114 protein-coding genes, 3 tRNA genes and 1 riboswitch (2 of these 118 cut by a window edge) are annotated in these 109127 nt (G+C 68.7%); of the genes, 64 read left to right on the top strand and 53 right to left on the bottom strand.

Annotated elements, in window-relative coordinates:
* Both ACIP5T_RS15840 and ACIP5T_RS15835 read left to right on the top strand, forming a co-directional pair.
* Positions 1 to 583: the 3' portion of an FABP family protein gene (locus ACIP5T_RS15840; protein WP_400865507.1), read on the top strand. The gene continues 20 nt to the left of window position 1, outside the view; 583 of the gene's 603 nt are visible here — the last part of the coding sequence; the start codon falls outside the window, past its left edge; its stop codon occupies positions 581 to 583.
* Between the two features lies 1 nt (position 584).
* Positions 585 to 1706 (top strand): YgfZ/GcvT domain-containing protein, encoded by a 1122-nt coding sequence (locus tag ACIP5T_RS15835; protein WP_400865504.1) that lies wholly within the window; start codon positions 585 to 587, stop codon positions 1704 to 1706.
* A 24-nt stretch (positions 1707 to 1730) separates the two neighbouring features.
* Here ACIP5T_RS15835 and ACIP5T_RS15830 read toward each other — a convergent pair whose 3' ends face one another.
* Positions 1731 to 2555: a class I SAM-dependent methyltransferase gene (locus ACIP5T_RS15830; RefSeq protein WP_400865501.1), complete on the bottom strand. Its 825-nt coding sequence runs from the start codon at positions 2553 to 2555 to the stop codon at positions 1731 to 1733.
* A 60-nt stretch (positions 2556 to 2615) separates the two neighbouring features.
* Between ACIP5T_RS15830 and ACIP5T_RS15825 the strand changes: the two genes are divergently transcribed.
* Positions 2616 to 3365 (top strand): phosphoglyceromutase, encoded by a 750-nt coding sequence (locus ACIP5T_RS15825; RefSeq protein WP_400865498.1) that lies wholly within the window; start codon positions 2616 to 2618, stop codon positions 3363 to 3365.
* Between the two features lie 63 nt (positions 3366 to 3428).
* Here ACIP5T_RS15825 and phoU read toward each other — a convergent pair whose 3' ends face one another.
* Positions 3429 to 4127 (bottom strand): phosphate signaling complex protein PhoU, encoded by a 699-nt coding sequence (gene phoU / locus ACIP5T_RS15820; protein ID WP_042539758.1) that lies wholly within the window; start codon positions 4125 to 4127, stop codon positions 3429 to 3431.
* A gap of 221 nt (positions 4128 to 4348) precedes the next feature.
* Between phoU and ACIP5T_RS15815 the strand changes: the two genes are divergently transcribed.
* On the top strand, positions 4349 to 5563 hold the full coding sequence (locus ACIP5T_RS15815; RefSeq protein WP_400865494.1) for a sensor histidine kinase: 1215 nt from the start codon (positions 4349 to 4351) through the stop codon (positions 5561 to 5563).
* A complete protein-coding gene (locus ACIP5T_RS15810; RefSeq protein ID WP_400865491.1) occupies positions 5560 to 6243 on the top strand; it encodes a response regulator in 684 nt (227 codons plus the stop codon). Before ACIP5T_RS15815 ends, ACIP5T_RS15810 begins: the two co-directional genes overlap by 4 nt.
* An 86-nt stretch (positions 6244 to 6329) precedes the next feature.
* Here ACIP5T_RS15810 and ACIP5T_RS15805 read toward each other — a convergent pair whose 3' ends face one another.
* A complete protein-coding gene (locus ACIP5T_RS15805) occupies positions 6330 to 6881 on the bottom strand; it encodes a DNA modification methylase (protein WP_400865488.1) in 552 nt (183 codons plus the stop codon).
* 135 nt (positions 6882 to 7016) lie between these two features.
* On the opposite strand from ACIP5T_RS15805, the gene ACIP5T_RS15800 reads away from it, so the two are divergent.
* From ACIP5T_RS15800 to ACIP5T_RS15775, 6 genes are all read left to right on the top strand, one after another.
* Complete coding sequence (locus ACIP5T_RS15800; protein WP_042539766.1) at positions 7017 to 7499, top strand: CarD family transcriptional regulator; 483 nt, start codon at positions 7017 to 7019, stop codon at positions 7497 to 7499.
* Between the two features lie 73 nt (positions 7500 to 7572).
* The gene (ispD, locus tag ACIP5T_RS15795; protein ID WP_400866989.1) at positions 7573 to 8772 is read left to right on the top strand and encodes a 2-C-methyl-D-erythritol 4-phosphate cytidylyltransferase; all 1200 of its coding nucleotides are present in this window, start codon (positions 7573 to 7575) and stop codon (positions 8770 to 8772) included.
* Positions 8773 to 8854: 82 nt separating this feature from the next.
* The gene (locus tag ACIP5T_RS15790; RefSeq protein WP_400865485.1) at positions 8855 to 9445 is read left to right on the top strand and encodes a short chain dehydrogenase; all 591 of its coding nucleotides are present in this window, start codon (positions 8855 to 8857) and stop codon (positions 9443 to 9445) included.
* 74 nt (positions 9446 to 9519) lie between these two features.
* Positions 9520 to 10923: a cysteine--tRNA ligase gene (gene cysS / locus ACIP5T_RS15785; protein ID WP_400865482.1), complete on the top strand. Its 1404-nt coding sequence runs from the start codon at positions 9520 to 9522 to the stop codon at positions 10921 to 10923.
* Positions 10916 to 11923, top strand: coding sequence for a 23S rRNA (guanosine(2251)-2'-O)-methyltransferase RlmB (gene rlmB, locus ACIP5T_RS15780; RefSeq protein WP_400865479.1), 1008 nt, complete (start codon positions 10916 to 10918; stop codon positions 11921 to 11923). Before cysS ends, rlmB begins: the two co-directional genes overlap by 8 nt.
* Before the next feature lie 11 nt (positions 11924 to 11934).
* Positions 11935 to 12576 carry an NAD(P)-dependent oxidoreductase gene (locus ACIP5T_RS15775; protein ID WP_400865477.1) on the top strand — a complete coding sequence of 214 codons (642 nt, stop codon included), beginning with the start codon at positions 11935 to 11937 and terminating at the stop codon, positions 12574 to 12576.
* 2 nt (positions 12577 to 12578) lie between these two features.
* Here ACIP5T_RS15775 and ACIP5T_RS15770 read toward each other — a convergent pair whose 3' ends face one another.
* Together ACIP5T_RS15770 and ACIP5T_RS15765 are read right to left on the bottom strand one after the other, a co-directional pair.
* The gene (locus ACIP5T_RS15770; RefSeq protein ID WP_400865474.1) at positions 12579 to 13883 is read right to left on the bottom strand and encodes a DUF4032 domain-containing protein; all 1305 of its coding nucleotides are present in this window, start codon (positions 13881 to 13883) and stop codon (positions 12579 to 12581) included.
* 79 nt (positions 13884 to 13962) lie between these two features.
* A complete protein-coding gene (locus ACIP5T_RS15765; RefSeq protein ID WP_311259627.1) occupies positions 13963 to 15066 on the bottom strand; it encodes a sn-glycerol-3-phosphate ABC transporter ATP-binding protein UgpC in 1104 nt (367 codons plus the stop codon).
* Positions 15067 to 15295: 229 nt separating this feature from the next.
* On the opposite strand from ACIP5T_RS15765, the gene ACIP5T_RS15760 reads away from it, so the two are divergent.
* From ACIP5T_RS15760 to ACIP5T_RS15750, 3 genes are all read left to right on the top strand, one after another.
* Positions 15296 to 16276, top strand: a complete 981-nt coding sequence (locus tag ACIP5T_RS15760) for a DsbA family protein (protein WP_400865472.1) — start codon at positions 15296 to 15298, stop codon at positions 16274 to 16276.
* Positions 16277 to 16318: 42 nt separating this feature from the next.
* Positions 16319 to 16391 (top strand) — tRNA-Thr (locus tag ACIP5T_RS15755).
* Between the two features lie 116 nt (positions 16392 to 16507).
* On the top strand, positions 16508 to 17461 hold the full coding sequence (locus ACIP5T_RS15750) for an aldo/keto reductase (protein ID WP_400865470.1): 954 nt from the start codon (positions 16508 to 16510) through the stop codon (positions 17459 to 17461).
* A gap of 28 nt (positions 17462 to 17489) precedes the next feature.
* Here the strand turns inward: ACIP5T_RS15750 and ACIP5T_RS15745 are convergent, their stop codons facing one another.
* The 6 genes from ACIP5T_RS15745 to ACIP5T_RS15720 all read right to left on the bottom strand — a co-directional run bounded on the left by ACIP5T_RS15745 (position 17490) and on the right by ACIP5T_RS15720 (position 22349).
* The gene (locus ACIP5T_RS15745) at positions 17490 to 18185 is read right to left on the bottom strand and encodes a response regulator (protein WP_400865468.1); all 696 of its coding nucleotides are present in this window, start codon (positions 18183 to 18185) and stop codon (positions 17490 to 17492) included.
* A complete protein-coding gene (locus ACIP5T_RS15740) occupies positions 18182 to 19447 on the bottom strand; it encodes a sensor histidine kinase (RefSeq protein WP_400865465.1) in 1266 nt (421 codons plus the stop codon). The genes ACIP5T_RS15745 and ACIP5T_RS15740 overlap by 4 nt, the downstream gene beginning before the upstream one ends.
* Before the next feature lie 41 nt (positions 19448 to 19488).
* Complete coding sequence (locus tag ACIP5T_RS15735; RefSeq protein WP_400865463.1) at positions 19489 to 20298, bottom strand: ABC transporter permease; 810 nt, start codon at positions 20296 to 20298, stop codon at positions 19489 to 19491.
* Positions 20295 to 21206: an ABC transporter ATP-binding protein gene (locus ACIP5T_RS15730; protein ID WP_400865460.1), complete on the bottom strand. Its 912-nt coding sequence runs from the start codon at positions 21204 to 21206 to the stop codon at positions 20295 to 20297. The genes ACIP5T_RS15735 and ACIP5T_RS15730 overlap by 4 nt, the downstream gene beginning before the upstream one ends.
* 103 nt (positions 21207 to 21309) lie before the next feature.
* Positions 21310 to 21693 carry an MmcQ/YjbR family DNA-binding protein gene (locus tag ACIP5T_RS15725; protein WP_400865458.1) on the bottom strand — a complete coding sequence of 128 codons (384 nt, stop codon included), beginning with the start codon at positions 21691 to 21693 and terminating at the stop codon, positions 21310 to 21312.
* A gap of 2 nt (positions 21694 to 21695) precedes the next feature.
* Positions 21696 to 22349, bottom strand: a complete 654-nt coding sequence (locus ACIP5T_RS15720) for an SOS response-associated peptidase family protein (RefSeq protein WP_400865455.1) — start codon at positions 22347 to 22349, stop codon at positions 21696 to 21698.
* 75 nt (positions 22350 to 22424) lie between these two features.
* Between ACIP5T_RS15720 and ACIP5T_RS15715 the strand changes: the two genes are divergently transcribed.
* Entirely contained in the window at positions 22425 to 23366 is a 942-nt protein-coding gene (locus ACIP5T_RS15715; RefSeq protein WP_400865453.1) for a DMT family transporter, read from the top strand.
* Position 23367: 1 nt separating this feature from the next.
* Here the strand turns inward: ACIP5T_RS15715 and ACIP5T_RS15710 are convergent, their stop codons facing one another.
* Together ACIP5T_RS15710 and msrB are read right to left on the bottom strand one after the other, a co-directional pair.
* On the bottom strand, positions 23368 to 23955 hold the full coding sequence (locus tag ACIP5T_RS15710; protein ID WP_400865450.1) for a nitroreductase family protein: 588 nt from the start codon (positions 23953 to 23955) through the stop codon (positions 23368 to 23370).
* On the bottom strand, positions 23952 to 24356 hold the full coding sequence (gene msrB, locus ACIP5T_RS15705) for a peptide-methionine (R)-S-oxide reductase MsrB (RefSeq protein ID WP_400865447.1): 405 nt from the start codon (positions 24354 to 24356) through the stop codon (positions 23952 to 23954). Before msrB ends, ACIP5T_RS15710 begins: the two co-directional genes overlap by 4 nt.
* Before the next feature lie 68 nt (positions 24357 to 24424).
* Between msrB and ACIP5T_RS15700 the strand changes: the two genes are divergently transcribed.
* The 4 genes from ACIP5T_RS15700 (at position 24425) to groL (ending at position 28073) form a co-directional block, all read left to right on the top strand.
* On the top strand, positions 24425 to 25417 hold the full coding sequence (locus tag ACIP5T_RS15700) for a DUF2332 family protein (protein ID WP_400865445.1): 993 nt from the start codon (positions 24425 to 24427) through the stop codon (positions 25415 to 25417).
* A 9-nt stretch (positions 25418 to 25426) separates the two neighbouring features.
* Positions 25427 to 25684, top strand: coding sequence for a DUF3263 domain-containing protein (locus tag ACIP5T_RS15695; protein WP_400865443.1), 258 nt, complete (start codon positions 25427 to 25429; stop codon positions 25682 to 25684).
* A 68-nt stretch (positions 25685 to 25752) separates the two neighbouring features.
* The gene (locus ACIP5T_RS15690) at positions 25753 to 26331 is read left to right on the top strand and encodes a LytR C-terminal domain-containing protein (RefSeq protein WP_400865440.1); all 579 of its coding nucleotides are present in this window, start codon (positions 25753 to 25755) and stop codon (positions 26329 to 26331) included.
* 122 nt (positions 26332 to 26453) lie between these two features.
* Positions 26454 to 28073 (top strand): chaperonin GroEL, encoded by a 1620-nt coding sequence (groL, locus tag ACIP5T_RS15685; protein WP_042539806.1) that lies wholly within the window; start codon positions 26454 to 26456, stop codon positions 28071 to 28073.
* Positions 28074 to 28147: 74 nt separating this feature from the next.
* Here groL and ACIP5T_RS15680 read toward each other — a convergent pair whose 3' ends face one another.
* From ACIP5T_RS15680 to ACIP5T_RS15655, 6 genes are all read right to left on the bottom strand, one after another.
* Positions 28148 to 28435 (bottom strand): WXG100 family type VII secretion target, encoded by a 288-nt coding sequence (locus tag ACIP5T_RS15680; protein WP_400865437.1) that lies wholly within the window; start codon positions 28433 to 28435, stop codon positions 28148 to 28150.
* Between the two features lie 148 nt (positions 28436 to 28583).
* Entirely contained in the window at positions 28584 to 30281 is a 1698-nt protein-coding gene (locus tag ACIP5T_RS15675; protein WP_400865434.1) for a sensor histidine kinase, read from the bottom strand.
* 56 nt (positions 30282 to 30337) lie between these two features.
* Positions 30338 to 31024, bottom strand: a complete 687-nt coding sequence (locus tag ACIP5T_RS15670) for a response regulator transcription factor (RefSeq protein ID WP_042539813.1) — start codon at positions 31022 to 31024, stop codon at positions 30338 to 30340.
* 100 nt (positions 31025 to 31124) lie between these two features.
* Positions 31125 to 32765, bottom strand: coding sequence for a DNA repair helicase XPB (locus ACIP5T_RS15665; protein ID WP_400865431.1), 1641 nt, complete (start codon positions 32763 to 32765; stop codon positions 31125 to 31127).
* 11 nt (positions 32766 to 32776) lie between these two features.
* Positions 32777 to 34492 (bottom strand): helicase-associated domain-containing protein, encoded by a 1716-nt coding sequence (locus ACIP5T_RS15660; protein ID WP_400865428.1) that lies wholly within the window; start codon positions 34490 to 34492, stop codon positions 32777 to 32779.
* Positions 34493 to 34502: 10 nt separating this feature from the next.
* The gene (locus ACIP5T_RS15655; protein ID WP_400865425.1) at positions 34503 to 34778 is read right to left on the bottom strand and encodes a multidrug ABC transporter ATPase; all 276 of its coding nucleotides are present in this window, start codon (positions 34776 to 34778) and stop codon (positions 34503 to 34505) included.
* Between the two features lie 139 nt (positions 34779 to 34917).
* Between ACIP5T_RS15655 and ACIP5T_RS15650 the strand changes: the two genes are divergently transcribed.
* Positions 34918 to 35298 carry a cold-shock protein gene (locus tag ACIP5T_RS15650; RefSeq protein ID WP_400865422.1) on the top strand — a complete coding sequence of 127 codons (381 nt, stop codon included), beginning with the start codon at positions 34918 to 34920 and terminating at the stop codon, positions 35296 to 35298.
* On the top strand, positions 35282 to 35977 hold the full coding sequence (locus ACIP5T_RS15645; RefSeq protein ID WP_400865419.1) for a DUF3027 domain-containing protein: 696 nt from the start codon (positions 35282 to 35284) through the stop codon (positions 35975 to 35977). The genes ACIP5T_RS15650 and ACIP5T_RS15645 overlap by 17 nt, the downstream gene beginning before the upstream one ends.
* A 70-nt stretch (positions 35978 to 36047) precedes the next feature.
* On the opposite strand, the gene serC is transcribed toward ACIP5T_RS15645, so the two are convergent.
* On the bottom strand, positions 36048 to 37160 hold the full coding sequence (gene serC / locus ACIP5T_RS15640) for a phosphoserine transaminase (protein WP_400865416.1): 1113 nt from the start codon (positions 37158 to 37160) through the stop codon (positions 36048 to 36050).
* 99 nt (positions 37161 to 37259) lie between these two features.
* Between serC and ACIP5T_RS15635 the strand changes: the two genes are divergently transcribed.
* The 4 genes from ACIP5T_RS15635 to ACIP5T_RS15620 all read left to right on the top strand — a co-directional run bounded on the left by ACIP5T_RS15635 (position 37260) and on the right by ACIP5T_RS15620 (position 39988).
* Positions 37260 to 37961, top strand: a complete 702-nt coding sequence (locus tag ACIP5T_RS15635; protein WP_290159458.1) for a metal-dependent transcriptional regulator — start codon at positions 37260 to 37262, stop codon at positions 37959 to 37961.
* Positions 37962 to 38250: 289 nt separating this feature from the next.
* Positions 38251 to 39045 (top strand): M23 family metallopeptidase, encoded by a 795-nt coding sequence (locus tag ACIP5T_RS15630; RefSeq protein ID WP_400865413.1) that lies wholly within the window; start codon positions 38251 to 38253, stop codon positions 39043 to 39045.
* 330 nt (positions 39046 to 39375) lie between these two features.
* Positions 39376 to 39873, top strand: coding sequence for an HNH endonuclease (locus tag ACIP5T_RS15625; RefSeq protein WP_400865410.1), 498 nt, complete (start codon positions 39376 to 39378; stop codon positions 39871 to 39873).
* A gap of 41 nt (positions 39874 to 39914) precedes the next feature.
* Positions 39915 to 39988, top strand: a tRNA-Arg gene (locus ACIP5T_RS15620).
* On the opposite strand, the gene ACIP5T_RS15615 is transcribed toward ACIP5T_RS15620, so the two are convergent.
* Positions 39950 to 41662, bottom strand: coding sequence for a 2-isopropylmalate synthase (locus ACIP5T_RS15615; RefSeq protein ID WP_400866986.1), 1713 nt, complete (start codon positions 41660 to 41662; stop codon positions 39950 to 39952). The genes ACIP5T_RS15620 and ACIP5T_RS15615 overlap by 39 nt on opposite strands.
* Positions 41663 to 41918: 256 nt before the next feature.
* Here ACIP5T_RS15615 and ACIP5T_RS15610 point away from each other — a divergent pair, with 256 nt between their 5' ends.
* On the top strand, positions 41919 to 42587 hold the full coding sequence (locus tag ACIP5T_RS15610) for a FadR/GntR family transcriptional regulator (protein ID WP_400865407.1): 669 nt from the start codon (positions 41919 to 41921) through the stop codon (positions 42585 to 42587).
* A 16-nt stretch (positions 42588 to 42603) separates the two neighbouring features.
* Here the strand turns inward: ACIP5T_RS15610 and ACIP5T_RS15605 are convergent, their stop codons facing one another.
* Genes ACIP5T_RS15605 through idi form a run of 8 tightly spaced genes read right to left on the bottom strand, consistent with a single transcriptional unit; the run spans position 42604 to position 50520 of the window.
* The gene (locus ACIP5T_RS15605) at positions 42604 to 44790 is read right to left on the bottom strand and encodes an MMPL family transporter (RefSeq protein WP_400865405.1); all 2187 of its coding nucleotides are present in this window, start codon (positions 44788 to 44790) and stop codon (positions 42604 to 42606) included.
* Positions 44791 to 44838: 48 nt separating this feature from the next.
* Positions 44839 to 45726, bottom strand: coding sequence for a prenyltransferase (locus ACIP5T_RS15600; protein ID WP_400865403.1), 888 nt, complete (start codon positions 45724 to 45726; stop codon positions 44839 to 44841).
* Positions 45723 to 46067 carry a lycopene cyclase domain-containing protein gene (locus tag ACIP5T_RS15595; protein WP_400865400.1) on the bottom strand — a complete coding sequence of 115 codons (345 nt, stop codon included), beginning with the start codon at positions 46065 to 46067 and terminating at the stop codon, positions 45723 to 45725. The genes ACIP5T_RS15600 and ACIP5T_RS15595 overlap by 4 nt, the downstream gene beginning before the upstream one ends.
* Positions 46064 to 46405 (bottom strand): lycopene cyclase domain-containing protein, encoded by a 342-nt coding sequence (locus tag ACIP5T_RS15590; protein ID WP_400865397.1) that lies wholly within the window; start codon positions 46403 to 46405, stop codon positions 46064 to 46066. Before ACIP5T_RS15590 ends, ACIP5T_RS15595 begins: the two co-directional genes overlap by 4 nt.
* The gene (gene crtI / locus ACIP5T_RS15585; protein WP_400865395.1) at positions 46405 to 48006 is read right to left on the bottom strand and encodes a phytoene desaturase family protein; all 1602 of its coding nucleotides are present in this window, start codon (positions 48004 to 48006) and stop codon (positions 46405 to 46407) included. The genes ACIP5T_RS15590 and crtI overlap by 1 nt, the downstream gene beginning before the upstream one ends.
* A complete protein-coding gene (locus ACIP5T_RS15580; protein WP_400865392.1) occupies positions 48003 to 48908 on the bottom strand; it encodes a phytoene/squalene synthase family protein in 906 nt (301 codons plus the stop codon). The genes crtI and ACIP5T_RS15580 overlap by 4 nt, the downstream gene beginning before the upstream one ends.
* On the bottom strand, positions 48905 to 49996 hold the full coding sequence (locus ACIP5T_RS15575) for a polyprenyl synthetase family protein (protein WP_400865390.1): 1092 nt from the start codon (positions 49994 to 49996) through the stop codon (positions 48905 to 48907). Before ACIP5T_RS15575 ends, ACIP5T_RS15580 begins: the two co-directional genes overlap by 4 nt.
* A gap of 2 nt (positions 49997 to 49998) precedes the next feature.
* Positions 49999 to 50520 (bottom strand): isopentenyl-diphosphate Delta-isomerase, encoded by a 522-nt coding sequence (gene idi, locus ACIP5T_RS15570; RefSeq protein WP_400865387.1) that lies wholly within the window; start codon positions 50518 to 50520, stop codon positions 49999 to 50001.
* Positions 50521 to 50596: 76 nt separating this feature from the next.
* On the opposite strand from idi, the gene ACIP5T_RS15565 reads away from it, so the two are divergent.
* On the top strand, positions 50597 to 51241 hold the full coding sequence (locus ACIP5T_RS15565) for a MarR family winged helix-turn-helix transcriptional regulator (protein WP_400865384.1): 645 nt from the start codon (positions 50597 to 50599) through the stop codon (positions 51239 to 51241).
* Between the two features lies 1 nt (position 51242).
* Here the strand turns inward: ACIP5T_RS15565 and ACIP5T_RS15560 are convergent, their stop codons facing one another.
* The 3 genes from ACIP5T_RS15560 to ACIP5T_RS15550 all read right to left on the bottom strand — a co-directional run bounded on the left by ACIP5T_RS15560 (position 51243) and on the right by ACIP5T_RS15550 (position 52960).
* Positions 51243 to 51587 (bottom strand): Lsr2 family protein, encoded by a 345-nt coding sequence (locus tag ACIP5T_RS15560; RefSeq protein ID WP_400865381.1) that lies wholly within the window; start codon positions 51585 to 51587, stop codon positions 51243 to 51245.
* Between the two features lie 38 nt (positions 51588 to 51625).
* Positions 51626 to 51952 carry a DMT family transporter gene (locus tag ACIP5T_RS15555; protein WP_400865379.1) on the bottom strand — a complete coding sequence of 109 codons (327 nt, stop codon included), beginning with the start codon at positions 51950 to 51952 and terminating at the stop codon, positions 51626 to 51628.
* A gap of 10 nt (positions 51953 to 51962) precedes the next feature.
* A riboswitch (guanidine-III (ykkC-III) riboswitch) is annotated at positions 51963 to 52030 on the bottom strand.
* 72 nt (positions 52031 to 52102) lie between these two features.
* A complete protein-coding gene (locus tag ACIP5T_RS15550; RefSeq protein ID WP_400865376.1) occupies positions 52103 to 52960 on the bottom strand; it encodes a LuxR C-terminal-related transcriptional regulator in 858 nt (285 codons plus the stop codon).
* Positions 52961 to 53069: 109 nt separating this feature from the next.
* Between ACIP5T_RS15550 and ACIP5T_RS15545 the strand changes: the two genes are divergently transcribed.
* Both ACIP5T_RS15545 and ACIP5T_RS15540 read left to right on the top strand, forming a co-directional pair.
* Positions 53070 to 53417 (top strand): DUF485 domain-containing protein, encoded by a 348-nt coding sequence (locus tag ACIP5T_RS15545; protein WP_400865373.1) that lies wholly within the window; start codon positions 53070 to 53072, stop codon positions 53415 to 53417.
* Entirely contained in the window at positions 53414 to 55051 is a 1638-nt protein-coding gene (locus ACIP5T_RS15540; RefSeq protein ID WP_400865371.1) for a cation acetate symporter, read from the top strand. The genes ACIP5T_RS15545 and ACIP5T_RS15540 overlap by 4 nt, the downstream gene beginning before the upstream one ends.
* Before the next feature lie 62 nt (positions 55052 to 55113).
* Here the strand turns inward: ACIP5T_RS15540 and ACIP5T_RS15535 are convergent, their stop codons facing one another.
* Positions 55114 to 55629 carry a methylated-DNA--[protein]-cysteine S-methyltransferase gene (locus tag ACIP5T_RS15535; protein ID WP_400865368.1) on the bottom strand — a complete coding sequence of 172 codons (516 nt, stop codon included), beginning with the start codon at positions 55627 to 55629 and terminating at the stop codon, positions 55114 to 55116.
* A 189-nt stretch (positions 55630 to 55818) separates the two neighbouring features.
* On the opposite strand from ACIP5T_RS15535, the gene ACIP5T_RS15530 reads away from it, so the two are divergent.
* The gene (locus tag ACIP5T_RS15530) at positions 55819 to 59538 is read left to right on the top strand and encodes an AAA family ATPase (protein ID WP_400865366.1); all 3720 of its coding nucleotides are present in this window, start codon (positions 55819 to 55821) and stop codon (positions 59536 to 59538) included.
* Positions 59531 to 59725, top strand: coding sequence for a hypothetical protein (locus tag ACIP5T_RS15525; protein WP_400865364.1), 195 nt, complete (start codon positions 59531 to 59533; stop codon positions 59723 to 59725). Before ACIP5T_RS15530 ends, ACIP5T_RS15525 begins: the two co-directional genes overlap by 8 nt.
* 86 nt (positions 59726 to 59811) lie before the next feature.
* Here ACIP5T_RS15525 and mscL read toward each other — a convergent pair whose 3' ends face one another.
* The 3 genes from mscL to ACIP5T_RS15510 are packed head-to-tail and all read right to left on the bottom strand — an operon-like array spanning position 59812 to position 61147.
* Positions 59812 to 60237, bottom strand: coding sequence for a large conductance mechanosensitive channel protein MscL (gene mscL / locus ACIP5T_RS15520; protein WP_400865361.1), 426 nt, complete (start codon positions 60235 to 60237; stop codon positions 59812 to 59814).
* A gap of 25 nt (positions 60238 to 60262) precedes the next feature.
* A complete protein-coding gene (locus ACIP5T_RS15515; protein WP_400865358.1) occupies positions 60263 to 60535 on the bottom strand; it encodes an FmdB family zinc ribbon protein in 273 nt (90 codons plus the stop codon).
* Between the two features lie 15 nt (positions 60536 to 60550).
* The gene (locus ACIP5T_RS15510; protein ID WP_400865355.1) at positions 60551 to 61147 is read right to left on the bottom strand and encodes a 5-formyltetrahydrofolate cyclo-ligase; all 597 of its coding nucleotides are present in this window, start codon (positions 61145 to 61147) and stop codon (positions 60551 to 60553) included.
* Positions 61148 to 61187: 40 nt separating this feature from the next.
* Between ACIP5T_RS15510 and galU the strand changes: the two genes are divergently transcribed.
* The 4 genes from galU (at position 61188) to ACIP5T_RS15490 (ending at position 63792) form a co-directional block, all read left to right on the top strand.
* Positions 61188 to 62075, top strand: a complete 888-nt coding sequence (gene galU, locus ACIP5T_RS15505) for a UTP--glucose-1-phosphate uridylyltransferase GalU (RefSeq protein WP_400865353.1) — start codon at positions 61188 to 61190, stop codon at positions 62073 to 62075.
* Positions 62076 to 62121: 46 nt separating this feature from the next.
* Complete coding sequence (locus tag ACIP5T_RS15500; protein ID WP_309694366.1) at positions 62122 to 62733, top strand: GNAT family protein; 612 nt, start codon at positions 62122 to 62124, stop codon at positions 62731 to 62733.
* Positions 62734 to 62815: 82 nt separating this feature from the next.
* Entirely contained in the window at positions 62816 to 63670 is an 855-nt protein-coding gene (locus ACIP5T_RS15495) for a hypothetical protein (RefSeq protein WP_400865350.1), read from the top strand.
* A gap of 49 nt (positions 63671 to 63719) precedes the next feature.
* A tRNA-Ala gene (locus ACIP5T_RS15490) sits at positions 63720 to 63792 on the top strand.
* Positions 63793 to 63841: 49 nt separating this feature from the next.
* Here ACIP5T_RS15490 and ACIP5T_RS15485 read toward each other — a convergent pair.
* A complete protein-coding gene (locus ACIP5T_RS15485) occupies positions 63842 to 64255 on the bottom strand; it encodes a DUF2809 domain-containing protein (RefSeq protein ID WP_400865347.1) in 414 nt (137 codons plus the stop codon).
* Positions 64256 to 64275: 20 nt separating this feature from the next.
* Positions 64276 to 65955, bottom strand: a complete 1680-nt coding sequence (gene pgi / locus ACIP5T_RS15480) for a glucose-6-phosphate isomerase (RefSeq protein WP_400865344.1) — start codon at positions 65953 to 65955, stop codon at positions 64276 to 64278.
* Between the two features lie 72 nt (positions 65956 to 66027).
* Between pgi and ACIP5T_RS15475 the strand changes: the two genes are divergently transcribed.
* Both ACIP5T_RS15475 and ACIP5T_RS15470 read left to right on the top strand, forming a co-directional pair.
* The gene (locus ACIP5T_RS15475) at positions 66028 to 67047 is read left to right on the top strand and encodes a hypothetical protein (protein WP_400865342.1); all 1020 of its coding nucleotides are present in this window, start codon (positions 66028 to 66030) and stop codon (positions 67045 to 67047) included.
* Positions 67048 to 67097: 50 nt separating this feature from the next.
* On the top strand, positions 67098 to 67430 hold the full coding sequence (locus ACIP5T_RS15470) for a hypothetical protein (protein ID WP_400865339.1): 333 nt from the start codon (positions 67098 to 67100) through the stop codon (positions 67428 to 67430).
* A gap of 1 nt (position 67431) precedes the next feature.
* On the opposite strand, the gene ACIP5T_RS15465 is transcribed toward ACIP5T_RS15470, so the two are convergent.
* Entirely contained in the window at positions 67432 to 68043 is a 612-nt protein-coding gene (locus tag ACIP5T_RS15465) for a flavodoxin family protein (RefSeq protein ID WP_400865337.1), read from the bottom strand.
* A gap of 106 nt (positions 68044 to 68149) precedes the next feature.
* Here ACIP5T_RS15465 and ACIP5T_RS15460 point away from each other — a divergent pair, with 106 nt between their 5' ends.
* Positions 68150 to 68353, top strand: a complete 204-nt coding sequence (locus ACIP5T_RS15460; RefSeq protein ID WP_400791830.1) for a hypothetical protein — start codon at positions 68150 to 68152, stop codon at positions 68351 to 68353.
* Here the strand turns inward: ACIP5T_RS15460 and ACIP5T_RS15455 are convergent, their stop codons facing one another.
* The 3 genes from ACIP5T_RS15455 to ACIP5T_RS15445 are packed head-to-tail and all read right to left on the bottom strand — an operon-like array spanning position 68354 to position 69832.
* Positions 68354 to 68956: a GNAT family N-acetyltransferase gene (locus ACIP5T_RS15455; protein ID WP_400866983.1), complete on the bottom strand. Its 603-nt coding sequence runs from the start codon at positions 68954 to 68956 to the stop codon at positions 68354 to 68356.
* A 35-nt stretch (positions 68957 to 68991) separates the two neighbouring features.
* The gene (locus ACIP5T_RS15450) at positions 68992 to 69432 is read right to left on the bottom strand and encodes an ImmA/IrrE family metallo-endopeptidase (RefSeq protein WP_400865334.1); all 441 of its coding nucleotides are present in this window, start codon (positions 69430 to 69432) and stop codon (positions 68992 to 68994) included.
* 22 nt (positions 69433 to 69454) lie between these two features.
* The gene (locus tag ACIP5T_RS15445; RefSeq protein ID WP_400865331.1) at positions 69455 to 69832 is read right to left on the bottom strand and encodes a helix-turn-helix domain-containing protein; all 378 of its coding nucleotides are present in this window, start codon (positions 69830 to 69832) and stop codon (positions 69455 to 69457) included.
* 94 nt (positions 69833 to 69926) lie between these two features.
* Between ACIP5T_RS15445 and ACIP5T_RS15440 the strand changes: the two genes are divergently transcribed.
* Genes ACIP5T_RS15440 through ACIP5T_RS15430 form a run of 3 tightly spaced genes read left to right on the top strand, consistent with a single transcriptional unit; the run spans position 69927 to position 71518 of the window.
* Entirely contained in the window at positions 69927 to 70145 is a 219-nt protein-coding gene (locus ACIP5T_RS15440; protein ID WP_400865329.1) for a hypothetical protein, read from the top strand.
* Between the two features lie 9 nt (positions 70146 to 70154).
* The gene (locus tag ACIP5T_RS15435; RefSeq protein ID WP_400865327.1) at positions 70155 to 71084 is read left to right on the top strand and encodes an aldo/keto reductase family oxidoreductase; all 930 of its coding nucleotides are present in this window, start codon (positions 70155 to 70157) and stop codon (positions 71082 to 71084) included.
* A 38-nt stretch (positions 71085 to 71122) separates the two neighbouring features.
* On the top strand, positions 71123 to 71518 hold the full coding sequence (locus ACIP5T_RS15430; RefSeq protein ID WP_400865324.1) for a PLD nuclease N-terminal domain-containing protein: 396 nt from the start codon (positions 71123 to 71125) through the stop codon (positions 71516 to 71518).
* On the opposite strand, the gene ACIP5T_RS15425 is transcribed toward ACIP5T_RS15430, so the two are convergent.
* From ACIP5T_RS15425 to ACIP5T_RS15415, 3 genes are read right to left on the bottom strand one after another with little or no spacing between them, the layout of a single operon-like run.
* Complete coding sequence (locus ACIP5T_RS15425) at positions 71515 to 72501, bottom strand: epimerase (RefSeq protein WP_400865322.1); 987 nt, start codon at positions 72499 to 72501, stop codon at positions 71515 to 71517. The genes ACIP5T_RS15430 and ACIP5T_RS15425 overlap by 4 nt on opposite strands.
* A complete protein-coding gene (locus tag ACIP5T_RS15420) occupies positions 72498 to 73127 on the bottom strand; it encodes a DUF4166 domain-containing protein (RefSeq protein ID WP_400865320.1) in 630 nt (209 codons plus the stop codon). The genes ACIP5T_RS15425 and ACIP5T_RS15420 overlap by 4 nt, the downstream gene beginning before the upstream one ends.
* A 9-nt stretch (positions 73128 to 73136) precedes the next feature.
* On the bottom strand, positions 73137 to 73748 hold the full coding sequence (locus ACIP5T_RS15415) for a TetR/AcrR family transcriptional regulator (RefSeq protein WP_400865318.1): 612 nt from the start codon (positions 73746 to 73748) through the stop codon (positions 73137 to 73139).
* 109 nt (positions 73749 to 73857) lie between these two features.
* Here ACIP5T_RS15415 and ACIP5T_RS15410 point away from each other — a divergent pair, with 109 nt between their 5' ends.
* Positions 73858 to 74664, top strand: a complete 807-nt coding sequence (locus ACIP5T_RS15410) for a sugar phosphate isomerase/epimerase family protein (RefSeq protein WP_400865316.1) — start codon at positions 73858 to 73860, stop codon at positions 74662 to 74664.
* On the top strand, positions 74664 to 75803 hold the full coding sequence (locus tag ACIP5T_RS15405; protein WP_400865314.1) for a Gfo/Idh/MocA family protein: 1140 nt from the start codon (positions 74664 to 74666) through the stop codon (positions 75801 to 75803). Before ACIP5T_RS15410 ends, ACIP5T_RS15405 begins: the two co-directional genes overlap by 1 nt.
* Positions 75804 to 75832: 29 nt before the next feature.
* On the opposite strand, the gene ACIP5T_RS15400 is transcribed toward ACIP5T_RS15405, so the two are convergent.
* Entirely contained in the window at positions 75833 to 77029 is a 1197-nt protein-coding gene (locus tag ACIP5T_RS15400) for an ROK family protein (protein ID WP_400865312.1), read from the bottom strand.
* Positions 77030 to 77142: 113 nt separating this feature from the next.
* On the opposite strand from ACIP5T_RS15400, the gene ACIP5T_RS15395 reads away from it, so the two are divergent.
* The 8 genes from ACIP5T_RS15395 to ACIP5T_RS15360 all read left to right on the top strand — a co-directional run bounded on the left by ACIP5T_RS15395 (position 77143) and on the right by ACIP5T_RS15360 (position 85361).
* Positions 77143 to 78252, top strand: coding sequence for a Gfo/Idh/MocA family protein (locus tag ACIP5T_RS15395; protein WP_400865310.1), 1110 nt, complete (start codon positions 77143 to 77145; stop codon positions 78250 to 78252).
* Positions 78249 to 79757: a sugar ABC transporter ATP-binding protein gene (locus ACIP5T_RS15390; RefSeq protein ID WP_400865308.1), complete on the top strand. Its 1509-nt coding sequence runs from the start codon at positions 78249 to 78251 to the stop codon at positions 79755 to 79757. Before ACIP5T_RS15395 ends, ACIP5T_RS15390 begins: the two co-directional genes overlap by 4 nt.
* A complete protein-coding gene (locus tag ACIP5T_RS15385) occupies positions 79754 to 80836 on the top strand; it encodes an ABC transporter permease (RefSeq protein ID WP_400865306.1) in 1083 nt (360 codons plus the stop codon). Before ACIP5T_RS15390 ends, ACIP5T_RS15385 begins: the two co-directional genes overlap by 4 nt.
* Positions 80833 to 81873 (top strand): ABC transporter permease, encoded by a 1041-nt coding sequence (locus ACIP5T_RS15380; RefSeq protein ID WP_400865303.1) that lies wholly within the window; start codon positions 80833 to 80835, stop codon positions 81871 to 81873. Before ACIP5T_RS15385 ends, ACIP5T_RS15380 begins: the two co-directional genes overlap by 4 nt.
* Before the next feature lie 14 nt (positions 81874 to 81887).
* On the top strand, positions 81888 to 83084 hold the full coding sequence (locus ACIP5T_RS15375) for a substrate-binding domain-containing protein (RefSeq protein WP_400865300.1): 1197 nt from the start codon (positions 81888 to 81890) through the stop codon (positions 83082 to 83084).
* A gap of 82 nt (positions 83085 to 83166) precedes the next feature.
* Positions 83167 to 84018 (top strand): sugar phosphate isomerase/epimerase family protein, encoded by an 852-nt coding sequence (locus ACIP5T_RS15370; RefSeq protein ID WP_400865298.1) that lies wholly within the window; start codon positions 83167 to 83169, stop codon positions 84016 to 84018.
* A 27-nt stretch (positions 84019 to 84045) separates the two neighbouring features.
* Positions 84046 to 85071 (top strand): sugar phosphate isomerase/epimerase family protein, encoded by a 1026-nt coding sequence (locus ACIP5T_RS15365; RefSeq protein ID WP_400865296.1) that lies wholly within the window; start codon positions 84046 to 84048, stop codon positions 85069 to 85071.
* On the top strand, positions 85068 to 85361 hold the full coding sequence (locus tag ACIP5T_RS15360; RefSeq protein WP_400865294.1) for a Dabb family protein: 294 nt from the start codon (positions 85068 to 85070) through the stop codon (positions 85359 to 85361). The genes ACIP5T_RS15365 and ACIP5T_RS15360 overlap by 4 nt, the downstream gene beginning before the upstream one ends.
* A 37-nt stretch (positions 85362 to 85398) precedes the next feature.
* Here the strand turns inward: ACIP5T_RS15360 and ACIP5T_RS15355 are convergent, their stop codons facing one another.
* The 5 genes from ACIP5T_RS15355 to ACIP5T_RS15335 are packed head-to-tail and all read right to left on the bottom strand — an operon-like array spanning position 85399 to position 90502.
* Positions 85399 to 86406 (bottom strand): NYN domain-containing protein, encoded by a 1008-nt coding sequence (locus ACIP5T_RS15355; protein ID WP_400865291.1) that lies wholly within the window; start codon positions 86404 to 86406, stop codon positions 85399 to 85401.
* Positions 86399 to 87394 carry a Gfo/Idh/MocA family protein gene (locus ACIP5T_RS15350; RefSeq protein WP_400865288.1) on the bottom strand — a complete coding sequence of 332 codons (996 nt, stop codon included), beginning with the start codon at positions 87392 to 87394 and terminating at the stop codon, positions 86399 to 86401. Before ACIP5T_RS15350 ends, ACIP5T_RS15355 begins: the two co-directional genes overlap by 8 nt.
* 38 nt (positions 87395 to 87432) lie before the next feature.
* Positions 87433 to 88488 (bottom strand): LLM class flavin-dependent oxidoreductase, encoded by a 1056-nt coding sequence (locus tag ACIP5T_RS15345; protein ID WP_400865286.1) that lies wholly within the window; start codon positions 88486 to 88488, stop codon positions 87433 to 87435.
* 32 nt (positions 88489 to 88520) lie between these two features.
* Positions 88521 to 89813: an O-acetylhomoserine aminocarboxypropyltransferase/cysteine synthase family protein gene (locus tag ACIP5T_RS15340; RefSeq protein WP_400865283.1), complete on the bottom strand. Its 1293-nt coding sequence runs from the start codon at positions 89811 to 89813 to the stop codon at positions 88521 to 88523.
* Positions 89810 to 90502: an alpha/beta hydrolase gene (locus tag ACIP5T_RS15335; protein WP_400865280.1), complete on the bottom strand. Its 693-nt coding sequence runs from the start codon at positions 90500 to 90502 to the stop codon at positions 89810 to 89812. The genes ACIP5T_RS15340 and ACIP5T_RS15335 overlap by 4 nt, the downstream gene beginning before the upstream one ends.
* A gap of 119 nt (positions 90503 to 90621) precedes the next feature.
* On the opposite strand from ACIP5T_RS15335, the gene ACIP5T_RS15330 reads away from it, so the two are divergent.
* The 6 genes from ACIP5T_RS15330 to ACIP5T_RS15305 are packed head-to-tail and all read left to right on the top strand — an operon-like array spanning position 90622 to position 96887.
* Positions 90622 to 92142: an ABC transporter substrate-binding protein gene (locus ACIP5T_RS15330; RefSeq protein WP_400865277.1), complete on the top strand. Its 1521-nt coding sequence runs from the start codon at positions 90622 to 90624 to the stop codon at positions 92140 to 92142.
* A 7-nt stretch (positions 92143 to 92149) separates the two neighbouring features.
* The gene (locus tag ACIP5T_RS15325; protein ID WP_400865275.1) at positions 92150 to 93172 is read left to right on the top strand and encodes an ABC transporter permease; all 1023 of its coding nucleotides are present in this window, start codon (positions 92150 to 92152) and stop codon (positions 93170 to 93172) included.
* Positions 93169 to 94044: an ABC transporter permease gene (locus tag ACIP5T_RS15320; RefSeq protein ID WP_400865272.1), complete on the top strand. Its 876-nt coding sequence runs from the start codon at positions 93169 to 93171 to the stop codon at positions 94042 to 94044. Before ACIP5T_RS15325 ends, ACIP5T_RS15320 begins: the two co-directional genes overlap by 4 nt.
* Positions 94037 to 94942, top strand: coding sequence for an ATP-binding cassette domain-containing protein (locus tag ACIP5T_RS15315; protein ID WP_400865270.1), 906 nt, complete (start codon positions 94037 to 94039; stop codon positions 94940 to 94942). The genes ACIP5T_RS15320 and ACIP5T_RS15315 overlap by 8 nt, the downstream gene beginning before the upstream one ends.
* A complete protein-coding gene (locus tag ACIP5T_RS15310) occupies positions 94939 to 95751 on the top strand; it encodes an ABC transporter ATP-binding protein (RefSeq protein WP_400865268.1) in 813 nt (270 codons plus the stop codon). The genes ACIP5T_RS15315 and ACIP5T_RS15310 overlap by 4 nt, the downstream gene beginning before the upstream one ends.
* Before the next feature lie 5 nt (positions 95752 to 95756).
* Complete coding sequence (locus ACIP5T_RS15305) at positions 95757 to 96887, top strand: LLM class flavin-dependent oxidoreductase (RefSeq protein ID WP_400865266.1); 1131 nt, start codon at positions 95757 to 95759, stop codon at positions 96885 to 96887.
* Between the two features lie 13 nt (positions 96888 to 96900).
* On the opposite strand, the gene ACIP5T_RS15300 is transcribed toward ACIP5T_RS15305, so the two are convergent.
* Entirely contained in the window at positions 96901 to 97845 is a 945-nt protein-coding gene (locus tag ACIP5T_RS15300; protein WP_400865264.1) for a zinc-binding alcohol dehydrogenase family protein, read from the bottom strand.
* 9 nt (positions 97846 to 97854) lie between these two features.
* Positions 97855 to 101733, bottom strand: a complete 3879-nt coding sequence (hrpA, locus tag ACIP5T_RS15295; RefSeq protein WP_400865262.1) for an ATP-dependent RNA helicase HrpA — start codon at positions 101731 to 101733, stop codon at positions 97855 to 97857.
* Between the two features lie 25 nt (positions 101734 to 101758).
* On the opposite strand from hrpA, the gene ACIP5T_RS15290 reads away from it, so the two are divergent.
* The 7 genes from ACIP5T_RS15290 to ACIP5T_RS15260 all read left to right on the top strand — a co-directional run.
* The gene (locus ACIP5T_RS15290; protein ID WP_400865260.1) at positions 101759 to 102946 is read left to right on the top strand and encodes a heparan-alpha-glucosaminide N-acetyltransferase domain-containing protein; all 1188 of its coding nucleotides are present in this window, start codon (positions 101759 to 101761) and stop codon (positions 102944 to 102946) included.
* Positions 102943 to 103779, top strand: coding sequence for an aldo/keto reductase (locus ACIP5T_RS15285; protein ID WP_400865257.1), 837 nt, complete (start codon positions 102943 to 102945; stop codon positions 103777 to 103779). Before ACIP5T_RS15290 ends, ACIP5T_RS15285 begins: the two co-directional genes overlap by 4 nt.
* Positions 103780 to 103855: 76 nt before the next feature.
* The gene (gene msuE / locus ACIP5T_RS15280) at positions 103856 to 104425 is read left to right on the top strand and encodes an FMN reductase (protein ID WP_400865254.1); all 570 of its coding nucleotides are present in this window, start codon (positions 103856 to 103858) and stop codon (positions 104423 to 104425) included.
* 37 nt (positions 104426 to 104462) lie between these two features.
* The gene (locus tag ACIP5T_RS15275) at positions 104463 to 106262 is read left to right on the top strand and encodes a thioredoxin domain-containing protein (protein WP_400865251.1); all 1800 of its coding nucleotides are present in this window, start codon (positions 104463 to 104465) and stop codon (positions 106260 to 106262) included.
* Between the two features lie 182 nt (positions 106263 to 106444).
* Positions 106445 to 107518, top strand: a complete 1074-nt coding sequence (gene hisC / locus ACIP5T_RS15270; protein ID WP_400865249.1) for a histidinol-phosphate transaminase — start codon at positions 106445 to 106447, stop codon at positions 107516 to 107518.
* On the top strand, positions 107515 to 108924 hold the full coding sequence (locus ACIP5T_RS15265) for an amino acid permease (RefSeq protein WP_400865247.1): 1410 nt from the start codon (positions 107515 to 107517) through the stop codon (positions 108922 to 108924). The genes hisC and ACIP5T_RS15265 overlap by 4 nt, the downstream gene beginning before the upstream one ends.
* A 2-nt stretch (positions 108925 to 108926) precedes the next feature.
* Positions 108927 to 109127 carry the beginning of an Lrp/AsnC family transcriptional regulator gene (locus ACIP5T_RS15260; RefSeq protein ID WP_400865245.1) on the top strand. It continues 279 nt past the right edge of the window, so the window shows 201 of its 480 coding nt (coding positions 1–201); the start codon lies at positions 108927 to 108929; its stop codon lies beyond the right edge, outside the window.

Below are 109127 nucleotides of genomic sequence, written 5' to 3'. Positions count from 1 at the left end.
CCTCCCCGCCGACCTCGTGCCGCTCTCATGGCTGGTCGGCGTGTGGGAGGGTACCGGCGTCATCGATTATCCGGTCGGCGACGACCGCCTGCAGGGCGAGTTCACCCATCGGGTGAGCTTCAGCCATGACGGCGGACCCTTCCTGAACTACTCCGCGACGGCGATCCTGGCAGGCGAAGACGGCGCCGCCTCGATCCCGCTCGTCGCCGAGACCGGCTTCTGGCGTCTCTCCCGTCCGGCCTCCGATGCCGACGCCGGCCCTGCACTGCTCCCGCCGCGAGCTGAGCCGGTCGTGCGGGGTGTCGACGACGTCGAGGCCCTCCGCGCTCCGTCCGGAGGCTTCCCGATCGAGGTGTCGATCGCCCACGCCGACGGGATGCTCGAGCTGTACCTGGGCGAGATCAACGGTCCGCGTATCGACATCGCCTCCGACGCCATCGTGCGCGGGGCGGGGGCCAAGGAGTACGGCGCGGCCACGCGGATGTACGGGCTGGTCGACAACCACCTCCTCTGGGCATGGGACATCGCAGCCCTCGGCACGACGATGCGGTCTCACGCCTCCGCCCGACTCGCGAAGGTCTGACATGACCGGATTCACCGACATCCCCGGCGCTGTGATCGGCGAGCTCGGAATCGCCCACTTCGGCGACGCCTTCCGCGAGCAGCGTCGCCTCGCGGACGGAGCAGCTCTGGTTTCGCTCGACGACAGGACGGTCATCGAGGTCGCGGGTCCGGAACGGCTGACGTGGCTCGATTCGATCACCTCCCAGTCGGTCGGGCGACTCGCTCCCGGCGAGAGCACGGAACTGCTGGTGCTCGATCCCCAGGGGCGCGTGGAACATGCGGCAGGGGTCGTCGACGACGGCTCGTCGACCTGGCTGATCGCGGACGCCGGCGACGCGGAGGCGCTCGCGACCTGGCTGACGCGCATGAAGTTCCGCACCCAGGCGACGGTGGCGGTGCGCCCCGATCTCGCGTTGCTCGGCTTCGTCGACGGCGGTGCTGCGGCTGAGCGCGCGACCGCTGCGGCATCCGCCGCCTCCGGTGCTCCGCTGATCTGGGCCGACCCGTGGCAGCGTGTGAGCGCGGGTGGCCATCAGTACGCCGAGGTCGCCGATCACCCCGGCGCAGACCTCGCCTGGAGCGTGGCGATCGCCACGGCCGAGGCCGCCGATGCGCTCGCCGCGAGCGTGTCGTCTGAAGAGGTGGCAGGACTGCTCGCAGCCGAGGCGCTGCGCGTCGCAGCCTGGCGTCCGCGGTGGTCGGCCGAGGTCGACGAGCGCTCGCTGCCGCACGAGTCCGACTGGATCCGCTCGGCGGTGCACCTGAACAAGGGGTGCTACCGGGGCCAGGAGACAGTGGCCAAGGTGCACAACCTCGGACACCCGCCCCGCAGACTCGCGGCGCTGCACCTCGACGGAAGCGAGGCGGTGCTGCCCGCAGTGGGCGATGCGGTCTTCGCCGGCGACGACGAGGTCGGGCACATCACCTCCGTCGCCCGACACCACGAAGACGGTCCGATCGCGCTCGCGATCCTGTCTCGTCGTGCGCCGGTGGGCGATCTCGTCGTCCGAGCGGAGGGTGCGGACATCGCCGCGACCCAGCAGGTCATCGTGCCGGCGGATGCGGGTGCCATGGCCGACATCCCGCGCCTCACCCGGCTGTCCCGTCGGCCCACCGCCCCGGATCCCCGTCAGGCGGGTTGAACCGGGTACGCCCCGCGGGGTGTGTCAGGGGAGCGGAGCCACGGCATCCCAGGGGAGCGTGAGCTCGCCCAGTCGCCACCGGGCCTTGCCACCCAGCACCGGCCACCCCTGATCGCGGAGCGCGACGACCGCAGCCAGGAACCGCTGCGTCGCTCCGAAGGTCGACAGCGGTGCCGCCCGGTCCCATTCGCGATCGAGTTCGACGAGCAGCGAATGTATCCGCTCGCCGGGCACGTTGCGGTGGATCAGCGCCTTCGGCAACCGCTCCGCGACGATGCTCGGATGCTCCAGGTCGGCGAGTCGGAGCGAGACCGTGAAGCGCAGGGGCGATCCTGTCGGGCCCACGTCGACCCAGCTCGACACTCGTCCGATCTCGTCGCAGGTGCCCTCGACGAGCAGTCCGTCGGGAGACAGCCGGGTGGACATGGTGCGCCACGCGCTCGCGACGTCTCCCTCGTCGTACTGCCGCAGCACGTTCATCGCCCGGATCACCGCCGGCCGCCGCCCTGCCGTCAAAGGAACCTCGAACCCGCCGCGGGCGAACGACACCCGGAGGCTAGGGGAGAAGGGGGTGCGTGCGGCCTGCACCTCGGCGAGCTGGCGGTTCGCGGTGGCCACCCTCTCCGGATCGATCTCCAGACCACGCACCTCCGCGTCCGCGCGCACACGCTGCAGGCGGGTCGCGAGCTCGAACGCCGTCACGCCGCTGGCCCCGTAACCGAGGTCGATCACCAGCGGATCGTCGGCTCGGCGGAAGGCGGGGCTCGCTGCGATCCATCGATCGTTGCGGCGCAGTCGATTCGTCCCGGTGGTGCCGCGGGTCGGCCGACCGAGAGGAGATGACGCCATGCGTCAATCCTCGCAGGGCATGGGCGTGGACGCGTCGAGCTGCGCCGATAAACTGACGTCATGACTTCGAAGCGCACCCTGATCCTGCTCCGTCACGGCCGGAGCGAGTGGAACGAACTGAACCTCTTCACCGGCTGGGTGGACGTCCGCCTCAACGAGCAGGGCAAGAAGGAGGCCCAGCGCGGCGGCGAGCTGCTGGCAGAGGCCGGCATCCTCCCCGACGTGCTGCACACCTCGCTGCTCAGCCGCGCCATCCAGACCGCGAACATCGCGCTCGACGCCGCCGACCGCCTGTGGATCCCGGTGACCCGCTCGTGGCGCCTCAACGAGCGTCACTACGGCGCGCTGCAGGGCAAGGACAAGGCGCAGACCCTCGAGGAGTTCGGCCCCGAGCAGTTCCAGCTGTGGCGTCGCTCGTTCGACGTGCCGCCGCCCGTGCTCGACGACGAGAGCGAGTTCAGCCAGGTCGGTGACGTGCGTTACGCCGACATCGACGGCGAGGTGCCGCGCACGGAGTCGCTCAAGCTCGTCATCGACCGCCTGCTGCCGTACTGGGATGACGCGATCGTTCCCGACCTCGAGGCAGGCAAGACGGTTCTCGTCACGGCTCACGGCAACTCGCTGCGCGGTCTCGTGAAGCACCTCGAGGGCATCAGCGACGACGACATCGCCGAACTCAACATCCCGACGGGCATCCCGCTGGTCTACGAGCTCGACGAGAACAACGTGCCGACCGGTCCGGGCAAGTACCTCGACCCCGAGGCTGCCGCCGCCGGTGCCGCCGCTGTGGCTGCGCAGGGCAAGAAGTAGAAGAAGACGACGAAGGGGGCGGCTGCTGTCAGCATCCGCCCCCTTCGTGTATCTCGTCGCGACTCAGGCGTGACCGAACTCGCGCTGCTGCTCGGCCGCGAGGGGGATGTCCTCTTCTTCGACTCGCCAGTCACCGGTCGCGAGGTACACGACCTTCTTGGCTACGGCGACCGCGTGGTCGGCGAACCGCTCGTGATAGCGGCTCGCGAGCGTGGCGTCGACCGTGGCGGTCGCTTCGCCCTTCCAGTTGTCGCTGAGCACCTTCTCGAACACGCTGGCGTGCAGCTCGTCGATGTCGTCGTCGGTGTTGCGGATCGTGTCGGCCAGGCGCAGGTCCTGGGTGCGCAGCAGCTCGGAGAGCGTGCGCGAGATCTCGACGTCGAGCTCGCCCATCTTGGTGAAGGTGCCCTTGAGGCCCTTCGGGATCGCGCGCTCCGGGAAACGGAGGCGGGCGAGCTGGGCGATGTGCTCGGACATGTCGCCCATGCGCTCGAGCGAGGCGCTGACGCGCAGCGCGATCACGACGATGCGCAGGTCGCGGGCGACGGGCTGCTGGCGGGCGAGGATCTCGATGGCCTGCTCGTCGAGCTTGACGGCGAGCTCGTCGATCTTCGCGTCGTCGGCGATGACCTCTTCGGCGAGCTCGACGTCGCTGGTGGCGAACGCACGGGTGGCCTTGTCGATCGAGACCGTGACGAGGTCGGCGATCTCCACGAGACGGGACTGCAGGTCCTCGAGGGACTGGTGGAAGACTTCGCGCATGGGGGCGCAACCTTTCATTCGGGTCTCGACTGTGGTGACAGCGCGAGACGGCTGGGTCGTCCGCGCGGGAGGAGAGGTCCGCGCTCCCGCACAGGCCCGAAAGCGATTGTCTGCTTCGAAGGTTAACGAACGGTGCCCAGCACGTGAATAGTACTTCTCCTCTTCGCGCCAGCGCAGGAGAACCCGCCGATCCGGCGGTGAACGCACTCTACGCTGGGGTTATGACCTTGCCGCAGATCGCGCTGCTCGCGTTGGCCGTCGGCCTCGTGATCGGCGTCGGACTCTCGCTCCTCGTGGCTTGGGCGTACCGGGCCAGGGCCAGGGTCGCCGACGAGACGTCACTGGCCGTTCCGGCCGGCGTCACAGCGGTGCTGGGCAGCATGGACGACGCGGCGTGCGTGGTCGATTCCTCCGGACTCGTGCTGGCCGTCTCCAAGGCGGCCACGCGATTCGGCATCGAGGTGGGAGCACCGCTCGAGAACCCCGAGCTGCGTCAGCTCGTGCGGGGAGGGCGGAATGAGGGCAGCTCGGCGACCGAGTCCCTGCGCATCACCCGCGGTGGGCTCAGCCTCGACCCGCGGCTGGTGTCGGCGCGCGCGAGCGCGATCAGCCCCCGCATGACGCTGCTGATCATCCGCGACGTCACCGAACAGGAGCGTCTCGACCAGATGCGCCGCGATTTCGTCGCCAACACCAGCCACGAGCTCAAGACTCCCGTCGGGGCGGTCACCCTGCTGGCCGAGGCCATCGAGTCCGCGGCGGACGACCCCGCGCAGGTGCGCCACTTCGCCACTCGGATCTCCGCCGAGGCAGCCCGTCTCGGGCAGCTGACCGGGCGCATCATGAGTCTGTCGAGGCTCCAGACGGACGATGCGCTGTCGGACGTGCGGCCCGTGTCGATCGACGAGGTGCTGGCGACCGCCCTCGAGGCGCACGTCGTGCAGGCCGACTCGGCGGGCGTCGAGCTCGCTCGCGGAGGCGACAGGGGAGTCTGGGTGCGCGGTGACTCGCAGATCCTGATCGAGGCATTCGGCAACCTCATCGCCAACGCGATCGTGTACTCCCCGAAGGGATCGCGAGTCGGCATCGGAGTGAAGGCCGACGACGGGGTCGTCGAGGTCGCGGTGTCCGACCAGGGCATCGGCATCGCGGAGGCGGACCGAGAGCGCATCTTCGAACGCTTCTACCGCGCAGACGAGGCGAGGTCGCGGCGCACCGGCGGAACCGGACTCGGACTCTCGATCGTCAAGCACGCCACGCAGCGCCACGGCGGCGAGGTGCGCCTCTGGTCGCGACCAGGACGAGGATCCACCTTCACCATCAGGCTTCCTACGATCGATGCTCCCCCGAGCATCGACAGGGACAAGAAGAACAAGAAGCGTGAGCGCAAGGCGGCCAAGGCCGCGGCTCGCGTCCGAAACGGAGAGAACGCATGACCCGCATCCTTCTCGTCGAAGACGAGCCCGACCTCGCCGACCCGCTCGCCTATCTGCTGCGCCGAGAGGGGTTCGAGGTCGAGATCGCCGAGGACGGACCCGGCGCGCTGACCGCCTTCCGAGAGCGCGGCGCCGACGTCGTGCTGCTCGACCTGATGCTGCCGGGGATGCCAGGCACCGAGGTGTGCCGGCAGATCCGCTCGACCTCCGCCGTGCCGATCATCATGGTCACGGCGAAGGACTCGGAGGTGGACATCGTCGTCGGGCTCGAGCTCGGCGCCGACGACTACGTCACCAAGCCGTATTCGTCGCGGGAGCTGCTGGCCCGGATGCGGGCGGTGCTGCGCCGTGTGGTCCAGGCCGACAGCGAGCTCGATGAGCGCGTGCTCGACGGCGGTCGCGTCTCACTCGACATCGACCGCCACACGGTCTCGGTCGCGGGCCAGCAGATCAACATGCCGCTGAAGGAGTTCGAGCTGCTCGAGGTGCTCATGCGCAACTCGGGTCGAGTGCTCACGCGCGGCCAGCTCATCGACCGGGTGTGGGGCAGCGACTACTTCGGCGACACCAAGACGCTCGACGTGCACATCAAGCGGATCCGCTCCCGGATCGAGGAGAACCCCGGGGAGCCGGTCATGCTCGTCACCGTCCGTGGCCTCGGGTACCGCTTCGAAGGCTGAACGCGAACGCGGCGCGCGCCGCCGCCGCACGGAAGAGGCCGTCACCCCCGGGGGTGACGGCCTCTTTCTTCAGCGTGTGCGCCGGATCACTCCTGCGGAGCGGGGGCGGCCGTGTCGGACGGAACCGGCTCAGGCGTGGGGGTGGACTTCCCGGGCTCGGGCTCGGACTCTGCTGCGGGCACCAGGTCGGCGTAGTAGGGCAGCGAGCCGTCGAGCACGGGGACCTCGGTCTTGGTTCCGGCGCCGTCACCCGACTGGAAGTGGATCTCGATCGTCGCACCGGGAAGCGTGTCGAGGTCGTCGATGCGCAGCGGCTCCTCGTCGGCGCCGAAGCTGACGGTCTTGCCCGCGGGCACTGAAACGGTGAACGGGTCGAGCCCGTCGATCGTCATCGTGAGGGTCGCCTTCTCCGTGGTCGGGTTCACGACGGCGGCGACGAAGTTGCCGACCGAGCCGTCTTCGTTCGCGACGATGAACGCATTGCGCACGTCGATCGGGCCGTCCGAGTCCGAGACGTTGACGCCGTCCGAGGCCGAGTACTGGACCTCCGTCGACTGCGGCGTAATGAACGTGCAGCCGGTCGCGCCGAGAAGAACGAGGGCGCTGATGGCGGCAGACGCAACAAGGCGCGATTTCACGGGTCCTCCTGAGGTCCGACGGGATATCCGCATCCATTCTATGCGCATGCGGGGTGCCGCCTGAGGACGTGGAGGCGCGAACCTTAGCGCATTCTCCCTGTGGTATCCTTGAGGTTGCCGAAAGGACAAGTTTTTATGCTTTTTGAGGTTGGCGAAACTGTCGTCTATCCGCACCATGGCGCTGCGACCATCATCGAGGTCAAGGAGCGCATCATCAAGGGTGAGGCGAAGAAATACCTGAAGCTCAACGTCACCCAGGGGGACCTCATCATCGAGGTGCCCGCTGAGAACGTCGATCTCGTCGGGGTCCGCGATGTCATCGGACGAGAGGGCCTCGACGCTGTGTTCGAGGTGCTCCGTGCGCCGTTCACGGAAGAGCCGACCAACTGGTCGCGTCGTTACAAGGCGAACCTCGAGAAGCTCGCCTCCGGCGATGTCATCAAGGTGAGCGAGGTCGTGCGCGACCTGTGGCGTCGGGACCAGGACCGCGGGCTGTCCGCGGGTGAGAAGCGGATGCTGGCCAAGGCGCGTCAGATCCTCATCTCCGAGCTCGCGCTCGCTGAGAAGACCGACGAGGACAAGGCGAGCGCACTGCTCGACGAGGTTCTCGCGTCCTGAGTGGATCGAGAGAAGGCGGGTGCTTCGGCATCCGCCTTTTTTCGTGGGCGCCGGTAACGTGAACCTGGTGAGCATGCTTCCCGTCCCTGACACCGCGATCATCGTCGTCGCCGCCGGTTCCGGCACCAGATTGGACGCCGGCGCGCCCAAGGCGTTCGTCGGCATCGACACGCATTCGATCCTCCGCCACGCGCTGGACGGCGTGTTCGCCGCATCCCCCGCTCAGGTCATCGTCGTCGCCCCTGCCGGATTCGAGGGTGACGCCGAGACCGAGCTGCGCGCGGCCGCCGGCGACCGAGCCGATCTCGGCAGGGTCGTGACGGGCGGGGACACGCGCCAGGAGTCGGTCGCCGCCGGCCTCGCGGCGCTCTGGGGCGATGTCACGAGAGTGCTCGTGCACGACGCGGCACGCGCGCTGACGCCCCCGGAGATCATCGATGCGGTGGCGCAGGCCGTCGACGGCGAGAGCGGGGTGATCCCGACGCTGCCGGTCGTCGACACGCTCAAGCGGGTCGACGGGGATGCCGTCATCGCGCCGGTGGATCGCTCCGAGCTCGCCGCGGCGCAGACGCCTCAGGGGTTCCCGCGTGCTCTGCTCGAGGCCGCATACGACGCGGCTGCGGCCTCGGCCATCGAGTACACCGACGATGCGGCGCTGTTCGCGGCCGCCGGGCATCTCGTTCGACAGATCTCCGGCTCCCCTCGAGGATTCAAGATCACCACACCCGCAGGCCTCGAGCGCGCCCGCCATCTGCTGACCGCCGTGCCCGCGCCGGTCGCCGTGCCGGAACCGACGTGGTCCGGCCCCAGGGTGGGACTCGGCACGGACGTGCACGCGTTCGGCGGCGAAGGCAACCTGTGGTTGGCCGGCATCGAGTGGCCCGGCGAGCGAGCCCTCTCCGGTCATTCCGATGGTGACGCCGTGGCCCACGCGATGGTCGACGCTCTGCTGGGAGCCGCGGGGCTCGGCGACATCGGCGAGCACTTCGGCACCGCGCACCCCGAGTACGCCGGCGCCCATGCAGACGTCTTCCTCGCCCGCACCCGCGAGATTCTGGCCGAGGCGGGCTATGCGATCGGCAACGTGTCGGTGCAGTTCCAGGGCAACCGACCGCGCTTCAGCGGTCGCCGCGCAGAGGCTGAGCGGGTGCTGTCAGCCGCGCTCGGCGGCGCGCCGGTCTCGGTCACGGCCACCACCACCGACGGCTTGGGCTTCCCCGGTCGGGGCGAGGGCATCGCGGTGACGGCGGTCGCCATGGTCCATCCGGGCTGACCCGATACCGGGGAATGCGTCGGCATCCGCCGTCGTTGTCGGACATCGTCGTGCGGTTTTCGCATGCGGAGAAGGAGACGTCATGAGAATCCTCGTCATCGGAGCCGGCGGACAGGTCGGACGAACCGCCGTCGACGCGCTGGACGGTCATGAGATCGTCGCCGCGTCGCGCAGCAGCGAGCCCTCGGTGGACATCACGGACCCGGCCTCGATCGAGCGCCTGTTCGCGGCTGTCGGCCAGGTCGACGCGGTGGTCGTCGCCGTGGGGGAGGTTCCCTTCCGGCCGCTCGACGAGCTGACGCGGGACGACTACGAGTCCGCTTTCCGAGGCAAGGTGCTGTCGCAGCTCGACGTGGTGCGCATCGGCACCCCCTTCGTGCGCGACGGCGGTTCGATCACCCTGACCTCCGGCATCCTCGCGCGTGAGCCCATCGCGACCGGCGCGGCCGCGTCGTTCGCGAACGGCGCTGTCGAGTCCTTCGTGCTCGCGGCGGCCACCGAGCTGCCGCGCGGCATCCGCATCAACGCCGTGAGCCCGTCGGTGCTCGAGGATGCGCCGTCGTATCACTCGTCGTTCCCCGGCTGCGTGCCCGTGTCGTCGCATCGCGTCGGACAGGCATACGCGAAGAGCGTGCGGGGAGTGCAGACCGGGCGCGTGTTCCCCGTCGACTGACAGTCGGCGAGGCGGGTCGTGGGGCACGGGGTCACACCCAGTCAACGCGATCGGCCGCCCGGTAAGCTTGTGCGGTGACTCTCCGCCTCTACGACACCCGCGCACAGCAGCTGCGCGACTTCGTGCCTCTCGATCCCGAGAACGTCACGATGTACGTCTGCGGACCCACCGTGCAGTCCGGCCCCCACATCGGGCACGTCCGCGCAGCTCTGAGCTTCGATCTGCTGCGCCGCTGGCTGACGCACCGGTATGGCAGGGTCACCTTCGTGCGCAACGTCACGGACATCGACGACAAGGTGCTCGCGAACGCGACCGACGTCGAGCCCTGGTGGGCTCTGGCCTACCGCATGGAGCAGGAGTTCACCGCGGCGTATGCCGGGATCGGCATCCTCACGCCGACGTACGAGCCCCGCGCGACCGCATCGGTTCCGCAGATGCAGGAGCTCATCACCACGCTCATCGAGCGCGGACACGCATACCCCGCGCCCGACGGTTCGGGCGACGTCTACTTCGACGTGCGCTCGTGGGCCGACTACGGATCGCTGACGAACCAGTCGGTCGACGCGATGGAGGCGGCGGAGGATGCCGACCCCCGTGGCAAGCGCAACCCGCAGGACTTCGCGCTCTGGAAGGGCTCCAAGCCCGATGAGCAGGCGGATGCCACCTGGCAGTCGCCCTGGGGAGCGGGTCGCCCCGGCTGGCACATCGAGTGCTCGGCGATGTCGAAGCGCTACCTCGGGCCCGAGTTCGACATCCACGGCGGAGGACTCGACCTGCGCTTCCCCCACCACGAGAACGAGCTCGCCCAGTCGACCGCGGCCGGTGACGGCTTCGCGCGGTACTGGGTGCACAACGGTCTCGTGACAGTCGGCGGACAGAAGATGTCCAAGTCGCTCGGCAACTTCACCCTCGCGTCCGAAGTGCTCGCAGAGCACGATCCGCAGGTGGTGCGCTACGCGCTCGCCGCGGCGCACTACCGGTCGAGCCTCGACCTCTCGGAGTCGTCGTGGGCGGAGGCGGAGGCGGCGCTCGGGCGCATCCGCACATTCGTCGAGCGCGCCGAGCGCATGCTTCCGAAGACGTTCGGCTGGGCCGAACGCCCACCGCTGCCCGACGCGTTCGTCACGGCGATGGATGACGACCTCGGCATCCCGCAGGCTCTCGGAGTCGTGCACGAGACTGTGCGCGCCGGCAACGCGGCGCTCGACGCCGGTGACCTCGACGAGGCCGCGGTCGCGAGGCAGGAGGTGCTCGCCATGCTCGACGTGCTCGGGATCGACCGCGTCGGTGCGGCATCGGGTGGCGGTGCGCAGGCATCCGCGCTCGACGCCCTGGTGCAGACGATGATCACCCAGCGGGCGCAGGCGCGCGCTGACAAGGACTGGGCGGCGGCCGATCGCATCCGTGATGCGATCGCCGCCGCAGGAATCACGCTGGAGGACTCTCCGGCCGGAACTCATTGGAGTATCGATGGCTAAGCCACAGCGCCCCGGCGCAAGCAACGGCAAGAAGAAGGGCCCCACCAAGGGCACCGGCGGACTCGGACGCAAGTCGCTCGAGGGCCGCGGGCCGACCCCGAAGGCGGAGGACCGAGCCTGGCACCCCGCGGGCAAGCGCAAGGCGGCAGCCGAGCGCTACGCGGCATCAGGCGGGAAGGGCAAGCCGGGGCAGCGTCAGAGCGCCGGCGGCAACCCGAACCGCTCTGCGCGCGCCAAGGACAACACCACCGAGGTCGAGGTCGTCACCGGCCGCAACTCGGTGCTCGAGGCGCTTCGGGCGAAGATCCCCGCGTCGGCGTTCTACATCGCGCAGCGCGTCGAGATGGACGACCGCGTGAAGGAGATGCTGTCGCTCGCGACCAACCGCGGCATCCCGGTGCTCGAGGTCACGCGTCAGGAGCTCGACCGCATGGCCGGGTACGACGGCGTGCACCAGGGCGTCGCCGTCAAGGTGCCGCCGTACGAGTACGCACACCCGCAGGATCTTCTCGAGGCCGTCATCGATCGTGGCGAGGTGCCGCTCTTCGTGGCTCTCGACGGCATCACCGACCCGCGCAACCTCGGTGCGATCATCCGCTCGACCGGCGCCTTCGGCGGCCACGGCATCATCCTGCCGCAGCGCCGCTCGGCCGGCGTGAACTCGGCGGCCTGGAAGACCAGCGCCGGTGCCGCCGCTCGCGTTCCCGTCGCGCTCGCGACGAACCTCACCACGCAGCTCAAGGAATTCAAGAAGCAGGGCGTCTTCGTGCTCGGCCTCGACGGTGGCGGCGACGTGCTGCTGCCCGAGCTGGAGTTGGCCGACCGCCCGGTCGTGATCGTCACCGGCTCCGAGGGCAAGGGGCTGTCGCGCCTCGTCGCCGAGACCTGCGACCAGATCGTCTCGATCCCGATCTCGGCCGTGACCGAGTCGCTCAACGCCGGTATCGCGACTTCGGTCGCGCTGTACCAGGTCTCGACCACCCGCAACGCGAAGAAGTAGGGGAGCAGCACATGGCTCGCATCGTCGTCCTCGGAGGAACAGGCTACGCCGGCCGCCACATCGTCTCAGAGGCGGTGAACCGCGGGCATGAGGTGATCGCGATCTCGCGCAGCACTCCTGCGGATGCGGTCGAGGGCGCCTCGTACGTGCAGGGATCCGCGCTCGAGATCTCGTCGCTCGCGAGCGCGTTCGACGGTGCGGATGCCGTGGTGTCGGCCCTCTCGCCGCGTGGCGACATGACCGACCGCGTGCTCGACGCGCTCACGAACGTCATCACGGAGCTCGCAGACACCAGCACGCGCCTGGGCGTCGTGGGCGGCGCAGGCGGGAGTCTGGTGGCGCCGGAAGGGCCGCGGCTCTTCGACCTGGACTTCCCCGAGGAGTACAAGCACGAGGCGCAGGTCGGCATCGACTCGCTCGCCCTGCTCGAGAACACAGACGAGACGCTCGACTGGTTCTTCATCCACCCGGCCGAGGTCTTCGGACCCTGGGCCGAGGGGGAGCGGACGGGCCACTACCGTGACGGCGGAGACGTGCTCGTGCGCGATGCCGACGGAAAGTCCTTCATCTCGGGGGCCGACTTCGCTGTCGCCGTGATCGACGAGATCGAGCGCCCGGCGCACCGCCGCGGCCGCTTCACCGTCGGCTACTGACGTCAGACGAGGTCGCGCCAATCGACCTCGTCGTCGTCGTCGGTGACCGGATTGGAGCCGGTCACCACGGGCAGGCTCATCGTCTCGGTGGGCGGGCCCATGATGGTGGCCTCGTCGCGACGATGCCGCAGCACTTCGTTGATGTAGCTCGTCAGCACCTCGGCGAGGGGAACAGAGCGTCCCTGGGCCTGTGACAGGTACCACCGGTGCTCGAGCACCTGGTGGAACACCTCGGCGGGTTCGAGCTTCGCACGCAGTTCCCACGGAATCGCGCGCACCACGGGCTCGAACACCCGGGTCAGCCATTCGTGGGCGTACATCTCTTCATCGGCCCACTGTTTGGTCGAGCGCGCACGGAACTCGTCGAGGTCGTTGAGCAGGCGTCGCGCCTGATTCTCTTCGACATCGAGGCCGGTCAGACGGATCAGGCGACGCTGGTGGTGCCCGGCATCCACGACCTTGGGCTGGATCTCGACGACGGTGCCGTCAGAGGTCGTCGACATCGACATCTCATCGATGTCGAAGCCGAGAGCGTTCAGGCGCTCGACGCGCTCGGTGATGCGCCAGGTCTCGGAGACGTCGAAGGACTCCTGCGCCGTCAGCTCGGCCCACAGCGAGCGGTACGACGAGACGATCCCGTCGGCGATGGCGACCGCGTCGACGCCGTGCTCCAGCCGTCCGCCCGCGGCGAGGTCCATGATCTCGCCGGCGATGTTGGTGCGGGCGAGATCGAGGTCGTAGGCGCGCTGACCGTCGGTCAGGCCCTCCTCATGGAGTTCGCCCGTCTCGGCGTCGACCAGGTAGGCGGCGAAGGCACCGGCGTCTCGACGGAAGAGCGTGTTCGAGAGCGAGACATCTCCCCAGTAGAAGCCGACGTTGTGCAGACGCACCAGGAGCACCGCGAGCGCATCGACCAGCCGATTCGCGGTGTCGGGTCGCAGCACCCGTGTGAAGAGCGCGCGGTAGGGCATGGAGAACCGCAGGTGCGACGTGACGAGGGCGGCAGCGAGTGGCTCGCCGGCGGCATCCGAGCGTCCGGCGATCACGGCGACCCGGTCGACGCAGGGCACGTCGAGTCTGGCGAGGTTGCCGAGCATCTCGTACTCGCGCTTCGCCATCTCGTCGGTCGTCTCTTTGACGGCGACGACCTGGCCCGACAGATCGGCGAACCGCACCAGGTGGCGCGAGAGGCCTTTCGGAAGCGAGACGATCAGCTCGGACGGCCACTTGGCGAGCGGTGTCGACCAGGGGAGTGCGAGCAGCCCGGGGTCGATCGAGCTCGCGGTGATCCGCAGCGCATCCTGCATGTCTCTCCAGTCGGTGGGGCGGAAAAGAAGAAGCGGCGCGGGCGACCGAAGTCAGCCCGCGCCGCGTCTGTCGATCCGATCAGGCGGAGACGATCGGCTTGTCGTTCAGGCGGACACCCGACTCGATGTCGAACGCGTGCACGTGGCCTGCGTTCGCAGCGAGGGTGACGGTCTCACCCGCGTTGGGGTGGCTGCGACCGTCGACACGGGCGACCAGGTCGGCGCGCTTGCCGTTGATCTCGGTGTGACCGTAGAGGTAGCCGTCGGCGCCGAGCTCCTCGACGAGGTCGACGACGACCGAGAGGCCCTTGCCGTCGGCGGGGCCGACGGTGATGTCCTCGGGGCGCACGCCCACGGTGACCTGCGAGCCGTTGGCACGGCCGACCGTGTCGCGGTCGAGCGGGACGACCTCGGTGCCGAACCGCACGCCGCCCTCAGCCAGGTCTGCGCTGAACAGGTTCATGGCGGGCGAGCCGATGAAGCCTGCGACGAACACGTTCTCGGGCTTCTCGTACAGGTCGCGCGGCGTTCCGACCTGCTGGAGCAGGCCGTCCTTGAGCACGGCGATGCGGTCGCCCATGGTGAGCGCCTCGGTCTGGTCGTGCGTGACGTAGACCGTGGTGACGCCGAGACGACGCTGCAGCGAAGCGATCTGCGTACGCGTCTGGACGCGGAGCTTGGCGTCGAGGTTCGACAGCGGCTCGTCCATGAGGAAGACCTGGGGCTGACGGACGATCGCGCGGCCCATGGCGACACGCTGACGCTGACCGCCCGAGAGCGCCTTCGGCTTGCGGGTCAGGTACTCCTCGAGGTCGAGGAGCTTCGCGGCCTCGAGCACGCGGGTCGCGCGCTCTTCCTTGCCGATGCCGGCGATCTTGAGCGCGAAGCCCATGTTCTCGGCGACCGTCATGTGCGGGTACAGCGCGTAGTTCTGGAACACCATCGCGATGTCGCGGTCCTTCGGCGGCACGTCGGTGACGTCGCGGTCACCGATCAGGATGCGGCCGGCATTGACCTCTTCGAGGCCGGCGAGCATGCGGAGCGACGTGGACTTTCCGCAGCCGGACGGGCCGACGAGGACGAGGAATTCGCCGTCGGCGACCTCGAGGTTGAGCTTGTCGACAGCCGGGCGGGTTCCGCCCGGGTAGAGGCGGGTGGCCTCGTCGAAAGTCACAGATGCCATTGTGTTTCTCCTTCACCGGCAGGTACGTGCCGGACGATCCGTAGTGATAGAGCGGCGGAGCTATCCACCGTGACCCCTCATCGGGTCGGAATCAGTATGGCAGAACCCGGTCCATCTGGGTATTTCTCAGCCTGGCTGGTTAACATCGATCTCGGCCGCCTTTCGCGGCGTTCGCCGCCCGAGTGGCGTCCGGGGCCACCCTGCCCCCCTGAGACTGTCTAGAGGAACGATGTCGAGCGACGAGACGCCGAACGTCCCCAGCCCTCGCAATACGCGTGAGGCTGTGCGGGAGAAGGCCCAGAAGGTGCACGCCCAGCAGTCGAGGGCGCGTGTGATGCGACGGATCATCCTCGGCGCCGTCGCCGTGGTCGCCGTGGGCGCCATCGGCACCGCCATCACCCTCGCCGTCTCGGCGCAGGTGTCCAAGCCTCAGCTCACCCCCGGCGGCATGAACGACGACGGCATCCTCGTCTCGGACATCAGCGCATCCGCGATGGCGGACGAGACGGTCGCACCCCCGACCCCGTCGGAGACCGAAGCGGGCGGAGCGGCGACGCCGACTCCCGAGCCGACGACGTCGAGCACGGTCGACATCCACATCTACGTCGACTACCTGTCGCCGGATGCCGGCGAGTTCGAGCGTGCGAACGCACGTCAGCTCGTCAACTGGATCTCCGAAGGGGCGGCGACCGTCACGTACCACCCGGTCGCGCTGCTCACTGCGAGCTCGAACGGCACCAAGTACTCGCTGCGCTCGGCGGCGGCTGCGGCCTGCGTCGCGACGCACTCGCCCGCGCAGTTCTACGCGTTCAACCACGACCTGCTCGACGACCAGCCTGAGGTGAACACCGACGGCTTCTCGGATGCGCAGCTGGCCGACATCGCCGGTGCGGTCGGCTCGGACAACGTGAAGAGCGTCCGGTCGTGCATCGAGGACCAGGACTACGTCACCTGGGCGAAGGAAGCCACGTCGCGTGCTCTCGAGGGTCCGCTCGTCGGGTCCGATGACCTCGTGCTCACCGCTGCCCCCATGATCGTCGTGAACGGCGAGGCCTACGTCGGTGCGCTCGACGACCCGAGCGAGTTCTCGCAGTTCGTGCTCACCGTCGCCAGCGACGCCTACTACGCCACGGAGACCCCGACGCCGGCGCCGACGCCGGCGCCCACCGAGACCACGGAGCCTGCTCCCTCGGAGACTCCCGCCGCGTAGTTCGTCGGCGCCCGCCGACCATCGCTAAGCTGGGAGGCATCCGCCGACTTGGCGCAATTGGTAGCGCACCGTACTTGTAATACGGGGGTTGCAGGTTCAAGTCCTGTAGTCGGCACACACGAATGGAGGCCCGCGTCCCCACTGGAAACAGGGGGGCGCGGGCCTTCGTCATGTTCACGCAGATGACGTCACACGGGAAATAGTGCGAGCGGGTCGCAGGTTGTCCCGAGTATGACTCGTATCGGAAACAGTGATCTTGACGTCTTCCCCCTCTCGCTCGGCGGCAATGTGTTCGGCTGGACGGCCGACCGCGACGCATCGTTCGCGGTGCTCGACGCGTTCGTCGAGGGCGGCGGCGACTTCATCGACACGGCAGACGGCTACAGCGCGTGGGTGCCCGGCAACTCGGGCGGCGAGAGCGAGACGATCATCGGCGAGTGGCTCGCGTCTCGCAGACCGGAGAGTGTCGTCGTCGCGACCAAGGTGAGCCAGCATCCGGACTTCAAGGGTCTCTCGGCGACCAACGTGCGCAAGGCCGCCGAGGCCTCTCTCGCGCGCTTGGGCGTCGACACGATCGACCTCTACTACGCGCACTTCGACGACGAGACCGTTCCGCTGGAGGAGACGGTCGCGGCCTTCGGCGAACTCGTCTCGGACGGACTCGTGCGCCACGTCGCGGTCTCGAACTACACGGCGGAGCGCATCCGCGAATGGATCGAGATCGCGGGCCGCACGGGCGTCGCCCTGCCCGTCGCCGTGCAGCCCCACTACAACCTCGTGCACCGCAATGACGTCGAGCAGACGATCATTCCCGTCGCCGAGGAGTTCGGCCTCAGCCTCGTGCCCTATTACTCGCTGGCCAGCGGCTTCCTCACCGGCAAGTACCGTTCGGTGGACACCGAGGGGCAGACGTCTCCGCGTGCTTCCGGTGCGGCGAAGTACGCCACCGAGGCCGGGCTGCGGATCATCGACTCCCTCGAGGAGATCGGTGACGCGCACGGTGCCTCGATCGCTGCGACCTCGTTGGCGTGGCTGCGCGCCCAGCCGACGGTCGCCGCCCCCATCGCGAGCGCCCGCACGGTCGAGCAGGTTCCCGATCTCCTCGCCGGCGCGCGTCTCGAGCTGACGCCCGACGAGGTCGACGCGCTGAACCGCGTCTCGGAATGGACCCCGGCGAAGGCCTGATACCGCTCGCTCTGCCCTCCGCCCCGACCTAGGGGCCGGAGGGCGGAGCGTCGTCGTCGACGAGACCGAGTCGATGCGCCAGGATCACCAGGTGGATGCGGTCGCGGGATCCGAGCTTCGAGAGGATCCTGCCCACGTGCGTCTTGACGGTGGATTCGCTGACGAACAGCGCCTGGGCGATCTCTGCGTTGGTGAGCCCGCGGGCGATCTCGACGAACACGTCGCGTTCGCGGTCGGTGAGCTCAGCCGTGACGTCATCGATCGCCGGGGGCTGCGGTGCGTGCGTCGCGCCGAGCGTCGGCGTCACATGCTCCAACAGCATCCGAGTGATCCGGGGCGAGAGCGCGGCATCGCCCCTGTGGATGGCGCGGATCGCCGCGATCATCTCGTGACGCTGAGCGTCCTTCAGCAGGAACCCGCTCGCTCCGGCGCGGATCGCACCGAAGGCGTATTCGTCGAGATCGAACGTCGTCAGCACCAGGACTCGGGTGTGCGGGTGCTCGCGCACGATGGCCTCGGTCGCGGCGATCCCGTCGAGCCCCGGCATCCGGATGTCCATCAGCACGAGGTCGGGGCGCAGCTCGGCCGCCTGGGCGATCGCGTCGTGCCCGTCTGCGGCTTCGCCGACCACGACCATATCGGCCTCGGCATCGAGCACCATCCGGAAACCGACGCGGATGAGGGCCTGGTCGTCGACGAGGAGGAGTCTGATCGGGTCAGTCATGGTCGTTCCTTCGTTTCGCGGTCCGATGGATCGGATGCTGTGACCGGAAGCTCGGCGCGGAGCATCCACCGCCCGCCGTCGACGGGTGCGGAGGCGATGGTTCCCCCCGAGTGCGCTGCGCGCTCGGCGAGACCGCGCAAGCCGAAACCCGATGTGCCGACGGGGCCGGTGACGCCGTCGTTCACGATCTCGATGTCCACCGCATCCGTGGTCTGCACGATCCGGACGTCGATCGACGTCGCAGCCGGTGCATGCCTCATGGCGTTCGTGACGCCCTCTTGCACGATGCGCCCGACCGCGTGCGCGAGGGTGGGGGAGAGCGGAGCGCCCCCGGTGATCGAGAGAGACACCGGAAACCCGGCCCGCTGCGCCTGTGCGACGGTCTCCTGAGGGGGCGTCGGCTCGAGGGGAGCGAGAGGAAGCGGTGAATCGTCGGCTCTGAGGACGCCGAGCATCGCGCGCATCTCCGTGAGTGCGCTGCGCGCCGTCTCCGCGGCGGAGGACGCCGCTGATCGAGCCTGCTCCGGGTTCGGCGTCGCGGCCGCGCCCTCGGACAGCGCGACGATCACGGTGAGCGAGTGCGAGACGATGTCGTGCATCTCGCGCGCGATGCGAGCGCGTTCGCCGGCCGCGGCGAGCTGCGCCTGCTGATCCCGTTCGACGAGCAGCTGACGTGAGCGGTCGATCACGGCGGCGAGGTAGCGCTTGCGCCCGCCGACGTTCACGCCGATGAGAGTGCCGATCAGCCCGAGGACCAGCGACATGATCACGGCGTTCGCCGCGATCTGCAGAGTGATGACCCCCGCGAGCATCAGCAGGCCGCCGAGCGCGGCGAGGGAGGCGAGGGCGATGCCGAAGGCGGTCCATGCGGCTCGCGATGAACGGTAGACCGCGAGGGAGTAGCAGGTGACCAGCAGCAGCGGCGAGCCGATCGGCTGCAGTGCGAAGAGGAACCCGGCCTCGAGTGCGAAAGTGGCGACGAACGGCACGAGCGGACGTCGGCGCCGCCACATCAGCGTCGCGCAGGCGGCGACGACGGACGCGGGTACCAGGATGGCCACCCCGATGGCGAGTGGCATCGGAAGGTCACGGGTGATGACCCCGGCCGGCACGAGCGAGAGGAGCAGACACACGAGGGCGATCAGGACGTCGGCGACCACCGGATGCCGCGCCCAGAAACGACGAAGGACGCCCGGTGGACGCGGCAGCCGCAGCCCCTCGTCCTCGCGGACTGAGGTGCTGCGGCTGCGCGTGGGGGTCACCGGGCGACTCTACGCGTGTTGTTCGTCATGCGATCTCGGGGTCACGCATCGCGCGTGCGGAGCACGGCCCAGGCGGCGAGCATGCCCGCTGCGACCCAGCCGCCCAGCGTGAGATATGCGACCGGACCCTCGAGAGCAGCGCCCTCGGGGAGGATCGCGCTCTGCGCCGCGGCGACCGGGAGATAGCCCGCGGCGTCCATGACCCAGGCCCAGGCCTCACCGGCGACCGCGAAGAAGCTCGCCACGATCGGCAGCACGAAAAGCAGGCCGACGGTCGCGGCGATCGCTCCCGCTCCCGAGCGCAGGATGAACCCGAACGCCACCCCGATCAGGGCGAACACGGCCATCGCGAGAGAGGAGACCACGATGGGCAGGATCGACGCCGAGGGGTCGCTCCAGTCGATGCTCTGATCGCGCGAGGCGACGACCGCGGAGACGGCCACGGCGGCCGCCGCGAAGATGACCAGCGAGGACACGAACATGAACAGACCGACCACGACCGCCTTGGCACCCAGCACGGATCCGCGCTTCGGGTTGGCCGCGAGCGTCGAACGGATCATTCCGGTCGAGTACTCGCCCGTCACCGAGATCGCGCCGAGGATGCCGGCGAGCAGCATCGTGAACTGGATCGGCATGACGACGGCCTGAATGGGCTCGAAACCCGGCAGGTCGATCGCCTGGGCGATGAGCACGGCGATGCCGATGGTGAGGATCGCAGCGATGCCGATCGACCACCAGGTCGAGCGCAGCGTCGAGAGCTTGATCCACTCGCCGCGTACGGCGCGGACGAACGTGAGCCGCCGACCGGTGTCGACGTGCTGGCGCGTGAGGGCGGGAGCCTGGACGGTCATGAGATCTCCTTCGTCCGGTACTCGACCGAGTCGCCGGTGAGCGCGAGGTAGGCGTCTTCGAGCGATCCGGTGGTCGGGGTGAGTTCGTGCAGGGGGATGCCGCGATCGGCGGCGAGATCGCCGATGCGCGAGGCGGGCAGCCCGACGATGTCGAGCAGGTCAGGAGCAGAGCTCACGATCTCGACCGAGGGGCCGCCCACCGCTGCGGCCAGATCAGCCGCGCGGGGAGTGCGGACGCGCACGGTGTTCGTGGTCCAAGCGCGCACGAGCTCCTCGAGTGGAGCGTCTGCGAGCACCTGCCCTCGGCCCATCACGATGACGTGATCGGCGGTCTGCGCCATCTCGCTCATCAGGTGGCTGGAGAGCAGCACCGTGCGTCCCTCGGACGCCGCGTGACGGACGAACTGGCGCACCCAGCGCACGCCCTCCGGGTCGAGGCCGTTGACCGGCTCATCGAGGATCAGAGTGTGCGGGTCGCCGAGCAGGGCGGAGGCGATTCCGAGCCGCTGCCCCATGCCGAGCGAGAACTTGCCCGCGCGCTTGCGGGCCACGGGGGCGATGCCTGCGAGATCGATGACCTCGTCGACGCGGGATGCGGGGATGCCGTGGGTCGCCGCCATCGCACGCAGGTGATTGCGTGCGGTGCGTCCGGTGTGCACCGCCTTGGCATCGAGAAGCACTCCCACCTCCGTGAGCGGGGCGCGGAGTTTGCGGTATTCCCGTCCTGCGACGGTCGCGGTGCCCGAGGTCGGCCGGTCGAGGCCGACGATCATGCGCATCGTGGTGGACTTGCCCGCGCCGTTCGGTCCGAGGAACCCCGTGACCGTGCCCGGCTGCACCGTGAACGACACGTCCTGGACGGCTGTCTTGTATCCGAATCTCTTCGTGAGGCCTTCTGCTGTGATCATGTCTACGACGCTATCGAGCGTCGGCTCGCCGCCGCGTCCTCCCTGGGTACCGTTCCTCGGGCACCAGGCATCATCCTCTCGGCGGATGGCGTGGACCGGACGCTCAGTCGGCGGGGCGCCCGAACAGCTCTGGGTCGACCGGCCGCTGCGCGCGGGGGAGCTTCTCGACCACCAGCCGGTACGACTCGGTGACGAGTTCGGTCACGAGGTCGTCTTCGAGCGACGGCCCCGGCATCAAGGTGATCCAGTGCTTCTTGTTCATGTGGTAGCCGGGCACGATGTCGGCGAACGTCTCTCGCAACGCGACGGAGTCGTCGGGGTGCGACTTGAGTGTCACGCGTCCTGTGCCATCGAGGGGGATCAGCAGGAACACGCGCCCTCGCACCTTGTAGACGTCCCACTCGGGGCCGAACGGGTTGTCTCGCTCCGCTCCGGGGAGCTCTTCGGCGCGCGCGATGGCTGCGGCGCCCAACTGTGTCGAATCCATGCTCAGAACAGCCGATCCGCGCCCTTGTCGTCCGCGCGGGGCGCAGCCTGAACGCGCTCATCGAACGCGGCTGCCGCGAGCAGAGCCTCGTCGAGGATCTCCTTCGTGGGCTCCGCTGTCAGCCAGTCCTCGCTCAGCTCGGCGGGGATCAGCAGCGGCATTCGATCGTGGATGCCTGCGAGATGAGGGGGAGCCGGGCGCATCACGATCGAGTAGCAGGTGAAGGACTCGCCATCGGCCGTGCGCCCTCGCTGGGTGACGGCCGCCATGCCGAAGAGCGCACCGTCGTCGACGACGAACTCGTGCCAGACGCGCTCGGGCTTCTTCATCTCGTACCAGCTCGTCGCGGGCACGAGAGCGCGGGTCTTCAGCCCGCCTGGGCGCTCCTGCAGGCGCTCGGAGCGGGTGTTGATCGACGGGAACTTCGAGGGCTCTCCGCCGATCAGGAACCCCCACCAGCCGGGCTCGAGCACGGGCTCGGCCTCGGGCTGCACCACGATCGGGTTGAGGTTGCGCAGATTCTTGCCTGTGGGGCGGACGGTCTCGCGCGCGTTCTGCTCGGCCCAGCCACGAAGCCCGTCGAGCACTGCCTCGTCGGCCGCGGCCAGGAGCTCGGTGTCGGTGAACCGGGGGTCAAGTCCATAACTCGCGCACATGCCGTCAGGGTACGCCCGGCCACCGACATCGTGCACCGGACGGGATGGCGAACCGGGCTCGGCTAGGGTCGTCAGGTGACCCAGGCCCGTCGACTGTCCCCGCCCCTCGCACTCGGCGGAGCAGTGGCGATCGGCGTCATGACGGCCATCCAGGCGCGCATCAACGGCGTGCTGGGGGTCGAGGTCGACAACGGCATCGTGGCCGGCCTCATCTCCTTCTCGGTGGGCCTCGCAGCCCTCGCGGCGGTGATCGTCTGCATCCCCTCAGCGCGGCGAGGTGTCGGACGCCTGCTCGGCGGCATCCGTGATCGGACGATCCCGTTCTGGATGCTGCTCGGCGGTGCCTGCGGCGCGCTCACCGTCTCGACTCAGGGAATCACCGCCGGGGTGCTCGGTGTCTCGCTGTTCACGGTCGGAGTCGTCGCAGGGCAGACGCTGCACGGGCTCGTACTCGACAGAATCGGGTTCGGTCCTGCCGGAGTCGTCGCGATCACGCCGGGGCGTGTGCTGGGCGGAGCGCTCGCTCTCTCCGCGGTGGGCATCTCGCTGAGCGGAGACGTGCTGGCCGCTGCGCCGCTCTGGATGCTGCTGCTGCCTTTCGCCGCGGGCGTAGGCATCGCCTGGCAGGCCGCGACCAACGGTCGTCTGGCGCAGCGCGTGCGCTCGCCGCTGGCCGCGACGTTCATGAGCTTCATCGCCGGAACCGTCGCCCTGCTCGTCGCTGCAGGCGTCAGCGTCGCGGTGCGCGGTGTGCCGGACGCGCCGCCGACCGCGCCTTGGCTGTACCTCGGCGGCGTGCTCGGCGCCGCGTACATCCTGCTCGGCGCTTTCATCGTCGCGCACACCGGGGTGCTGCTCATGGGGCTCGGGTCGGTGCTGGGTCAGCTCGCGACCTCGGTGATCATCGACCTGATCTGGCCCGCCGCCGCGGGCCCCGCGCCCTGGCAGATCGTCGGGATGGTCATCGTCGCCGTGGCATCCGTCGCCGTCGCGGTGCCTCGTCGGCGGCGTCGCTGACCTACTTCTTCTGCTTCTGCTTCTTCTTCGCTTTCGGCTCCGGCTCCGGCTGGGGCTTCGGCATCCGTGTCACGAGGCTGCGGGCATCGACGGGCTTGCGGCGACCGGGCCTGCGGCCTGCGGGCTTGCCGCCCACGTACAGCCAGCCGAGCAGCTCCTCGTTCTTTCCGAGGCCGTGGGCTTTCGCGACGGCCTTCGAGCGCGTGTAGTGGCCGGTGCGCCACAGCACGCCGAAGCCGGCCTCGTCGAGCAGCAGACTGAGCATGTGCGCGACGCCCGACGCGACGGCCTCCTGCTCCCAGCGCGGGACCTTCTCGCTCTTGCGGTAGCTGGCGACCACCGCGATGAGCAGCGGAGCGCGAAGCGGCTTCGACGACGGGGACCTGTCGCCCTCGGCCTTCGCGATCGCTGCGCCCAGCAGCTCTCGGTCGGATCCGCGCAGCTCGATCAGTCGCCACGGGCGCAGCGAAGAGTGGTCGGCGACGCGACCGGCGGCCGCGACGAGTTTCAGCAGCTCGTCACGCGACGGCGCCTCGTCGGTGACCTTCGAAGAGGACTGCCGTGCGCGAACGGCCTCGAGGGCGCTCACGACTCTTCGGGCGTGAAGTTCAGGGCGATGGAGTTCATGCAGTAGCGGTCACCGGTCGGGGTGCCGAAGCCGTCGGGGAAGACGTGGCCCAGGTGCGAGCCGCAGTTCGCGCAGCGCACCTCGGTGCGCACCATTCCCAGGGTCGTGTCCTCGATGAGCTGCACCGCGTCGGGCCGGATCGACTCGTAGAAGCTCGGCCACCCGCATCCGGAGTCGAATTTCGTGCCGCTCTTGAACAGCTCGGCACCACAGGCGCCGCAGGTGTAGAGGCCGGCACGGCCCTCGTCGAGCAGCTCGCCCGTCCAGGCGCGCTCGGTGGCAGCTTCGCGAAGCACGGCGTACTGCTCCTCGCCGAGCTCGTCACGCCATTCTTCTTCGGTCTTGTCCACGCTGTACGACATTGGTCCTCCTGGGGTCTGCTCCATTCTCTCGCGTTCAGAGGTGCTCGGCGTCGCGAGACAATGGATGCATGACGGATGCCGTGCGACTGCGCTACCGGCGCTTCGCCGACGACGAGGCGCCGGGGCGCAGCGACCTGTACGCCGAGTGGGCGTCCGGTGTGGCGGAAGACCCCGAGATGCAGCGGGTGCTTGCTCGGATTCCGGAGAATCGCAGGCAGCCCCCGCTCGTGTTCGCCGTGACGCGGATGCTGGGCGTGGGACTCGCTCGCTACGACGGGTGGCGTGCGTTCGTGCTCTCCCGGGCCGACGAGATCGTGAGGGAATGCGGCGATCGGCGTCTGCAGACCAATGAGCCGCTCCGACTCGCCCCGCTGCTGCCGGTGCTGTCCGAGATCGACGGACCGATCGCCCTGCTCGAGGTGGGAGCCTCCGCCGGTCTGTGTCTCTACCCGGACCGCTACTCCTATCGCTTCGTCGGAACCGACGGCGCGGTGCGCGCGTCACTCGATCCGACGGACGGGCCGAGTCCCGTCGTGCTGCAGAGCAGAGTCGACGGACCGCTTCCCGCGATGAGGATGCCGACCGTCGTCTGGCGCGCCGGCATCGATCTCGCGCCGCTCGACGCGCGAGACGATCTCGACCGGCGCTGGCTCCAGGGACTCGTCTGGCCGGGGGAGGAGGGGCGCGAGCAGCGGGTGAGAGCGGCGCTCGACGTCGTGGCAGCCGATCCGCCCCGACTCGTACCAGGCGACGCCCTCGAGAGGATCGACGCACTCGCCGCCGAAGCGCCGCGGGACGCCACCCTCGTGATCACGACGCCCGGCGTGCTCGTGCACATCCCTCGGGAGAGTCGCACGGCGCTCATCGAGCACATCAGAGGTCTCGATGCCCGCTGGGTGACCATCGATCCTCCGTCGCTGCTGGACGTATGGCAGCCGCCTGTGGCCGCCGAGGCGTGGCCCGGCTTCGTCGTCGCGCTCGACGGCGACGTGCGAGCGGCTGCCGACCCGCTCGGCAGATGGTGGGAGTGGCGCACCGGAGTCGGCGCTGCCGCGCCCTAATCTGGTCACATGCTGGGAGATCTGAGCGAGCGGGATCGCGCCATCCTCGCGCTCGAAACCGCATGGCCGCGGCACGGTGGTGCGAAAGAAGAGGTCATCCGTGCCCAACTGGGCATGAGTGCGGCCCGCTACTACCAGCTGCTCGGTCGCCTGATCGAGTCCGAGGCGGCGCTGGAATACGACCCGATGCTCGTGAGACGGCTGCGTCGCCTCCGTGACGCGCGGTCCTTCCAGCGTGCCGCACGCACGCCCGGCTTCGTGGGCTGAGGACCGTCGCGTTCCGCATCGGCGCCGCTCGATGCGGATACACGGGTCGGTGCCATTAGCATCGAGGAGTGTCAAAGCTCAGCCGAGATCGATTCGACGACGTCCCCCGATCGTCCGGACGCGTCGGAGCGCATCGCGCCGAAGCCCCGGGGATGAACGGCTGGGTGGTCCTTCTCTGGTCGTTCGTGGCCGCGCTCGTGCTCATCATCGGGGGCATCTTCGGCTCGCTCGTGGTGATGGGGCGCATCAGCCTCTTCCCGGAGGCCGTGCCCACAGCGAGCCCGGCGCCCGTCGAGACCGGGGTCGTCGACGTCACCTACTCGGTGATGATCCTCAACGCCTCGCCGGACGAGGGCCTGGACGAGCAGATGCGGGACCTGCTCATCAACAACGGCTGGGCCGCCGATGTCGTGTTCGCGAGCGACAGCGCGAGCCAGGACTTCTCGACGACGACCGTCTATTACGTCGCCGAAGAGGATGAGCTCGCCGCCCTCGGCCTCGCGAACCTGATCGGCGGCGCCGAGGTCGAGCAGAGCGACTTCTACTCGGATCTGAACGACACGGGAGCGAAGCAGCTCACGGTCGTCATCGGACTCGATCGCGCGACGACCGCGCCTGAGACGCCCGCAGACACCCCTGCCCCGTAGACCGCCGCGCGGTCCGTCCGCGCAGCTTGCACTCGATGGGGTCGAGTGCCAGAATGGCGTTAGCACTCTCTCACTCTGAGTGCTAAACCCAACGTCTACGTCCAGGAGGGACGAAAAAACTCATGGCAAAGATCATTGCTTTCGATGAGGAGGCCCGACGCGGCCTCGAGCGCGGCCTCAACATCCTCGCCGACGCTGTCAAGGTGACCCTCGGCCCGCGCGGCCGCAACGTCGTGCTGGAGAAGAAGTGGGGCGCCCCCACGATCACGAACGACGGTGTCTCCATCGCCAAGGAGATCGAGCTCGACGACCCGTACGAGAAGATCGGCGCGGAGCTCGTCAAGGAGGTCGCCAAGAAGACCGACGACGTCGCAGGTGACGGAACCACCACCGCCACGGTGCTCGCTCAGGCTCTGGTCCGCGAAGGCCTGCGCAACGTCGCAGCCGGCGCCGACCCGATCTCGCTCAAGCGCGGCATCGAGAAGGCCGTCGCGGCCATCACCGAAGAGCTCCTCGCCAGCGCGAAGGAGATCGACTCCAAGGAGCAGATCGCCGCGACCGCGTCGATCTCCGCTGCTGACCCCGCCATCGGCGAGCTCATCGCCGAGGCGATCGACAAGGTCGGCAAGGAAGGCGTCGTCACCGTCGAGGAGTCGCAGACCTTCGGCACCGAGCTCGAGCTCACCGAGGGCATGCGCTTCGACAAGGGCTACCTGAACCCGTACTTCGTGACGGACCCGGAGCGCCAGGAGGCCGTCTTCGAAGACGCGTACATCCTCATCGCGAACCAGAAGATCTCGAACATCAAGGACCTTCTGCCCATCGTCGACAAGGTGATCCAGGACGGCAAGGAGCTCGTCATCATCGCCGAGGACGTCGAGGGCGAGGCTCTCGCCACTCTCGTGCTCAACAAGCTCAAGGGCATCTTCAAGTCGGTCGCCGTCAAGGCTCCCGGCTTCGGCGACCGTCGCAAGGCGCAGCTGCAGGACATCGCGATCCTCACCGGTGGTCAGGTCATCACCGAAGAGGTCGGCCTGAAGCTCGAGAACGCCACGCTCGACCTGCTGGGTCGTGCTCGCAAGGTGATCGTCACCAAGGACGAGACCACGATCGTCGAGGGTGCCGGTGAGGCAGACCAGATCGAGGGTCGCGTCACGCAGATCCGTCGCGAGATCGAGAACACGGACAGCGACTACGACCGCGAGAAGCTGCAGGAGCGCCTTGCCAAGCTCGCCGGTGGCGTCGCCGTCATCAAGGCGGGAGCTGCAACCGAGGTCGAGCTCAAGGAGCGCAAGCACCGCATCGAGGATGCTGTTCGCAACGCGAAGGCAGCCGTCGAAGAGGGCATCGTCCCCGGCGGTGGCGTCGCGCTGATCCAGTCGGGCACCAAGGCTCTCGACGCTCTCTCGCTCACGGGCGACGAGGCGACCGGTGCGAACATCGTTCGCGTCGCGATCGAGGCTCCGCTCAAGCAGATCGCTCTCAACGCCGGTCTCGAGCCGGGTGTCGTCGCGAACAAGGTCTCCGAGCTTCCCTCGGGTCAGGGCCTCAACGCGGCAACGGGTGAGTACGTCGACATGTTCGCCGCAGGCATCATCGACCCGGCGAAGGTGACCCGCTCGGCTCTGCAGAACGCAGCGTCGATCGCGGCTCTCTTCCTCACCACCGAGGTCGTCGTGGCTGACAAGCCCGAGAAGGCTGCTGCCCCGATGGGCGACCCGTCGGGTGGCATGGACTTCTGATCCACCTGCACTGACAGAAACGCCCCGACCTAGGTCGGGGCGTTTCTGCGTTCACGGGTGATCCGACCCGAGGATCAGCGGAACAGACTCGCCGAGTACTGATCAGCGTCCGCATACTGCGTCGCCGCGCTGCCCAGTGAGTGCCCGATCGACTCGAGAACCTGCTCGACGTGCAGCTGTGCCCCACGCCACTCCTCGGCACATGACTGGAATGCGGCTGACGCGGTGCCGACCCACGATGACTGCAGCTGGGTGAGCTGAGACATGAGCGTCGCAGACTCGGTCTGCAGACGCTCCATTGTGGCCAGCGCGGCGCCTTGGGCGGCACCTACGGCTTCGGTGTCGACGGTGATGACGGACATGGGAACTCCTCTCGATTGGTGCTCTGACCATAGGGGAGAGGAGTTCACCGGATGAGGGTGAGTGGGGACGCCCCGACGCCCGCTGTGGAGAACCTGCGTCGGCGTGCCGCCGTGCAGGAGCGCCGTACCGGAGCCTCAGGAGGAGCGGTCAGAGGTCCAGCCGCTCGAGCGGCTGGGTGTCCTCGAGGAGGTGAGCGGGTGTCGCGCGCGAGGGAGCGAGGGGCAGGGTGACGGTGAAGGTGGCTCCCCCCCCCGGCGTCTCAGACACCGCCACGCTTCCGTGCAGCGCCTTCACGATCGATGAGACGATCGCGAGCCCGAGCCCCGACCCGCCGGTCTCGCGTGCCCGGGAGGTGTCGGCACGCCAGAAGCGCTCGAAGATCTGCTCGCGGATCTGGGGCGGGATTCCCTCGCCGTGATCGACGATCGCGATGCTCGCCGTTCCCCGCACGCGATCCGCGTCGACGACGATCTCGATCGGGCTCTCCTCGGGTGAGAAGCGTCGCGCGTTGCCCAACAGGTTGGTGACCACCTGACGCACCTTGTTCTCTTCGCCGAGCACGATCGGAGGGGTGCGAACGGGGATGTCCGCGGCTTCGGTGAAATCGATCGCGGGCACGTCTGTCGCGGAGCTGCGCGAGCGTCGCCGCAGACGCGCGAGCGTCCCGCGTGAGAGTCCACGCGGAGCGGGAGTCTCGGGCGCGGCGGGGATGACAGGCGTCGACCGGGTGGTGACGTCGATCAGCGGGGCTTCGACCGTCCGGTCGACGACGGTGACGGTGCGCGCCGGAGCCGCGGCCCGTAGGTCGAGGGCGGCGTCGCGCGCGATGGGCCTGAGGTCGAGCGCCTCGATCTCAGGTTCACGCTCTTCATCGAGACGCGCGAGCGCAAGAAGGTCTTCGACGAGCACGCCCATGCGGATCGCCTCCTTCTCGATGCGCTCCATGGCGCGGGCGGTGTCTTCCTCGCCCTTGATCGCCCCCATCCGGTAGAGCTCGGCGTACCCGCGCACGCTCACCAGGGGCGTGCGCAGTTCGTGGCTGGCGTCGCCGATGAAGCGCCGCATGTGCTGCACGGTGCGGTCCCGCTGCGCGAGCGAGCCGTCGACCCGATCGAGCATCGTGTTGATCGCGCTGTTCAGGCGTCCGACCTCGGTCGTCGGCTCGAGATCGGTGAGACGCTGCGTGAAGTCTCCTGCGGCGATCGACATGGCCGTGGACTCGACCTGCCCGAGGCGTCTGAACGTCAGCGTCACGAGCCCGCGGGTGAGCAGAGCAGCCAGGAAGATGGTGACGAAGGCGACGGTGATGTAGATGCCGAAGTACTGACTGATGATTCGGTCTGCGTATTCGAGCGGCATCGCGACGATCTGGATCCGCAGCGATCCGTCGCCTTCGCCGGGCACTCGCGCCACGGCCGCACGGAAGCTCGATCCCTCGGTGCCTTCCATCGTGAACGGAGTGTCCTCGTTCGCCTGCACGTCGAGAGGCGAGTAAGTGGCGGGGAAGAGCGGCTTCCCGTTCGCGGAGTTCCCGGTGGTCGTCTGCAGCACGCCCTCGGCGTCGTAGATGGCGACGAAGAAGTCCCTGGGCGAGTCCGTCGGCGTGTAGACGGCCTGGCCGTCTTCGACGGTCACGTCGAAATAGCGATCCGCGAGATCAGCCGACACCAGCGCAGGCAGCTGCTGGTCGATGTTGACGATCAGCGAGTTGCGCAGGATGGGGACGGTGCCGAGACCGGCGGCCAGCAGCCCCAGTGCAAGCACGGCGACGGTCACACCGGTGACCTTCGCGCGAAGGCTGATGGACCGCCACCAGCGGGTGATCGCGTCAGGCTTGTGCGCCATGCGGACCTCCCTGGAGACGGATGCTGTGCGGCGTCAGCGTGCGGCGGTGAGCCGGACTACTTGCCGACCTTGAGCATGTATCCGAAACCGCGCTTCGTCTGGATCACCGATTCCTCGGTGTGCGGGTCGATCTTGCGACGGAGGTACGAGATGTAGCTCTCGACGATGCCGGCATCCCCGTTGAAGTCGTACTCCCACACGTGGTCGAGGATCTGCGCCTTCGACAGCACCCGATTGGGGTTGAGCATCAGATAGCGCAGCAGCTTGAACTCGGTCGGGCTGAGCTCGATCGACTCCTTGCCCACGTGCACGTCGTGGGTGTCCTGATCCATCGACAGCTCGCCGGCGCGGATGATCGACTCCTCATCGGCCTGCATGGTGCGGCGCAGGATCGCCTGCGCGCGGGCGACGATCTCATCGAGGCTGAACGGCTTGGTGACGTAATCGTCGCCGCCGGCGTTGAGTCCCTCGATCTTGTCGTCGGTGCCGTCCTTCGCGGTCAGGAACAGGATCGGCGCGGTGAAGCCGGCGCCGCGAAGACGCTTGGTCACGCTGAAGCCGTTCATGTCCGGAAGCATGACGTCGAGGATGATGAGGTCCGGCTCCTCCTCGAGCACCGCCGAGATGGTGGCGGCGCCATTGGCCACCGTCTTCACCTGGAACCCGGCGAAGCTGAGACCCGTTGAGAGCAGGTCGCGGATGTTGGGTTCGTCGTCGACGACCAGGATGCGCGCATCAGTCATGTCCCCATTATGGTGACTTCGGCCATGCGGATGCTGATTATCCGTCGGAGCGGCGCTTTCGCCCTCCGCGTAGCGGGGCTGCGTGGAGGGTCGGAGGCGGTCAGGCCGCGATCGCGTCGGCGTCCATGATCGTGTAGCTGTATCCCTGTTCGGCGAGGAACCGCTGACGATTCTGCGCGTAATCCTGGTCGATCGTGTCGCGCGCGACCAGCGTGTAGAAGCTCGCGGTACGACCGGACTGCTTGGGGCGCAGCAGCCTGCCGAGGCGCTGGGCCTCCTCCTGTCGGGAGCCGAACGAGCCGGACACCTGGATGGCGACGGATGCCTCGGGGAGATCGATCGAGAAGTTCGCGACCTTCGACACCACGAGCAGCGAGATCTCTCCCTCGCGGAACGCGCGGTAGAGCTCTTCGCGCTCGTCGATCGGCGTGGCGCCCGTGATCTGCGGCGCGTTCAACGACTGCGAGAGGGAGTCGAGCTGGTCGAGGTACTGGCCGATCACGAGGATCCGCTCGTCCTTGTGCTTCTCGATGAGCTCTCGGACAGCCGCGATCTTCGCGGGTGCGGATGCGGCGAGGCGGTAGCGCTCATCGTCTGTCGCGGCGGCGTACTCGAGCCGATCGTCCGGCGGCAGGTCGACCCGCACCTCGTAGCAGACGGCGGGGGAGATGAACCCCTGAGCCTCGATCTGCTTCCACGGAGCGTCGAAGCGCTTGGGGCCGATCAGGCTGAACACGTCGCCCTCCCGGCCGTCTTCGCGGACGAGCGTGGCGGTGAGGCCGATCCGGCGTCGAGCTTGGAGGTCGGCGGTCAGCTTGAAGACGGGCGCGGGGAGCAGATGCACCTCGTCGTAGACGATGAGGCCCCAGTCGAGGGCGTCCAGCAGAGCGAGGTGGGCGTACTCGCCCTTCCGCTTCGCCGTGAGGATCTGGTAGGTCGCGATGGTGACCGGCTTGACCTCCTTGGCCTGACCGGAGTACTCGCCGATCTCCTCGGGAGTGAGGCTCGTGCGCTTGAGCAGCTCGTCGCGCCACTGTCGGGCCGAGACCGTGTTGGTCACCAGGATCAGGGTGGTCGTCTTGGTCGCGGCCATGGCGGCGGCGCCGACGATCGTCTTTCCCGCGCCGCACGGCAGCACCACGACGCCGGAGCCGTCCTTCGAGAATGCGTCGACCGCATCCTGCTGGTACGGGCGGATCTGCCAGCCGTCCTCGGCGAGCTCGATCTCGTGGGGAGTTCCGGGGGTGTACCCGGCGAGGTCCTCGGCCGGCCAGCCGATCTTCAGCAGCTCCTGCTTGATCTGGCCCCGCGCCCATGCGTCGACCACGAAGGTGTCCGGAGCCGGGTGTCCGATCAGCAGCGGCTGGATGCGCTTGTTGTTCGCGACCTGGGCGAGCACGGCGGGGTCGGTCGACCGCAGGATCAGCGTTCCCTCGTCGTCACGCTCGATCACGAGGCGGCCGTATCGGTTCACGGTCTCGCGCAGGTCGACGGCGACCGAGGGAGGCACGGGGAAGCGCGACCAGCGGTCGAGCGTCTCGAGCATGTCCTCGGCGGTGTGCCCGGCGGCCCGCGCGTTCCACAGTCCGAGCCGCGTGATCCGGTAGGTATGGATGTGCTCAGGAGCGCGCTCGAGCTCGGCGAAGATCGCCAGTTCGTGGCGGGCGCTCTCAGCGTCGGAGTGGGCGACTTCAAGCAGCACTGTGCGATCGCTCTGGACGATCAGGGGTCCATCAGACATAGCTGTCCAGTTTACTGGGGTATCACGACGGCGGCGCGGATGCTCGACACCGGAAGCGTGCGTTCGACATCTGCCGCGCGATCCCGACCGCGGAGGCGCCCTCCGCCGAGCCCGGTGGCCTCGAGGATCAGCTCTCTCGTGGAGCCGTCCGGCATGCCGACGCTCACGCGGAGCACCGCCTTCGCCCGCACGGCGGCCTCGAGCTCGCGGTCGAGCCAGGCGGCATCCGCATCCGGCCCCTGATGCGAACGCATCGCGGAGATGAGTGACGAATAGTCGGGCGAGGGGTCGGGTGTCGCGTCGGCGATCGGATTCCGCTCACCGGCGATCGGGCGTCCGTCATCGTCGACGAGCGTCGCGGGGTACCGAGCGTCTGTCAGCGCCCAGTACACGGTGTCACGCCCCACGCGTGTCGTCAGAGAGGCGACGTGTTTCGTGAGGGCGAGCGGGCGCAGTCCCTGGTCGACGGCCATCGCCTCGATCAGATGCTGGTCGCTGCTCTCGATGCGCGTCCGCCCGGTCTCGGGGTCGGTCGACACCCGGACCAGTCCGTGCCGCTGCGCGGTCTGAGTGACGAGGTAGCGGAGCGGCTGAGGGATGCCGGTGAGCGAGAGCGCTTCGAGGAACTCGAGGATCGACTGTTCGGTCTCACCGGCGACGAGCGCGTGGGCGACCGATTCGGGGGTGAAGCGATAGGTGGAGGCCTGCGCCGCCGACTCTCTCGCGGCGATCGTGCGCAGCCGCACGTCGAGCCCGGGGGCGAGCGGGCCGGGCGAGATGGCGCTCAGATCATTCTGGAGGAAGATGCGATCGACCTCGTTCGGAAGCAGCGCGATGAGGGCGGCGGCGTCGACGGCCCCGCCTCGGCGGATCGATGCCGCCCATGCGGTTTCGCTGCCGCCGTCGGCGATCAGCCCGAGCAGGCGGGCGCGCTCGAGCAATGCGGCGCTGCGATCGGCCCAGGAAGGGTCCCACGGGTGCGCTTGCGCCCAGGTCGTCATGGGAAGCCACCCGCCGTCCGACGCGCGCACCCCGCGGGGCAGGGCGTCGCGGAATCCCTCCACGAGCGCGCTCCACCGATCGGCCACAGAGGATCGCAGCCACTCCTCGGTCCGCGGCGTGGTGCGCAGCCTGCGAGCGTCGGGTGCGACGAGGCCCGAGTCGATCGCGCTGGCGATCAGAGCGTCGATCGACTCGGCGGAGACGCCCGATTCGCTGAGCTGCCGCTTCTCTCCCGCACTGACGTTGCCGCCGGCGAGCAGCGTGAAGGGCTTCTCCCGCGCGAGGAGCAGCAGATCGGCGAGCGCGGAGACCGTGGTGAAGGCCCGTTCGGCCGCATGAGCGGTCTCGGAATCGGTCGCGGGCGTCGGCGCCGAGACGCTGAGCGGAGTCGGCTCGGGGCGATCTGCGATGGCGGAGACGACCGGCGGGAAGGGCGTGCCGTCGGGGCGCAGCAGGGCGAGGCCCTCGAGCGTCCCGCGATGCCCGGAAGCGGCCGGGGCTGTGGTCGGGGCGGTCGCGGCCGCGAGGAGCGCAGCGGCCTCGCCATGCGTCAGCGTGGGCAGGACCCGCGCGATCGACGCCGGATCGAGGAGAGCCTCGGCGGCGTCGAAGAAATCCTGCCAGCTGGCATCGGTGCGCACGCGTCGTGCCGAGAACAGGGAGGTGAGCTGCTCGTCGCTCGCCGCAGAGAGCCATTCGGCCAGCGGTCGGGCGTGCGTGCTCATGCCGGATACCTCAGGGCCGCGATGCCGCGCGCCCCTTGCGGATGAAGCTCATGGCGAGGAGCACGATGATCATGACGAACGCGGCCGGAAGCCCCCAGTACGGGATCGCCGCGATGAACGGCCAGGCTCCGGCGCCGAAGTCCTCCTGCTGCATGCCGACTGCGGTGCCGATGATGATGGCGAAGAAGCAGATGATGGACGCCGCGGCGAGTCCGAGTGCCGTGAACGCCAGGATGCGATCGATGCGGCGAACGGGAACCTCAGGTTCGGGACTCTTGGTGCTCATCCGTCTCAGCCTAGTCGTTGCGGGGTCTGACGGTTCCGCATCGTGACCTACGGATTCCCTGCCCCGCGACCGGTAGGCTGGGGGTGGTCGCACACGTGCGTCCGATCCAGCTCCACACCGACTCAGCGAGGTTTCTCCCATGCCCACCGGCAAGGTCAGGTTCTACGACGAAGACAAGGGTTTCGGCTTCATCGCCAGCGATGACGGCCAAGACGTCTTCCTGCACGCTTCTGCCATGCCCGCGGGCGCGGCCGTCAAGGCGGGCGCACGTGTGGAGTTCGGTGTCGCCGACGGCAAGCGCGGCCTCCAGGCGCTGTCCGTCCGGGTGCTCGAAGCCCCGCCGAGCCTCGCGAAGGCGAAGCGCAAGCCCGCAGATGACATGGCGATCATCGTCGAGGATCTCGTGAAGCTCCTCGACGGGATGGGCGGCGATCTGCGACGCGGCCGGTATCCCTCGTCGGCTCAAGGCCGCAAGATCGCGGCAGTTCTGCGCAAGGTAGCCGATGACCTCGAAGCCTGAGGTGGACCAGCGTCTGATCGACGCTCACGATCTCGCGCTCGCCGCGCTGCACGAGATCACCCCGCCGTCGACCGTCGGACCCGCCGCCGATTACATCCCGGAGGAAGGTGGCTCGGTGTCTCTGCGCTTCGAGAACCGACTTCCCGGCTATCCAGGCTGGTTCTGGACCGTCACGGTCGCGCGCGTCGACGATGCGGAGCCGACGGTGCTCGAGCTCGAGCTGCTGCCGGGTGACGGAGCTCTGCTCGCGCCCGAATGGGTGCCGTGGGCCGAGCGCCTGGCCGAGTATCGCGCGCACCAGGTGGAACTCGCGGAGCAGGCAGCCGCGGCCGCTGCGGACGGTGCGGATGCGGCCACGATCGACGCCGAGTCCGACGAAGATGTCGATGACATCGACGACGAAGACATCGACGACGATGACGACGACGACGATGACGACGACGACGATGACGAAGACGACGACGACCTCGATGACGACGAGCTCGCCGCCGAGCCGCGCGTGCTGCATGCGGGCGATCTCGACGGAGTCGACATCGACGAACTCGATGACTCCGCTGCGGACGACGACGACGACGACGAGGACGACGACTCGGACGACGAGGACGACGACTCGGACGACGAGGACGACGACTCGGACGACGACGACGACTCGGACGAGGACTCCGACGACGAGGAGTGACCGTCCTCGGGGACGGATCAGAAAAGGGGCCGCGTGTGAACGCGGCCCCTTTTCTCGTCGATGCCCGGCGTCAGGCGCCCTGCTGCTCGAGCACGTAGTCCAGAGCGCGAGTGAGCTGGCGGACGTCGTCCGGTTCGATCGACACGAAGGTCGCGACCCGCAGCTGATTGCGGCCGAGCTTGCGGTAGGGCTCGGTGTCGACGATGCCGTTGGCTCGGAGGGTCTTCGCGACGGCCGCCGCGTCGACGCCGGCGTCGAAGTCGATGGTCACGACGACGGGTGAGCGGTGAGCCGCATCCGTGACGAACGGTGTCGCCACGCGGGACGCCGATGCCCAGTCGTACAGGATCCCAGAGGATTCCGCAGTGCGGGCGCCGGCCCACGACAGGCCGCCGTTCGACAGGATCCAGCTCAGCTGGCTGTCGAGCAGGTGCAGGGTGGTCAGCGCCGGCGTGTTCAGAGTCTGGTTGAGTCGCGAATTGTCGACGGCGTTCTTCAGGCTGAGGAACTCCGGGATGTATCGATCGGAGGCCGCGATGCGCTCGATGCGGTCGACCGCGGCGGGGGACACGGCGGCGAACCAGAGGCCTCCATCCGAGCCGAGGTTCTTCTGAGGCGCGAAGTAGTAGACGTCCGCCTGGGCGGAGTCGAAGTCGATGCCGCCGGCAGCGCTGGTCGCATCGATGACGGTCAGAGCGCCGTCGGCCGTCACGCGTTCGATGGGGGCAGCGACACCTGTGGACGTCTCGTTGTGGGGCCAGGCGTAGACGTCGACCCCCTCGACGACCTCTGCGGCCGAGCGCGAACCCGGCTCGGACTTGCGCACATCGGGCGCCTCGAGCCACGGAGCTGCTGCAGCGGCGGCGAACTTGCCGCCGAACTCGCCGAATACGAGGTTCTGACTACGGCGCTCGATCAGGCCGAAGGCCGCGGCATCCCAGAACGCCGTCGAACCGCCGTTGCCGACGATGATCTCGTATCCCTCGGGAAGGCGGAACAGTGCAGCCAGCTGCTCGCGGACGCTGCCGACCAGGTTCTTGACCGGCGCCTGACGGTGCGAGGTGCCGAGCAGGGTCGGCGCCGCGGCGAGCAGCGCATCGAGCTGCTCGGTGCGCACCTTCGAGGGACCGCAGCCGAAGCGGCCGTCAGCGGGCAGGAGGTCACGGGGAATCTCGATCGCCATGCGTCGATTCTACGGCGTGAGCCACGGGCGCCCTCACCTCATGACGCCCTGATGTCCGTGCGGGAATGTAGGCTTGCCTAAGAAGACCCGGAGGCCCACATGACGGACTTGATCGACACCACGGAGATGTACCTCCGCACCATCCTCGAACTCGAGGAGGAGAACATCGTGCCGCTGCGTGCGCGAATCTCGGAGCGTCTCGGCCACTCGGGGCCGACGGTCTCCCAGACGGTGGGACGCATGGAGCGCGACGGTCTCGTCGTCGTGTCCGAGGACCGCACCCTCGAACTGACGGACGCTGGTCGCCGCAAGGCTGTCAACGTCATGCGCAAGCACCGGCTGGCCGAGCGGCTGCTGTCGGACGTGATCGGTCTCGACTGGGCGTATGTGCATGAAGAGGCCTGCCGCTGGGAGCACGTCATGAGCGAGCAGGTCGAGCGTCGACTCGTCGAGCTGCTGGGGCACCCGACCGAGTCTCCGTACGGCAACCCGATCCCCGGGCTCGACCAGCTGGGAGACACCCCGGCGCGCACCTTCGACGAGGGTGTCATCGGGCTGGTGCAGAAGCTGAACGCCGCAGGCGCTCCCATCGACGGCACCGTGCGCCGTCTCGCCGAGCCCGCTCAGGTCGACCCCGAACTGCTCGAGCAGCTTCGCGACGCGGGTGTCGTTCCGGGCGCGAAGGGCGACTATCGCTTCAACGAGGGGTACGTCCTCATCCAGATGGAGGGCAAGGAAGACGGCCTGGAACTCCCGGTCGAGCTCGCCTCGCATATCTTCCTGGTCGGCGAACCCGCCTGATCCTCGAGGCCGATCGCCCCGAGATCCGCGTGATTCCGCCTCTCCGAGGATTGCCAGGTTCGTGGGGTGACAGGATCGTTATCTTCCGGTAACCTCGGACAAGTCGTCGAAGAAGCCCGCTGATGACACCCGAGAGGACTCGCCTTCCAGGCTCGTCGACCTCTCGGTCAGACCGCACAACGTACCCGAGATACATTCGTGCCACGAGAGCAGAGTGCCGACGAGCCAGCGCTACCCGAGCGCGCAGGCGCTGGAGGATCAAGTTTTGGCCAAAGACATCGAATCGCCCGTGAAGACAACTGAAGATCGAACAGTCGCCCGCAGCTCACGCAGCAGGGTCGACGCCCGCAAGGTCGTCAAGCCCTTGCGTTCGATCGCCATCTTCGGGGCCGTCGGTGCTCTCGTCGCCGCTGTCGCTCTTCCCGCCTACGCCGCGACGAAGCCGGCCGAGGAGGCGACGACGCTCCAGCAGATGGCTGCCGTCGACGCCCAGTCCCTGGTCGTCGCCTCGGACGCCACAGCCGCCCCGCTCAGCCGCGGCACGTTCACCGCGACGACTCCGGGCGAGATCGAGAAGAAGAAGGCGGAAGAGGCCGCTGCGGCTCGCGCGGCCGCTGCCGCCGCCTCGATCGCCTCGACGTCGGGCACCAAGATCGACACCGGTCGCTACGCTCTGGTGTCGCCCGGCTCCGGCGAGGTGCGGTACCCGCTTCCGCAGGGGTCCTACAACGTCAGCCGCACGGTCGGCGGTGCCCACCAGGGCGCCGACATGCTGGCCCCGGCTGGAACCCCGATCTATGCAGCCGCCGCGGGCGTGGTGCGTGCCTCGGCAGAGAGCGTCGGCGGATACGGCGTCGCAGTCATGCTCGACAGCGTCGTCGGCGGTCAGCGTGTGCAGACCACCTACGGCCACATGATCTACGGCTCGCGCCAGGTCCAGGCCGGCCAGACCGTCGCCGCAGGCCAGCTGATCGGCTTCGTCGGCAGCACCGGGCGTTCGACGGCCAACCACCTGCACTTCGAGGTCTGGGTCAACGGCGGGCTCATGGAGCCGATCGCCTGGCTCGGTGCCAACGCGGGCTGATCGCGCGCCACCTTCCTCGCATCCTCGCGGACACGCCTCCGCGAGTTCACCCGCAGTTTCGCCTTCGGGTCCTCCCGATGGGTTAGCCTGAACCCGTTGTCGCACAGGCGGGAGAAGCTGATGGAGCGAATATCGAGCATCCGAACCATGGATGCCCTCGGTCGTCACGTCCTTCGGCATCGTCCGCAGGGACACCACGGCGTTGCCGTGCGTATGAGGCGCTGTCTGTAGACAGCGCCTTTTTTCATCCCTGCGAACGCCTCCGCTCCGTGCGGCTTCGTGTGAGTCGAGAGTGCCGGGAAGCCGTCCCGGCGGATCGAGAGGATGACGATGCGCACACTTGTACTGAACGCAGGATACGAACCGCTCGCGATCGTGTCGTTCAAGAGAGCCCTGGTCCTGGTCATGAATGACAAGGCGACGGTCATCGAACGTGTCGAGGACGACCCCGTCTGGGGCAGTCACGGCGTCTACGACCGCCCTGCCGTCATCGTCCTCTCGCGTTACGTGCGCATTCCCTCCAGCAGGCGGGTGCCGGTGACCAGGCGCGGAGTCCTGCGCCGCGACAACCACCGGTGCGGCTACTGCGGCAAGGCGGCGTCGACCATCGACCACGTGATGCCGCGCTCGCGGGGTGGAGCCGACTCGTGGGAGAACCTGGTCGCCTGCTGTCTGCGCTGCAACAACACCAAGAGCGACCGCACTCCGCAGGAGATGCGCTGGGAGCTGCGCTTCGCGCCGCGCCCTCCTCACGGCACCGCGTGGACCGTGCGGGGCACTGAACGGAGCGACCCGAGATGGGAGCCGTACCTCGCGCTGGCGGCGTGAGCGGATGGCGGGGGCGAGGGTGCCTCTAGAATGGAATCCTCGCCCCCGTAGCTCAGCAGGATAGAGCAGCCCTCTCCTAAAGGGCAGGTCGCTGGTTCGAATCCAGTCGAGGGCACACCTCAGTCGGGCTGCTCGATGCCGCGCGCATGACCGCCTCGAAGCTCGCGTCGAGCACCGAGTCTGCTCGCCCCGCCGTCCACGTCGTGCCGCGGGAATTGCGGTACTCGAGCAGAGTGAGAGCATCCGCGCTGCTCCCTTCGCCGATGCTCGTCTGATGGAGCGCGAGGATCTCGAGAGTGATCCCTGCGTGTGCGAGCGCGGAGACCAGTCCTGCGACCGGGCCTTCGTCGGTCGTCGTGTGCACGTGCAGGTCGTCGCCTTCCCTCAGGGTGATCGTCAGCCGCGAACCATCCATCCGATAGTGATCGAGTGCGAGTCGCTCCTCCACCGGCGACGAGAGGTACGTGCGCTCGAAAAGCGCCCAGAGGTCCGCGGGGGACACCTCGTCTCCGACTGCATCGGCGTGCGTCTGCACCGTGCGGGCGAAATCGATCTGCAGGCGTCGCGGGAGCTCCACTCCGAACTCGGTCTCGAGCAGGTAGGCGATGCCGCCCTTCCCTGATTGGGAGTTCACTCTGATGACGGCGTCGTAGCTCCGGCCGAGGTCTGCGGGATCGATCGGCAGATAGGGAACGAGCCACTTCTCGTCCCGGGGAGAGGAACCCGCTTCTTCGGCGCGGGTGCGGTGCTCCGCGAGCCCTTTGCGGATCGCATCCTGGTGTGTGCCGCTGAAGGCGGTGTGCACGAGATCGCCGACGTAGGGGTGACGGGGGTGCACCTCGATGCCGTTGCAGTACTCGACGGTGCGACGGATCTCGTCGATGTCTGAGAAGTCGATCATCGGATCGATGCCCTGCGCGTGCAGGTTGAGCGCGAGAGTCGCGATGTCGACGTTGCCGGTGCGCTCGCCGTTGCCGAACACGCATCCCTCGACGCGCTGCGCGCCCGCGAGCACGGCGAGCTCGGCGCAGGCGACACCGGTGCCGCGGTCGTTGTGCGGATGGACCGACAGGATCACTCCGTCTCGCCGGGCCAGATTCCGGTGCATGTACTCGATCTGGTCGGCGTAGACATTCGGCGTCGCGACCTCGACGGTCGCGGGCAGGTTGAGGATGACGGGACGCTCCGGGGTGGCATCCCAGAGTGCGGTCATGGCATCGCAGACGTCGAGCACGTAGTCCGGTTCGGTCAGGTTGAAGACCTCGGGCGAGAACTGGAGCCGGATGTCAGGACGATCTCCCGTCAGTTCGAGCACGTCCTTCCCTGCGCTCAGGATCAGGTCTGCGAGTTCCGCGCGGCCGCGTCCGAGCACGACATCGCGCCACGTGGGAGCGGTCGCCGTGTACACGTGGATGACGACGGGATTTCGCACTCCACGGACCGAGTCGATGGTCCGCTCGATCAGGTCTCGGCGGGCCGCCGTGAAGACGACGATCGTGACATCGTCCGGGGCGAGATCCGACGAGGCCAGCAGCCTGACGAAGTCGTAGTCGGTCTGCGACGCCGACGGGTACCCGACCTCGATCTCCTTGTAGCCCATCGCGACCAGCAGTTCGAAGAATCGACGTTTGCGCTGCGGGTCCATCGGCTCAGCGAGCGCTTGATTGCCGTCTCGCAGATCGACGGGAACCCACAGCGGGGCAGCGGTCAGCACTCGCGACGGCCACGCGCGGTCCGTGAGCGGGACAGTGACGCGGTCGAACACGGAGGCGTAGCGATGCGAAGGCATCTGGGATGCCCGCTGACGATTCCACGACGGCGATGCCTCGGGAACCGGGCCGACGGGTGTGGCGATGGTGGGGAATGACGTGGACACGAGTGCTCCTGTGGGCGGCGTCGAGAGGAGGGGACCGGCGGCGCTGACTGCTCCACGACGGGGAGCCGGTCGGCTACGTCCCGTCGTGGCGGAGAAGAAGGAGGAGATCGCGGGTCACGGCTTCACCGTACCAACTCCTCAGACAAGTTGACAAGTTAGGATGATCTGCATGGCGCAGATCCACCGCACTCCGCTCGCCGATCAGGCGGCCGACATCCTGTTGGGGCGCATCGGCGCCGGTGAGTGGCAGCTGGGGCACAAACTCCCTGGGGAGACGACGCTGGCCACTCAGCTCGGGGTCGGACGATCGACGGTCCGTGAGGCCATCCGCCAGCTGGCCGGTCGCGGCGTGCTCGCGACTCGTCAGGGGTCAGGGGTTTTCGTCACCGCACTCGAAGCGCCGGAGGACTGGGATGCGGTGCTCCGCCGTGCTGACATCATCGCGGTCATCGAAGCGCGCACGGCGATCGAGACGGAGGCGTCCGCTCTGGCCGCCGAGCGCCGAACGGCATCGGATCTGCGGCTCATCCGGCGAGCTCTCGACGGACGGAGAGCACACCCGCCCGGGGTGGAGGCCCACGTCGATGCGGACACCGCGTTCCACCGCACCATCGTCGCGGCCGCCCACAACCCGATCCTCCTGGAGCTGTTCGACGGATTCACGCCGCGGCTGCGTCAGGCGATGGTCGAGATGCTCCGGCTGCGCGTGGATGACGGCGGCCACGACGATGACGACCGCCACGCACGACTCGCCGACGCGATCGCGGCGCGGGATTCAGTCGCGGCGGCTTTCGAGAGCCGCAGTCACCTCGCTGACCTCGCGCGCGCTCTCTCCTGAGCCAGAGCCGGCGCGATCAGTCACGACCGCTCCGCCACAGCTTCGACGGCCACCAGATCACCCGGCCCAGGTCGTAGGCGAGAGCAGGCACGAGCAGCGAGCGCACCACGAACGTGTCGAGCAGCACGCCGAACGCGACGATGAACGCGAGCTGTGCCAGGAACAGGATCGGGATCACCGACAGGGCGGCGAAGGTCGCAGCGAGCACGAGACCGGCGGAGGTGATCACGCCTCCGGTGATCGAGAGCCCGCGAAGGACTCCCTCGCGCGTGCCGTGCTCGAGGGACTCCTCGCGCACTCTCGTCATCAGGAAGATGTTGTAGTCGATGCCGAGCGCGACCAGGAAGACGAACCCGTACAGCGGCACGGCGGGGTCGGCGCCGGGGAAGTCGAACACGCCGTTAAACATCAGCGCAGAGACGCCCATGGCCGTGCCGAACGACAGCACGGTGGTGATGATCAGAAGCACCGGTGCGAGGATCGACCGCAGCAGCAGCATGAGGATGAGCATGATCACCACGAGGACGACCGGGATGATCAGGTTGCGATCGTGGATCGAGGCATCGTTGGTGTCGATCGCGGTCGCGGTCACTCCTCCCACCAGCGCATCGATCTCGTTCAGCTCGCCGCGCAGATCCCGCACCGTGGCGGCAGCCGCATCCGAGTCGGCCGCGTCGGTCAGGGTGCCCTGGAGCAGGACCTCGCCGTCGACGACCGTGGGCTCGGGGACGGGGGTTCCCGGCGGCCCGACAGCGACGAGTCCGTCTTCGGTGACCGTCGCCGTCCCGCTCGGAGAATCGGCAGCCGTCACCGAGACGCCGTCGACGCCGTCGTCGGCGAGCAGCACGTCGGCGGCATCCTGCAGCCTGTCCTCTGCGACGACCACATACACGGGGCTGCCGGAACCGCCGGGGAAGTGCTCGCCGAGCGCGACCTGTCCGTCGCGTGCTTCGGAGGCGCCGAGCACGAGGTCGGACTGCGGCACGCCTGCGGCGTTGAGCTGCAGCACACCGGAGGCGCCGGCGAGCAGCACGAGGGTGGTGACGATCCAGATGACGCGCGGACGCTTGGTGATCAGGTGCGCGAGCCGAGCCCAGACCCCCGTCTTGCGCATGCCGTGCTCTTCGGCGACGACCTCGGGCTCGAACTTCGGGCGCCGTGGCCAGAACACCGCGCGGCCGAAGAGCAGCAGCAGCGCGGGAAGAAGCGTGAGCGCCGCGAGCATCGCGAACACGATTCCGATCGCGGCCACGGGCCCGAGCGTGCTGTTGGACTTGAGGTCGCTGAGCAGCAGGCACAGAAGACCGGCGATGACGGTGCCGCCCGAGGCGACGATCGGCTCGAACGACCCCTTCCACGCCGCGAGAACGGCTGTTCCCTTGTCGTGAGCGACGCGGAGTTCTTCACGGAACCGAGCCACGAACAGGAGGGCGTAGTCGGTGGCCGCTCCGATGACCAGGATGAACAGGATGCCCTGGGTCTGGCCGCTGAGCAGCAGCACCTCGAACTTGGCCAGCCACCAGACGACGAGCAGTGCCACGCAGAGCGCGAACAGGCTCGTCGAGAGCACGACGATGGGCAGCAGGAACGAGCGGTAGACGAGCACCAGGATGACGAGCACCGCGAGAAGGGCGACGCCCAGCAGCAGTCCGTCGATGCCGGCGAACCCGGCCACGAGATCGGCACTGAACCCTGCGGGCCCGGTGATGTAGACCGTGACGCCGTCGGGCGCGGCGTCCCGCAGCTGTGCACCGAGTGCGTCGATCGCATCGGCGAGCTCCGCGTCACCCTCGATGGGGATGAACGCCTGCACGGCCTTGCCGTCCTCCGAGGTCAGAGCGGGGGAGACGTCCTCGCTCACTCCCTCGACGGACGGCGCGTCGGCCACGGCATCCGAGATGGTCTGGATGTCCGACTCCGACAGCTCGTCATCGGCGACGAAGACGGCGATCGCCGGGATGGCGTCGCTGTCGTTGAACTCACCTAGCAGCTTCTGCACCTGAGTCGCATCAGCCGATTCGGGCAGGTAGCTCGTCTGATCGTTCGACGAGACCTCGTCGACCTTGCCGAACAGCGGACCGCCGAGACCCGCCCCGACCAGCCACACCAGGATGAGGGCGACGGGGATCAGGACGCGCGCCCAGGAGTGTCGCCGGGTGCGCACTCGGGTGGGTGGGACGGGCGCGTGCTCAGGGCTGGACATCAGGTTCCTCTCGGAAGGTGCAGGGGTGGGGATCAGCGGTGGTGGGCGTCAGGAGACCCAGGCGAGGATGAGGATCATCGTCGCAAGGAACCCGGCGAAGTAGTTCAGGAAGATGAAACGCCGCCAGGCGCGATTGGTGCCGGCGGAGGTCTCGTCGGTGACGTTCCACCAGGGTGCGGCGTTCACGATGTACGGCAGCGCGAGCGCGGCGCCCAGCGGACCGGGCCATGTCGTGAACAGCATCGCGATGCCGGCGAGCGCCCAGAGCGCGATCGACAGTCGCACTGTCGCACGGGCTCCGATCACGGTCGCGATCGAGCCGATGCCCCCTTCGCGGTCGGGCGCGATGTCCTGCACAGCCCCGAAGGCGTGTGCGGCCATGCCCCACAGGAAGAATGCGACGAGGACGATGACCGCCGTGGGCGAGAAAGCGGCTTCGGCCAGAGCGAGACCCACGATCGCAGGGGTCACGAAATGCAGGCTCGAGGTCGTCGAATCGAGGAACGGACGCTCCTTGAACCGGAGCTTCGGCGCGGAATAGGCGATCACGGCGAAGACGCTGATCGCCAGCCAGAACCACGACGTGGGGTTTCCGACGAGGACGAGGAAGACCAGGAACGGGACGTTCGTCACGACCGCCGCCCACAACGTGGCCCGGTGGATGCGGGGGGAGAGCAGCGCTCCCTCGATCCCGCCCTTGCGCGGGTTGGCGAGGTCGGACGCGTAGTCGAACACGTCGTTGATGCCGTACATCGCCAGGTTGTAGGGCACGAGGAAGTACAGGGTTCCGATGATCAGCGTGAGGTCGATCTCGCGCGTGCTGAGGAGGTATGCGGCTGCGAAGGGGAAGGCCGTGTTGATCCAGCTGATCGGACGGGAGGACAGGACGATCTGTGCGGCGTCGCGACCGACGGATCCGCGGGTCGAGGACGTCACGAGGGATCCGCCTCGGTGGCTCGGATGCCGGCGCGACGGCGTCGACGGGTCCGCATCGCCGCCCACAGAGTCGGCAGCAGCACCGCCCCGGCGAGCGGATAGGCGAAGTCCTCGAGAGGCGCGAGTCCGATGTGCACGCCGAGCAGATGGTCGGCCGAGTAGTGGAACAGGCCCGTCGCGATCATCACCGTGTCGAACACGGCAGTGAGGAGGAAGAGCACGACGACGGTCACAGCCATCGCACCGAGGTGGGCGCGATACCGCCCGGAGGCCACGGAGAGGGCGATGGCCCCCACCACGGCGGCGCCGACGAACCACGCGGAGAGCTCGATGTAGGTCACTGCCCGACCTCGCTCGGGCGCCGGCTCCGTCTTGTCAGGATCCGGACGGCACCGGTGTAGACGACCATCGTGCACACGACGAGGAAGAGCAGGAAGACCGGCTCCTCGATCGGGAGCTCGGGTGCGAGGACGATCCCTGACGCGATGGCGGCCTCGCCACGGAAGAAGATCCCCCCGGTGATGCCCGCGACATCCCAGACGAGGAAGAACGCGAGCCCGACGGCCGTGACGACGGTCGCCGAGACGGCGTCGCGCCAGAAGAAGAGTCGGAATCGCCGGTCGAGCAGCAGCATGCATCCGAGAGTGGCGAGCAGGAGCACCGGATAGACGAAGCCCATCACGCTGCTCCGCCCGTGGACGCAGCGGCGGTCGAGACGTCGAGCGGTCCGCCCGAGTGGTCGCCACGGATCCGTTTCAGAACGATCTCGGCGCTGATCAGGCACATCGGCACGCCGACCCCCGGTGCGGTCGTGGCGCCCGCGTAGTACAGTCCGGACACCTGGCGCGACTCGTTCTGAGCCCGGAACATCGCGCTCTGGGAGAGGATGTGCGCGGGCCCCAGCATCCCGCCGCGCCACGAGTTGTAGTCCTCGAGGAAGTCTGCGGGGCCCTTCGTCTCACGCACCACGATGCGCTCGCGCAGGTCGTCGATGCCGGCCCAGGTCGCGATCTGGTCGATCGCGGCGTCGGCAGCGCGCTCGATCGCCGCGGATCCGCCGCCGTCGGAGCCCCCGGCGCCCAACGCGGTGTCGGCGGGGATCGGCACCAGCACGAAGAGGTTCTCGTGGCCTTCGGGGGCGACGGTGCTGTCCGTGGCGCTCGGACGACAGACATACGTCGAGGCGGGGGAGGGGATCTCGGGGTGGTCGCCGAAGATGGCGTCGAAGTTGGCATCCCAGTCTTCGGTGAAGAACAGCGAGTGGTGCGGCAGCTCGGGGAGCGAGCCGCGGATGCCGAGCATCACGAGCACGGCGCCCGGTCCGCTCGTGCGCCGCTGCCACCAGGAATCGGGGTAGGTGCGAAGGTGTGGGGGGAGCAGCGCCGTCTCGGTGTGGTGCAGGTCGGCGCCGGAGACGACGATGTCGGCGTCTGCCCGGTGCGCGATCCCGTCGGAGTCGCGCCACTCGACGCCCGTCACGGTCGCCGCACCCGCCCGGATGCCGGTGCTGATCGCCGTGACATCGGCATCCAGAACGATCCTGGCGCCCGCGGCCTCGGCCAGCTCCGCGATGCGCTCGACCACTCGCCAGAACCCGCCCTGCGGATAGCTGACGCCCTCGTCGAGGTCGAGAGCGCTCATGAGGTGGTACATGGCCGGGGCGGTGCGGGGGTCGGTGCCGAGGAACACCGCAGGGTATCCGAGCAGCTGACGGATCACCGGATCGCGGAAGCGCCGAGAGGCGAACGACTGCAGGCGTGTGCCGAGAAGCGTGAAGAGACGAGGAAGGGCTCGCAGCACCTCCGGTGTCATCAGCGTGCGCAGCCGCGTGAACGGGTTGTAGAGGAAGTAGCGTTCGGCCATCACGCGCGCATCGTGCGCCGAGTCGAGGTACGCGTCCAGCGCCTGCGCCGATCCGGGCTCGCGCGACTCGAACAGACGAGACACGGCCGCGCGCCCGGCGGGCACCGTGACGGCGGGCGAGGGGTGCCCGTCCTCTCCCGGCGGCTGGAAGACGCGGTATCCGGGATCGAGGAGTGTCAGGTCGAGCTGATCCTGCGTCGAGGTGCCCATCATCGCGAAGAAGTGGTCGAACACCTCGGGCATGAGGTACCACGATGGCCCGGAGTCGAACCGGAAGCCGTCGCGCTCGATGGTGCCCGCGCGACCGCCGACTCGGCTGTTCTTCTCGTAGACGGTCACTTCGTGGCCGTCGCGGGCGAGCAGCCCTGCGACAGCGAGCCCTGCGACTCCTGCGCCTATCACCGCGATCCGACTCATCGGTTCCGCTCCATCGTCGTCACGAGCACAGATCGCGCGGCCAGCAGCGCCTTGATCGGGTCGGGCACGCGCACCCGACGCTGATAGAGGTCGGAAGCCGGAGTCTTCGAGACGCGCCTCGTCAGGGCCGCGAACAGCGCGTGGGCGCTGCGCACGGCAGCACGAGCGTCCTTGGGGAGCAGGGGGATCGAGCGTGCCGCATCGTCGAGCTGCGCCGTGATCGTGCGAACCCAGGCGTCCCGGTCGGCATCGGTGAGTCGGCCGTCGTCGCCGAGGTAGCCACGCTGCAGGCGCTCGGTGTCATCCGCGAGGTCTCGCAGGAAGTTGACGTTCTGGAAAGCGGCGCCGAGCTGACGCGCGCCGTGGGTCAGGGTCTCGAGCTCGCCGGTCGTGCGTGTGTCGTCTCGCAGGAACACCCGCAGGCACATCAGCCCGACCACCTCGGCCGAGCCGTACACGTAGCGCTCGTGCGCCGCCGTGTCGTAGGCGGTGAAGTCGGCGTCGGTCGCGATGTCGGCGGCCATCGAGTCGAAGAACGGCTGAGTGAGGTCCACGCCGATCCCGCACTCTCTCGCCGTGCGCGCGAAGGCGTGCAGCACGAGGTCGGTGCTGTAGCCGACGCTCATGGCCCGGTGCGTCTCGGCCACGTATGACGCGAGTGCGTCGGTCTGCGCGGATTCGTCCAGTCCCGCCTGCGCGGCGACCCCGTCGACGATCTCGTCGGCGATGCGCACCATGGCGTAGATGTTGCGCACGTGCTGGCGATGTCTCGCGCCGAGCAGTCGCGTCGCCAGCCCGAACGACGTGGAGTAGGTGCGGATGACCTCGGTGGATGCCGTGTCGGCGGCGCGGTTGAATCGCCCCAGACTCGCACCCGCCGCATCATGAGGGGTCGGGGTCATGCCTGGCGTCCTTCGAGGCGAGAAGCCGAGACGAGGATGGACCGCGCGGCATCCGAGCTGATCTCGCCGGCGAGTTCCGCCTCGGACAGCAGTGCATAGACCGCGTCGAGTTGATCTCCGATGAGTCCGACGACGAATCGCTCGGCTCCGCATTCGCGCAGAAGATCGCGCATTCCCGTGGCATCCTGCAGGCTGAGGTCTGCGGCACCGAATCGCGGCTCGATGCGCTCCCAGGCGCTCGTCGAGCGGGCGAAGGCGATGATCGCCGTCTCCTTGCCCTCCCGCAGATCAGAGAAGGCGTCCTTGCCGTGTGCGCGGTGGTCGCCGAAGACGCAGAGCAGGTCGTCCTGCAGCTGGTACGCGAGGCCGAGGTGGCGGCCGACGGACTGCAGCGTCGCTTCGGCAGAAGCGGACGAATCGGCGAGGAGCGCCGCGGCTCTCAACGGCAGCGAGAACGAATAGGTCGCCGTCTTGTAGACGCTCATGGTGAGGACGGTGTCGACATCCGATGCGATGATCCCGTGGCTGAGTGCGACGTCGGTGTGCTCGCCCGCCACCGTCTCGAGGATGGTCTGCTCGACGAGATCGAGCAGACGCCCCCGTGAGTGCGCCGGCACGTCGGCCCGAGCGAAGCCCATGATCGCGGCCGAGAGCAGCAGGTCGCCCATCAGGATCGCGCTGGATCTGGCCCAGTGCAGCGAGCCCTCTTCGGAGGCGCCGGGTGCACCCGACGCGAGCTGGCCGATCAGATTCGGTCGTTTGCGGCGGATCAGGTCTCCGTCGATGACGTCGTCGTGAAGCAGGAAGGCGTAGTGCAGGAGCTCGATGTGCGCCGCGATGTCCACGGCGGCGATCGTGGCGCTGTCGTCGGCGGACGGAACGAGCGCCCGGTGGATGTCGAGCAGCAGCTTCGGGCGCACGAACTTTCCGCCGAGGGCGTGGTCTGCGGTCGCGCGCCAGAGCGCCGCGAACTCGGTTCCGTACGCTTCAGCGTTCTCGCAGTGCAGTGCGAAGCGCTGGCGGAGCACTTCTTCGACTCGAGTGCTCAGGTCTTCTCGCGGGGCAGCCTGCGTCACGGTGACGGTCATGGTCACACCACCCCGAGGTCGCGGAGCTGGGGGAGCTGCTCGACGAGCCACGGGCTGAAGGCGAAGGGAGCGCCGAGGACGGAATCGGCGAACTCCGCCGGGTCGACCCATGCCCACTCGGCGACCTCATCGGGGTCGGGGGAGAGGGGGCCGTCGGCGACCGCCACGTGGACGGGGCAGATCTCGTTCTCGACTATCCCGCTCGCGTCGACGGCGCGGTAGCGGTACTCCGGCAGCACCAGGGAGACGTCTGTCAGGCGGAGTCCGAGTTCTTCCTCAGCCCTACGGTGCACCGCATCGGTCATTTCCTCGCCGGGTCGCGGGTGACCACAGAAGCTGTTCGTCCAGACCCCGGGCCAGGTGCGCTTCGCGAGTGCTCGTCGCGTCACGAGCAGCCGACCGTCGCGGTCGAAGACGTGGCAGGAGAAGGCCAGATGAAGCGGTGTATCTGTGGTATGCACCGTGTCTTTCGCACTGGTGCCGATCGCTACTCCGTCCGGCGAGAGGAGGGTGACCTCATCCAACGGGGAACCTCCTCGATTTTCGCTAGCTTAGCTAATAATCAACATAACATGAAACAATCGTGTGTAGCATGATGTCATGCACGACGGACCCGACGCCACCCCCCGCGGAAGCGGCGCGTCCGATGTGCTCTCCCGGCAAGACAGGGTCTCGCCCGACGGCCTCGCGCATACGGCGATCTATGACGTCGAGTCGGCGGATCCACGGAGCGCGCTGATCGACCGATCGGGGGTCGCCCCTGAGGATCTGCGCCAGATCGCACTCGTCATGGGGGCGCTCGGCGAGCTCAGGGACGCGGAGCAGAAGCTCTCACTCGCCTCGCGGCGCTACATGCGTCTGAACGAGACGGACATGCGCGCACTGCACTATCTGATCGTCTGCGCGAACCGCGGCGCGACGGCGACCCCCGGGGGCATCGCCACGCATCTGGGGATATCGACGGCGTCGACGACGAAGCTGCTCGATCGCCTCGAGAAGGGCGGGCACATCAGACGCGCACCGCATCCGACCGACCGGCGTGCGCTTGCGATCACCATCACGCCGGAGACGCGACAGGCGGCGATGGAGACGGTGGGTCGTCAGCAGGCCAAGCGCTTCTACTCGGCAGCGCGGCTCACGGCGGACGAGCGTGACGTGGTGATCCGATTCCTGTCGGACATGGCCCAGGAGATCACGCTCCGGGATGAGCCGTGGGCCCAGCCTGGAGTCGCGACCTCCGAGTGATTCAGTGCGCGGCGTTGTACGCCTCGACGACCGGGGCAGGAATGCGACCCCGCTCCGAGAGCGTGTAGCCGTTGTCGTTCGCCCATGCCCTGATCGCGGCGACCTCGGGGTTACGACCGGCGCGCTTGCGGGGCGCGGCCGATCGCGCCGACACGGCGGAGCCGGCCCGACGCCCTGCCGCGATATAGGGCTCGAATGCCGCGCGCAATTCTTCTGCGTGCGCGGAATTCAGATCGATTTCGTAGGAGGTTCCGTTCAGCGAGAAATGCACGGTCTCGCCTTCGCCGACGTCCAGGACGCTTCCGTCGATGTCGTCGACCAACTGGTGCACAATTCTTCTTGCCATGGAAATGACAATACTCCGGATAAACGAGATCCGGAATATTACTCGTGACCGGGGTCGATCAATTTCAGGCCGACGATGCATCCGACGAGTCCGAGAAGAAGCAGGATCCGTGCCCAGGAGACCTCGCTGTCACCCGTCGCCATAGCCCAGATGACGGTGAGGGTCACGCCGATTCCGACCCACACTGCATACGCAGTGCCGGTCGCGATATCGCGCATCGCGAATGCGAGTCCGATCATCGAGAGGGCCAGACCGCCCACGAAGATGATGCTCGGCCACAGCTTCGTGAGTCCCTCGGATTTGCCCAGGGCAGTCGCCCACACGGCCTCGAGAACTCCGGAGATGATCAGCACTATCCACGACATGACGGTCCTTTCGGACCAGTCTTTTCGCTCACCGGGTACTGGTCTGCCTCGTCCGGGGCCGGGGTTCACCGACCAGTATCCACGATAGCCGTCCGCGCTGGGCAGGGCCTGTGCAGCTCTGCTGCGTCGGCCGCCGCACGTGCGGTCGGCTCAGGGGAGCAGGCCGGCGCGACGCGCCTTGGCCACGGCGGCGTGACGGGTGGAGGCGTCGAGCTTCGACATCGCGGTGCCGAGGTACGCCTTGACCGTTCCTTCGCGCAGGCCGAGCTGGCCGGCGATCTCGGCGTTGGTCGCTCCCAGAGCCGCGCAGGCGAGCACATCGGTCTCCCGACGGGAGAGATGGACGGTCGGGATCGGTCCGGTCCCCGTCGGAGCCGCATCCTCCGCGAGCATCACGAGACGCTGCTCCACCTGGGCGATCCGTGCGCGCAGTTCGGCGTCGTCGACGGACGCCGCGATGCTGCGAAGCTCCGCGAAGCTCTCGCGCAGTTCTTCGCGATGACGAGGCGCGACGGATCCGGATGCCGGTGCGACCGCGCGCAGTCGTCGCTCCACCTCGTCGCGAACGCGCAGCTCCTCGGCCACCGACTGGGCGACCTGCATCGCAGGTGCGGTCGTCACGCCCCCGACGGGGGTCCTGTCCCACGCGCCTGCGTAGAGGACGCCGCGCGGGCGACCGCCCACGACGATGGGCAGGGCGAGCAGCGTCCGGAGTCCCTCGCCGAGCACGAACACGTCGTAGTCGTGGGTGATCTGCTGCGACGATCCGTAGTCGCTGGTCATGCGAGGCCGCAGCTCCATCATCGCCCGCCCGCCGAGACCGCGCTCGGGTCTCACGCGCAATCCGTCGAGACTGCGAGTGCGGTTTCCGACGATGCTGGTGACGCTGACGACGCCCTCGTCGATGAGTCCTCCGAAGGCGACCGGGAACCGGGTGCGCTGAGCGAGCTCGCGCACTGCTCTGGCGACGAGGTCGGTCTCTGATTCCAACTCGGTCGATGTGCTCACGACTACCTACTTTCGGGGGTGACGGCGCTGTTCCCCGTTTCGTAGCGTCGACCCTATCATTCGCCTGGGAAGCCGGAGCGAGCCGCAGCACATGAGGCAAGGAGGCCCCATGACAGACCATCCGACGGCTGATTCGCCGGGAGCGATCGACTACATCGCTGTCGAGCAATCACCACGATTCCGCGAGTTGAAGAAGACGCAGCGATCGTTCATCTTCCCGCTCGCGGCGTTCTTCCTCATCTGGTACTTCGTCTACGTCCTACTCGCCGCATTCGCGACCGACTTCATGTCGCAGCGGGTGTGGGGCGATATCACCATCGGTCTGCTCATGGGTCTCGGACAATTCGTCACCACCTTCGCGATCACGATGGGATACGTCGCATTCGCCAATCGGCGGCTCGATCCGATCGCCACCGAGATCCGAGAAGAACTCGAGAAGGCGCAGGGAGAAGCATGAACATCATTCACGCCGCCACCCAGCCGGTCACGGCCGAGAGCAATCCCGTCCTGAACATCTCGATCTTCCTGGCTTTCGTCGCGGTGACGCTTTTCATCGTGATTCGCGCGAGCAAGAACAACAAGACGGCGGCCGATTACTATGCTGCCGGCCGCTCGTTCACAGGGCCGCAGAACGGCTTCGCGATCGCCGGCGACTATCTGTCGGCTGCGTCGTTCCTCGGAATCTGCGGAGCGATCGCGATCAACGGCTACGACGGATTCCTGTACTCGATCGGATTCCTCGTCGCCTGGCTCGTCGCCCTGCTTCTCGTCGCAGAGCTCATGCGCAATACCGGCAAGTTCACGATGGCCGACGTGCTGTCCTTCCGTCTGAAGCAGCGTCCGGTGCGCATGGCCGCTGCGATCACGACCCTTGCGGTGTGCTTCTTCTACCTGCTCGCGCAGATGGCGGGCGCGGGCGGCCTGGTCTCGCTTCTGCTCGGAATCGACGGGCGACTGGGGCAGTCGATCGTGATCGCCGTGGTCGGTCTGCTGATGATCGTCTACGTCCTCATCGGAGGCATGAAGGGCACGACCTGGGTGCAGATCGTCAAGGCGTTCCTGCTCATCGGCGGTGCCATCGCGATGACGATCTGGGTACTGGCGATCAACGGATTCAGCCTCAACACGCTGCTCGAGGCGGCGGTGGAGAACTCCGACAAGGGAGATGCCATCCTCGGACCGGGTCTGCAGTACGGGGCGAACCCCTGGGACTTCGTGTCCCTCGGCATGGCACTCGTGCTCGGAACCGCCGGCCTCCCGCATGTGCTCATGCGGTTCTACACCGTGCCCACGGCCAAAGAGGCTCGACGTTCGGTGGTGTGGGCCATCTGGCTCATCGGCGGCTTCTATCTGCTGACGCTGGTGCTCGGGTACGGAGCGGGCGCGCTCGTCGGAGCGGACGTGATCGCGGCGGCACCCGGCGGGCCGAACTCGGCCGCGCCGCTGCTCGCGCTGTATCTGGGCGGACCGGTGCTGCTCGGCTTCATCTCGGCGGTCGCGTTCGCGACAATCCTCGCCGTGGTCGCCGGGCTCACGATCACGGCAGCAGCCTCGTTCGCACACGACATCTACGCGAACGTGATCCAGAAGGGCAGGAAGGATTCCGCGGGCAACCCGGTCGAGCCCGACCCCGACGGCGAGGTGCGTGTCGCCCGGCGAACGGTGGTCGTGATCGGCATCCTCGCCATCGTCGGCGGCATCGGCGCGCAGGGGCAGAACATCGCCTTCCTCGTGGCGCTCGCCTTCGCGGTCGCCGCTTCGGCGAACCTGCCGACGATCCTCTACTCGCTCTTCTGGAGACGATTCAACACTCGGGGCGCAGTCTGGAGCATGTACGGCGGTCTCGCGGCGGCGATCATCCTCATCGTCCTGTCGCCGGTGTTCTCCGGTTCTCCGACCTCGATGATCCCCGGGATCGACATCGTCCTGTGGCCGATGAACAATCCGGGCATCGTGTCGATCCCGCTCGGCTTCTTCCTCGGCTGGCTCGGCACCGTCACGAGCCGCACCAAGGAGTCGCCACTCCTGGCCGCCGAGATGGAGGTGCGCTCGCTGACCGGCTTCGGGGCGGAGAAAGCCGTGGATCACTGATCCGGCTGTGAGATGAACGTGGACCCCGGCGGCCTACTCGTCGGGGTCCACGTCGTGTGCGGTCAGCGGTGCGACTCGAGATCGAGAAGGAACCTCTTGCGCTCGGGATGCGCGCCGTACTGCCCCGCCGTTCCGTCCGATCGCACCACGCGGTGAACGGGGACGACGATGGAGAAGGGGGTGAGTCGGCACGCGGTGCCGACGGCGCGCGCGGCGCCGGGGCGACCTGCCAATGCCGCGATCTCGCCGTAGCTCATCGTCTCTCCCCACTCGATCGTGCTGATCGTCTGCAGAGCGGTGCGGGCGAAGCCGTCGGCGAGGCGCCAGTCGAACGTCAGATGATCCGCGAAGCGCACAGGAGAGCCGTCGAAGTACGCATCGAGGAGCTCGGTGACCTCGTCGGCCGCCCCGGGGTCGGGCTCGGGGACGGCCTGAAGCTGGTGGGACACGTTCTCGAGTACCCAGGGGACCGAGGGATCGTCCGATTCCGAGAGGTCGAATCGGACGAGACCCTCCTCGGAGAACACGGCGAGGGCGTCTCCGAACGGGGTCGGTGCGAAGTCGTAGCGGAAGGTCATGCCTCCATACTGACCGCAGCGACCGCAGGCGGGCATCGTCGGGGGCGCGACCGGGGGAGACCTCGCCGACTCGCACCCGGCGTGCAGAAGCGGTCTGCACACGCTCGGGCTCGTCATCGATGGGCGGAAATACGGTGAAACCCGCCCGGGATACCGGCTGCAGGGCGAGGCGCGCTTAGTGTGTGAGGTGTGTGGCGACGTGAAGGCAAGGCTGCGGATGACGCGGCGACCGATGCCGCAGTGACCCTCGGTGAATTGCACGAGCCGGTCTCCGGCATCGGCATCGCGCACGCCGCCGAGGCGGAGCGCACCCGTCTCCGTGCGGAAGCCGCGGACCTCGGCGGCTCATCACCGCTCGTCAACTTCCGCGACACGGTCGAGTCCGGCATCGACATCTCGAAGGCCCACCCCGGCAGCCTTCCCCAGTTCATCACCGGCAAGTCCACCTTGCTGTCGAACCTCTATCGCGACGAGGTCGGTCTGAGGACCGCGAGGCTCGCCGCCGAGCGGATCACCGCGAAGAACACCGAACTGCGCACCGTCCGCGGCATCGAGGCCGTGCACCTCGCGGTCGGCGTCGCGGGATGGCGTATCGGCGGCGCGGAGTTCGCGGCACCCGTGCTCCTTCGACCGCTGGCGATCCGTCGCCACCACTCCGACTTCGAGCTCAAACTGCAGGGGGCGTTCGAGGTGAACCCGGAGCTCGTGCGGATCGCGCGCGAGCACTTCGGCATCACGATCGACGCCGCCGCGCTCGCGGCCCTCGCGTACGACGGCGGCATCTTCAAACCCCAGCCGGTGATCGACAGCCTGCGCGCCACGACGCGGTCGATCGACACGTTCACCGTGCTGCCGAGGCTCGTGGTCTCGACCTTCGCCGACGTCGGCGGCGCGATGTCCCGCGATGCGGGCAGCCTCGACCATGCCGTGCTCAATGCCCTCGCCGGACACGTCGGCGACCGCGAGCAGGTCTCCGCTCGCAGACCCGAGCCTCACCACACCGGACCGGACGACCGGGCGCCTGCATCCGACAATCTCCTGCTCGATGCGGATGCCGAGCAAGAGGCTCTTCTCGCCAAGATCGCGGCCGGCCACTCGCTCACCGTCGCGACCCTCCCCGGCACCGGCGGCACGCAGACCGTGATCAACGCGCTCGGCGAACTCGTGCGCGCCGGGAAGCGCGTGCTGGTCGTCTCGGCGCGGCGCTCGACTCTCGACGGCGTGCGGCACCGCCTCGCGGGCATCGGTCTCGACAGTCTCGCCGTGTCGCCCGCCAGTGTGCGCCGCGACCTCGTGCGTGCCATCGGCCGCAACGAGAAGGCGACCGCTCCGAAGGTCAGCGACGTCGATGACGCGCTGGTCCGTCTGCGCGCCGTGCTGCGGGACTACCGGCAGGCGCTCACTGCTCCGGTCGCCGGGACGAACTCCTCGGTGCTCGACGCCACGCGCCACCTCACGAGACTCGCCTCGCTGCCCACTCCGCCGTCGACCACCGCCCGGCTCAGCGCCGAGACCCTCCGGCGTCTCGCCGACGATCGCTCATCGGCGGCCGCCGCGCTCGCGCACGCCGCGCGCCTGGGCGAGTTCCGCTTCGGCCCGGATGACTCGCCCTGGTACGGCGTGACCTTCTCGAGCACGGAGGCTGCGAAGTCCGCACATCAGCTGGCGGCGCGCCTGCACTCCGAGAGCGTGCCTGCCCTGCTCGAGCGGGGCTATGCGCTCATCGCCCAGACGCACATGCGTCCGTTCTCGACCATCGACGAGCTCGGTGAGTACCTGCGGCTCCTGCAGGGCATCCGCGATTCCCTCGACCGGTTCAGCCCCACCGTGTTCGAGCGCCCGCTGGGCGAGCTGATCCAGGCTCACGGTTCTCGTCGCGATGCCCCGGCGATGTCGGGAGCCAACCGTCGCCGCCTGCGTCGACTCGCGAAGGAGTACGTGCGCCCGGGCGTGCACGTCACCGAGATGCACGAGTCGCTGCTGCGCATCCAGGCGCAGCGCACCCAGTGGCAGCGCTTCGTGGACGCCGGCGTCGCGCCCGAGGTTCCGCTCGGCCTCGCCGACGTCTACGCCTCCTGGCAGCGCGTCACCGCCGAGCTCGCAGAGCTGGACGTCGCGCTCGGACGCAGGGAGCCTCTCGCGACGCTCCCTGTGGCCCGTCTCGTGCGCACTCTCGCCGGACTCGCAGCCAAATCCGATGTCTTCGACAACCTCGTGGAGCGCGCGCAGCTGCGCGATCGGCTGGCCGAACTCGGTCTCGAGCCGCTGCTCGCCGAGCTGTCCGTTCGCCACGTCGCCGAGTCGCGCGTGGGAGACGAGCTGGAGTTCGCCTGGTGGCAGACCCTGCTCGAGCGTGCCCTGCAGGAGGACCGCGCGCTTCTCGGTGCGAACACCGCCGTGGTCGATCGGCTCGAGCGGGACTTCCGTCTCGTCGACGAGGCGCACGCCGCGATGGCAGGACCGCTGCTCGCATGGCAGCTCGCCAATCAGTGGAAGATCGCGATAGTCGACGAGCCCCAGGAATCCCAGAACCTGAGGCGCGCGCTGAAGCAGCCGGCGACGACGACGGCCGAGATCGTGAGCTCCGCGCCCACTCTCGTCGACGTGCTCGCGCCGGTCTGGATCTCGTCGCCCTACCTCGTGCCGCAGATCCCCGACTCGGTCGAGTTCGACACCGTCCTCCTCGTCGACGCGGCCGCGATCAACCTCGCTGAGGCCGCCCCGGCGATCCGCCGCGCCCGTCAGGTCGTGGCGTTCGGCGACCCGGTCACGCAGCTGCCGACCGCGTTCCATGTCGCCGTCGACCCCGGCTCCGACTGGGAGCACGAGCTTCCCTTCGACTCCGTCTCGGTGTTCGAGCGGCTCTCCGAGCTGCTTCCGGTGATGACCCTCACGCGCAGTTACCGCGCCGGCGGCGAAGACCTCGCCGAGCTGATCAATGACGCGTTCTACGGCGGCGAGATCGTGTCCCTGCCGTGGGCAGGCTCATACCTCGGTCGCGGCAGCCTCACGGTGGACTACGTCGAAGGCGGCACGGGAGCGCCCGACCCGGTGTCGGGTGCGGTGGAGAGCCCCGAGGCCGAAGTCGCGCGTGTCGTCACGCTGGTCGTCGAGCATGCCGTGCATCGACCCGACGAGTCGTTGATGGTCGTCACGGCGAGCAGGCGTCACGCAGAGCGCGTGCGCGCGGCGGTCACCTCCGCCTTCGCCGGACGATCGGACGTTGCCGACTTCGTCGGCCGCGACACCGCGGAGCCCTTCGCAGTGCTCACGCTGGAAGAGTCTGTCGCCGAGAGTCGCGACCGCGTGATCTTCTCGCTCGGCTACGGCCTCACCAAGCACGGGCGAGTGCTGAGCGACTTCGGCGACCTCTCGACGCCGGACGGCGAGCGGCTGCTCACGGTGGGCATGACACGCGCACGGCGATCGATGGTCATCGTGTCATCGATCCGGCCCTCCTCGTTCGACGACGGACGCCTGGAGTTCGGCGCCGCCACGCTGATGTCGATCCTGGGTGGCCTCGCCACACGCGCACGGGACGCCCGTCTCGAAGATCTCGCCGATCCGCTGACGCTCGCGCTCGCGCGTGAGCTGCGCCGCCTCGGTGCCGCCGTCGACGTCGACTACCGCGGCCTGCTGCCGCTCGTCGCCCAGCACAACGGCAAGGCGGTCGTGATCGAGTCCGACCCGGAGTCGCGCGGGGAGTCCCTGCGCGAGACGCTCCGACTGCGCCCGCACGTGCTGCGCCGGCTCGGCTGGCACTACGTGCGCGTGCATGCGTTCGATCTCTACAGCGACCCGGTCACCGCAGCCGCGCGAATCGCCGGAGTCCTGGGCATCTCGGCATCCGCGGCTCGCGCCGACAACGACACGCAGCCGATCGATCTCACCGATCCGCAGAATGACTGACGAACTCGACCCTGACGAGCCCCGGCAGAAGGTCGTTCGGGTCGCCGGATCGAGACGAGCCCGGCTGACTCCCGTCGTCGGCACCGACGCGGATCCGGAGCGGGTCGCGAAGGAGCCGAGTCGCCCGAAGGGGCCGAAAGGTCCGAACGACGATCGGATGATGCAGGACGTGCCTCCGCACTACTGAGCACCTGTCCTCGGGATTCTCCGGGGGATACGACGAAGCGCACGGCCCGACAAGGACCGTGCGCTTCGTCGTAGGACGGCTGCGCGTCAGCTGCGCGTGCTGTTCCGAGCGAGCAGGTCGCGGATCTCGACGAGGAGCTCGGCCTCGGTGGCCGCGGCCGGCTCCTCCTCCGGCTGCTCGGCCGGCGTGCCCTTGCGAGCCTCGACGTGCGCCTTGAACGTGTTCATCGGCAGGACGAAGACGAAGTACACCACCAGGGCGACCGACAGGAAGCTGATGACCGCCGAGATCAGGTCGCCGATCGGGAACGTGACCGTGTCGCCGTAGATGCTCTGCAGCTGCGGCCCGAAGTTGCCGGTCGCGTCGGCCTTGAAGAACAGCGAGACGAGCGGGGTGATGATGCTGTTGACCACGGCGGTGACGATCGCCGTGAACGCGGTGCCGATGACCACGGCGACGGCCAGGTCGATGACGTTGCCGCGGAGGATGAAGTCCTTGAAGCCTTTGAGCATGAATGCCTCCGAAGAGTCGATGTTGTCAGGAAGAGGTGCTGGTCGACGCGGGTGCCGGAGTGGTGCTCTTCGCCGGCTCCGACTTCGATGATGCCGGTGCGGACGCGGATGCGCCGGACCCCGCGCGCGAGTCGTTGCGGTAGAAACCCGATCCGTTGAAGGTCACGCCGATCGATCCGTACTGCTTGCGCAGCTCTCCGCCGCACTCGGGGCAGACGGTGAGGGCGTCGTCGGAGAAGCTCTGCACGGCGTCGAAGGCGTGGCCGCACGAACGGCAGGCATAGGCATAGGTGGGCATGGCGATCCTCGCGGGTCAGCGTCGCGTGGGCGACAGGTGGAGGGTCTGCGTGGGAGTCACGACGCCGGTGACCGGCTGGTCGTGAACCTCCCTCGGCAGGAAGTCGAGTACCTCGGAATCATAGATGACTGCGTAGACGGGAGGGCACTTCTCCATCGATCCGATGGTCTTGTCGAAGTACCCGCGCCCCCAGCCCATGCGCATCCCTGTGCGGTCTACCGCGGCGGCGGGGATGATCATCAGGTCGACGTCGTTCACGGCGATCGGACCGAGCACCTCGCCTGTCGGCTCGGGCAGACCGAACAGACCCTCGGCGACGTCGTCGTCATCGGTCGCCACCGCCCAGTCGAGCAGGCCGTCTGCGCGGGTCACAGGAAGCAGGACACGGATGCCGCGGCGCACGGCCGCCGTGACGAACTCCCTCGTGCCGGGTTCGGTCGTGGTTGAGAGGAAGCACGAGATCGACCGGGCGCCGAGCGACTCGACGAGCTGGTCGAGTCGCTGCGTGAGGGCGGAGGCCGCGGTCTCCCGCTGCGCGTCGCTCAGCAGCTGGCGGCGTTCGCGGAGCTCGGCGCGGAGCGCGCGCTTCTCGTGCTCGACGTCGTGGGGCATGCCTCCGAGTCTACGGCGGCAGGCCCGCTAGGCTGTGTGGATGGGTATACGGAAGATGAAGGCTGTCATTCCCGCCGCAGGACTGGGAACACGGTTCCTGCCGGCGACGAAGGCGATGCCGAAGGAGATGCTGCCGGTCGTCGACAAGCCGGCCATCCAGTACGTGGTCGAAGAAGCCGCCTCCGCAGGGATCGACGACATCCTCGTCATCATCGGTCGCAACAAGAACGCGATCTCCAACCACTTCGACTCGGTTCCCGAGCTCGAGGTGAAGCTGATGGAGAAGGGCGACACCGGACGCCTGGCCAGGGTCATCCACTCGAGTGATCTCGCTGACATCCACTTCGTCCGTCAGGGCGAGCCGAAGGGCCTCGGTCATGCCGTGCTGCGTGCGCGCACGCACGTCGGCGACAGCTCCTTCGCGGTTCTCCTCGGCGACGACCTCATCGACGAGCGCGACCAGCTGCTGACCGAGATGATCGCAGAGCACGAGCGCTCCGGCGCCGCGGTGATCGCCCTCATGGAGGTCGATCCTGCGAACATCCACATGTACGGCGCCGCGGCCGTAGAGGACCTCGAAGGATCGGACGCCGTGCGCGTGACCGATCTCGTCGAGAAGCCGGCCGCCGAAGACGCTCCGTCGAACCTCGCCATCATCGGTCGCTATGTTCTTCCCGCGTCGATCTTCGAGGTGCTCGAGCACACCGAACCCGGCAAGGGCGGAGAGATCCAGCTGACCGACGCACTGCAGGTGCTGGCGACCAGGCCCGAGGGCCCCGGTGTGGTCGGCGTGATCTTCCGCGGACGCCGGTACGACACCGGTGACCGCGTCGACTACATCAAGGCGATCGTGCAGCTGGCCTCCGACCGGGACGACCTCGGCCCCGAGCTGCGACCGTGGCTCAAGGAGTTCGCGGAACGCCTCTAGGCGTCATCGCGGGGTCGTGGGCGCTCGGATGGATCAGGCTACGGGGATGCGGCACGGTCCGATCGAGCTGCGTCTCGTGCGCTCTCGGGACGCGAGGGCTCTGCAGCACGAACTGTTGAGCAATCGCTCCTGGTTGCAGCCGTGGGAGGCCACCGTCCCGTACGGCTCGGTCTCGTTCGACATGCGCCTCAGCATCCGTCGTCTGCTCCAGCAGTACCGAGACGGCGCGGGTTACCCGTTCGTCATGGAGTACGACGGCGAGATCGCCGGGCAGCTCAACGTCTGGGGAGTCGCCAGGGGGTCGCTGTGCTCGGCGACGATCGGCTACTGGGTGAGCGAGCGGTTCGCGGGCAAGGGCATCACGCCGACGGCCGTCGCGCTCGCGACGGATGCGTGCTTCACCGAGTACGCACTGCATCGGATGGAGATCTGCATCCGGCCCGAGAACGTCGCGAGCCTGAGGGTCGTGCAGAAGCTCGGGTTCCGCTACGAGGGTCTGCGTCGCCGGTACATCCACATCGACGGCGACTGGCGTGATCATTACGCGTTCGCCCTCACGCGCGAGGATGTGCCGCAGGGTGTGCTGGCTCGGTGGTTGAACGGCGAGGTGCCTCCCGACGCCGCGACGATCCCTCCGTCCGACCGTTTCGCGCTCTGACACGCCGCTGAGTTCGGAACTCGTCGCGACACACGCTGCCACTGAGCGTCGTGACCATCGATGTTCCCGTACCGTTGTCGACATGGACGGGCCAGTGCTGAGCGGGGGAGTGATAGTCCTCGTCGCTGTGCTCCTGTGGATGCTCTATCTGCTGCCGTCGTGGCGCGGACGCTTCCAGTACGACGCCGCTGAGCGCAACGCCGTCAGGCTGAACCAGGCACTTCGGGTGCTCGCCGAGACCAGCGAGACGCCAGGCGAGGTGCGTCTCGAGCTCAACGCGCGGACGGCTCTCGCGCAGCAGAAGCTCGCGAAGCGCCTGCAGTCCGAGAAGGAAGCCGCCGAGCTCATGCTTCTGCGGGAAGAGCTCGCGGCCACGAGGGCAGACCCTGTCATCCGGCAGGCTCGCGCTCGTCGCCGCGTGCGCATCGTCGCCACCTCGACTCTTCTTCTCGGTGTCGTTCTCGCCGGGCTGGGCGTGTGGCAGCTGATCGCCGTGCAGACGCAGGCGCTGCTGTGGGTCGGCGGAGCCATGATCGTCGTGGCCGGCTATGCCCTGCAGCGCATGTCGTCGGTCGCCGAGCGCGCTGCCCGACGTTCCGTTCGTGTCGCCGAGCAGCCCGTGCAGAGGGTGACACCCGAACTGCACGACCAGGGTCGAGCGACGTGGACTCCCCGTCCGCTGCCCGAGCCGTTGGTGACTGTCGCAGGCTCTCGTGCCCAGGTCGCGCGGGCAGAGCTCGATGCCCAGGAGGAGCGCCGGACCGCGGCTCGCCTCGCTGAGCTGCGTGAGTGGGCCGAGCGCCTTGCTCCGGCGACACCGGTGCAGATCCCGGCCGCTCCGGCGGCAGCTTCTCCGTTCGCGAAGATGGGATATGTCGACGACGCCGAGATCGAGGCGCACGTGCGCGACCTCCTCGCGAAGCGCGCAGCCGGCTGATCAGCGCGGCACGAGAGAGTCTTCGAGCGTGATAGCGTAGAAGACGTCAGGGCCTATGGCGCAGTTGGTAGCGCGCCTCGTTCGCATCGAGGAGGTCAGGGGTTCGAATCCCCTTAGGTCCACCGACAGCAAGACCCCCGGAGCACCGCTCCGGGGGTCTTTCGCTGTCTCTCAGGCGCGCGCCGGGCGGCGACGCTCCAGGACGAAGTCGCACAGAGTCGCGGCACACGCACCCACCGCATACGCGGCGAGGTCGCGCACGTCGAAGCCGACTCCGAGGATGAGTCTCACCGGCCAGAAATTCTGCGCCCACAGCTCTGGCAGGCCGGTGAGCTGGAAGCACTCGATCAACGTGCACAGGGCCAGGGCCGTCGCTCCGGCGATCCAGAAGGCGGCGCGCGGGAACACGATGGCGACGACGAGGTAGATCATCGCCGCGTAGAGGGCATCGCCGGTCGCGTCGGCGATCGGACCGCGACCGGCGAGATGCGTGACGAGACCCGCCACGATCACCAGCCCGGCGACGATGAGCAGAACCCGGCGACGCGCACGGATGTGCGGGTCGCCGGGCGAGGTCGACGCCATCGCGTCTCGCCGGCCTTCGCTTACTTCCGGTTCTCGCGGTAGTAGGCGAGCAGCGCCTTCGTCGATGCGTCCTGCGCGTCGATCGCCGACTCGTCGCCGCCGATCGCCGGTGCGATCTGCATCGCGAGCTGCTTGCCGAGCTCGACGCCCCACTGGTCGAACGAGTTGATGCCCCAGATCGTGCCCTGGGTGAACGTGATGTGCTCGTAGAGGGCGATGAGCTGACCGAGGACCCGCGGCGTCAGAGCGGGCGCGAAGATCGACGTGGTCGGGCGGTTGCCGGGGAAGGTGCGCGCGGCCACGAGCGCTCCCGTGGTTCCCTCGGCCTCGACTTCTTCGGCGGTCTTGCCGAAGGCCAGGGCCTTGGTCTGCGCGAGGAAGTTCGCCAGGAACAGCTCGTGCACGTCCTGACCGCCGTCGCTCAGCGGGTACGCCGGGTTGACGAAGGCGATGAAGTCCGCCGGGATCAGCCGCGTGCCCTGATGGATGAGCTGGTAGAACGCGTGCTGGCCGTTGGTGCCCGGCTCGCCCCAGAACACCTCGCCCGTGTCGGTGGTCACGGGCGTGCCGTCCCACCGCACGGATTTGCCGTTGGACTCCATCGTCAGCTGCTGCAGGTAGGCCGGGAACCGGCTCAGCTGCTGCGCGTAGGGGAGCACCGCGTGCGACTGGGCGCCGTGGAAGTTGACGTACCAGACGTTGAGCAGACCCATCAGCACGGGGACGTTTCGCTCGAGCGGGGTGGTGCGCACATGCTCGTCGACGGAGTGGAAGCCGGCCAGCAGCTCGCGGAACGCGTCAGGACCGAGAGCGATCGCGAGCGACAGACCGATCGCGGAGTCGACCGAGTAGCGACCGCCCACCCAATCCCAGAACCCGAACGCATTGGCCGGATCGATGCCGAACGCGGCGACCTTGTCGAGCGCGGTCGACACCGCCACGAAATGGTGCGCCACGGCGTCGGTGCGGGCGTCGTCGTCGTCGGAGATGGCACCGGAGGCCTGGAGGCCGGCCCACAGCCAATCGCGCGCCAGGCGGGCGTTCGTGAGCGTCTCGAGGGTGGTGAAGGTCTTCGACGCGACGATGAAGAGCGTCGTCTCGGGATCGAGGTCCGAGGTCTTCTGCGCGAGGTCGGTCGGGTCGATGTTCGACACGAACCGCGCCTCGATGCCGGCATCCGCGTAGGGCTTGAGCGCCTCGTAGACCATGACCGGTCCGAGGTCGGAGCCGCCGATGCCGATGTTGACCACGTGGGTGACGCGCTTGCCGGTGATGCCGAGCCACTCGCCGGATCGTACCCGGGTGGCGAAAGCGCTGAGCGCGTCGAGCACGGCCTGCACATCGGCATCCACGTCCTGCCCGTCGACGACGAGAGCGGGGGAGGTTCCGGCCGGCCGGCGCAGTGCCGTGTGCAGCACCGCTCGGTCTTCGGAGGTGTTGAGGTGATCGCCGGCGAGCATCGCGGCGTATCGCTCGGCGACACCCGTCTGCTCGGCGAGGCGGAGAAGCGCGGCCAGCACCTCGTCGGTGACGAGGTTCTTCGACAGATCGACATGGAGGTCCGCGAGCGGGAACGAGAGACGTTCTGCGCGGTCGGCGTCGGCGGCGAACCAGCCCCGCAGATCGGCGGTGATCGACTCGCGCAGCGCGGCGAGCTCGGACCAGGCGGGAGTGTGCGTCGGATCAACAGGAGCGGTCATGGATCCACGGTACTGCTGCGCGCGACTCGTTGCTCCCGTGATGACGTCGGGTCTCGTCCTAGGATTGCTGCGATGACCGACACAGCGCCCGAGACGACCTCGGAGAGGCGGCTCAGGCAGGAGATCGGTCGCAGGTTCGTGCGCGCTCCTTTCGCCTGGGGACTGCTGCTCCTGATCGCCGCGATGGTGTGGACGATCGTGGGTGACGACCTCGGCTTCTTCCCGTTCCTGCTGATGCTGCTCGGCGGCTGGAGTGTGTCGTTCTCCTTCGTCAACGCGACGATGGAGATGCGGCCGGCGCGCACCGGTGTCGCGGTGCATCTCGGTGTCGCCGTGTGCCTGACTGCCGTGATGATCGTCGTGATCGAGTCGGATGATGCCCTGCTGGGAGGCCTGCCCGAACCGGTGCGCGCGGTCGTCATCGTGCTGCAGATCGCCGCGGGCCCCGCAGCCGGATGGATCTGGCTGGGTCTCCTGTCTCGCGTCACGGCTCTCATCGGGCGTCGTGACGCGAAGAGACGACCACCTCCCGCCGCACCGGAGTGGGAGCGCGACGAGGGCGGCGACGGCTCGGGCGTGGAGTTCTCCGCCCTCGACCTGCGTATGCGCACACTGACGCTCGCCATCGTCGGAGTGGTCCTGGTCGTCGGCGTCGCAGGGACGCTGCTGCTCATCTCCTTCGACGATGCCGTGATGCGCGTCGGCGCCCGTCTCACGATCATCCTGGCGGGTGTCGTCGTCGGGCTCCCGGTCTATCTGGTGCTCAGGGCTGCGCTGCGTCGTCGGACGCTGTCGTGCAGCGTCGTGTTCGGCAACGATGAGCTGCGCATCCGCGCCGGGTCCGCGACGCACCGCATCCCCTTTCGCCAGCTGCAGCACCTCGTCTGGCGAACCCGCTCGGATTACGCCCGCCTCGAGGTGCGGGGCGCGGGGATCGACCTCTCACTGATCACCGGGCTCGCCGAGGCGCCGCCCGGCCGTACCAGTGAGCTGCCTTCGCTGCCGCGTCGGGTCTTCCGTCGGCTCGAACTCGCGGGGTTGAGCGTCGAGCGCTCGCGCCGTGATGAGGTCGTGACGTTCCGCCGTGTCTGATCGCGCATGCGTGTACACGATGAGGCGCACGCCGGGGTACGGTTTCTTTCATGGGAAGACTGCGGTATGACGGCACATCGGAGCCGATCCTCATCGATGACGAGACGCTCGCTCATCTGAAGGTCATCGTCGGCACGAAGCTGCGCCGCCAGGAGAGCTTCATGATGACCTGGCTTCCGCCCGAGGGCGGCGATCCGGGCCGCGTCACGGTGTGGATCCACCCGGCGATCCCGCTGCAGTTCCTCTTCAGCTCGCCTGAACCGCAGGTCATCCAGAAGCAGCGCGTCGAGGAGATCATGCACGCGCTCAATGCGACAGGGGAGCTCGTGATCGACGACTACGTGCAGGCGAAGATCGCCGACGGGAGCAAGGCGGCGTCCTGAGCTACTCGGCCGGGTAGCCCTGTGTCTTGAGAGCGCCGGCCAGGTGAGCCGCGTTGCGCGCGGCGGTCGCCGTCGCCTGCGCGACCTTCTCCGGCGTCTCGTCGAGATCCTTGAAGTCGACGGTGTGCATCGCCTCCCCGTTCCAGTAGACCGAGGCCTGCGCAGGCACGGAGTACCCGACGTCGTTCAGGGACTGGAACAGGATCGCGGCGATGTGGTGCGCGCCGTCCTCGTTGCCGACGATGCCGGCGATGGCGACCTTGTCGAAGAGGATCGGTCGTCCCGCGTCGTCCGTCTCGCTCAGCTCCGCGTCGAGGCGCTCGAGAACCCGCTGCGCGATGCTCGAGTGCTGTCCCATCCAGGTGGGCGTGAGGAGCACGAGGATGTCGGCGTCGAGCACCTTCTTCCGCAGAGTGGGCCATTCGTCGTCGCCGCCCATATCGGCCTCGACTCCGGGGCTGATGACGTGATCGACCGCGCGCGCGAGCTCGCCGGTGACCCCGTGCTCGGCGAGCGCCGCGAGGATCTGAGACCCCAGGAGGTCGGTGCTCGATTCCGCGGGGGAGGGCTTGAGCGTGCAGGAGATGGCGAGGGCAGTCAGTTGTGTGCTCATGCCCTGCACGAAACCACCGTCGGCCACGGAGGCCCAGGGGGTTCCGTCGCCGGCGAGTCTGCGCTACGCGGTATCCTGGGTGACGGCCGCTACGACAGGAGATCCCGTGATCCTCAGCTTCATCTTCTTCATGATCCTCTTCCTCGGAGGCATCTGGCTCATGGGGCTCGCGCAGTCGCTCGAGGACTTCCAGGCGATCGTCTTCGTCGGCGGACTCCTCGTCACCAGCCTGTCGCTCGCGTTCATGATGCGTGCGGGCGGTTCGGCCACTCGTCGCAAGGACAACTGGTCGGGCAACGCCACCGAGTAGTCAGCCCCGTCTGGCCAGCCTCGCCTCGAGGTTGGCCTGCACCGCGGGCCATTCCGGTTCGATGATCGAGAACTCCACGCTGTCTCGCAGCGCACCGTTGCGGTAGCGGCTCATCGCCCGCATGACGCCGTCCTGCTTCGCTCCCAGGCGTTCGATCGCGGCGCGGGACTGGAAGTTCACCCACTGAGTGGTCAGGCCCACGCGGAAGACGCCGAGCTGTTCGAACGCGTGCCTGAGCAGGAGCAGTTTCGACTCGGCGTTGGTGCCGGTTCCGTGCGCCGACTGGCGGTTCCAGGTGTAGCCGATGTGCAGTCGGGGGACGTCGGCCTCGAGGTCGTAGTACGAGGTGAGACCGAGCACGCGCCCCGAGGCGTCGAACGCCGTGAAGGGGATCATCCCGCCGCTCTCGATCAGACCGAGGCGACGATCGATCTCGGCGGCGAGGCCGTCGGGGGACGGCACCGAGGTGTACCACGCCTGCTTCCACAGCTCGCCTTCGCTCAGAGCATCGAGGAGGCCGTCGTGATGCGAGGCGTCCAGGGGACGAAGCTCGACGAGGCGTCCGGTGAGTGTGATCGGGGCCGGGGTGGTGCGGAAGGTCATGCAGACATTCAACCAGCGCAGTGCCCGTCGTCGGATCATGCGATCAGGGTGCGATGCTCCCATTGGCCTCGGCCCATCTTCGCGCCGACGTACGTGGCGTCGCCGACGCGGCGGAGCAGCCGCTGGTAGGCGGTCACGATCTCGATGGTCACTCCCAGCTCGAACGCGAGGCTCGCCGAGTGGGTGCCTCGCGCCTTCTCGGCCTCGGCGTAGGCATCGGCACTGATCAGCAGGCGCGCAGCCCATTCGTCGGCGCGACGCTCCTGACGCGCGCGGACCGACGGATCCTCGGCGGGGGTGTGGCCGAGCACGGCGTGCGCCAGCTCGTGGGCGATCACGCTGCAGGTGGCTCTCCGACTGAGGCCGGGGGTGACGCGGATGGTCGCGGTCTGCGGTTCGTAGCCGCCGTGGCAGCGGCCGCGGCGTTCGATCAGGTGCAGCCCGTTCTCTTCGAGCAGGCGGAGGAGGGTGTCCATGGTCCTCCTCGTCGCAGGGTCGTCAGTCGTAGAGATCGTCGGTGTCGTCGGCGTGGGCGAGCGGCGACTCGAACGCGACTTCGGATCGATCTTCGCGTCGACCACGGACATCGGTGCGCGGGTGCAGCGGGGTGATCGTGGCGCCGCCACGCTCGGCCTCGGAGCGAAGCCGCTCCTCTGCACGAGTGATCACGGTGTGGGGCTCGATGTCGAGGGAGGCGCTGATCGCGTACACGATGGGCACCGGGATGGAGCGCTTGCCTGTGACGTAGTTGTCGAGTGCGCTCCTGGCGATGCCGATCTCCCGTGCCATCGCGGCGATGCTGCTGCCGGCGGCGCCGATCTCGGCGCGGAGCTGGCGGCCGACCGCCGCGTTGAACTGCTCGCCCGGTGTCTTCACGTGAGTCACGATAGCACCGGCCCGAAGCCAGGATGCCGTCATACTGGTGCGAGCGAAGCTTGTTCCGCCACGGGTGCGGCGATACTGTCTATGAATGACGACAGATGTGCGACGTGTGGTGGCTACTGCGGTCGAAGAAGAACTGCTGCGCGCCGATCACAGCCTGCAGTGGCTATCCCAGCAGACGGGGATCACGGGCCGCGCGCTGCGGAAGAAGATGTCGGGAGAGGCGGACTTCACCGTCGCAGACCTGGCTCACATCGCGCAGGCGCTCGACATCCCCGTCGCCCGGCTCACCCCCAGCCCGCACTAGCGTGGGGGTATGAAGACCATCCCATTCGGATCCGCCACAGCCCCCGCCGTCGTCGCCGGAATGATGCGCATCGACGACAAGGATGACGCTCAGATCCGCGAGCTCTACGACACGGCTCGCGGCGCGGGCATCGATTTCTTCGATCACGCCGACATCTACGGCGGCAGTATGCACTTCTGCGAGGGGCGCTTCGCTGAGGCGCTGGGGCTGAACGCCGCCGAGCGCGACGAGATCGTGCTGCAGACCAAATGCGGCATCAACCCCGCCGAAGGCACGTTCGACTTCTCGTACGAGCACATCGTCCGCCAGGTCGAGGGGTCCCTCGCGGCGCTGCGCACCGACCATATCGACGTGCTGCTGCTGCACCGTCCGGATGCGCTGGTCGAACCCGAAGAGGTTGCCAGGGCGTTCGACGAGCTCGAGGCTGCAGGCAAGGTCCGTGCGTTCGGCGTCTCGAACCACACCCCCCGGCAGATCGACCTGCTGCGCACCGCTGTGACTCAGCCCCTGATCGCGAACCAGCTGCAGCTCTCGATCACGCACGCGCCGATCCTCGCACAGCCCGTCGCCGCGAACATGGCCGGCGAAGACCAGAGCATCGTCCGCGACGGCGGGGGCATCGTCGAGTACTGCCGCATCAACGGCATCACGATCCAGGCGTGGTCGCCGTTCCAGGGTGGCTTCTTCACCGGTGTCTTCCTCGGCAACCCCGAGTACGCGGAGCTCAACGGCGTGATCGATCGCCTGGCGGCGTCATACGGAGTCGCGCCGATCGCGATCGCGACCGCGTGGATCACGCGTCACCCCGCCAAGATGCAGGTCGTGCTCGGAACCACGACTCCGCAGCGGGTGCAGGATGCCGCCGCAGGCGCCGACATCGAACTCACCAGGGCCGAGTGGTACGAGCTCTTCCGCGCGGCCGGGCACCTGCTGCCGTAGCCGCGGCGGGGGAGCACGTCGTCGTCTACCCTGAACACATGCCGTTCCTGTTCTCGCTCCTCGTCATCGCGCTGATGGTCGGCGCGATGGTCGACATCATCAGGAGAGACGACGCCCAGGTGAGGTTCCTGCCGAAGATGGCATGGGTCGTCATCGTGATCCTGCTGCCGCTGATCGGCAGTCTGCTGTGGTTCGCGATCGGCAGGGAGTACTCCGAGTCGGGTCTTCGGATCCCTCGCATGCGTCCGGCCGCGCGGCCGACGGCGCACCGGCCCGATCCGCGTCCGGCACCGACCGTCGACACCCGCAGCACCGAGCAGCAGATCGCCGACCTCGATCGAGAGATCGAGGAATGGCGGCTGCGTCAGGAGATCGAGAAGCGCAGACGCGAGAGCGGCGACTCGTCGAGCGGCACTGCGGACGCGCCTCGTTAGTCGACGCGCTCGAGGTCGAACGACTCCCGCAATGCGTCTTCGAGGTTCGGATACGCGAACTCGAAGCCGGCGACCGTGAGCTTCTCGGGGATCACCCAACGGCTCTTGAGGATCAGCTCGGTCTCAGTGCGGATGCCGACGGCGCCGAGCTCGAGCATCCATCGAGGCATCGGCGGACCGATGCGCACGCCGAGCACCCGCCGCACGGTCGCCATGAAATCGGCGTTGTCCGTCGGATTCGGGGAGGCGGCGTTCACGGGCCCGTCGAGCGACGGCGTCGCCTCGAGGAAGTCGATGATGCGGGCGATGTCCTCGACGTGCACCCAGCTGAACCGCTGCCGACCACGGCGTGCCCCGGGTCGGTGACCGGTGCCGGCGGCCCGGCGCGCACGACTGATCGGCCATCGGCCGTCGTGCTGCGCCCCGCCGAGGCCGAGGCGGGCCAGGTTCTTGAGCGGGCCGAGCACGCCGCCGTGCCCCAGCACGATCGCGCTGCGCAGTGCCACCCGTCGTGTGTGGGGAAGATCGTCTGCGAACAGGGCGCGCTCCCACGCCTTCGCGACCTCGACGGAGAATCCCGTGCCGATCTCGCCCGACGACTCGGTCATCGGTCGCTCTTCGGCATGGCGGTAGATCGTCGCCGTCGAGGAGTTGATCCACAGCGGGGGAGGACTCGCGGCCCTCGCGATGGCGGAGCTCAGCGACGACGTGGTGTCGAGGCGCGAACGGAAGATCGCCGCGCGGTTCTCGGGGGTGTAACGGCAGTTCACGCTCTTGCCCGCCAGGCCGATCACGAGGGAGGCGCCGTCGACGGCCCGATCGATCGCCGCCTGGTCGCCCCAGGCGATGTCGGCGCCTGACCGCGAGATCGTGATGACCTCCCGCCCGGCGGACCGCAGGCGTGGGATCAGGTACTGCCCCATGAACCCGGTCGAGCCGCCGATCACGACGGGTCCTGCGGAGACGGGCGTCAGTTCGGTCACGGGGTCTCGCTCTCGATCGCGTACTCGAAGAAGCCGGTGTACTCGTAGACGCGCCCGAGCAGGGGGGCGTCGATGGTCATGTTCACATGGTGCCGCTCGCGCTGCTCGTCCCATCTCTCGATGAGAGCGATGCGCGGACGCAGAAAGCGCGGTGCCGCGATGCGCAGCCGTCCGAACCGCATGCCGACGCGGCGGATGGTCAGGACGACGGCACCGTCGCGCACGTCGATGTCGAACGTCGTGACGACGGTGCGGCGCGGGCCGATCTCGTTGCGCAGAATGCGATTCGCGCCGAGCGAGACGACGTCGGGCATGACCCACGTGCGCCCCGGAAGGTCGAAATGCCTCACGGCCAGGGCCTCGCCGGCGACCGTGCGGTTCTCGATGCGGAACGGCACGTCGTGCTCCCACCCGGCGAACGCGACTCCGAGCGACTCCGCGATGCGGAACACGGGCCACAGCCATCGATGACGGGACCCAGCGGTCGTGAACACCCCGGTGCCCACCCCGACGTGGCCTTCGGGGATCGTGCGGAAGTACCAGGCCGTCTTCGGGTGGAGTTCCGAGATGCGCTCGCCGAGTGCGCGCTCGTAGGGCGACCGACGGTCCGTGCCTGGTGCTGTCACATCTTCACCCTAGCGAGAGGCGGGGCGCAGCAGCCGGTCGAGCAGGGCCAGCGCCTCATGCTGCGGCGCGGTGTCGTCGAGCAGCCACTGCGTCTGCAGGCCGTCGGAGGCGGCGACGACGAGTGCGGCCACTGCGTCGGCATCCACATCGTCCCGCATGCGTCCGTTGTCCTGCTGTCGCCGCACCACGTCGGCCATCTCGGCGCGCAGTCGAGCGAAACGCGTCGTCGCGAACTCGCGTGCCGCCGGGTGCCCCTCCTCCAGGGCGGCCGACACCAGGGTCGAGTACAGCTGCACGAGCCCGGGAACCTCGCGGTTCGCGCGCGCAGATTCGATCATGTGCTCGACCGGGGTCGCGTCGACCGGCAGCGTGTCAGGATGCTGGCGTTCCGGTGCGTTGCTCTCCTGGTAGACCGCGACGAGCAGCTCTTCGAGAGACCCGAAGTAGTGGCTGAGGGCCGCGTGGGTGACTCCGACGGCGCTCGCGATGGAACGCAGGCTCGTGCGGTCGGCGCCGCGCGCGGCGAAGACCTCGATGGCGCGATCGAGGATCTCCTGACGCCGGGCGATGCCCTTGGCATACGCGCCCCGCTGGCGCGGCCGATCCCGATCTTCGCTCATGGGCCGAGTCTACAGAATGAAAACTTCCGGGCGGAGGTATTTGGTGATAGCGTGCTCGGACAGACGGGTGCATCCAGCCCGCACGTCACCGACGACCGAAGGAGAACCCGTGGCGATTCAGACTTCCATCCAGCTGTTCACGATCAAGGATCAGCTCGAGACCGACCTCGAAGGCTCGCTGAAGGAGGTCGCCGCCAGAGGATTCACGGCGGTGGAACCGTACGACTTCGTGCGCCGGGCCCAGCCTCTCGCAGACGCACTGGCCGGCGCGGGCCTCACCGCTCCCTCCGGGCACGCGTTCCTCGCCTCACAGTCGTTCGTGAACCCCGACGGCAGCGGCACGACACTTCCGGTGCCGTCGCCCGCCGAGGTCTTCGCCGCGGCCAAGGTGCTCGGCATGGGAACGGTCATCGACCCGTACACCGAGCCCGCGCGCTGGGAGACGGTCGAGCAGATCGAGGAGACCGCGCGTCTTCTCAACGAGGCGGCCGCCGTGGGCGCCACCGTCGATGTGCGCGTCGGATACCACAACCATGCACACGAACTCGAAGCCGTCTTCGACGGAGTCACCGGACTCGAGGTGCTCGCGGGCCTGCTCGACGACCGCGTCGTGCTCGAGGTCGACCTGTACTGGGTCGCCCGTGGCGGCGTCGACCCCGTCGCGCTCCTGCAGCGTCTGGGTGACCGGGTCATCGCGGTGCACGCCAAGGACGGCACGCTCGACCCCGCGCTGCTGAGCGCCTACCCGCCGGCCGATCAGGTCGCGGCCGGAGAGGGCGCGGTCCCGCTGGTCGAGGCGATCGCCGCGGCTCCTGCGCTCGAGCTCGCGATCGTGGAGTTCGACCACTTCGAGGGAGACCTCTGGGACGCGATCGAGCGCAGCCGCGTCTACCTCGACGAGAAGGTGGCCGGCTGATGGCGATCGGCAACGGACCAGTAGGCGTCGGCATCATCGGCGCGGGCAACATCAGCGACCAGTACCTGTCGAACCTGACGACCTTCCCCGATGTGCGGGTGATCGCGATCGGCGACCTCCTCGAGGAGCGCGCGAAGGCGCAGGCCGAGAAGTACGGGGTGCCCCGCGCGGGAGGCGTCGATCTGGTGCTGAACGACCCCGAGATCGACATCGTCGTGAACCTCACGATCCCTGCCGTGCATGTCGAGGTGTCCGAGGCGATCATCGCTGCAGGCAAGCATGTGTGGACCGAGAAGCCGATCGGCGTCAGCCGCGACGAGTCGCTGCGCCTGTTGAAGAAGGCGGATGCGGCGGGGCTGCGTGTCGGCGTGGCCCCCGACACGGTGCTCGGGCCGGGCGTGCAGACGGCGAAGCGCGCGATCGCACGTGGCGACATCGGTCGGCCGCTGTTCGCCCAGACGACGTTCCAGTGGCAGGGGCCGGAGATCTTCCACCCCAACCCGGCCTTCCTGTACGCCAAGGGCGGCGGCCCGCTGCTGGACATGGGGCCGTACTACGTGTCGGCGCTCGTGCATGTGTTCGGTCCGGTGGCCGCCGTCGCAGCCCTCGGCCTTCAGGGCACACCCACCCGCACGGTGCAGGTCGGCGAGCTCGCGGGCCAGGAGTTCCCGGTCGAGATCCCGTCGACGCTGAGCGTGCTGATGGACTTCGAGCAGGGCGGACAGGCGCAGAGCCTGTACAGCACCGATTCGCCGCTGCTGCGCACCGGCGTCGTCGAGATCACCGGAACCGAGGGGACGATCGTGATCCCCGATCCCAACACCTTCGGGGGCGAGATCACGATCACCCGCCCACTGACACGGGCTTTCGTGCCGCCGGAGCCGATGCAGCAGGGTATCGACGACGTCGTGCAGGAGGGCGTGCTCTCGGGACGCGGTGTGGGTCTGCTCGACATGGCCCGCTCCATCGCCGCCGGCCGCCCGCATGTCGCGACCGGCGAGTTCGGCTACCACGTGCTCGACACGCTGCTGTCGATCGAAGAGGCGGCCGAATCGCGCGCCTTCGTGAAGGTCGACAGCACTCTGGGCGAGGTCGGCTCGATCGATGCCGACTTCGACCCGTTCGAGGCGACTCTCTGAGATCCGTCACCGTGGCGGCGAAGGCGCGGTCAGCGTGCCTTCGTCGCCACGTAGCGGTCGACGTTCGCGGGTGAGAGCACCTCGCGGGCGACCATGATCGCGGCTCCGAGCACAGCGGCCCTGTCGCCCGCCTGCGACTGCACGATCGCGAGATGCTGGGTCGCCAGGGGGATGGATCGGCGGTAGACGACCTCGCGCACCCCGGCGAGCAGATGCTCGCCGGCCCGAGCGATGCTTCCGCCGAGCACGATGATCGACGGATTGAGCAGGTTGACCACGGTCGCCAGCACCTCGCCCACATCGCGCCCCGCCTGCCGTGTGGCTTCGATGGCCGCAGCGTCGCCGGAGCGAACGAGGTCGATCACATCCGCCGGGCTGTGCGCCTCGTGCCCCGCATCGCGCAGCGCCGTCGCCAGTGCCGACCCGCTCGCGAGCGCCTCGAGGTCGCGCTCGTCGCCGGGCTCTCTCGAAGACCCGGCCCCGCTCGGCACCTGGACGTGGCCCATGTCGCCGGCTGAGCCCTGCGCCCCTCGCTGCAGCTGCCCTCCGGCGATGATGCCCGCTCCGATGCCGGTCGACACCTTGACGAAGATCAGGTCGTCGACATGCGGCCACATCGTCGCGTGCTCCCCGAGAGCGAGGATGTTCACATCGTTGTCGACGAGCACCGGCACGTCGAAGGTGCGCTGCACATAGCCAGGGATGTCGAAGCGGTCCCAGCCCGGCATGATGGGCGGGTTCGTCGGGCGTCCGGTCGAGTGCTCGACAGGCCCTGGAACGCCGATCCCGATGCCGAGCAGTGGGATGTCGCCGGCTGCCGACGTCTCGAGCAGTGCTGCGCCGTCGGCGAGGATCACGTCGAGAAGGTCGTCCGGTCCGTCGGCGATGTCGATCGTGCGTGTGCGCGAATCGAGGATCACGCCGGCCAGATCTGCGACGGCGATCGTCGCATGGGTGGCGCCGAGGTCCACTGCGAGCACGACGCCGGCGCGGGAGTTGAAGGCCAGTCGCGCCGGTGGGCGGCCGCCGGTCGAGACGGCCTCGCCCGCGGGCCGGAGGAGATCGGCGGCGAGCAGGGCATCGACCCGCAGTGCCACGGTCGAACGGGCGAGGCCGGTGATGGCTGCGAGCTCGGCCTTGGTGCGAGCGGTGCCGTCGCGGAGGATCTGGAAGATCTCGCCTGCGCCGGGGTTCGCTGCCGCGGCGGTGCGGAGTGCGTCGACCATTGCGTCAGTAAACCACAGACTTGCAACACTGCTCGATCAACTTCCGATTCGTTACTAAGAACTTTTGACAAAGCTCTAGCAAAAGTCGGAGAGCGTGTGTCAGACTCACCGGCATGACAACGGATGTCACTGACACCGGTCTCGGAACGATCCGAGCCGGCATCCTCGGCGGAGGATTCATGGCCCGCGTGCATCGCACCGCGGCCAGAGACGCCGGCGGTGAGCTCCGTGCCGTCGCCACCCGCTCCGCCTCGGGTGGACGCCAGGCCGCAGACCGGCTCGGCGCCTCGAGAGCAGAGACCGATGCCGCCGCGCTGCTGGTCGCCGACGACATCGACGTCGTGCACATCTGCACCCCCAACGCCACCCACTTCGAGCTGGCGCTCCGAGCGCTCGAGGCCGGCAAGCACGTCATCTGCGAGAAGCCCCTGGCCACGAACGCCGCAGATGCCCGCAGGCTCGCCGACACCGCGGCCTCGCGGGGGCGGGTCGGCGCTGTTCCCTTCGTCTACCGCTACCACCCGATGGTGCGCGAGGCGCGCGCTCGCGTCGCGCGGGGGGACATCGGAGAGCTCCTCACGCTCGACTGCGCGTATCTGCAGGACTGGATGCTGCTTCCCACGGACGACGACTGGCGGGTGCGCTCGGCATCCGGCGGGTCGTCGCGGGCGTTCGCCGACATCGGCTCGCATCTGTGCGACCTCATCGAATTCGTGATCGGCCAGCGGATCCACTCGCTGAGCGCACGCACCCGCCGGGTCTTCGACGAGCGTGCCGGCCAGGCGGTGGACACCGAGGACATCGTCGCGATCCTCGTCGAGACGGAGTCAGGCGCCCTCGGCACGCTGCTCGTCTCGCAGATGGCGGCCGGGCGCAAGAACGCACTGACGCTCGAGCTGCACGGAACCAGGCAGACCCTGCGTTTCGAGCAGGAGCGTCCGGAGGAGCTGTGGATCGGCATGCGGGAGGAGTCCCGGATGCTGCTGCGCGATCCCGCGACGGCCGCGGCCGACTCGGCACGCCTGCAGCGGGTGCCTTCGGGACACGCCATGGGATATCAGGACGCGTTCAACGGCTTCATCGCCGACGTGTATGCGGCGGTCGGCGGCGCGGCTCCCGAGGGGCTGCCGACATTCGAGGACGGATTCCGCTCGGCACTGCTCACCGAGGCGGTCCTCGCCTCGGCGGCCGCCGACGGACGATGGACGGAGGTGGCGGCATGACCGCGACGATCACCCGGCCGGTGCTGGAGGTGTCGGGCATCCGCAAGTCGTTCTTCGGCGTCGAGGTGCTGAAGGGCATAGATTTCGATGTGCGTCCGGGCGAGGTGCACGGCCTCGTCGGCGAGAACGGCGCCGGCAAGTCGACGCTCATGAAGATCATCGCCGGAGTGCAGCCTGCCGACGAAGGCACGGTGCGGTACCGCGGCGACGAGGTGCGATACGCCCATCCTCGACAGGCGATGGACGACGGCATCGTGACGGTCTTCCAGGAGTTCACCCTGCTGCCGGAGCGCACGGTCGCGCAGAACGTCTACCTCGGACGCGAGCCCCGCCGCGGCGGATTCGTGGACCAGAAGGCGATGATCCGCCGCACGGGGGAGCTGCTCACCGATCTCGGTGTCTCGTTCATCGACCCCCAGACGAGGGTCGGCTCGCTGACGGTCGCAGAGCAGCAGATCGTCGAGATCGTCAAGGCGCTGTCCTTCGAGGCGCAGGTCATCTCGATGGACGAGCCGACCGCCGCGCTCAGCGACCGCGAGGTCGAGCTGCTCTACGCCATCATCCGTCGGCTCACCTCTCGCGGGGTCGCGGTCATCTACGTCTCGCACCGGCTCAAGGAGATCTTCGACCTCTGCGACCGCATCACGATCCTCAAGGACGGTGCGCTCGTGTCGACCGATGAGACCGGTGTGCTGACGACCGATGAGCTCGTGCGCCGCATGGTCGGACGCTCGATCCAGTCGTACTATCCGGATGCTGTCGAGGGCACGGTCGTCGGCGCTCCGCGTCTCGAGCTCGACGGCTGCGGCAACGCCTTCGTGGACGGGGTGTCGCTCACGCTGCGCGCCGGGGAGATCGTCGGTCTCGCCGGGCTCCAGGGATCCGGGCGCACCGAGCTGGTCGAGGGCGTGTTCGGAATCGACCCGTTCGTACGAGGCTCGATGCGGGTCGACGGCTCGCCGACGCGCATCTCGAGCGCCAGGGCGGCTGTCCGCGCAGGATTCGCCCTCATCTCGGAGGACCGCAAGGCCCAAGGGCTCGCGCTGGGCCAGTCGGTGCTCGACAACGCCCTGCTCGTGATCCGCAGCGTCTTCGCCGCTCGGACCTCCTCCTCCAGGCGGGAGGTGCCCGGAGTGCTCAGCTCGCTGGAGATCAGCTCGCGCGGACTCGATCAGGAGACGCGATTCCTCTCGGGCGGAAACCAGCAGAAGGTCGTGCTCGCCAAGTGGCTGCTCACCCAGCCGCAGATCGTGCTGTTCGATGAGCCGACCCGCGGCATCGACGTCGGTGCGAAGTACGCCGTGTATCAGCTCATGCGCGAGCTGGCGGCTCAGGGCAAGGCGGTGCTGATGGTGTCGAGCGAACTGCCGGAGGTGATCGGCATGAGCGATCGGATCCTCGTGATGCACGACGGCGAGCTCGTCGCAGAGCTGCCCGCAGGTTCGGCCGAACATGAGATCCTCGGCGCGGCCACGGGCGCCACCCTCGACGGAGGTGCACGATGAAGCGGCTCCGGATCGACTCCACGGTCATCGTGCTCGGCATCCTGATCCTGACGCTCATCGTAGGCGCCATTCTCGTCGGCACAGTGGGGCGCAACTTCTTCAGCCCGGGGAACATCCGCGACATCCTCACCGGCATGAGCGTGCTCGGGCTCGTCGCGATCGGCCAGACCCTGGTGGTGCTCGGCGCTTCGCTCGATCTGTCGGTCACCTACGTCGTGAGTCTCTCGAGCCTGCTGGCCGCGACGATCATGAACGGGAACCCCGCGAACGTGCCGGCGGCCGTCGCCGTCACCCTGCTCGTCTGCGCCGGCATCGGCCTGGTCAACGGCCTCATCGTCACCGTGCTGAAGGTCAACGGCTTCATCGCCACCCTCGGCGTGGGACTCATCCTCCAGGGGATCCTCAACACCAACTTCGAGGGCTCGGCGGGCAACGTGCCCTGGGAGTTCCAGCTCATCGGCGCCACCGGCGTCGGACCCGTCCCCGTCTCGACCATCATCATGATCGCGCTCGCCGTCGTGGTCTGGGTGCTGCTGAACCGCACCCGTACCGGAGCACACCTGTACGCGGTCGGCGGCGACCCCGAGATCGCGCGCCTGTCGGGGGTGCGGACCAAGCCGCCGCTGATCGCCGCGCACGTGCTGTGCTCGGTGTTCGCGGGGCTCGCGGGTCTGCTGCTCGCCAGCCGTCTCGGTGTCGGCAGCCCCACCGTCGGCCAGCAGGGCGGCTACGCGCTGCTGTCGATCGCGGCGGTCGTGCTCGGCGGCACGCTGCTGCTGGGTGGCCGCGGGTCGATCTGGGGCGCGATCGGGGGTGTGGCGATCCTCGCGGTCGTCGACAACGTCATGAGCGTCATGCAGGTCAACCCGTTCCTGAAGGACGTCGTCCGCGGAGTCGTGATCGTCGCCGCGGTCGCCGTCTACAGCCGGCGCTCGATCGTCAGTCGCCGTCCGCGCTTCGGCGCAGGCGGCACGAGAACCGGGGGAGACGACGCGGCGAAGGCGGCCGAGTCCGACATGGCTGCCGCTGCATCGGAACTCGCCGATACCAGCCCCACGCCGGAAGGAGGACGCGCATGAACGCGCTGCGCACACTCGTGAGCCCCCGGGGCGCGGTGTTCCTGCTGCTCGTGATCCTGCTCGTGGCCGTGATGATCCTGAACCCGAGCTTCGCGGAGCCCGGTCAGTTCATGAGGTTCATCCAGCGCGTCGCCCCCATCGCCATCGTCGCGATCGGGCAGTACTTCGTCATCATCGCGGGCGAGTTCGACCTGTCGCAGGGGTCGCTGATCACGGCGCAGGTGATCATCGCCGGGAACCTCGTCGGTCAGGACGACTCGCGCACGATCCCCGTGCTGCTGCTCATGATCGTCTTCGGAGTGGTGGTCGGTCTCGTCAACGGCGTCATCACGACGCTGCTCAAGGTGCCCTCCTTCATCGTCACTCTCGGCATGATGCTGGCCCTCCTCGGTGGGGTCATGTGGTGGACCGGGGGAGCGGCGACCGGCAACCCGGCAGACAGCTTCCGGGAGATCGGGCGAGGCGGCATCCGCGACGTGCCGCTGCTCGAGTTCATCCCGTGGGCCGTGTTCATCCTGATCGGCTGGCTCGCGCTCGGCATCTGGATCACGAAGCGTCCGCTCGGCAAGCTGCTCATCGCCGTAGGCGACAACGCCACCGCGGTCGACTTCGCCGGCGCACGCAGCGCCTGGGTCACCACGCGCGCGTTCGTGATCTCGTCGCTCTCGGCGTCGCTCTCGGCCGTGCTTCTCGTGGGATACGCCGGGGTGCACCCCTCTGTCGGCCGTGGATACGAGTTCGTCGCGATCACCGCCGTCGTCCTCGGCGGGGTCGTCCTCGGTGGCGGGCGGGGGTGGATCGTCGCGGCGGCGGCCGGTGCCTTCGCCCTCGAGGCCCTGTTCATGCTGCTGAACATCGCGGGCGTCCCGTCGACGCTGCGAGACGCCGTGCAGGGCGTCATCATCATCGCCGCCGTCGCGTACTCCGCCGTCGCCTTCCGTGCTCGGCGCAAGCGCGGCCCACAGACTTCTCCGGCCCTCGAGACCGCAGAACCCGTAACAACCAGCACCATCCACACAGAAACCAGAGGAGATTAGCAATGCGACGATCAATGAAGATCGCCACCGCAGGGGTGGCTCTCTTCGGCCTCATCGCGCTCGCCGGGTGTACCACTGACCCGTCCGTGGCGCCGGCGGAGTCGGAGAACCCGGAGGAATCGGCGGAGACCACGGAGTGGTTCGACCAGGAGCTCTTCGACAAGCAGATGGAGGAGCGGGGTGTCGAGCCCCAGGGCCCGGCGGACGAACCGTACCTCCAGCACATCAACGCGGAGATGGTCGACACGTCGGAGTTCGCCAGCGAAGGCGCCAAGAAGGCCTGCTTCGCCAACGCCTCGATCTCGAACCCGTGGCGCCAGACCGGCTGGATCACGATGAACGAGCAGCTCAAGTCGCTGCAGGAGGCCGGTGCGATCAGCGAGATGGAGACCCGCGATGCGCAGGACTCCGATGACACGCAGATCGCCGACATCGACTACTTCATCGCCGAGGGCGGCTGCGACGTCTTCCTCATCTCGCCGAACAGCACCGCGGCGATGACCCCGGCCGTCGAGCGCGCGTGCGAGACCGGCAAGCCGGTGATCGTGTTCGACCGTGGCGTGGACACCGACTGCCCCGTCACGTTCATCCACCCGATCGGCGGATTCGCGTGGGGCATCGACACCGCCGAGTTCCTCATCGACAACCTCGAAGAGGGCGACAAGGTCGTGGCGCTGCGCATCCTCCCCGGCGTCGACGTGCTCGAGCACCGGTGGGCCGCGGCGGAGAAGCTCTTCGACGAGGCGGGCATCGAGGCTGTGGACTACTTCACAGGCGCCGATCCGGCGGAGATCAAGAGCATCATCAGCGACGAGCTCGCCAAGGGCGATGTGCAGGGCATCTGGATGGATGCCGGTGACGGTGCCGTCGCCGCGATCGAGGCCTTCGAGGACGCAGGTGCCGAGTACCCGGTGATGACCGGTGAAGACGAGATGAGCTTCCTCCGCAAGTGGAAGGACACGGGTCTCACCGGGCTCGCACCCGTCTACTCGAACTTCCAGTGGCGCACGCCGCTGCTCGCCGCGCAGATGATCTTCGCCGGTGAAGAGGTGCCGAAGGAGTGGGTGCTGCCGCAGAAGCCGATCACCGAGGGTGAGCTCGACGACTATCTCGCCGCCAACGAGGGCATGCCGGACGGACACTACGCGAAGTTCGGCGGGGAGAACCTGCCCGGCTACCCGACGGTGTGGCAGGAACGTCAGATCCCGTAACCACGAGTGATGCTCCCGCCCTTCCCTCCGCACCCCGCGGATGGGAGGGTGGGAGCACTCGCGTCATCCCCGAAGGAGCAGGATGCCTCGCACCATCGCCGTCAACACGTGGGTGTGGACGTCTCCGCTCACCGATGCCACTCTCGGGCCGCTCGCGCGGAAGGCCGCCGGCATGGGCTATCAGGCGCTCGAACTGCCTCTCGAGAGCATCGGGGACTGGGATCCGGCGCGGGCCCGCGACGTGCTCGGCGATCTCGGCCTCGGCGCGATCGTCGTCGGCGCCATGGGGCCGGGGCGCTCGCTCATCGCTCGGGCCGGCGATGTCGAGGCTACCCAGGGCTACCTGCGATCCTGCATCGGGGCGGCCGCGATACTGGGCTCGGCGGTGGTCGCCGGCCCCTTCTACGCGCCCACCGGCGCGACCTGGCGGATGACGCCGGATGAGCGCTCTCAGGTGGTGCGCGAGCTGCGCGTGAACCTCGAACCGCTGGCGTCGGACGCTGCGGATGCCGGGGTCACCCTCGCTGTCGAGCCGCTCAACCGCTACGAGACCAGCGTGCTGAACACCGTGGAGCAGAGTCTCGACGCACTCGCACCGCTGCTCGGGGCGGGGGTCGGGCTCGCGCTCGACACCTACCACCTGAACATCGAGGAGAAGAAGCCGGCGGAGGCGATCCGCGCGGCGGGATCGGCGATCGCCCACGTGCAGGTGTGCGGCAGCGATCGGGGCGCGGTCGGCGACGACCACACCGATTGGCCGGAGATCCTCCGTGCCCTCGACGATGCGGGATATCGCGGACCGCTCGGGCTCGAGAGCTTCACGGGTGAGAACGCGACGATCGCCGTCGCAGCGTCCGTGTGGCGACCACTCGCGGCGAGTCAGGACGAGCTCGCCGCACGCAGCATCCAGGCACTGAGAGTGCTCGGCGCCTGAGCCGTCACGCGATACGAAGGAGTGTCCATGACCACGCACCCGGTCACGCTGTTCACCGGCCAGTGGGCCGATCTGCCGTTCGAGGAGGTCGCCCGCCTCGCGGCCGAGTGGGGGTACGACGGTCTTGAAGTCGCCGCCTCCGGCGATCACCTCGACCTGCGGCGGGCCGACGAGGACGACGAGTACGTCGCCTCCCGCCTCGAGATCCTCGACCGACACGGACTGCAGATCTTCGCGATCTCGAATCATCTCGCGGGCCAGGCGGTGTGCGACGCGCCCATCGACTTCCGTCACCAGGCGATCCTCCGCGACTACGTGTGGGGCGACGGGGAAGCCGAGGGCGTGCGCGTCCGAGCGGCAGACGACATGACACGGGCGGCTCGAGTGGCCCGCAAGCTCGGCGTCGATACCGTCGTGGGCTTCACCGGCTCGTCGATCTGGCCGTACCTGGCGATGTTCCCGCCTGTCCCGGCATCCGTCATCGAGGCCGGCTTCGAGGACTTCGCCACCCGCTGGAATCCGATCCTCGATGTGTTCGACGCCGAGGGCGTCCGCTTCGCGCACGAGGTGCACCCGGGTGAGATCGCCTACGACTACTGGTCGTCGGTGCGGGCGTTGGACGCGATCGACCACCGCGAGGCATTCGGGTTCAACTGGGACCCCTCGCACATGATGTGGCAGAACATCGACCCGGTCGGGTTCATCGTCGACTTCGCCGACCGGATCTACCACGTCGACTGCAAGGACACCCGGATGCGGCCGCACAACGGGCGGGCCGGCGTGCTCGGCTCGCACCTGCCCTGGGGAGATCCGCGGCGCGGGTGGGACTTCGTCTCGACCGGTCACGGCGACGTGCCCTGGGAAGACGCGTTCCGGGCACTCGACGGGATCGGCTACGAGGGCCCGATCTCGATCGAATGGGAGGACGCGGGAATGGACCGCCTGCACGGGGCGCCGCAGGCGCTCGCCTACGTGCGGTCGCTGCTGTGGCCGGTGCCCACTGCATCCTTCGATGCCGCCTTCAGCAACCAGACGACCGGAGACACCGCATGACCATCCAGCACACCGTCGTCTTCCGCCTCGTGCACGAGACGGGCAGCCCCGAGGAACGCGAGTTCCTCGCCACCGGCAGAGCGGTGCTCACGTCGATCCCGGGCGTCGAGGAGTTCACGATCCGTCGCCAGGTGAGCCCGAAGAGCGATCTGGAGCACCAGTTCTCGATGGTGTTCCGCGATCGAGCGGCCTACCGCGCCTATGACGCGCACCCGGCGCACACGGCGTTCGTGTCGGAGCGCTGGGTGCCCGAGGTCGCCGCCTTCCAGGAATACGACTTCGAGGAGTGAGCGGCGGACGCGTGAGCGGCCCGTAGCGTGACGCGGGTCAGGCAGAGTCGCGCAGTTTCACCAGACGCTCGTGCCCGGTCTCCTCGAGCTCCGCGATGCTCTCGCGCGACTTGAGGAAGTCCGAGAACGACCGGTAGCCGAGGGCCTTCTCGCTGAACGACGGGTCCATGCGACGCATATGCGTCTTGACCGCCGAGCTGTGCAGCCACTCGTCGGCGTCGGCCTTGTCGTGCCCGAGGCGCAGTGCGCGGTGCAGCAGCTCGGTCGCCTCGCCCTGCTCTGTGCCCTCGCCGTGGTCGTCGACCTTGGCCGGAGTCGTGGTCGCAGCGGTGGCGGCGGCCGCCTGGGCCTTGGCCTTGGCCGTCTTGGCCGGCTGCCTCGTCCTCGTCTTCGCGGCGGGCTCTGCAGCCGGCTCGACGGCGGGTTCGACAGCCGGCTCCGGCACCGTGACGACGCTCGCCGGGGCGGTCTTGCTCGGACGAACGACACCGGGCAGCGAGTCGTAGGCCTCGAACTCGTCGCACGCGGCGGCGAGCGACTTCGCCGTGGACCCCGCGACGCCGACGCCGATGACGTAGCGGCCCAGGCGCTTGCAGCGCTGCGCGAGTGGGACGTAGTCGCTGTCTCCGGCGACGATCACCACGTGGGTGAGATCGGGAAGGCGGAACATGTCTTCGACGGCGTCGACGGCGAGGCGGATGTCAGCGCCGTTCTTCGCATACGCGGCGGCCGGGAAGAGCTGCACCAGATCGACCGCGCGGGCGACGAGCTGCGAGCGGTACACGGCGTTCACCGGCGAGGACCAGTCGGCGTACGCACGCGTGAGCACGAGCGTGCCGAACGACGCCGCGTAATCGATGATCGCGCCGACCTCGATCATGGCGCGGGAGAGTCGCTCCGTGACCTCGGGATCGGTCGGATTCTCGGTGATGCGCTGACGGTCCTTGCCGTAGGCGTTGCGACCGTGCACGCGGTCGTACCAGGAGATGACGATGTTGTCGAAGTCGAGGTAGACGGCGACGCGGGCGTCGTTGGCCTCAGCCATGGTTGACTCCTTCGCGCGGGTAGCGCACCCCGATCTGGGCGCGGATGTCATCGAGCGTGCCCATGATCGCGACGCTCTCGGCGATCGGCAGGATGTCTCCCTCGAGCACGCCGTCGGCGACGAGGCGCTCGGCCGCATGGGCCTGATACTGCATGCCGCGGCCGGCGACCTCCGACACGTACTCCTCGACGACAGTGCCGTCCGGCAGCACGACACGGAACGTGGTCGGGGTGTACCAGACACGATCGATGTCGATGCGCGCCGTGGTGCCGATGATGCTCGCGGCGTTCGGGCCCGCGGCTCGCGACGACGAGAGAGTGGTGGAGATCGCGCCGCCCTCGTGGGTCATGACGGTCGCCACCTCGGCATCCGCTCCGGTCTCGATGAGCCGGGCCACGGCGTGGATGCCGGTCGGCGCACCCAGGACGTCCCACACGAACGAGATCGGATAGATCCCCAGGTCGAGCAGCGCACCGCCGCCGAGCTCGAGGGCGTTCAGGCGGTGTGCGGGGTCGTCGGGAAGGAGCTGGGTGTGGTCTGCGCTGACGGCGCGGATCTCGCCGAGCGTGCCGTCGGCGATGATCTCGCGGATGCGGACCATGTGCGGCAGATACCGCGTCCACATGGCCTCCATCGCCAGCAGCCCGCGCTCTGCGGCGAGATGCTGCAGGTCTTCGGCCTCGCCTCGGTTGAGGGTGAAGGCCTTCTCGACCAGCACGTGCTTGCCGGCCTCGAGCGCGAGGCGCGCATTCTCGTGATGCAGGGGGTGCGGAGTGGAGACGTAGATGATGTCGACGTCGGGATCGGCGACGAGCGCCTCGTAGGAGGAGTGCGCGCGGGGGATGTCGAAACGGGCGGCGAACGCGTCGGCCGACTCCTGCGAGCGTGATCCGACCGCCACGAGATCGAGCCCTGCCGTGCGCAGATCGGATGCGAACGCGCCGGCGATGCCGCCGGTCGCGAGGATTCCCCAACGAAGACCAGTCATGGTCTCAGCGTAGAGGGTGAGGCCGACAGTCGGGACGATCAGGTCAGCGCCGCGAGAGTCCGCTGCGGGACGAGCGGGAAGACCTGATCGGCGATCCGGTCGAGTTCCTCGTCGAGAGGCGATGCCTGGACGAGGAGGAGGGTGATGCCGGCATCCGCGTACTCGTGGATGCGCTCGGCGACCTGTTCGGCCGTGCCGACCAGGTTCGGTCGCAGACCGCGAGTGCCGACCGAGTACTCCCGACGCGTCAGCTCGAGCGACAGCTTCGAGTTGCGCTGGAACTCCTCGAACGACGCGTATCCGGGCGAGTCGGGATCGACGGTCGTGATGCGGTCGAGTTCACGCTGAGCCTCGGCCTCGGTGTCTCGGACGATCACGTAGGCGGGCATGCCGAACTCCGAGACGGGTCGGCCGTGCAGCCTCTCGGAGCGGTCGTTCATGTCGCTCACGTTCGCTCGCACCTCGTCGAGGGTGCCGCCGTGCATGACGTAGGCGTCGGCGAAACCGGCGATCGACTCGCGGCCGGCCTCGCTCTCGCCTCCGGCGAAGATCACCGGATGGCTCGACGGCTTCGGCTCGACGATCGTCCCGTCGAGGGCGTAGTGCGACCCGGCGAACGTGAAGGGCGTCTGCTCCCATAGGCCGTTGAGCACCGTGACGAACTCCTCTGCCTGCACGTAGCGCTCGTCATGGGTCGTGAACTGCCCGCCGAACTGTCGGGCCTCCTCCGCCCACCAGGCGGCGACGACGTTGAGGGCGATGCGCCCGGGAGCGACCTGGTCGAGCGTCGAGACGGTCTTCGCGAGCACCGCCGGCAGGTGGAACCCGGGGCGCACGGCGGTCATGACGCGCAGTCGCTCGGTGACGGCGAGGATGGCCGCCGACAGCGACCAGGCCTCGAGGCTCGGCGCGTCGATGCCCTTGCGGTCGTTGAGGTAGAGCTCCGGTACCAGCGTCGTGTGGAATCCGAGCCGGTCGGCCTTCACCGACACCTCGCGGATGTACTCCCACGTCGCCGCCATGCGGCCCTCGTCGGTGACGTTGCGCAGGAATCCGCCGTAGACGGGCGTCCAGTAGCCGAGGTCGATTGCCATGGTTCTCCTTGAGAGGGTCGGATCGAACGCGCTCAGGCGAGCGCGAGCGCGTGGTCGAGGTCTGCGATCAGGTCGCTCGGATCCTCGAGCCCGGCCGACAGGCGGATCGTCGTGAACGAGATGCCGGCCGCGCTGCGCTGATCGGCCGTGAGATGGGAGTGCGTCATCGACGCCGGATGGTTGACGAGGCTGCGGGCGTCGCCGATGTTCGCGACGAGTCTGATCACCTGCAGCGAGTCGATCACCCTCGCCACGCTGGCCTGAGTCTCGGAGCCCTCCGGCACGGCGAGATCGAAGGAGAAGACCGACGGCCCGCCGCGCGGCAGATAGCGCTGGGCGAGGGGATGCCAGGGGTTGGCCTCGAGGCCGGGGTGGTGCACGGCCGTGACCGCCGGATGCTGCCGCAGGTGCCGTGCGATCGCGAGCGCGGTGGCGCTCTGACGCGAGACGCGCAGATCGAGCGTCTCGATGCCCTGCAGGATCTGCCACGCGTTGAACGGCGACAACGAGGGCCCGAGGTCGTGGACGTACTTCGACTTCACGAGGGCCGCGAACGCCTGCCCTGACCCGAAGCGATCCCAGAGCGCGAAGTCGCCGACCCGCGTGTAGGGCTCGGTGAACTGCGGCCAGCGTGCCGGCTCGCGGCCGAAGTCGAACGTGCCCTGATCGACGACGACGCCGCCGAGCGAGGTGCCGTGGCCGCTGAGGAACTTGGTCGCTGAGTGCACCACGAAGTCCGCGCCGTGCTCACCCGGACGCACCAGGTACGGCGTGCCGACGGTGTTGTCGATCACGAGCGGCACCCCGGCCTCGTGGGCGATGTCGGCGACGGCGCGGATGTCGAGCACCTGCGCGATGGGGTTCGCGATGGACTCGGCGAACAGCACCCGGGTCTCCGGCCGGATCGCCGCGCGCCATGCGTCTGAGTCGTCCTGATCGACGAACGTCACCGGGATGCCGAAGTCGTCGAACGTCTCCTGCAGCAGGTCCACGGTTCCGCCGTAGAGCTGTGTGGCGGCGACGATGTGCCCGCCGCGACCGACGAGCGCGAGCAGCGTCACCGCGACCGCCGCCTGCCCGGAGGCGACCGCCACGGCCGCGACGCCGCCCTCGAGGGCGGCGACGCGCTCCTCCAGGATCTGCTGGGTGGGGCTCGCGTTGCGGCTGTAGAGGTTGCCGGCCGCTCGCAGGGCGAAGAGGTCGGCGGCATCGGCCAGCGACGCGAACTCGTAGGCTGCGGTCTGGTAGATCGGCGGGACGGCGCTGTTCTGCGGGGTTCCCGGCACGTAGCCGGCTTGGATCTGTCTGGTCGCGAACTCGGTCATGCGGTCGCCAGAGTCCCTATCGTGTGCGTACGGACGATCGGGGCGTGGGCGTCTCCGCCGCGCAGACGCTCGAGCCACTGCACGAGCGATGCGGCCACGCTGCGGTGCGACTGGTCGTTGAGCGCATCGTGCAGTCCGTCGACGGTCTCGACGATCTCGAGATCCGGAACGGTGCGCAGCGCGGCGATCACCTGCGGCAACGGCGAGACGCTGTCGGCGCCGCCGTGGATCGCGATCACCGGGACCTCGATGGCCGCGAGATCGGCGGGTGCCGGAAGAGGCTCGACGGCGGCGAGGGACTCGGACGATGCCTCGGCGGCGAGCACTCCGAGGTGCAGCGGGCAGGCCGTGCGATCCTCGACGGGCGGTAGCGGCAGCTCCGCGTCCACCAGTGTTCCGGCGACGACGGCGGCGTCGAGCGAGGCGCCCTGTGCGACCAGGCGCAGGACGGCGGACGCTGCAGCATCCGTTCCGACGAGCACCCGCGGGGTGTCACCCGCCGCAGAAAGCCAGTCGCTCGCCGACTCGGCGTCCTCTTCGAAGACGGCGACGACGTAGCCGTCGGAGCTCAGGCGACGGCCGAAACGCTCGTAGACGGCTGCGCGCTCGCCGCGTCCGGTGACGACGGCGAGGGTGCCGCGGACGCGGGCGGGTGGCGCCCAGAGCGCGGGGGAGGAGGTCGTGGTCATGATCCCATCCTGTGTCGGCCGCACCTGGGCGCAGCCGATATTTCGCAGTGTTGCGGTCCGTGACCCTCCGCTTCGCAGGGGATTGTGGGCCTCCACGCCGCACTCCTACGTTCGCTGTCATGACCCCCCGATCTCGCCTGCCCTTCTTCGCCGCCTCAGCAGCCGCGACACTCGCACTCGCCGGCTGCGCCGGCGCAGCTGCCGCTCCCTCCGACTCGTCCGAGGCGACGTCGCTGACCTGGGGCTGGGCGCTGCCCACCAGCTGGGACCCGGTGACGTCGACCGCCGGGTGGGACACGCATGCCCTCGCGCTGGTCTACGACGGCCTCACGCAGCTCGACACCGAAGGCGAGGTCGTCCCCGGGCTCGCCGAGAGCTGGGAGTACAACGCCGACGGCACCGCGATCACGTTCCATCTGCGCGAGGGGGCCGAGTTCACCGACGGCACGCCGGTGACCGCCGACGCGGTGAAGCAGAGCATCGAGCGCGGACGCGATCAGGAGAACTCCACGCTCGCGGGTCAGCTGCGGATCGTCGTCGGCGTCGACGTCGACGACGAGCGGACGGTCACCGTGCATCTCGATCAGGCCGACTACCAGGTGCCGTATCTGTTCGCCGGCAAGACCGGATTCATCGTGAACCCGGCAGCATTCGACGACGTCACGACCCTCGCGACCCAGCCCGAGGGCTCCGGTCCGTTCGCTCTCACCGAGTACGTGCCCAACGCCCACGCCGACCTCGAGAAGAACGAGGACTACTGGAACGCGGACCACATCTTCATCGACGACTTCTCGATCGTCCCCGTCACCGACCCCGCGACGGTCGTCGCCGGTGTGAGCTCGGGGCAGTGGGATGTCGCGCAGGTCCCGCCGGCCCAGGTCGACGGCGCCGAGGCGGCGAACCTGGAGGTCGAGACGATCAGGGCCCTCACCGTGCGGGCTCTCGACGTCAACAGCACCGTCGCACCGTTCGACGACCAGCGCGTGCTCCAGGCCATCAGCCATGCCACAGACAGGCAGGCGCTCGTCGATGCCGCCTACTTCGGGCAGGGCACCCCCAACTGGCAGCCGTTCCCCGAGGGATACGTCGCGCACAGCCCCGAGCTCGACGACCTGTACCCGCACGATGTGGATGCCGCGAAAGAGCTTCTCGCCGACGCCGGTCACCCTGACGGGCTGGAGATCACCCTGTCTCTGACCGAAGACGACACGGCGCTCGCCGAGGTGCTGCAGGCGCAGTGGGCCGAGGCGGGCATCGACGTGACGCTGAACGTCCTCCCCGCAGCCGCCGTCGCCCAGAACTACGTGCAGCGCACCCTGCCCTTCGTGCTCGACAGCTATTCGGGCCGTCAGTCGCCGCTGCAGGGACTCGAGGTGCTCTACGGCACCGAGGGGCTGATGAACCTGGGTCGTCAGACGCCCCCCGAGCTCACCGAGGCGATCGATGCCGCGCGTGCGACCCCCACGGATGCCGACGACTACGCCGAGAAGATCCAGAACGCCGTCGAGATCGGCGTGGAGCTGCAGCCGAACACGTTCCTCTTCAGCTGGCCGCGGATCCTCGTGCACCCCGAGAAGGTGACCGGCATCCAGCACTGGCTCGACGTGCAGCGCTGGGAAGACGTGAAGGTCGAGGGCTGAGCCGACCATGTCGACAGCGACCGCCGAGAAGCTCGCACCCCCCGAGCGCGATGACGGGGCCGCAGCGCCGAGCGCCTGGCCGGCGCTGCGGGTGATCCTCGCGACCCTCGTCACGGCGGTCACCGTCTTCCTCCTCGCCACCTTCGCGACCTTCGCACTCGGGGCTGCGAGCGGTTCCGATCCCGCAGCCGTGGCCCTCGGCGAGGTCGCCACGCAGGCCGACGTCGACCGACTGAATCACCAGTTCGGACTCGACCGTCCGTTCCTCGTGAGATACGTCGACTGGATCTCGGGCGCCGTCACAGGCGATCTCGGCACCTCGTGGTTCACGACCATCCCGGTCGCCGACAGCATCGCTCAGGCCTTTCCGGTGAGCCTGTCGATCGCGGCGGGGGCGACCCTGTTCGCCCTCGTCTTCGGGTTCGCCGGCGGTGTGCTCGCCGCGGTGACCCGCGGAGGAGCGATCGATCGGGTGGTGACCGGCTTCAGCACGATCGCCGCCACGGTTCCCGCCTTCGTCGCGGCGATCGCGCTGATCCTGCTCTTCTCCTACGCGATCCCGATCTTCCCGGTCGCCGGGTACACCCCGCCGGAGAAGGATGTGGGAGCGTGGCTGGTCTGCCTCGTGCTGCCGTCGATCGCGCTCAGCCTGGATGCCGGAGCCGACATCGCCAGGCAGCTGCGCACCGCGCTCGTCGGCACCCTCGGGGAGAACTTCATCATCGGGGCGAGGGTGCACGGGCTCGGCCCCGCGCGCATCGTGTTCCGTCACGCGCTGCCCATCGCCTCGGGGCCGGCCCTCTCCACTCTCGGCGTGCACGCACCGCACCTGGTCGGCGGGGCGGTCATCACCGAGGTGATCTTCGGGATGCCAGGACTCGGGCAGCTCGCCAACCGCGCCGCCCTGCAGGGGGACGTGCCTGTCGTGCAGGGCGTGCTCCTGGTGACCATCGCGATGATCGTGATCGTCGGGGCCGTCCTGAACATCGTGATCTCCCGCACGGGCGGAACCGAGAGGAGTGCCGCATGAGCGTCATCGCATCGCCGGTCGTCGTCAGGTTGTGGCGCACCGGCTGGAGCGTCAGGATCGCACTCCTCGTGCTGGTCGGCGTGGCGCTGCTCGCCGTGGCCGGGCCCGCCCTCGCACCGCAGGATCCGCTCGCGCAGAACGCGTCGGCGGCACTGCAGGAGCCGAGCCTGGGGCACCTGCTCGGCACGGACTACGTCGGCAGGGATGTGCTCTCACGGCTGTTCGCCGGGGCGCCTGCGTCTCTGCTCAGCGCCATCGCCGCCGCGCTCATCGGTCTCGTGCTCGGAGCGGTGCCCGGAGCCCTGAGCGCGTTCGTGCCGAAGTTCGCCGAGTGGTTCTCGCTGCGCATCGTCGATGCGCTCCTCGCGCTGCCGTTCATCCTGTTCGCGATCGTGTTCGCGGCGCTGCTGGGCAACGGGCTCGTCCAGGCCACGCTCGCGATCGGCATCCTGGTCGCCCCCGGTTTCTTCCGCATCGCGCGCGCCGCCACCCTGCGGGTGCGCGATTCCCAGTACATCGACGCGGCCGGGTACCTGGGTGCCTCGGCGTGGTGGATCCTGCGGCGGCATGTGTGGCGGCAGGTCGCGCCCAACCTGGTCGTGGCGTCGGTCTCGGCGCTGGGCGGCGCGCTTCTCGCCGTCGCCTCGCTCACCTTCCTCGGCATCGGGGTGCAGCCGCCGGCACCGACCTGGGGAGGGATGCTGTCGAGCGACCTCGGATACCTCGGTCAGCGGCCGTGGGGGCCGCTCGCCCCGGCGCTCGCGATCATCGTCACGGTCGGCGCTCTCAACGTGGTCGCCGACGCGGCGCGGGACGTGCTCGGATCTCCGGCGGTCACGCCGGCGAAGCGGAAGGCGGTCGCCCATGTCTGACACCCGGTCGATCATCGAGGCACGCGGCACGGTGCAGCGCACCGCGGCCGTGGTGCACGGGACGCCCCTGCATCCCTCCTTCGACGAGGCCTCCCTCGCGCGTCCGGCCACGGCCGCAGTCACGGATCTCGTGATCACCGCCTCGGACGGCACGGAACTCGTGCACGGTGTCACGGCATCGGTTCGTCCGGGTGAGGCGCTGGGCATCGTCGGCGAGTCGGGAAGCGGCAAGACCCTCACGTGCCGCGCCCTGCTCGGCATCCTGCCCGCGGGCCTCGAGGTCACCGGCGGAACGGTGCACGTCGACGGGGTCGATCTCACCGGTGCGGATGAACGCGCATGGCGGCGGGTGCGCGGCACGCACATCGGTGCGGTCTTCCAGGATCCGGCCTCGTATCTGAACCCCGCGATCCCCGTCGGCGCCCAGCTCGAGGAGACCCTGAGGGTCACTGCCTCGCTGGGGCGTCGTCAGGCCAGGGAACGAGCGCGCGAGTTGCTCGACGACCTCGGCATCCGCCGCGTCGACCTGGTGCTGCGTCAGCGCGTCGCACAGCTGTCGGGTGGGATGCTGCAGCGGGTTTTCATCGCGATGGCGCTCGCCGCCGACCCCGCGGTGCTGATCGCGGACGAGGCGACGACGGCACTCGACGTCACGGTGCAGGCGGAGCTGCTCGAGCTCCTCAGCCGCCTGCGCAGGGAGCGCGACCTCGCGCTCATCCTGGTCTCTCATGATCTCGCCGTCGTGGCCCAGGTGTGCGAGCGCGTGCAGGTCTTCCGCGACGGGCACGTCGTCGAGGCCGGCGCGACATCGCGGGTTCTGCGAGCCCCGGCCCACGCCTACACGCGGGAGCTGCTCAGCGCGCACGCCGCGTACGGACTCGAGAGGTTCCTCGCATGACCGTTCCCATCCTCGAACTCGAAGACCTCACGGTCGACTACGGACGCGTGCGTGTGCTCGATCGCATCTCGCTCACCGTGCGGCCAGGCGAGGTCGTCGGCGTGGTCGGTGAATCCGGCTCGGGCAAGACGACGCTCGCCAAGGCCGTGCTGCGTGCGGTCGACCCCTCTGCGGGGTCGCGCCTCGTCGTGGACGGTCGCGACGTCACGCGTCTCCGTGGCGGCGCGTTGCGGGCCTGGCGGCGCGGCGGTGCCGTGCAGTACGTGTTCCAGGATCCGCTGCGGTCCCTGGATCCCGGTGTCCGCGTCGCCGACTCGATCGTCGAGGGGCTTCGCATCGCGGGCGTCCCCGCAGCCGATGCCGCACGCCGCCGCGCGGCTGCCCTCGCCGCGGTCGGTCTCGACGAGGAGCTCATCGCGCGCCTGCCCGCGGGCCTCTCCGGCGGGCAGCGCCAGCGTGCGGCGATCGCCCGCGCACTGGTCGTCGAGCCGCGGCTGCTGCTGCTCGACGAGCCGGTCAGCGCACTCGATGCGGCGAGCCGCGACCGGGTCGTTCAGGCGCTCATCGCGCTGCGCGACGCGCGCGGATCCGAGCTCGCGATGCTGGTGATCTCGCACGACATCGGATCGCTCGCCGCGATGAGCGACCGGCTGATCGTGCTCGACCACGGACGCATCGTCGAAGACGGACCCACGCGTCGTGTGATCTCCCGTCCCGAGCATCCGTACACCCGGCTGCTCATCGACTCCGTCCCCCTCATCCACGCGCCTCGGGCGAACCGCCCGTCGCCCGCCCCCGTCAGGAGCTGAAGCACATGCCCATCGAACTGCTCGGAATGATCGCCACGACCGCCGGATCGGAGTCGAAGGCCGTCGACGGACCCGCCGTCGACGCAGCCTACGTGCGGGAGTTCTCCCGAGCCCACGAGGAGGCGGGGTTCGACCGCGTCCTGATCGGGTACAGCGCCAGCTCTCCGGACGGGTTCGCGGTCGCCTCGGCGGCGCTGCACTCGACCGGGAGGCTGAAGGTGCTCATCGCGCACCGGCCCGGATTCGTCGCCCCGACGGTCGTCGCCCGCAAGCTCGCCACCCTCGATCACCTCACGGGTGGGGGAAGGGTCGCGATCCACCACATCAGCGGAGGCAGCGAGGCCGATCAGCGCAGGGACGGCGACTTCAGCGACAAGTCCGACCGCTACCGGCGCACGGGCGAGTTCATCGACGTGCTCCGACGGACGCTCGCATCCGACGAGCCGTTCGACTATCACGGCGACTTCTATCGGGTCGAGGGCGCGTTCTCGGCGGTGAAGCCTGCGACGGACGCGGGGATCCCGGTGTTCTTCGGCGGGCTCTCGGAAGGCGCTGTCGAGGTGGGCGCCCGCGGCGCCGATGTCTACATGCTCTTCGGCGAACCTCTCGCAGACGTCGCCGAGCACATCCGCACGATCCGCGCTGCGGCGGCGAAGGAGGGGCGAACGGTCGAGTTCAGCCTCTCGACGAGACCGATCATCGGAGCCACCGAGGCCGAGGCCTGGGAGAAGGCGGAGCGCATCTATGCCGAGACAGAGGCCGTGATCGCGAGCCGCGCCTCGGGCAACCCGCTCACGTTCGCGCGTCCGGCGCAGCACGAGCCGGTTCCGGTGTCCGCCGACCGTCTGCAGCAGGCCGCTCGGCGTGGCGACGTGCACGACGAGCGGCTGTGGCTCGGCATCACCAGGCTCACCGGCCCGGCCGGCAACTCCACGGCACCGGTCGGCACGCCCGAGCAGGTGGCCGAGGCGCTGCTGAAGTACTACGACCTGGGGGTGACGCGCTTCCTCATCCGCGGATTCGATCCGCTCGGCGACGTGCGCGACTGGGGTGCTGAGCTCGTGCCGGCGCTCCGGGAGGGGGCCCGGCTCCGCGATGAGGCGAGCGCGGCGCAGAGCGAGGAGCGGGTCGCCTGAGCGGCAGGACTCGCTACGGGATCAGGACGATCTTGCCCGAGGCGGCGCCGGACTCCATGAGCTCATGAGCCTGCGCCGCTTCGGCGAGCGGCAGCTCGGGGCCGAGCTCGATGACGAAGTCTCCGCTGGCGAGCAGCTCGACGGTCGCGCCCAGCGCCTCGGCCCGCCAGGCGAGCTCCTGCTCGGTGAGCGGCGTGGGGGAGCCGCCGGAGAAGGCGCGGATGCCGAAGGATGCGGCATCCGGTCCGCGCACGATCGTCGCGACGCGGTCGCGGTCGGTGACGAGCTCGAGCGAGACCTCGATGGCCTCATCGGTGCCTGCGCAGTCGAGAGCCACGGTCACGCCGTCCGGCGCAGCCTCGCGCACGCGCTCGAGCAGTCCGTCACCGTAGGCCACCGGCGTGGCGCCGAGTTCGCGCAGCTGATCGTGTCGCGCGGGGCTGGCGGTGGCGATCACGGTGGCGCCCCAGGCGACGGCGAACTGCACGGCTGCCTGCCCGACCGAGCCGGAGCCGCCGTGCACCAGCAGCACATCGCCGTCTGCGACGCCGAGCGAGCGGAGCGCCTGGTAGGCGGTGCCGGCGGGGATGCCGATGCCGGCGCCCTCGGCTGAGGTGACCGCATCGGGCAGAGCCACGAGCTTCTCGACGGGCACGGCGAGCAGGCTCGAGTAGGTGCCGACGGTGTCGCGGATCGCCACGCGGTCGCCCACGGCGAATCCGTCGACGTCGTCGCCGAGCGACTCGATCACCCCGGCGCCGTCGAAGCCGACGGCGCGCGGTTCGGTGATCGGCGGCGAGGGCCGTTTCGCGCTGCGCAGCTTGGCGTCGATCGGGTTCGCCCCTGCCGCCTCGATGCGCACCACCGCTTCGCCGCTGAGTGCGATCGGATCGGGGATCTCGATCAGGTGCAGCACATCAGGGGAACCGAACTCTGTGTAGACGATCGCGCGAGCCATGCCCTCAGGCTACCCCCGCGATGCCAGCACCTTCATGATGCGCTGCGGCGAGACGGGCTGGGCCGTGCCGAGCCGCTGCGCGAACACGCTCACGCGATACTCCTCGAGCAGCCAGCGCGTCTCGACGATCGCAGGGGGAGCGCCGGGTGCGACCGGGATCGTCCCTCCGGCATCCTCGAACGCCTTCGCCATGCGCTCGAACTCGCTCATGCGGGTGCGGTCCTTGCCAGGCTCGTTCGCCAGGGTCTTCAGACGATCGAGCATGCCTTCGAGGTACCGGGGGAAGTGCGCGAGGCGCTCCACGCCGCTCGCCGCGACGAACCCCGGGTGCAGGAGTCCGGAGAGCTGCGTCCGGATGTCGTTGAGCGGCCCGAGCAGAGCGAGCGAGTTCTGCGACCGGATGCCGCGCTCGACGTCGCGGGTCTTCGTCAGGATGCGGGCGACGAGGGAGACGCAGGCGAAGAGCTCGTCGACGAGGGATGCCGAGACGGCGTCGCGCACGCGCTCGAACTCGACCTGGGTGCGCACGATGCCGCCAGGGGCCGCCCTGTCGATGAGGTTCTGCACCACGGCAGCACGGCAGTCCTCGATGAGGGCCGCCGCCGACTGATACGGCGACGCGGCGAGTGCGAGCTTCTCCTGGCTGGTGAGGTGCTGCTGCACGTACGACGAGGGTGAGGGCACGCCGAGCAGCACGAGTCGCAGCACGCCGGCGCGAGTGGCCGTGACCGCGGCCTCCGCTGTCGATTCCACGCGCACCGAGACGGTCTTGCCCTGGTCGACGATCGCCGGATAGCCGCGGACGACACCGCCGGCGACGCGCGTGTCGAGCACCTCTGGCAGTTCGCCGAAGGTCCACGTCGTGAGGCCGTCCTTCTCGATCGAGGTGGCGGCGGCCGCGGGGCGGGGGCCCTTCGCGGGCCCCGGCTGACGCGGTGGCGCCGCGATCGACCGGGCGACGCTGCTGCGGGCGCGGTCGGCGAGCTCCGCCTGCAGCGTGCTCAGGTCTCGGTTCGATCCGACCACGCGTCCGCGTTCGTCGACGGCGCGGAAGTTCATGCGCAGGTGCGCCGGCACCCGGTCGTCCTCGAACTCCGTCGCAGAGACGAGCTGATTGGCGAGGGGCTGGATGAGGCGGGCGAGGGCCTCCTTGAGCGTGCGATTCGGGAGACCGCCGTGCGACTCGGGGCCGTCTCCGGCCAGTTCTGACCCGAACTTGTCTGCCCAGTCGGCCGCAGGCACCACGTGCCTCCTGATGGCTTTGGGCAGTGCGCGGAGCAGACCGGTGACGAGCTCGGCGCGGAGGCCGGGCACCTGCCAGTCGAAGCCCCTGTCCTCGATCTGCGCGAGCAGGGGGAGCGGGATCACGACGCTGACGCCGTCATCGGCGGCTCCCGGCTCGAAGCGGTAGGCGAGTCCGAGCACCTGGTCGCCCTGCGTCCACCTCGTGGGGAACTCGCTCTGATCGGCCCTGCTGTCGTCGTCGAGCAGGTCGGCCTCGCGCATCACGAGCAGCTTCGGTGTGGCGGCCAGCGTCTCGCGCCACCACTTCTCGAACGAGCGCACGTCGAAGACGTCTGCCGGGATCCGCTCGTCGTAGAAGCGGAAGACGGCCTCGTCGCCGGCGAGGATGTCGCGGCGGCGCTCGCGCTCCTCGAGCTTCTCGAGGCGCTTGCGCAGCTCGGCGTTGCTGCGCCAGAACGCGCTGACCCGCTTGTCGATGCGCGTCGGGTCCCATTCGCCCTCGACCAGGGCGTGCCGCACGAACATCTCGCGCGAGGCGGCGCGGTCGATGCGCGCGAACTGCACGCGGCGGCGGGGGATGATCTCGACCCCGAACAGCGTCACCTTCTCGTAGGCGACCGCGGCACCCGCATCCTTCGACCAGTGCGGCTCGGTGACCTGGCGCTTCGCGAGATCACCGGCGAGTGCTTCGGCCCACGCCGGATCGATCGCGGCGACGGTGCGTGCGTAGGTGCGCGAGGTCTCGACGATCTCGGCGGCCATGACCGCCTGCGGGGCCTTCTTGCGCAGCGCCGAGCCGGGGAAGATCGAGAAGCGGATGCCGCGGGCACCTCGGTACTCCGCCATCCTCTTCTTCTTGGGATCCAGGCCCTTGCCCGTGTTGCGCTCGTCGAGGATGCCGATCTGCGACAGCAGACCCGCGAGCAGGGCGCGATGGATCGCCTCCGGATCCGCGCTGCCGGAGCGTCCTGAGTCCTTCTCCTTCACGAGCGACCGCAGCTGGCGGTGCACGTCGAACCATTCGCGCACCCGGACGTAGTTCAGGTGCTCGGAGCGGCAGAGGCGACGGAACGCGCTCGAGCCGAGCTCGCGCTGCTGCTCCCTGAGGTGGTTCCAGAGGTTGAGGATCGAGAGGAAGTCGCTCGTCGGGTCGGCGAACCGCGCGTGCATGCGGTCTGCCTCGTCCCGCACGCTCTGCGGCGCCTCCTGCGACGGCCGCTCGCGCACGTCCTGGATCGACATGCCGGCGACGATCGCGAGCACGTCGCGCGTCACGTCGGCCCCGCCGGGGCGCCCCGCCTCGATGAGCATGCGGGCGAAGCGGGGGTCGATCGGGATGCGCGAGATGTCGCGTCCGATGCGGGTGAGGCGTGGGGTGTCTCCGCTTCCGGTCACGGCGCCGAGCTCGGTGAGCAGATCGACCGCGGCCTTCACGCCGCGGGAGTCCGGAGGGGTGAGGAACGGGAAGGCGGTGATGTCGCCGAAGCCGAGCGACAGCATCTGCAGGATGACCGAGGCGAGCGACGTGCGCAGGATCTCGGGTTCGGTGAACTCGGCTCGACTGTCGAAGTCCTCTTCGCTGTACAGACGGATCGCGATGCCGTCGCTCGTGCGGCCCGCGCGGCCGGAACGCTGATTCGCGGAGGCCTGCGAGATCGCCTCGATCGGCAGTCGCTGCACCTTCGAGCGGTTGCTGTACCGCGAGATGCGGGCGGTGCCGGTGTCGATCACGTAGCGGATGCCGGGAACGGTGAGGCTGGTCTCGGCGACGTTCGTGGCGAGCACGACGCGACGGCGCACCCCGGCGACGCGGCTCTTCTCGAACACCCGGTGCTGCTCGGCCGCCGACAAGCGCCCATACAGCGGCAGCACCTCGGTGGGGGAGCGGTCTTTCGAATAGGCGCCTCGCACGGCATCCGCCGCGTCTCTGATCTCGGCCTCGCCCGGCAGGAACACGAGGACGTCGCCGGGCTCCTCCCGGTCGAGCTCGCGCAACGCCGCGACGATCGCGGTCACCTCGTCGGATTCCTCGGTCTCCTCCGTCTGAGCCCGGTAGCGGATCTCGACGGGGAAGGTGCGCCCCGACACCTCGATGACCGGCGCGGGCTCGCCCTGAGCGGTGGCGAAATGCCGGGCGAAGCTCTCCGGGTCGATCGTGGCCGAAGTGATGATCACCTTGAGGTCGGGGCGCTCCGGCAGGATCCGCACGAGGTAGCCGAGCAGGAAGTCGACGTTGAGCGAGCGTTCGTGGGCCTCGTCGATGATGATCGTGTCGTAGCGGCGGAGCAGACGATCGCGGTGGATCTCGTTCAGCAGGATGCCGTCGGTCATCAGCGCGATGCGCGTCTCGTCCGACACCTTGTCGGTGAAGCGCACCTTGTAGCCGACGAGGGTACCGAGCTCGACCTGCAGCTCTTCGGCGACCCGCTCGGCGATCGTGCGGGCGGCGAGCCGTCGGGGCTGCGTGTGCGCGATGCGCTCGCGCCCGAGGTCGAGGCAGATCTTCGGCAGCTGGGTCGTCTTGCCCGAGCCCGTGGCACCGGCGACGATGACGACCTGGTTGTCGCGGATGGCGTCGGCGATCTCGTCTCGCGCAGCGCTGACCGGCAGCTCGGGAGGATAGAAGATCACAGGGGAAGGCATAGAACTCCCATCGTACGATTCATCCGTGAGCACTGTGTCGAAGCCCCTTCCCGCAACGCGGTGGTTCCGTGAGTTCGGGCGGGCTCCGCGCATCCTCGGACTCGACATCGCCCGAGGCCTCGCGATCCTCGGCATGGCGGGCGCGCACATCGGCGAGACCGAGGCGTTCGATCCGTTCGACCTGTCGACGTGGACCGACCTCGTGCACGGGCGCTCGTCGATCCTGTTCGCCGTGCTCGCCGGCGTCTCGATCGCCCTGATGACCGGGCGCAGCGCGCTGCCCGAGCCCGAGCGGATGCCGAGCATCCGCCTGCAGCTCGTCGGTCGCGGAGCGGTGATCTTCCTGATCGGTCTGGCCCTGGAGATGCTGAACACGCCGATCGCGGTGATCCTCACCCTCTACGGGCTCCTCTACGTGGCTGTCATCCCGTTCCTCCGGTGGCAGCCGTGGAAGCTGCTGATCGCCGCCGGCATCCTGGCGCTCGCGGCGCCGGCCGTGCTCGCACTGCTCGCCGCGCTCACGCTGTACCCCACCGGAGCGGGCATCAGCCTCGTGCTCTACGGCTCGTATCCGATCACGGCGTGGCTCGCGTTCGTCTTCGCCGGCATGGCTCTCGGGCGCCTGCACGTCGAGAAGCTCGAGACCGCGGCCATCACGTTCGGCGTCGGCGTCGCGCTCATGGTCGTCGGATACGGCCTCGGCCTCGTCGGGGGAGTCGCCGGCATCAGGTCCTCCTCGTGGATGACAGAAGGAGAGGGGGCGTCGGGATGGAGCACCTACCCGGACGCTCTGGCGGCGGCGGACCCCGGAGGCGCCGTCATCCGTGCGATCTTCGCCGTCGATCCGCACTCGGGCGGGACGGCGGAGATTCTGGGCTCCGGCGGGTTCGCCCTCTCCGTCATCGCGCTGTGCGTGCTGCTCAGCGGTCCGTTGCGCGCGGTGCTCCTTCCGCTGGGGGCGTTGGGGTCGATGCCGCTGTCGGCCTACAGCGTGCACGTCGTGTCGGTCGCGCTGATCGCAGGACCGGGTGGCTTCTTCTCGAGCAATGCACTCTGGGCCGCGACGGCCATCGCGCTGCTCCTCGTCACGACGCTGTGGTCGATCCTGTTCGGGCGAGGGCCGCTCGAACGACTCGTCGGCTGGGCTGCGACGAGGATGGCCGCGGTTCCCCCTGGGCCGCCTGTCATCACAGGTCGTAGGGTGGGATCATGACGATTCCTGCACTCGAACTGAACGACGGCCACTCCATCCCGCAGCTCGGCTACGGGGTGTTCAAGGTTCCGGCCGACGAGACCGAGCGCGCCGTGAGCGAGGCGCTCGAGATCGGCTACCGCCACATCGACACGGCTGCCATCTACGGCAACGAAGAGGGTGTGGGCGCGGCCATCGCCGCATCCGGCATCGCCCGCGACGAGCTGTTCATCACTACGAAGCTCTGGAACGACCGCCACCACGGCGAGGAGCCGCGCGCGGCGATCGGCGAGAGCCTCGACAAGCTCGGTCTCGACGCGGTCGACCTCTACCTCGTGCACTGGCCCACTCCGGCCAAGGACGACTACGTGCACGCCTTCGCCAAGCTCATCGAGCTGCGCGAGGCCGGCCTCACCCGCAGCATCGGCGTCTCGAACTTCCTCGTGCCGCACCTCGAGCGTGTCGTGGCGGAGACCGGCGTGACGCCTGCGGTCAACCAGATCGAGCTGCATCCGGCCTACCAGCAGCGCGACGTGGTCGATTGGGCGACCGAGCACGGCATCCGCATCGAGTCGTGGGGGCCGCTCGGCCAGGGCAAGTACGACCTGTTCGGCACGCCGGCGATCGCCGAGGCTGCAGCGGCGCACGATGTCACCCCCGCTCAGGCGGTGCTGCGCTGGCATCTGCAGCGTGGATTCATCGTCTTCCCGAAGTCGGTGCGGGCAGAGCGACTGCGCGAGAACCTCGACGTGTTCGGCTTCGAGCTGACAGATGCCGAGATCGCGAAGATCGACGCGCTCGACCCGCTCGACGGCTCAGGCCGCGTCGGCTCGCACCCCGACGACGTCAACTGAGGCGCCCCGTTTCGACAGATGACGCCCCGTGTCGCTTCCCGCGACACGGGGCGTCGTCGTGAGTAGCGTCAACGGCATGACAGCTCCCTACCGCGTCGTCGCCGTCTCCGGTTCTCTGCACGAGCCCAGCAAGACCACGGCCCTCGTCCGTGCGATCGCCGGGGCGATCGCCGAGCGCGCCGAGGTCGAGATCGAGGTCATCGAGCTCACCGACATCGGCCCGTCGCTCGCCGGGGCGCTGCGTCGCGACCATCTTCCGGCGAACGTCGAGGAGAAGCTCCTGGCCATCGAGGCGGCAGACCTGCTGATCGTCGGCAGCCCCGTCTACCGCGCGTCCTTCACCGGCCTGTTCAAGCATCTGTTCGACTTCGTCGGCCAGTACGAGCTCGTCGGCAAGCCGGTGCTGCTCGCGGCGACCGGCGGGGGCGAGCGCCACGCTCTGATCATCGAGCACCAGCTGCGGCCGCTGTTCGCCTTCTTCCAGGCGCTGACGCTGCCGCTCGGCGTCTACGCCAGCGACACCGACTTCGACGGCTATGTGATCGCGTCCGACGTCCTGCACGCACGCATCGCCCTCGCCGCCGACCGCGCGCTGCCGCTCGTGGGCTACGCCGCATCGCGGCCGGCGGAGCTGCTCGTCTCCTGACCGTCTCGTCGTGCGCTGATCGGCGTAGCGTGGGCGTATGACGAACCGGCTCGCCGACACGCTCAGCCCTTATCTCCGCGCGCACGCGGACAACCCCGTCGACTGGTATCCCTGGGGGCCGGAGGCCTTCGCCGAGGCGCAGCGCCGTGACGTGCCGCTGCTGATCTCGATCGGCTATTCGACGTGTCACTGGTGCCACGTGATGGCGAGGGAGTCGTTCGCCGACCCCGACACGGCGGCGTCGATCAACCGCGACTTCGTGGCGATCAAGGTCGACCGCGAGGAGCATCCGGATATCGATGGCGCCTACATGGCCGCAGCCTCGGCGTTCACGCAGAATCTCGGCTGGCCGCTCACGGTCTTCACGACGCCGCGGGGCCGCACGTTCTACGCCGGCACCTACTGGCCGCCGGAGGCACGACAGCCGATGCCCGCCTTCCGCGATGTGCTCGCCGCCGTGAACGAGGCGTGGACCGTGCGCCGTGCGCAGGCCGAGGAATCGGCGGATGCCGTGACCGATGCACTCGCCAGGGCAGCGGCATCCGTCCCCTCCGATCTGCCGGACGCGGTGGCGCTCGCAGGGGCGGCCGAGACGATCGCCGCGCGCGAGGATCGCCAGTTCGGCGGGTTCGGCGGCGCTCCGAAGTTCCCCGTCGCGACGACGCTGAGTCTGCTGCAGACGCCGCTCGTGCGTCGAGAGGCTCCGGATGCCGCGGCCTCCGCCGACCGCGCCCTCGCGGCGATGTCGGCGTCGGCCCTGCGCGACGAGGACGGCGGATTCTTCCGCTACGCGACGCAGCGCGACTGGACCGTGCCGCACTACGAGCGGATGCTGACGGACAACGCCCAGCTGCTCGCCATCGCGCTCGACGCGGGGGACGAGCCGACCGCCCGCGGTGTCGCGGACTTCCTCGTGAGCACTCTGCGACGAGCGAGCGGAGGGTTCGGCGCCGCCCAGGACTCGGAGTCGATGATCGACGGACGACGCGATGAGGGCGGGTACTACCGGCGCCCCGTCGCGGATCGGGCGGGACTCGAGCCCCCGGCCGTCGACGGCAAGGTCATCACGGGCTGGAACGGTCTGGCCATCGCAGCCCTCGCCCGAGCAGGGGCCGTGCTCGCGGAGAGCTCGTGGGTGCAGGCCGCGGTCGACGCCGCCGAACTCGTGCTGCGGGTCAACCGGGATTCGACGGGAGCGCTCGTGCGCGCGTCGCTCGACGGCGTCGCGTCGGGTGCGGTGGCGACGGCCGCCGATGTCGCGCTGCTCGCCGACGGCCTGTTCGCGCTGGCCGTGGTCACCGGCGAGGCGGCGTGGGCCGCCGAGGCACGTGAGTTGCTCGACACGGCGATCGAGGGGCTCGATGGCGATCCTCTGCTCGCGGCGCACGGCATCGCCGCGTCGCCCGACCAGACCGACGGAGATCTGCCGTCGGATGCCGCAGCCGTGGCCGCTGCGGCGCTCACCGCGTGGCGGCTCGGCGCGGGGGACCGGTATCGGGAGGCGGCGGCCGAACGCGTGCGCGAGCACGCCGGTCAGGCCGTGTCGCAGCCGTTCGCACACGGCAGCCTGCTGCGCGTGGCGGCGGGACTCGTTGATGCCTCGAGGCAGATCGTCGTCGTCACCGAGACGCCGGACGGTGCGCTCGCGTCTGCAGCGCGCACGGCAGACGCCGACGTGATCGCGATCGTGGCCCCCGCACAGGCGAGGGTGTTCGCGGATGCCGGCTTCGAACTGTTCGAGGGCAAGGCCGACGCGAGGGAGCAGGCGTTCGACTGCCGGTCGTTCGTGTGTCGGCTCCCGGTGAGCGACCCCACCGACCTTCCCCTCGCGCGGTGAGAACCCCGTGCCCGCGGGCGGCTGTGCAGTCTGCTCAGCGGTTCCGCGATTCCACCCCGCCGGCTGCGCGCGTTGCGCACCGGATGCTGCACCGATTGCCCACCCGTCGATCCTCGGTCTAGTGTTGCGCGACAGCAGGCGCCGCTCGGCCGCCACCGCATCTCAGCAAGGACGCTCAGACGATGACTCTTCCCACCCGTGCCGGCCTCGACGCCGTGCCCGCCTACCGCCAGGGGCGCTCCGCGCCGGCCGGTGCCTCGAAGCTCTCCTCCAACGAGTCGCCGCACCCGCCGCTCCCGTCCGTCGTCGACGCGGTGCAGCAGCGCCTCTCCACGATCCACCGCTATCCCGACATGAGCGCCGCCGCTCTGCGCGAGCGCCTGGCGGAGCGCTACGGGGTCGATCCGGCCGTCGTCACCGTGGGCGCCGGCTCCGTCGAACTCGCCTCCCAGCTCATCCATGCCGTCGCCGGTGAGGGCGACGAGGTCATGTTCGCGTGGCGGTCGTTCGAGGCCTACCCGTCACTCGTGCGCATCGCCGGCGCGACTCCCATCCCGGTGCCGCTGAACGCCGAGCATGCCCACGACCTCGATGCCATGCTCACCGCGATCACTCCGCGCACGAGGCTGATCTTCGTGTGCAACCCGAACAACCCGACCGGAACGGTCGTAGATGCCGCAGACCTCGAGGCGTTCGTGGCCGCTGTGCCGCGCGATGTGCTGGTCGTGATCGATGAGGCCTACGTGCACTTCGACCGCACCGGGTCGTACGGGGCGGGCGTCGAGCTGTTCCATCGGCATCCGCACGTCGCGGTGCTGCACACCTTCTCGAAGGCGTACGGGCTCGCCGGTCTGCGCATCGGCTACGCGCTCTCGCCGCTCGCGGTGGCCGACAGCCAGCGCAAGGTCGCCGTGCCGTTCGGCGTGACCGACCTCGCCCAGGCCGCCGCACTCGCATCCCTCGACGCGGAAGACGAGCTCGCGGTGCGCATCGACGAGGTCGTCGCGCACCGCGATCGCCTGCAGGCGCTGCTCGTCGACGCCGGATGGCCCGCCGTCGCCTCGCAGGCGAACTTCGTCTGGGTCCCCGCAGGCGACCGCACGGACGAGCTCGAGTCCCTGTTGAACGAGGGTGGTGTGATCACACGGGTCTTCGCCGGTGAGGGGATCCGCATCTCATCGGGTTCAATGGAGGACATAGACCGGGTGCAGTCAGCGCTCCAGGCTGAGACCGCACTGCAGGAGGCGCGCGCATGACCGAGGTTCCGACCACGACGACCACGACGAAAGGTCTGCACCCGGGGCTGACTCGTCGGCAGATCTCGATGATGGGACTCGGCGGCGCGATCGGCGCCGGGCTGTTCGTCGGTTCAGGTCAGGCGATCAGCATCGCAGGTCCCGCTGTGCTGATCTCCTACCTCGTCGCGGGCGGCATCGTGGTGCTGATCATGGCGATGCTCGCAGAGATGGTCGCCGCCCGGCCGAGCTCCGGTGCCTTCAGCTCGTATGCGCAGAAGGCCATGGGACGCAGTGCCGGAAGCGCCGTCGGCTGGCTCTACTGGATCCAGCTCGTCGTGGTGATCGCGGCGGAGGCGACCGGCGCCGGAGGGATCATCTCCGCCTGGATCCCCGGCATCCCGGCCTGGGTGTGGGTGCTCGTCTTCGTCGTGGCCCTGACTGCGGTCAACCTGTTCGGGGTGCGCAACTACGGCACATTCGAGTTCTGGTTCGCCGCGATCAAGGTCGCCGCGATCATCGTGTTCCTCGTCGTGGGCGTGTGCGCCATCGTCGGCTTCATCCCCGGTGTTCCCGCGACAGGCATCGGAAACCTGGTCGACAACGGCGGCTTCGCACCGAACGGGCTGACCGGCATCGCCGCCGCGCTGCTGATCGTGGTCTTCGCGTTCGGCGGCACCGAGGTCGTCGCGATCGCGGCCGCCGAGTCCGACGACCCCGCGCGCAACATCCGCCGCATCGTGCGCGAGGTGCTCGTGCGCATCCTGATCTTCTACGTCGGCTCGATCTTCGTGATCGTGTCGGTGCTGCCGTGGAACGACCCGGCCGTCAAGGACGGCCCCTTCTCTGCCGTGCTCGACACGCTGCAGCTGCCCGGCGTCGGGCTCGTGATGGATCTCATCGTGGTGATCGCACTGCTCTCGGCGATGAACGCGAACATCTACGGCGCATCGCGCATGGCCTACTCGCTCGGCGAGCGCGGTCTCGCTCCGCTTGCTGCGACCCGCACCACGTCGAAGGGCGTGCCGGTGGTCGCTGTGCTCGCCTCCGTCGCGTTCGGCTTCGTCACCGTGGGACTGAACTGGGCGTTCCCCGATGTGGTGCTCCCCGCGCTCCTCAACGTCGTCGGATCCACGCTGTTGATCATCTGGACGGCGACCGCCGTGTCGCAGATCATCCTTCGCCGCCGTGCCGATCGGGCGGGGGAGGACATGCCGATGCGCATGTGGGGCTTCCCCTGGTTGTCCTGGCTGTGCCTGGCGCTCCTCGCCGGTGTCATCGCGCTCACGATGATCGACGGCGCCGCTCGCGTGCAGCTGCTGCTCACCATCGGCCTGACCGTGGTGCTCCTGATCGTCGCGCGACTCACGCGGAATGCCTCGCGCCCGGGTGTCACCAGCGAGCGCGACCGCGTGGTCGTGGACTGACCGTGCACATCGATCGCCTCGACGCCGAGCTGATCCGGATGCTCACCGAGTCTCCGCAGCTGCCGATCCTCGAGTGTGCGAGACGTCTGGGAGTGGCGAGGGGAACGGCCACGAGCCGGCTGGCGCGACTGCACGAGGGCGGAGTGATCGAGGCGATCGTGCCGCGTGTCGACCCTGCCGGCTTCGGCTACGGCGTCGTCGCG

Source organism: Microbacterium sp. NPDC088619, from assembly GCF_044752825.1.
Classification (GTDB): Bacteria; Actinomycetota; Actinomycetes; order Actinomycetales; family Microbacteriaceae; genus Microbacterium.
This window is presented reverse-complemented; position numbering and strand designations above follow the sequence as displayed.

Coding starts and splice junctions, on each gene's coding strand:
- ACIP5T_RS15835 (WP_400865504.1), top strand. CDS start 585: ATGACCGGATTCACCGACATCCCCGGCGCTGTGATCGGCGAGCTCGGA.
- ACIP5T_RS15830 (WP_400865501.1), bottom strand. CDS start 2,555: ATGGCGTCATCTCCTCTCGGTCGGCCGACCCGCGGCACCACCGGGACG.
- ACIP5T_RS15825 (WP_400865498.1), top strand. CDS start 2,616: ATGACTTCGAAGCGCACCCTGATCCTGCTCCGTCACGGCCGGAGCGAG.
- phoU (WP_042539758.1), bottom strand. CDS start 4,127: ATGCGCGAAGTCTTCCACCAGTCCCTCGAGGACCTGCAGTCCCGTCTC.
- ACIP5T_RS15815 (WP_400865494.1), top strand. CDS start 4,349: ATGACCTTGCCGCAGATCGCGCTGCTCGCGTTGGCCGTCGGCCTCGTG.
- ACIP5T_RS15810 (WP_400865491.1), top strand. CDS start 5,560: ATGACCCGCATCCTTCTCGTCGAAGACGAGCCCGACCTCGCCGACCCG.
- ACIP5T_RS15800 (WP_042539766.1), top strand. CDS start 7,017: ATGCTTTTTGAGGTTGGCGAAACTGTCGTCTATCCGCACCATGGCGCT.
- ispD (WP_400866989.1), top strand. CDS start 7,573: ATGCTTCCCGTCCCTGACACCGCGATCATCGTCGTCGCCGCCGGTTCC.
- ACIP5T_RS15790 (WP_400865485.1), top strand. CDS start 8,855: ATGAGAATCCTCGTCATCGGAGCCGGCGGACAGGTCGGACGAACCGCC.
- rlmB (WP_400865479.1), top strand. CDS start 10,916: ATGGCTAAGCCACAGCGCCCCGGCGCAAGCAACGGCAAGAAGAAGGGC.
- ACIP5T_RS15775 (WP_400865477.1), top strand. CDS start 11,935: ATGGCTCGCATCGTCGTCCTCGGAGGAACAGGCTACGCCGGCCGCCAC.
- ACIP5T_RS15770 (WP_400865474.1), bottom strand. CDS start 13,883: ATGCAGGATGCGCTGCGGATCACCGCGAGCTCGATCGACCCCGGGCTG.
- ACIP5T_RS15765 (WP_311259627.1), bottom strand. CDS start 15,066: ATGGCATCTGTGACTTTCGACGAGGCCACCCGCCTCTACCCGGGCGGA.
- ACIP5T_RS15760 (WP_400865472.1), top strand. CDS start 15,296: ATGTCGAGCGACGAGACGCCGAACGTCCCCAGCCCTCGCAATACGCGT.
- ACIP5T_RS15750 (WP_400865470.1), top strand. CDS start 16,508: ATGACTCGTATCGGAAACAGTGATCTTGACGTCTTCCCCCTCTCGCTC.
- ACIP5T_RS15745 (WP_400865468.1), bottom strand. CDS start 18,185: ATGACTGACCCGATCAGACTCCTCCTCGTCGACGACCAGGCCCTCATC.
- ACIP5T_RS15735 (WP_400865463.1), bottom strand. CDS start 20,298: ATGACCGTCCAGGCTCCCGCCCTCACGCGCCAGCACGTCGACACCGGT.
- ACIP5T_RS15730 (WP_400865460.1), bottom strand. CDS start 21,206: ATGATCACAGCAGAAGGCCTCACGAAGAGATTCGGATACAAGACAGCC.
- ACIP5T_RS15725 (WP_400865458.1), bottom strand. CDS start 21,693: ATGGATTCGACACAGTTGGGCGCCGCAGCCATCGCGCGCGCCGAAGAG.
- ACIP5T_RS15720 (WP_400865455.1), bottom strand. CDS start 22,349: ATGTGCGCGAGTTATGGACTTGACCCCCGGTTCACCGACACCGAGCTC.
- msrB (WP_400865447.1), bottom strand. CDS start 24,356: ATGTCGTACAGCGTGGACAAGACCGAAGAAGAATGGCGTGACGAGCTC.
- ACIP5T_RS15700 (WP_400865445.1), top strand. CDS start 24,425: ATGACGGATGCCGTGCGACTGCGCTACCGGCGCTTCGCCGACGACGAG.
- ACIP5T_RS15695 (WP_400865443.1), top strand. CDS start 25,427: ATGCTGGGAGATCTGAGCGAGCGGGATCGCGCCATCCTCGCGCTCGAA.
- groL (WP_042539806.1), top strand. CDS start 26,454: ATGGCAAAGATCATTGCTTTCGATGAGGAGGCCCGACGCGGCCTCGAG.
- ACIP5T_RS15680 (WP_400865437.1), bottom strand. CDS start 28,435: ATGTCCGTCATCACCGTCGACACCGAAGCCGTAGGTGCCGCCCAAGGC.
- ACIP5T_RS15675 (WP_400865434.1), bottom strand. CDS start 30,281: ATGGCGCACAAGCCTGACGCGATCACCCGCTGGTGGCGGTCCATCAGC.
- ACIP5T_RS15670 (WP_042539813.1), bottom strand. CDS start 31,024: ATGACTGATGCGCGCATCCTGGTCGTCGACGACGAACCCAACATCCGC.
- ACIP5T_RS15665 (WP_400865431.1), bottom strand. CDS start 32,765: ATGTCTGATGGACCCCTGATCGTCCAGAGCGATCGCACAGTGCTGCTT.
- ACIP5T_RS15660 (WP_400865428.1), bottom strand. CDS start 34,492: ATGAGCACGCACGCCCGACCGCTGGCCGAATGGCTCTCTGCGGCGAGC.
- ACIP5T_RS15655 (WP_400865425.1), bottom strand. CDS start 34,778: ATGAGCACCAAGAGTCCCGAACCTGAGGTTCCCGTTCGCCGCATCGAT.
- ACIP5T_RS15650 (WP_400865422.1), top strand. CDS start 34,918: ATGCCCACCGGCAAGGTCAGGTTCTACGACGAAGACAAGGGTTTCGGC.
- ACIP5T_RS15645 (WP_400865419.1), top strand. CDS start 35,282: ATGACCTCGAAGCCTGAGGTGGACCAGCGTCTGATCGACGCTCACGAT.
- serC (WP_400865416.1), bottom strand. CDS start 37,160: ATGGCGATCGAGATTCCCCGTGACCTCCTGCCCGCTGACGGCCGCTTC.
- ACIP5T_RS15635 (WP_290159458.1), top strand. CDS start 37,260: ATGACGGACTTGATCGACACCACGGAGATGTACCTCCGCACCATCCTC.
- ACIP5T_RS15625 (WP_400865410.1), top strand. CDS start 39,376: ATGCGCACACTTGTACTGAACGCAGGATACGAACCGCTCGCGATCGTG.
- ACIP5T_RS15615 (WP_400866986.1), bottom strand. CDS start 41,662: ATGCCTTCGCATCGCTACGCCTCCGTGTTCGACCGCGTCACTGTCCCG.
- ACIP5T_RS15610 (WP_400865407.1), top strand. CDS start 41,919: ATGGCGCAGATCCACCGCACTCCGCTCGCCGATCAGGCGGCCGACATC.
- ACIP5T_RS15605 (WP_400865405.1), bottom strand. CDS start 44,790: ATGTCCAGCCCTGAGCACGCGCCCGTCCCACCCACCCGAGTGCGCACC.
- ACIP5T_RS15590 (WP_400865397.1), bottom strand. CDS start 46,405: ATGGGCTTCGTCTATCCGGTGCTCCTGCTCGCCACTCTCGGATGCATG.
- crtI (WP_400865395.1), bottom strand. CDS start 48,006: ATGAGTCGGATCGCGGTGATAGGCGCAGGAGTCGCAGGGCTCGCTGTC.
- ACIP5T_RS15580 (WP_400865392.1), bottom strand. CDS start 48,908: ATGACCCCGACCCCTCATGATGCGGCGGGTGCGAGTCTGGGGCGATTC.
- ACIP5T_RS15575 (WP_400865390.1), bottom strand. CDS start 49,996: ATGACCGTCACCGTGACGCAGGCTGCCCCGCGAGAAGACCTGAGCACT.
- ACIP5T_RS15565 (WP_400865384.1), top strand. CDS start 50,597: ATGCACGACGGACCCGACGCCACCCCCCGCGGAAGCGGCGCGTCCGAT.
- ACIP5T_RS15560 (WP_400865381.1), bottom strand. CDS start 51,587: ATGGCAAGAAGAATTGTGCACCAGTTGGTCGACGACATCGACGGAAGC.
- ACIP5T_RS15555 (WP_400865379.1), bottom strand. CDS start 51,952: ATGTCGTGGATAGTGCTGATCATCTCCGGAGTTCTCGAGGCCGTGTGG.
- ACIP5T_RS15545 (WP_400865373.1), top strand. CDS start 53,070: ATGACAGACCATCCGACGGCTGATTCGCCGGGAGCGATCGACTACATC.
- ACIP5T_RS15540 (WP_400865371.1), top strand. CDS start 53,414: ATGAACATCATTCACGCCGCCACCCAGCCGGTCACGGCCGAGAGCAAT.
- ACIP5T_RS15535 (WP_400865368.1), bottom strand. CDS start 55,629: ATGACCTTCCGCTACGACTTCGCACCGACCCCGTTCGGAGACGCCCTC.
- ACIP5T_RS15525 (WP_400865364.1), top strand. CDS start 59,531: ATGACTGACGAACTCGACCCTGACGAGCCCCGGCAGAAGGTCGTTCGG.
- mscL (WP_400865361.1), bottom strand. CDS start 60,237: ATGCTCAAAGGCTTCAAGGACTTCATCCTCCGCGGCAACGTCATCGAC.
- ACIP5T_RS15515 (WP_400865358.1), bottom strand. CDS start 60,535: ATGCCCACCTATGCCTATGCCTGCCGTTCGTGCGGCCACGCCTTCGAC.
- ACIP5T_RS15510 (WP_400865355.1), bottom strand. CDS start 61,147: ATGCCCCACGACGTCGAGCACGAGAAGCGCGCGCTCCGCGCCGAGCTC.
- galU (WP_400865353.1), top strand. CDS start 61,188: ATGGGTATACGGAAGATGAAGGCTGTCATTCCCGCCGCAGGACTGGGA.
- ACIP5T_RS15500 (WP_309694366.1), top strand. CDS start 62,122: ATGCGGCACGGTCCGATCGAGCTGCGTCTCGTGCGCTCTCGGGACGCG.
- ACIP5T_RS15495 (WP_400865350.1), top strand. CDS start 62,816: ATGGACGGGCCAGTGCTGAGCGGGGGAGTGATAGTCCTCGTCGCTGTG.
- ACIP5T_RS15485 (WP_400865347.1), bottom strand. CDS start 64,255: ATGGCGTCGACCTCGCCCGGCGACCCGCACATCCGTGCGCGTCGCCGG.
- pgi (WP_400865344.1), bottom strand. CDS start 65,955: ATGACCGCTCCTGTTGATCCGACGCACACTCCCGCCTGGTCCGAGCTC.
- ACIP5T_RS15475 (WP_400865342.1), top strand. CDS start 66,028: ATGACCGACACAGCGCCCGAGACGACCTCGGAGAGGCGGCTCAGGCAG.
- ACIP5T_RS15470 (WP_400865339.1), top strand. CDS start 67,098: ATGGGAAGACTGCGGTATGACGGCACATCGGAGCCGATCCTCATCGAT.
- ACIP5T_RS15465 (WP_400865337.1), bottom strand. CDS start 68,043: ATGAGCACACAACTGACTGCCCTCGCCATCTCCTGCACGCTCAAGCCC.
- ACIP5T_RS15455 (WP_400866983.1), bottom strand. CDS start 68,956: ATGACCTTCCGCACCACCCCGGCCCCGATCACACTCACCGGACGCCTC.
- ACIP5T_RS15450 (WP_400865334.1), bottom strand. CDS start 69,432: ATGGACACCCTCCTCCGCCTGCTCGAAGAGAACGGGCTGCACCTGATC.
- ACIP5T_RS15440 (WP_400865329.1), top strand. CDS start 69,927: ATGACGACAGATGTGCGACGTGTGGTGGCTACTGCGGTCGAAGAAGAA.
- ACIP5T_RS15435 (WP_400865327.1), top strand. CDS start 70,155: ATGAAGACCATCCCATTCGGATCCGCCACAGCCCCCGCCGTCGTCGCC.
- ACIP5T_RS15430 (WP_400865324.1), top strand. CDS start 71,123: ATGCCGTTCCTGTTCTCGCTCCTCGTCATCGCGCTGATGGTCGGCGCG.
- ACIP5T_RS15415 (WP_400865318.1), bottom strand. CDS start 73,748: ATGAGCGAAGATCGGGATCGGCCGCGCCAGCGGGGCGCGTATGCCAAG.
- ACIP5T_RS15405 (WP_400865314.1), top strand. CDS start 74,664: ATGGCGATCGGCAACGGACCAGTAGGCGTCGGCATCATCGGCGCGGGC.
- ACIP5T_RS15400 (WP_400865312.1), bottom strand. CDS start 77,029: ATGGTCGACGCACTCCGCACCGCCGCGGCAGCGAACCCCGGCGCAGGC.
- ACIP5T_RS15395 (WP_400865310.1), top strand. CDS start 77,143: ATGACAACGGATGTCACTGACACCGGTCTCGGAACGATCCGAGCCGGC.
- ACIP5T_RS15390 (WP_400865308.1), top strand. CDS start 78,249: ATGACCGCGACGATCACCCGGCCGGTGCTGGAGGTGTCGGGCATCCGC.
- ACIP5T_RS15385 (WP_400865306.1), top strand. CDS start 79,754: ATGAAGCGGCTCCGGATCGACTCCACGGTCATCGTGCTCGGCATCCTG.
- ACIP5T_RS15380 (WP_400865303.1), top strand. CDS start 80,833: ATGAACGCGCTGCGCACACTCGTGAGCCCCCGGGGCGCGGTGTTCCTG.
- ACIP5T_RS15375 (WP_400865300.1), top strand. CDS start 81,888: ATGAAGATCGCCACCGCAGGGGTGGCTCTCTTCGGCCTCATCGCGCTC.
- ACIP5T_RS15370 (WP_400865298.1), top strand. CDS start 83,167: ATGCCTCGCACCATCGCCGTCAACACGTGGGTGTGGACGTCTCCGCTC.
- ACIP5T_RS15365 (WP_400865296.1), top strand. CDS start 84,046: ATGACCACGCACCCGGTCACGCTGTTCACCGGCCAGTGGGCCGATCTG.
- ACIP5T_RS15360 (WP_400865294.1), top strand. CDS start 85,068: ATGACCATCCAGCACACCGTCGTCTTCCGCCTCGTGCACGAGACGGGC.
- ACIP5T_RS15355 (WP_400865291.1), bottom strand. CDS start 86,406: ATGGCTGAGGCCAACGACGCCCGCGTCGCCGTCTACCTCGACTTCGAC.
- ACIP5T_RS15350 (WP_400865288.1), bottom strand. CDS start 87,394: ATGACTGGTCTTCGTTGGGGAATCCTCGCGACCGGCGGCATCGCCGGC.
- ACIP5T_RS15345 (WP_400865286.1), bottom strand. CDS start 88,488: ATGGCAATCGACCTCGGCTACTGGACGCCCGTCTACGGCGGATTCCTG.
- ACIP5T_RS15340 (WP_400865283.1), bottom strand. CDS start 89,813: ATGACCGAGTTCGCGACCAGACAGATCCAAGCCGGCTACGTGCCGGGA.
- ACIP5T_RS15335 (WP_400865280.1), bottom strand. CDS start 90,502: ATGACCACGACCTCCTCCCCCGCGCTCTGGGCGCCACCCGCCCGCGTC.
- ACIP5T_RS15330 (WP_400865277.1), top strand. CDS start 90,622: ATGACCCCCCGATCTCGCCTGCCCTTCTTCGCCGCCTCAGCAGCCGCG.
- ACIP5T_RS15325 (WP_400865275.1), top strand. CDS start 92,150: ATGTCGACAGCGACCGCCGAGAAGCTCGCACCCCCCGAGCGCGATGAC.
- ACIP5T_RS15320 (WP_400865272.1), top strand. CDS start 93,169: ATGAGCGTCATCGCATCGCCGGTCGTCGTCAGGTTGTGGCGCACCGGC.
- ACIP5T_RS15315 (WP_400865270.1), top strand. CDS start 94,037: ATGTCTGACACCCGGTCGATCATCGAGGCACGCGGCACGGTGCAGCGC.
- ACIP5T_RS15310 (WP_400865268.1), top strand. CDS start 94,939: ATGACCGTTCCCATCCTCGAACTCGAAGACCTCACGGTCGACTACGGA.
- ACIP5T_RS15305 (WP_400865266.1), top strand. CDS start 95,757: ATGCCCATCGAACTGCTCGGAATGATCGCCACGACCGCCGGATCGGAG.
- ACIP5T_RS15300 (WP_400865264.1), bottom strand. CDS start 97,845: ATGGCTCGCGCGATCGTCTACACAGAGTTCGGTTCCCCTGATGTGCTG.
- hrpA (WP_400865262.1), bottom strand. CDS start 101,733: ATGCCTTCCCCTGTGATCTTCTATCCTCCCGAGCTGCCGGTCAGCGCT.
- ACIP5T_RS15285 (WP_400865257.1), top strand. CDS start 102,943: ATGACGATTCCTGCACTCGAACTGAACGACGGCCACTCCATCCCGCAG.
- msuE (WP_400865254.1), top strand. CDS start 103,856: ATGACAGCTCCCTACCGCGTCGTCGCCGTCTCCGGTTCTCTGCACGAG.
- ACIP5T_RS15275 (WP_400865251.1), top strand. CDS start 104,463: ATGACGAACCGGCTCGCCGACACGCTCAGCCCTTATCTCCGCGCGCAC.
- hisC (WP_400865249.1), top strand. CDS start 106,445: ATGACTCTTCCCACCCGTGCCGGCCTCGACGCCGTGCCCGCCTACCGC.
- ACIP5T_RS15265 (WP_400865247.1), top strand. CDS start 107,515: ATGACCGAGGTTCCGACCACGACGACCACGACGAAAGGTCTGCACCCG.